The organism is Streptomyces sp. NWU339 (assembly GCF_003143855.1).
Taxonomy (GTDB): Bacteria; Actinomycetota; Actinomycetes; order Streptomycetales; family Streptomycetaceae; genus Streptomyces.
Genome location: NZ_QFRK01000004.1, coordinates 288,358 through 370,503 on the forward strand (window position 1 = coordinate 288,358; position 82,146 = coordinate 370,503).

Genomic DNA, 82,146 nt, shown 5'->3' on the forward strand with positions numbered 1-82,146 from the left:
GCCCGGTCGGGTTCCTGGGGGTGGCTGGGCATGGCGCGCCTCAGTCCTTGTCGAACTCGGCGTCGATGACGTCGTCGTCACCGCCACCGCCACCGCCACTCGGGCCACCGGTCGCGCCGCCCCCGGTGGTGTCCTGGCCGGGACCGCCCGTGGCGGCGGCCTGATGGGCCGCCAGCCCGGCGAGCACCTGCTGGAGTTCGGAGGCCAGGGGCCGCACGCGCTCCACACCCGCCTCTTCCTTGACCGCCGCCCGGGCGTCGGACACGAGCATCTCGGCGCGTGCCTTCTCGTGCGTGGGCGCTGCGTCACCCAGTTCGGCGAGGCGCTTCTCGACCTGGTAGGCGACGGCGTCGAGCTCGTTGCGGGCGTCGACGGCCTCGCGGAGTGCCTGGTCCTGGCCCCGGTTGCGCTCGGCCTCCTGGACCATGCGTTCGACCTCACTGCGGTCCAGGTTGGAGCTCTCGCTGATGGTGATGCCCTGTTCCTTGCCGGTGTCCCGGTCGCGGGCCCTGACGTTGAGGATGCCGTTGGCGTCGATGTCGAAGGTGACCTCGATCTGTGGTTCGCCCCGCGGCGCCGGCCGGATGTCGGTGAGCTGGAACCGGCCGAGCACCCGGTTGTCGGCGGCCCGCTCGCGCTCGCCCTGGAGGACCACCACATCGACGGCCGGCTGGTTGTCCTCGGCGGTGGAGAAGGTCTCGGTGCGGCGCACCGGGATGGTGGTGTTCCGCTCGATGATCTTCGTCATCACTCCGCCGCGCGTCTCTATGCCCAGCGACAAGGGTGTGACGTCGAGCAGCAGGACGTCCTTGACCTCGCCCTTGAGCACCCCGGCCTGGATCGCGGCGCCCAGGGCCACGACCTCATCGGGGTTGACGCTCATGTTGGGTTCCTTGCCGCCGGTCAGCCGGCGGACCAGGGCCTGGACCGCCGGGATACGTGTGGAGCCGCCTACGAGGATGACCTCGTCGATGTCGCTCTCGCCGACCTTGGCGTCGGCCAGTGCCTGCTGGAGCGGTCCCAGGCAACGCTCCACCAGGTCGCCGGTGATCTGCTCGAACGTGGACCGCATGATCGAGTCGGTGAGGTGCTTGGGGCCCGAGGCGTCGGCGGTGATGAACGGCAGGCTGACCTGCGTCTGCGTCACCGAACTGAGCTCGGTCTTGGCCTTCTCCGACGCCTCGAACAGTCGTTGCAGCGCCTGCGGGTCCTTGCGCAGGTCGATGCCGTTCTCCTTCTGGAAGTCGTCCGCGAGGTAATCCACCAGACGCCGGTCGAAGTCGTCGCCGCCCAGGTGGCTGTCGCCGGCGGTGGAGCGCACCTCCACCACGCCGTCGCCGACGTCGAGGATGCTCACGTCGAAGGTGCCGCCGCCCAGGTCGAAGACGAGGACGGTCTCGTGCTGCTTCTTGTCCATGCCGTACGCGAGGGCGGCCGCCGTCGGCTCGTTGATGATCCGCAGCACCTCCAGTCCCGCGATCCGTCCGGCGTCCTTGGTGGCGGTGCGCTGAGCGTCGTTGAAGTAGGCGGGCACCGTGATGACCGCCTCCGTGACCCGTTCCCCCAGCTGCTTGGAGGCGTCGTCGGCGAGTTTGCGCAGCACCTGTGCGCTGATCTCCTCAGGCGCGTACAGCTTGTCGCGCACCTTGAAGCGGGCCGCCCCGCCGTCGCCCTCGACGACGTCGTACGCCACCGCCTTGGCCTCGTCGGAGATCTCGTCGAAGTGCCGGCCGATGAACCGCTTGGCCGAGTAAATGGTCCCCTTGGGGTTGAGGATCGCCTGGCGCCGGGCCAGCTGGCCCACCAGGCGCTCGCCGGTGTCGGTGAAGGCCACCACGGACGGTGTCGTGCGGTTGCCCTCGCTGTTGGGCACGACGGACGGCTCGCCGCCCTCCCACACGGCGATCACCGAGTTGGTGGTGCCCAGGTCGATGCCCACTGCCTTCGCCATGAGGAACTCCTCCCGGTCCGGCGCCTGCGCCGACTTTCCGGATCACGTTCGTTCAGGTACGGGTGGGACCTCCGCCGGTGGTCTGCAGCGCGCCGATCAGCCGTACAGCCTCGTCGGCGACCGCCTCGTCCACGACGACCTCGTACCGGCTCGGCTGCATCGAGCGGAGCGAGGCGAAATCCCGGCGACCGCCCTGCAGGGCGTCCAGCAGCATGCCGAACAGCGCGCCGACGATCGCTCCGAAGATCAGCCCGTACAAGGCGAGGAGCAGGACGGAGACGACGGGGTCGAGCCAGTTCACAAGGCCGAAGAGCCAGCCGATCAGGACACCGGGGAGCGCACCGCTCGCCGCTCCGTGAAGGGCGGCCCTGCCGTAGTCCATCCGGCCGATCACTTGCTCGACCAGGCGCACGTCCTGGCCGATGATCGCCACCCTCTCCACGGGAAACCCATGGTCAGAGAGATGGTCAACGGCGCGTTCGGCTTCCCCGTACGTCTCGTACGAGGCAACCGGCCTGCGATGCTGCTCGGTCATCGCCCAGTCCTTCCTGCCGGTGCGCACGGAGGGTTCCGAACACTCCCCAGAGTGGCCAGCCGAGTGGCTCCACGCCTGCGCCTGGCGAGTCAGAAATGCACGGGTCCGGTCGCCCCACGAGTACGAGAGGAAGAATCCGGACATCTCGGATGAGCCGACCCGCGAGCGGGTACCCGGAACACCGTTCGCCCCCTGAAGGCTCGGGGAGAACGGAGTGATCCCATGGCCGGCAGCCGGGCGCACCACCTGTGCCGCCGCCGCTCCGACCGGGAGAGCAGCCTTCCGCGGGGCAGCGCCGGGTGGCAGCTCACGGCTGCGCGGAGAGGGCCCCGCCCACCCGTTCCCACCCCAGCCGACCATGCCCTCCACGAACTGATGGCGCTCTCCCGCGCCCTGTTCGACACCCGGGACGAAGGCGAGATCCTGCGCCTGGCCATGGACCACATAGCCGCCGCAGGGCCATACAGCGCCGAGGCCGGATACCTCAGGGCGGACGGCGACCTGGTCCCCAGCCCGAGGGTCGGGCAGATCCATGACTTGGCCGTGGACCGGAGGGTGCGGGAGCTGGCCGGGCAAGACGGCCCTGTGACCGTACCCGGCCGGCCCTGGGGCCGGGCCCTGGGGCTGCGCGGACGTGAGGGACTCCACGGCTACCTCGTGGTGACGTCCCGCTCCCGGCCCACCGAGGCCGAGCGCTCCCTGCTCGCCACGCTCGTCCGGCACACCGCTGCTGCTCTGTCAGTCGCCTTCGCACACCGCCGCCAACGCGAGGACGCGCTGGAGCTGCACCGGCTGAGGGCGGAACGGACAGCCCTCCAGCGACAGCTGATCTCCGTCGTGGCTGAGCTGGGGTACCTGCGGGCCGTTCACGCGCTCATGGTCGACATCGCTGCCTCGGGCGGCGGCGAGGAAGCCATCACCCGCGCACTGCACGGGCTCACTGGACTCCCCGCGCTGGTCGAGGACCGCTTCGGTCGGCTGAGGTCCTGGACCGGCCCCAGCCGCCCCGACCCCTATCCGGAACCGGACCCCGTGCGCCAGGACGAAATGCTGCACGCCGTCGCCCAGGAGGTCGGGCCGGTGCGGATAAGGGACCGGCTGATCGCCCTGGTCCGCCCGCACGGCGAGATCCTGGGCGTGTTGGCCCTGGTCGATGCCCGGAACGAGGCCGACGAGCACACCGTGCTCGCGCTGGAACACGCCGCCATGTCGCTCGCCCTGGAGCTGGCGCACCTGCGTAATCTGGCCGAAGTGGAGCTGAGGCTGCACCGCGAACTGGTCGACGACCTCCTGGCAGGGACGGACGAGGCGAGCGCCTACGCTCGGTCCGAGGCAGTCGGACACGACCTGCACCGCAGCCACTACATCGTCGTGGTGCAGTGGTCGAACCGGACTGCGGACGATTCCTTCCCGCAAACCGTGGGCCGGGCGGCCTCTGCCGTGGGCATGCGCTCGCTGCTGACCCGACGTTCCGACCACGTGGTCCTGGTCGCCGACGACAGGCCGCACGCCCGCGCGCTGTACGAGGCGCTCGCCCGGGAGACCGGGACACGGTCCGGGACGATCGGGGTGAGCGCCCCTTCCGACTCCGTGGACGGCATCCCCCACCGCTACCAGGAGGCGCAGCGCGCCCTGGAAGTGCGCCGCCACTCCCGCGAGCGCTACGGCACGACGTTCTTCGACGAGCTCGGCCTCTACCGCATCCTGGGACCTGGCAACGATTACCGGGAACTGGAGACGTTCGTCCACGAGTGGATCGGGCAGCTCATCGACTACGACTCCCGGCACCACGCGACCATGGTGGAGACCCTGACCCGGTACTTCGACTGCGGCGGCAACTACGACGAGACCGCCGAATCCCTCGCGATCCACCGCAGCACGCTGCGCTATCGACTCCAGCGCATCCGCGACATCAGCGGCAACGACCTCGCGAACGTCGAGGACCGGCTCAACCTCCAGGTGGCGACCCGAGTATGGAAGATCGTGCTGGGCGGACCCGGCTGATGCCCCGATAGAACTGTTGTGCGGACAGCGTCGGCGGCAGTTGGTGGGAGTGTCTGATCAACGGCGGATCTGATGATCAAGGAGACGCCAGTTCCCCCAGCCCACAGCCCCGCTGGTCTGGCTGGAGAACCCCAACAACTCCGTGTACCTGGAGTCCGAGAGCAACATCCAGAACTACACGGACATCTTCGACCAGCTCAGGGCTTCTGCCCTGAGCCCGGCCGAGACCCATACCCACCTCACCCGCACTGCCGAGGAGCTCGAACCACGAGCATGACCCCGCCCCGCCGCCCCGTGCCGAGGACCTTCACAAGGCGCGCTGGCGCAAGAGCTCCTACAGCGGAGGCGCCAACGACTGCGTGGAGATCGCCGACCTCGGTGCATACGCGGCGGTACGCGATTCCAAGGACCTCGACCTGTCACCTGTGATCCTCAGCCGCTCCGCCCTGGGTGATCTGCTGGGCCATTACACCGACGGCGAGACTCGCGTCGGCTGAGACCCTGCCCGAGCCGCACGTGCACATGCCAGCCGCCAAGTAGGAGTGCCCCGCGCGAGTGATCAGCACGACAAGCCGTTCCTCCGGATCGTGGCCTGCGCGGCCGGGGTCGCAGCCGACGTCGGCCTGCTGATCACCGCGGCACAGGAGCGGCACTGGGACGTCGGTTCGGTAACTTCGCGCTGGGCATCTTGCACGAGGCGCCCGCCATGGGCCTCCTGATCGGCTCCTACGAGCCTCACCGGCCGAAGGCCGGCGGCGGGGCCGACCGGTACCGCTGGGAGGAAGTGCTGGAGCTGCTTGCCCCCAGGCTGTCCGTAGGGTCGTGATCAGCGCCAGCGTGCTTGCGGCGGTGGCGGGGGCGAGACCGCGGCTGCTTCGACGGTCGGCGTGCTGGCCTGTGGTGCCCCTTCGGACCGTGCTGCGCTGCGGGCCTGTGCTGCGCGGGCGCGTGCGCTGGGCGCTGGCCGTGCATTGAAGCGCTGTATACGCCAGGCCAAGGTCCTTGCGAGGGAGCCGGCGTCGTCCAGGGCACGTTGGTCGGCGGCCTGCCTGAGGAGTCGCTCCGGGGTGTGGCCGAGTGTTTCCGCTTCGGCGAGTGCGGCGGTGAGGGCGTCGACAGCGGGGTCTGCGAGGACCTGCTCCGCGTGCTCGGGCACGGCCCGACGGATGTGGCGGATGTGCCGGTCCACAGTCTGTTGGGGCGGTCGGCGCTGGACGAGGGCGGCCAGGGGCGCGGCTGCTGCCTGGTCGTAGGCGGCTTGCAGGTGGAGCAGGGTCTGCTGAGCGGCGGTGACCTGCTGGTCGTGGTGGCGGAGCTGGTGCCAGCGGGCGGCCGCGATGGCGACGAGGATCGCGGCATCGAGGAACATCGCCAGGACGGCTCCGTCTCTGGAGACGGGCTCGCGAAGCATCGCCCGTACGGCGCCGCGCAGGGCGTGGGCGTGGTGGTGTTCGGCCTGGATGCGGGAGCGGGTGGCGCGCTCGAACGCGGAGGCTGCTGCGCGGAGCTGGGCGCGGATGGGTGCGGGGGCGAGGAGGGGCAGGGCGTCGAGGGCTTCGCCGAAGGCGGCGAGGTGGGCCTGGGAGGCTCGGTCGTCGTTTCCAGTGAGGTGCTGGGGGATGCGTTCGGTGGCGGCGGTGGCCTGGTGCCAGGGGTTGGGCCTGCGCCTGTCCGGCTGGCTGGTGGGCTGCGGGTCGGTGGCCTCCAGGCGTGCTCGGATCTTGGGGAAGGACAGGTCCGGTGCGAGTTCGGAGCCGGAGTACCAGACGGGTTCCTTGCCGGCGGTGGTGTTGTCTTCGCTGGCGACCTTGTAGCCGCGTATGTCGCCGGAGGGGAAGTACACGACTTCGACCAGCACGCCGTCGGTGAGGTTGAGCAGGCGGATGAACTCCTCGGTGCTGGTGGTGGCGGCCACGGCGGTGCGGACGATGGTGCGCAGGCGTTCGCGTGCCGGCTTGTCCCGGCCTTGGCGGCGTGCCTTTTCCTGTTCGGCGCGGGTGGGGCGCTTGGCGGCGGTGCGGTCTCCGCGGACGACTTGGAAGAGGCCGTACTCCTTCTCGATGGTGGCGAGTTCGCGGTCGGCGGTGAGGTAGTCGTTCCAGTGGCGTGCGGGGCGTAGGTCGCCGCGGACCTTGGTGGCGGCGATGTGGATGTGGTCGGGGGCGTGGCGGACGGCGACCCAGCGGCAGCCGTCCGGGTCGTCTTGTGGCGCGATGCCGGTGGCGGCCACGACGCGGCGGGCTATGTCGGCCCACTCCTCGTCGCTGAGGTGGCGATCGGTTGTGGCGGCGCGGAGGGAGCAGTGCCAGACGTGCCGCTCGGGTGCTCGGCCGAGTCGGCGGGCTTGCTTGACGCGGAGGTCGAGGTCGGCCACGAGGAGCTTCCTTGTGGCGGTGAAGTCGTCGGTGCGGCCGGGGTCGGGGGCGAAGCCGTCCCAGGAGGCGACCAGGTGCGGGCCGGTGTGGTCCTTGGCCTTCTTGGTGTCGAAGAGGTAGCGGATCAGGCCGGCGGTGTCCTTGCCGCTGCTGATCTTGGCGATCACCGGGCGGCCTTCTTGGCGACGGCCTGGTTCGCGGCTGCCGCGATCTCGCTGATGGCAGCCCGGACCGCGCCCAGGGTGCGCTCCGTCTGGGCCAGGGCGGTGGTATCCCCAGGCTGTGGATGGCCGCCGGAGTTGAGCTTCCGGGCGATCTGATTGGCGTTGTTGCCGATCTTGGCGACCTGCTCGCGCAGGGCGGTCAACTCGTCTATGTAGTCGTCCAGCGGGGTGCGCTGACCGGGAAGGGCGAGGTCGCCGTGGACATGCGCCATGACGACGGCGCCCACGTAGTGAGCGCCGGCGATGTTCAGCGACCGGGCCCTGGCGAGGATGGCGGTCTTCTCTTCGACGCTGTAGCGCACGTCGACACGCTCCTTGCGCTGGGTGTCTTTGCGCTTGCGGCGGCGGGCGATGCGGTGCAGGGCGGCGGCTTCGGCGGCGCGCGGCAGGACGACGGTCGCGGCCTTGGCGTGCTGTTCATCCTCGGGCGCCCCCTGGCGCCCGAGGATCTCCGCCATCCCTGGGGCGGGACTCCCGTTGGGCCGGCCCTTGGACGGTCCAGCGGCATACCTTGCTGCTGCTCGGTGGGCGGGCCCGAGGAGCTCCCCGCGGGGGCGGAAGGGGGCGTCGTCTGCGGGGTCATCGTGCACAGTCGTGCTCCAGTGGTGTGTGGGCAGGGCTTCGTCACGTCCGTCGCATCCGTCCCGTGGCTGGTCAGGACAGGTACGGACCGGCACGCAGGTACAGATCGATCCGTCGCGGCGAGGAAGTCCGTCCCCGCGCTGACCTGCGCGGGGACGGATGGGACGGACTGAGACGGTCCCAGAGGGAGGCGGGTCAGCGGGCGTGCTTGGGGCCGGTGGTGCCGGGCAGGCCGACGGGCAGCGACCCGGCCGGAGGGGCGGGCGGTTTGCCCGGGGCCGGACGTGCGGGCGCGGACTCGTGCCCACCTGCGTGGGCCGGCTGCGCGGGAGCGGTGGTGGGGTCGGGGCAGTAGCGGGCCCAGGCGTCGAGGAACTGGTTGCGGGCGTACGCCTTGGCCTGACGGCCCTGCTCGAAGCGGTAGTTGGCCGGACGGATGCCGAAGTCCCTGAGTAGCGCCGACAAGTGGTAGGCGTTCAGCCCCTTGGAGCCGTAGTCCGGCCATGGGGACTCGGCGTCCGTCAGCAGCGCGGCGAGCAGGTCCTGCGAGCGCAGGGCCTCTTTGTTGCCCTCCTGTTCGAAGATGCGGCGGATGTCGCGCAGCAGTCGCGTCTTCAGGGTCGTCTGCTCGTCCTGGACGGCCTCGTGCCGGGTCATCGCCAGGCAGGCGGTACGGGCGCTGGTGGGCCAGTGGCCGCCGGCCAGGTCGGCGACGATGACCAGCGGCTCCCAGGTGTCCGCGGCCCGGTCCTCGACCGGCATCGCCGGCACCAGACCGGCAGCCGTGCCACGCAGCGGGGTCAGCCACGCGGTCAGCCGGTCGCGCAGTGCGTTCAGTTCGGGCACCGAGTACCGCGAGCGGAACGGGGTGATCCGCTCGCCGGGCTTGCGCTTCTGCATGCGGAGCACGACCGCCCGGTCCATGATCGTGTCCGGCAGGTCGCCGATCCCGGCCAGCGCGGCCATGGCGAAGGTGGGGAACGCCGTCGGCTTGTGCTCCGGCCCGGAGATCCGCCAGGCGGGCCGGTTGCGCTGGTGCCCGGCGTTCAGCAGACCGCGCAGGTCCTCCTTCTCGCCGGCCTTGGGGCCGAAGATGGTGTCGGCCTCGTCCACCAGCAGCGTCGGCGGGTTCTTGCCGATGACGCGGAAGACCACCGCGGGGGAGGTGTTCACCGTCATCATCGGCTGGTGCACCGTCTCGTAGAGCACGTCCAGGACGCGGGACTTGCCGCACCCCTTCGTCGGGCCGACCACCGCCAGACGCGGCGCGTGCTGCAGGGCGGGCTGGATGTGGGAGGCCGCCACCCACAGCGTGACCGCGGTCAGCGCCTCCTCGCTCGGCAGCACCACGTACCGGCCGATTGTCGCCCGGACCTCGTCCAGCAGCACGGCACCGTCCGCCGCCCCGCCGCCGGCGCTTACATGGTCCCCGGCCCTCGAACCGTCGTCCGGGACCACGGTCCCGTCCTTCGCCTGCCCGGTCCCGGTCCCCGCGGCCCCCCCGGGCGATGCCCGCATCCTGGGGACCGGTCCCCACGTCGGGGACCAGGTGGCCGGGACCGGGCTCTTGGTCCCGCTCCGGGGACGGGACCGGTCCGCCCGGACTGGCATGGTTCCCAGCCTGCGGTCCGGTCCCCACGCCGCCGGCCTGCATCTCTCCTATACCGACGGATATCCGGTCCCTGGCCCGTGCCCGGTCGTGGGACGGGGCCGCACCCTCCGGCGGCCACGGAGCAACACCATGGTGCGGTCGGTCCCCGGTCCCCGCACGAGGGGACCGGTCCTCGGTTTCCGGTCCCAGGGGACGGCCCCCGCTGTGGGGACTGTCTTCGGACTCGATGAGGGGACCGTCCCCGGTCCCCTGGTGTGGGGACCGTGACCCGGCCCGGCCCCCGTTGCGCGGGACCGTCCCCTGCCCGGGGACTGTTACGGGCGGCCAGACGACCTTGGGCCCGGCCTCCGCGCCGGCGGACGCACTCGCCGCGTCCGAGGACGTAGCGTCCTCCATAGGCGTTCCTTCCTGGTGAGGGGCAGGACGGACTGGGTCCCGCCCCTCACCGGCTCGTTCGTTCAGGGATGGGCGATGCGCAGGGGAATCTCCGGCCCTCGGCGTTAGCACGCCGGGGGTCGCTCTGTTCCCCCGTGAGTCATGCCGTGAGGTCGTAGGCGGTCTGCCGGTCGAGCCAGGCGTCGACCTCGTGCCAGCGGTAGCGCAGGTGGCGGCCGACCTTGTGCACGTTGGGGCCGATGCCCCGGTACTTCCACTGGTAGAGCGTCTTCACCGGCACCCCGAGGTAGGCGGCGACTTCCGCCGGGGTGGCCAGGGGGCCGCGTCGGGAGGCGTCGGCGGCGGTGTGGGCAGGACGGGGGGAAAGGCTCGGCATAGGGCTCCCTTTTCGGTTTCGGACAACAGCGTGGGCAACGCAGCCACACCCCGGGCGAAGAAGTCCAGAGTTGGTTCTAGAACTCTCCATCAGTTCCCATTGGGCGGCCGGGGAGTCATAACCGTAAGGGCGAATCGCCGGTCAACCAAAAAGTTAGTGCCGATGCGATGGGCGGCTTGTAACCGCAGGTGGTGGCCCCTCACCGGATGCTGCTGCAAGCTACACTGCGCTCGCTTTCCGCATCGCACCAAAATCGCAGTGAGGCTTTCGGGCGTCTTGCGTCGGGTAATCTCCGGACCAATTCGCGACCCGGCGGGCGGAGACTTCTGTAGAGTTCGTGAACCAACTATTGCCAAAGGTTCCGGCTGCAAGTTACAGCTACCTGTCATGGCAACTCGACCTCTTGAAATAGGCCCCGCCGGCCTTCACGCCGCCCGCGCCATCGAACACATACGACTGGCGCTCGGCCTCACCCAGCATCAGCTGGCCGCCCGTTGCACCGCGATGGGACGCCCGATGACCAACACCGCACTCAGCCGTACCGAACGCGCCCATCGTCGCTGCGACATCGACGACCTTGTCGTGATCGCTGCGACCCTCGGTGTTCCTCCGACGGCTCTGTTGCCACTTGGGGCCTGCCCCGACGCCCATCCTCGCCACGTCGGCGCAGATGCCCGCGGCCGAGCTCAGGAGGCCCTTCTTGGCTGACGTGTACGACCGCTGGCACAAGTCCCACCCCAAGCCGGACGAGACCCAGTGCGGCGAGCACAAGAGCCGCACCCGGCGAATGGTGCCGACATCGGATCATGGGATCGGCAAGCGCTGGCAGGTCCGGTATCGCGACCTGGACGGCCACCAGCGCAAGGAGAACTTCCACACGAGGGCCGAAGCCGACAAGCGGGCGGCCGAGGTCGATGTCGAGATCCGGAGCGGCAGTTACGTCGTTCCCGCCGAGACGAAGCAGACGCTCGGCGCCTACGCCCGGAAGTGGCTCGACGCGAACTCGGTGGGCCCGACCACGGCCCTCCGCTACGAGGCCACCGTCCGCAACCACATCGTCGCCCACCTCGGCCGGCGCGAGCTGCGGTCCCTGAACAAGCCCTCGGTCATTCAGGGCTGGGTCCGCACGCTTCAGGACGGCGGCTTCGAGGTGTCGACGATCGAGGGCATCTTCGACATCCTCTCCAGCATCCTCGGCATGGCCGTGGAGGACGGGTTGCTGCCGAAGAACCCCTGCAAGGCGAAGTCGGTGAAGCTGCCTACGGCGACCAAGAAGAAGATCATTCCCTGGCCGATGGAGCGCGTACGCGCCGTTATCGCCGGGCTCCCGAAGCGCTTCCAGGCCGGTGGCAAGCTCGCCTTCGGCTGCGGTCTACGCCAGGGCGAGGTGTTCGGCTTCGCCGTCGAGGACATCGACTTCAAGGGCGGCTGGATCCACGTCAACCGTCAGGTACGGCTGGTGGGCACCAAGCCCGTCTTCGCCCTGCCGAAGGGCAACAAGATCCGGTCAGTCCCTCTGCCGGCTCAGCTGGCCGCTGTCCTCAAGACCCACATGAAGGAGTTTCCGCCGGTCGAGGTCACGCTGCCCTGGGCCAAGCCCGACGGTGAGCCCAAGACCTTCCGCCTGCTCTTCGTCGACGAGAAGCACCGGGCCTACAACCGCAGCGTCTTCAACATGGGCGCCTGGAAGCTCGCCCTGGCTGCCGCCGGCGTGATCCCTCCCCGCGAGCGCGGGGCGAGGTACCTCCAGGCGGCGCCGGACGACGGCATGCACGCCCTCCGGCACGCCTACGCCTCCGTGCTCCTGGACGCCGGGGAGAGCATCAAGGCGCTCTCCGAATACCTCGGCCATTCGGACCCCGGCTTCACGCTGCGGACGTACACGCACCTGCTGCCGTCCAGCGAGACCCGCACCCGCAAGGCGATCGACGACGCCTTCACCGAAGCCGAAGAAGCCGAAGCCGAGGACGACGGCGCTCCGCCCGCCGCCCAGGGCACATCAGAACCCCCAGCAAAACCCATGTGCCCTCAATGTGCCCTGGCCGCCTGACGACCCCTCTCCGGCACTGAAAAGGGCGAGGCCCGAAGACCCCGCCCACTACCAGTAAAACCCCAGGTCAGGGCCAGACCAGGCAGTACGCCTGATGCCCCGCCTCGTGCAGCCGGTGCGAGAAGTCCTGCCACTCGTGCAGCAGCCGGTAGACGTTGAAGGCGTCGTTGGGGCCGCCGCGGTCGGGGACCGTGGACCAGATGAAGGCGGCCGCGCCCACCGCCTCCTCGCCTATGCCGCGGAGCGGGTCGACGACCGTCATGGGGAGTTTCACGACCGCGTAGTCGGGGTGCAGGACGACCAGTTCCAGGGGCGGCACCTTGTGCAGGGGGACGCCTTCGATGCCGGTGAGGACCATGGCGGCCATCGTCTCCGGCTTGATCTTGGTGAACATGCCGCCCATGCCGAGCTCGTCGCCGCCGAGTTCCTCGGGGCGCATCGAGATCGGGACGCGGGCGGCGGTGGCGCCGTCCGGCGCGCCGAAATACTTGTAGGTCACCCCCACTCGACCACCATTCCTGCTCCCCGCGCTCGACGGGTCGATCGACTCGGCCTCGCCCGGAGCGCCGTGTGCCCGACGGGCCTTGTCCACCTCTTCCGCCTCGCGCCGGTGCCTTCCCCGCCTGGAACGTCGAGGACCGAGGTCGTCAGTCCCCTCGCCCAGTCCGCCACCGCGATGCATATCTCCACCCGACTGCTTTTCTAGGCCGCGTGGCGCCGCCACGCAACCCGATCATCGTGTCAGTGACCTCCCCCACGGCCGCCCGCCGAAACGTGCGGTGTTGCATCTGCCCGCGGGACCTTCCCAGCGTCCGGCCGCTCCGGGCCGGGTGAGCTGTGTCTACTCGGACGCCAGTTTCGCAGATCACGGGCGATCCGGGACCGGATGTCCCCGCAGGTGGCTGGATACCCGAGCCCGTGGCCGGCCGTGTGGGGCGACCGTACGAAACAGGCGTACGAAATGGTTGTACGAACGGGCAGGGCGGATGACTCAGCCGACGGGTCCGGGCGGGCCCGGTCGGCCACTCGACCGGTGGTCGCCCCAGCCGTCCCCGGGCCCGCCCGGACCCGTCCCGCCCCCGGCCTCCGGCCCCCCGCCCCCGCCTGGCCTACCCTGAACAGGTCACTCGCACCCCGAGTCCGAGATGTCGGAGAGGTCGGAGAAGTCGCAGGTCATGAGCGAACTGCCATACCCATACGAAGCCCAAGCCTCGCAGGCGCTGTTCGACCGTGCCGCGGCCGTCACCCCCGGTGGCGTGAATTCGCCGGTGCGTGCCTTCCGTGCCGTCGGCGGCACGCCCCGGTTCATGGTGTCCGGCACCGGCCCGTACCTGACCGACGCCGACGGGCGGGAGTACGTCGACCTGGTCTGCTCCTGGGGGCCGATGATCCTCGGGCACGCGCACCCCGAGGTGGTCGCCGCCGTGCAGGAGGCCGTCACGCGCGGGACCTCCTTCGGCACACCCGGTGAGGGCGAGGTCGCGCTCGCCGAGGAGATGGTCGCCCGGGTCGAGCCGCTGGAGCAGGTCCGGCTGGTGTCCAGCGGCACCGAGGCCACCATGTCGGCGATCCGGCTCGCCCGCGGCTTCACGCAGCGCGCCAAGGTGATCAAGTTCGCCGGGTGCTACCACGGCCACGTCGACGCACTGCTGGCCGCGGCGGGGTCGGGTCTGGCCACGTTCGCGCTGCCGGACACCCCCGGTGTCACGGGGGCCCAGGCCGGCGACACGATCGTCCTGCCGTACAACGACCTCGACGCCGTGCACGCCGCCTTCGCCGCGCACCCCGGCGAGATCGCCTGTGTGATCACCGAGGCGTCCCCGGGCAACATGGGCGTCGTACCGCCGCTGCCCGGGTTCAACCAGGGGCTCAAGGACGCCTGCGCCTCGAACGGCGCACTGTACATCTCCGACGAGGTGATGACCGGGTTCCGCACCAGCCGCGCCGGGTGGTACGGCGTCGACGGCGTGCGGCCCGACCTGATGACCTTCGGCAAGGTGATGGGCGGCGGCTTCCCGGCCGCGGCCTTCGGCGGGCGGGCCGACGTCATGGCGCACCTCGCCCCTGCCGGGCCCGTCTACCAGGCCGGCACCCTCTCCGGCAACCCCGTCGCCACCGCCGCCGGGCTCGCCCAGCTCCGGCTGCTCGACGACGCCGCCTACGCCAAGGTCGACGCCGTCTCCGCGCGGATCCAGTCCCTCGTCACCGAGGCGCTGACCAAGGAGGGCGTGGCGCACACGCTGCAGAACGCCTCCAACATGTTCTCCGTGTTCTTCACCGACCGGCCGGTGCGCACCTACGAGGACGCCAAGGCGCAGGAGTCCTTCCGCTACACCGCCTTCTTCCACTCCCTCCTCGCGAACGGCGTCCACCTGCCGCCCTCGTCCTTCGAGGCCTGGTTCGTGTCCACCGCGCACGACGACCGGGCCATCCAGCGGATCGCCGACGCCCTCCCGGCGGCGGCCCGAGCGGCGGCGGAGGCGACGGCGTGAGCACCGGGAGCAAGAACGACCTCACCGTCGTCCACCTGATGCGGCACGGCGAGGTCGCCAACCCGGACGGCGTCCTCTACGGCCGGCTCCCCGGCTACCAGCTCTCCGAGCTGGGCCGGCGGATGGCCGAGCGGGTCGGCGAGCACCTCGACTCCCGGGACGTCGTCCATGTCGGCGCCTCCCCGCTGGAGCGGGCGCAGGAGACGGCCCAGCCGATCGCCAAGGCGCACGGCCTGGACATCGCCACCGACGAGCGGCTGATCGAGGCCGAGAACGTCTTCCAGGGCAAGACCTTCGGCGTCGGCGACGGCGCGCTGCGCCGGCCCGAGAACTGGAAGCACCTCGTCAACCCGTTCAAGCCGTCCTGGGGCGAGCCGTACATCGAGCAGGTCGTCCGCATGATGGGCGCGCTGGACGCGGCCAAGGACGCGGCGCGCGGTCACGAGGCGGTGCTGGTCAGCCATCAGCTGCCGATCTGGATCGTGCGGTCCTACGTCGAGAAGCGGCGGCTGTGGCACGACCCGCGCAAGCGGCAGTGCACGCTCGCCTCGCTGACCACCTTCACCTACCGGGGGGACAGGATCGTCTCCGTCGGCTACAGCGAGCCGGCCCGCGATCTCGTCCCCGCCCATCTCCTCGCCGGTGCCAAGCCGGTGAAGGGGAAGGGGAAGGCCTTCGGGGCCTAGGGCCTGTCCGGCGGCCGCATGGCACCCCCGTGACGATCGTTGCCAAACCTCCGCACTACGCGGGAACCCCCGTTCGCGTCACGTCCTCTGAAGAGTGACCACCAGAGGACGTGACGAACGGGGATGCCATGCGCACTCTCACCCGCAGGGGAATGCTCGGGCTCGGCGCGGGGGCCGCCGCAGCGGTGTCGCTGGCCGGCTGCGGTGGCGCCACCGGCCCGAGCGGCACGAGCCGTGCCGACGGTTCAGGCGGTTCCGACGGGAGCGGCGGTTCCGGCGACGGCGGCCGTACGGGCACGCCGAAGCCGACGAGGACCGCCCGGCCGATCGGCGACGGCTCCACCGCCTTCACCGGCAAGCAGCCCCACCAGCCCGCGAGGCCGGTGCCGCTGGAGCCGGGTCAGACCCCGCCGCAGTTCGTCGTCTTCTCCTGGGACGGGGCCGGCGAGGTCGGCAACGGGCTCTTCCCGCGCTTCCTGGACCTCGCCAAGGAGCACGAGGCGCACATGACGTTCTTCCTCTCCGGGCTGTACCTGCTGCCCGAGTCGAAGAAGCGGCTGTACGACCCGCCGAACAACCCGCGCGGCGCCTCCGACATCGGCTACCTCACCGACGACCACATCAAGGACACGCTGAAGAACGTCCGCCGCGCCTGGCTCGAGGGCCATGAGATCGGCACCCACTTCAACGGCCACTTCTGCGCCGGCTCCGGCAGCGTCGGCAACTGGACGCCGCAGCAGTGGCGCAGCGAGATAGACCAGGCGAAGTCGTTCGTGAAGGAGTGGCGGACCAACTCCGGCTGGACCGACCTGCCGTCGCTGCCGTTCGACTACGACAAGGAACTCGTCGGCGGCCGTACGCCCTGTCTGCTCGGCCAGGACAACCTGCTGACCACCGCCCGCGAGCTCGGCTGGCGCTACGACGCCTCCTCGCCCGGCGGCCGTCAGGTCTGGCCGTCGAAGCGGGACGGCATGTGGGACCTCCCGCTGCAGCAGATACCTTTTCCCGGACGCTCCTTCGAGGTCCTGTCGATGGACTACAACATCCTCGCCAACCAGTCCGTCAACTCCACCAACGCGCCCGCCCACCACCACCCGGGCTGGCGCAAGCAGGCGACCCAGGCGTACATATCCGGCTTCGAGCGGGCATACGGGACGAACCGGGCACCCCTCTTCGTCGGCAACCACTTCGAGCAGTGGAACGGCGGCATCTACATGGACGCGGTGGAGGAGGCCCTCAAGCACATCGCGCGGGCGAAGGAGAAGGGCGGCGACGTGCGCATCGTCTCCTTCCGGCAGTTCACCGACTGGCTGGACGCCCAGCGGCCCGAGGTGCTGGAGCGGCTGCGCACCCTGGACGTCGGGCAGGAACCGGCCGGTGGCTGGCAGGGCTTCCTCAAGGACACCGGCAGCACCGCCGGGACCGGAGAGCCGACCGGCGCCGGGACGGGAGAGCCGAGCGGCGCCTGACGGGGCATCCGAGCCGCACCGATATGCGGGTTTCCGTCCGCAAGGGGGGCGGGCAAGATCCCCAGAACGGGCATGCGAAACTTTTCACATGAGTGCCGCCAGCCGTGCCCCCCAGCGCTCGAATCGCGCCGCCCGCGTCCGCCGCCGTGCCGTCCTGACCGTCGGCACCGCCGTGGCCGCCCTGCTGGTCTCCGCGTGCGGTTCCGGCGGAACCTCGGGCGGAGGCGGCAACACCAACTTCGTCACCGGCACCGACGGCATCTCCACCGTCGCCAAGGGCGAGCGCACCGCCGCGCCCGACCTGTCCGGTGAGACGCTCGAGGGCGAGCCGCTCGACGTCGCCGACTTCCAGGGCAAGGTCGTCGTCCTCAACGTCTGGGGCTCCTGGTGCAACCCGTGCCGCGCGGAGGCCAAGCACTTCGCCAAGGTGTCCGAGGACTACGCCGACCAGGGCGTGCAGTTCGTCGGCATCAACACCCGCGACGGCAGCGCCGGGGCGGCGCTCGCCTTCGAGAAGGACTTCGGCATCACCTACCCGAGCCTGTACGACCCCACGGGCAAGCTGATGCTCCGCTTCGAGAAGGGCACCCTCAACCCGCAGGCGATCCCCTCCACCCTGATCCTGGACCGTGACGGGAAGATCGCGTCCCGCTCGCTGACCGCGCTCAGCGAGGAACGGCTGCTGAAGATGCTCAAGCCGGTCCTCGCGGAGAAGTGACGTGACCACCCTCACCACGCTCGCCGCCGGCACCGCCTCCCTCGCCGCCGACCCGGCCTACAACGGCACGGTGCTCAACGGCGCCCTGCTGGCGGCGCTGCCCATCGCCCTGCTCGGCGGGCTCGTCTCCTTCTTCTCGCCCTGCGTGCTGCCGCTGGTCCCCGGCTACCTCTCCTACGTCACCGGCGTGTCCGGCACCGATCTGGCCGAGGCCCGGCGCGGCCGGATGGTCACCGGCGCCTCGCTGTTCGTCCTCGGCTTCACCGTCGTCTTCGTCTCCGGCGGCGCCTTCTTCGGCTACTTCGGCCAGACGCTGCAGGAACAGTCCGGCATCCTGACCAAGGTGCTCGGCGTCCTCATGATCCTCATGGGCGTCTTCTTCATGGGGATGATGCCCTGGCTCACCCAGCGCGAGTTCCGCTTCCACAAGCGGCCGGCGGCCGGCCTGGCCGGCGCGCCCGTCCTCGGCGCCCTGTTCGGCATCGGCTGGACCCCCTGCATCGGCCCCACCCTCGCCTCCGTACTGACGCTCTCCGCGCAACAGGAGAGCGCCGGACGCGGGGCCGTCCTGACCGTCGCGTACTGTCTGGGGCTGGGTCTGCCCTTCGTCCTCGCGGCCGTCGCCTTCCGCAAGGCGCTCGGCGCCTTCGGCTGGGTCAAGCGGCACTACGTCTGGGTCATGCGGATCGGCGGCACGATGATGATCGTGACCGGAGTGCTGCTGCTCACCGGCGTGTGGGACGACCTCGTGACGCAGATGCAGACCTGGTCCAACGGCTTCACTGTAGGGATCTGACGGCGATGAGCACGACTTCCACAACCGGGTCCGAAGAAACCCCGGCGGGGCCCGAAGAGGCCGCGGCCGGCACCGGCGACCAGGAGCTGGGCGCCGCCGGTTCCCAGCTGTCCACCACGCCCACGGAGGAGCCGCCGAACCTGCCCGCCCTGGGCGTCATCGGCTGGGCCCGCTGGTTCTGGCGGCAGCTCACGTCCATGCGGGTCGCGCTGCTGCTGCTGCTCCTGCTGTCGCTCGCCGCGATCCCCGGCTCGCTCATCCCGCAGACCGGCATCGACAAGACCCGGGTCGACGACTTCCGCGAGCAGCACGACGTCCTCGCACCGATCTACGACCAGCTCGGCCTGTTCAACGTCTACAGCTCGGTGTGGTTCTCGGCGATCTACATCCTGCTGTTCGTCTCCCTCATCGGCTGCATCGTCCCCCGCACCTGGCAGTTCGTCGGCCAGCTGCGCGGCCGTCCGCCGGGCGCCCCCCGACGGCTGACCCGGCTGCCCGCCTACACCACCTGGCGCACCGAGGCCGACCCCGAGCAGGTACGGGAGGCGGCCCTCGCCCTGCTGAAGAAGCGCCGCTTCCGCGCCCACCTCGCCGGTGACGCCGTCGCCGCCGAGAAGGGCTATCTGCGGGAGGTCGGCAACCTCACCTTCCACATCGCCCTGATCGTGATGCTGATCGCCTTCGCCTGGGGCCAGCTGTTCAAGTACGAGGGCAACAAGCTGATCGTCGAGGGGCAGGGCTTCGCCAACACGCTCACGCAGTACGACGACTTCAAGTCCGGAAACCTCTTCGACGTCGCCGACCTGGAGCCGTTCAGCTTCACCGTGAAGTCCTTCACCGGCACGTACGAGCCCGCCGGCCCCAACAAGGGCACCCCGCGCACGTACGAGACCGAGCTGATCTACAGCGAGGGCGCCTACGGCGAGGAGAAGACGACCAAGGTCGAGGTGAACAAGCCGCTGAAGGTCGGCGACGCCAAGGTCTACCTCGTCAGCCACGGCTACGCGCCCGTCGTCACCGTCCGCGACGGCGAGGGCGAGGTCGTCTTCAAGGACGCCGTGCCGCTGCTGCCGCTCGACGCCAACGTCACCTCCTCCGGCGTGGTCAAGGTCCTCGACGGCTACCGCAACCCCGAGGGCGAGAAGGAACAGCTCGGCTTCAACGCCTTCTTCGTGCCCACCTTCGGCGGCTCGGCCACCGGCACGATGCTCTCCCAGTTCCCGGCACTGGACTACCCGGTGCTCGCACTCTCCGCCTACCACGGCGACCTGAAGGCCGACGCCGGCATTCCGCAGAGCGTCTACCAGATGGACAAGACCAAGATGAAGGAGTTCAAGGACTCCGAGGGCGAGCTGTTCAAGAAGCTGCTGATGCCCGGCGAGACCATGACCCTCCCGGACGGTGCCGGCTCGGTCACCTTCGAGAAGGAGATCAGGGAGTGGGCCGGCTTCCAGGTCGTCCAGGAGCCGGGCGGCGGCTGGGCCCTCGCCGGTTCCCTCTTCGCGATCGGCGGCCTCGCCTGCTCCCTGTTCGTCCAGCGGCGCCGCGTGTGGGTGCGCGCGGTCGAGGGCCCCGACGGCGTCACCGTCGTCGAGATGGCCGGGCTCGGCCGCAGCGAGTCCGCCAAGGTGCCCGAGGAACTCGGCGACCTGGCCGGAATCCTCTACGACCAGGCTCCCGGGGCCCCCGACGCCGATGACGCCTCCGCCGACGACGCCGCCCCCGCAGCATCCGCCGATTCCCCCGACCCCCAAGCCGCATCTGCCGAAGGGGCTGAGAAGCCTTGACTCTCGCCGCCGCAACCGAGCTGGCCACCGCCACGAGCCTGGCCGCCGCGAACAACGAGAACCTCGCGGAGATCAGCAACGTGCTGATCTACTCCGCGATGGCGGTCTACACCCTGGCCTTCCTGGCGTACATCGCCGAATGGATCTTCGGCAGCCGCAGCAAGGTCGCCCGCACCGCCGCCGCGCTCACCCCCCGGGCGGGGGCGGCCGGGAAGGCGGCCGGGAAGGCCCCGGCCGTCACCGTCGACAAGGCGGGCGGCACCGCCGTACTGGAGCGGCCGAAGGTCGTCGTACGGGCCGGGGCCGGCACCCGTGACGTGCCCGACGGACCCGGGGCGCACGGCGGGGACGAGCAGGGCGACCTCTTCGGGCGGATCGCCGTCTCCTTCACGGTGCTCGCCTTCGTGATCGAGTTCGGTGGTGTGCTCACCCGGGCGCTGTCCGTGCAGCGGGCGCCCTGGGGCAACATGTACGAGTTCAACATCACCTTCACCACCACCGCCGTCGGCGTGTACCTCCTGCTGCTGGCGCTGAAGAAGAACGTGCGCTGGCTCGGGCTGTTCCTGACCACGACCGTGCTCCTCGACCTCGGTCTCGCCGTCACCGTCCTGTACACCGAGAGCGACCAGTTGGTTCCCGCGCTCGACTCGTACTGGATGTACATCCACGTCTCCACCGCGATCCTGTGCGGCGCGGTCTTCTACGTCGGCGCGGTCGGCACGATCCTGTACCTGTTCAAGGACTCCTACGAGGGCAAGCTCGCGCGCGGCGGCAAGCCCGGCGCCTTCGCCACCTCCGTCATGGAGCGGCTGCCCGCCTCCGCCTCGCTCGACAAGTTCGCCTACCGCGTCAACGCGGCCGTCTTCCCGCTGTGGACGTTCACGATCATCGCGGGCGCCATCTGGGCCGGCGACGCCTGGGGCCGCTACTGGGGCTGGGACCCCAAGGAGACCTGGTCCTTCATCACCTGGGTCGCCTACGCCGGCTACCTGCACGCCCGCGCCACCGCGGGCTGGAAGGGCCGCAAGGCCGCCTACCTGGCACTGGCCGCCTTCGCCTGCTGGCTGTTCAACTACTACGGCGTGAACATCTTCGTCTCCGGCAAGCACTCCTACGCCGACGTCGGCCTGGGCGTCCTGGCCTCCGTCGGCTTCTGAGCGCCCCCGGCGCACCGCCCGCGACGGCCGGTTGCCGTGGCCCGATCCCCGGGCCGCGGCAACCGGCCGTCGTCACTTCCCGACGTCTCCGATGTCTCTGACGTCTCCGATGTCCTCGTGCCAAAGCCGCGGATGCCGTTCGACGAAGTCCCGCATCATCGCGGCGCACTCCGGATCGTCCAGCAGCACGATCTCCACGCCGTGCTCGGCCAGCCAGTCGTGACCGCCGTGGAAGGTGACCGCCTCGCCGATCAGCACCCGGGAGATGCCGAACTGCCGGACCAGCCCGGAGCAGTACCAGCAGGGCGACAGGGTCGTCACCATCGTCGTACCGCGGTACGAGCGCTGCCGTCCCGCCGCCCGGAAGGCGGCCGTCTCCGCGTGCACGGACGGATCACCGTCCTGCACACGGCGGTTGCGGCCCCGGCCGAGCAGGGTCCCGTCGGCGCCGTACAGCGCGGCGCCGACGGGGACACCACCCTCGGCGAGCCCCGCGCGGGCCTCCGCGAGGGCGGTGGCGAGCCAGGCACGGGCCGTTTCCTGATCGATCGACTCCATGCGGCCAGTCTCCCGCGAACCCGCGCGGTTCCACGGGCGGCTCCGGCGATGGAACGGCGTCCCCGTCGGCGCCGCCCCACGCCTCACGGGGCGAACGCTGCCTGATGCGGCGCTGACCTGCACGATGCGTCACCCGAACGGCGAGGAGAACGCCGACTCACCCCGAACCGGCCTCACCACGACACGGGCTCCGTATCCGTCGCCAGGCGGGCATGGAGTTCCACGTCGTAGCGGACACCGTCGTATTCGAGCTTCTGTCGTTGCCGCCCTTCCACCACGAAGCCGACGGCGCGAGCCACTTTGCACGAGGCGGGATCGTTCACCCGGTGCCCCAGCTCCAGCCGGAAGAGTTCCGCGTCCTCGAAAGCCCAACGGGCCACAGCACGGCAGGCACGAGAAGCTGTGCCTCTGCCACGGGCCGTTGTCCACCGCTCGGCAGCCTGGACGGAATCAACCGGTTCACGGGGCCGGCCACGCATGAGCGGATCCGCGAACGCGGTCATCACCGCCCGGGCGTCCTCGGCCCTCCCTCTCCGCAGCACCGGGCCGGAGGAGGCGTCTGCACGCTCGCGCACGACGCGAGTCCTCCTCAGCAGGCACCGCCTGCCACGTCGGTTTCCCCAACCGCCCAGGGGCACCGATGGGTCATGTCCCGCCATGTGGTGTGGGGGATCCCCCGCGGTCCCGGGGCTGCGGGGCCGGAGGCGGATGCCGTGCGGAAAACCGTGAGCAGTCGGCGGGTATGTGTCACGTGAGCGCTCAAACGAGCGGCGTCAGGACAGTGGTGGCCGAAGTGCTCACGGTTTTCGGGCGGTGTGTCCTCCCCGGGGCGTGGGCGGGTGTCCGGGCATCGCCCATGTCGAGACCGCCGCGCCCCGCCGGGCAGCGCGACCGGCCCCGACCCGCGACGCCGCCTTCAGACCTCTTGCACCACCCGGAGGGAGACCATCCGGATCACCCGGCGTGACAGCCCCACAGAAGGTGAGCAGAACCCGGGAAATGACGTCGCCTCCTCGACTCTTGACTTTCCTGACAGGAAAGTGGGACTCTCACTTTCCCGCTAGGAAAGTGAGGTGTCACCGTGGACGACATCGCTCCGGAGCAGGCCCGCACCGCCCTCGACGCAGCTGACCGTGCCCGGCGCCAGGTGGCCGAGGAAGTCGGCCTGCCCCGCGGCTACTGGTGGGCGATGGCGGTCGGCTGGCTCCTGTTGGGCGTGCTCAGCAGCGTGGCACCACCGTGGCTGGCCGGGACCGCGACCGTGGGCTTCGGCATGGGCCACGCGGTGCTCGCGTCACGTCTGCTCGACGGACGCCGGCGCACGGATCGGCTGCGGGTGAGCGCGGCGGTCGCCGGCCGCCGCACCCCGCTGGTCGTGGTCGGCATGCTGCTCGGGCTCATCGGGGTCACCGTCCTTGCGGCGCTCGCGCTCGACGCCGACGGCGCCGACCACGCCGGCGTCTGGGCGGCGGTGCTGGTCGCGGTCGTCGTCGGGTTCGGTGGGCCGGAGATCCTGCGCGTTCTGCGTGGTTGGGTGCGGGCATGACGAAAGCGCGTTTCGACGAGCTGATCCATCCCAGCACCCGCCTGTCCCTGGTGGCGACACTGGCAGCGGCCGACTGGGCCGAGTTCGCCTTCCTCAAGGACCGGTTGGGACTGTCCGACTCGGCGCTGTCCAAGCAGCTCACGACGCTCGAAGAAGCCGGGTATGTCGCCACGGAACGCCGCCTCAGCGGCAGCCGCCGGAAGGTACGCGCCCGGCTCACCGGCGCCGGCCGGGATGCCTTCGACGGTCACATCGCGGCACTGCGGGCGATCGTCGCCGGCGCCGCGCCCCCGTCCGAAAGCCCTCCGGCGTGAAGCCGTCTCCGCCCGCTCGTCGGAACTGGCCCCGGTCGGCTGTCCTGCCTCCCGGGCACGTGCCCGGGAGGCACATCCAGGGCACATGAACCTGGGATCCCGCAGGGGTCGGGCGGGGCTTTCGGGCCCTGCCCTCTCCAGTGCCGGGAAGAGGCCGTCAGGTCGTCAGGTGCCCTGCGGGGAGGGAGCGGAGGTGGTGGCTCTGCCGAAGGCGCGCATGGCGAAGGCGCCGGCGAGGGGTCCGGGCGCGAGAAGGAGGAAGGCGTACTCCCAGCCGATGGCCTCGGCCAGGAGGGGGGTGAGCTGGATGCTGATGACGGTGAGGGCGAAGCCGATCGCGGTCTGGCCGGTGAGCGCCGTCCCGATGTAGCGGTGGTCGGCGACCTCGCTCAGCGATGTCGAGAACACCCCTGAGTCCGCGATCACGGCAGCACCCCACAGCGCGCAGAAGGCGAACAGAAGCAGCGGCGGAGCGTGGAAGAAGAGCGGGGAGACCAGGCAGCACAGGCCGCTGAGGAGAAGCGCCGCCAGGGCGGCGGGAGAGCGGCCGAAGCGGTCCGCGCCCCAGCCGCCGAGCAGGCAACCGACTGCCCCGCCGATTCCCATGGTGAGGAACACCGTGATCCCCACCGAGCCCGGGAGTCCTCTCGCGGCGGAGGCCGCCAGCAGGAAGGACGGGATCCAGGTCCACAGGGCGTAGAGCTCCCACATGTGTCCGAAGTAGCCGAGATTGGCCAGGCGCGGCCCGCGTTCGGTGAACATGGTCAGCGCGTACCGGGGGTTGCGGGCGGGTGCGGTCGGTGCCGCGTGGGGGCCGATCCGGATGAGGGCCAGTGAGATGACGGAGCCCAGGAGCCCGGCTGCCGCTGCGGCGAGCAGAACACCGCGCCAGGGCAGTGAGCCCACGCCGGCTATGAGATGGGGAAGAGTGGAGCCGAGGGTGAGAGCGGCGATGAGGACGCCCATGGTCCTGCCCCGTCCGGCGCTGCCGGACCAGGAGGCCATGAGCTTCATGCCGGTGGGGTAGACCCCGGCCAGGAACATCCCGGTCATGAGCCGCAGCGGGACGGCGACGGCCGGCCGGTCGGCGAACAGGGCCAGCACCACGGTGCAGACGGCGGCTGCCGCGGCACTGACGGCGAGCAGGCGCTGGGGCGGAACGCGGTCCGCCAGGTTCAGGGCCGTCGAGGCCACGGCCCCGGCGACGAAGCCGAACTGCACGGAGGCCGTCAGCCATACCGCGCCGCCGGCGGTGAGCCCCCAGTCGTTCCGCAGGCTGGGCACCACCGCCGACATGGAGAACCACACGGCGAGACCGAGCACTTGCACGGCAGCGATCGCTCCGCGTTGCACACCGACGTTCACAACTGCCCCCTTGGACCGAGGTCTTGTTCCTCGGCTCTCGCGTGCCATGGCCGAAGGCCGAACCTAATCACCCTGAGCCCGTAAGCCCGGTCCGCCCCCCGCTCGGCAGTCAGCCGCCAGGAAGGGGAGAGGAGGTCATCCTCGAGGCGAACCTGGACTCTGCCTCCGACGGGGGTCGGGAACTGCTGGGGTTTGGCTGAGTGTGAGTGCGTTCTGGCGTGCATGGGTGAGCAGTGGTGTGTGCGGCGGGGGCTGCCGTGGCGTGTTGCCAGACGGCGAAGGGGAGTTCGTCCGTCGAATGCGTGACCTTGCCCGGTGGTGTTCGTTGGACGGGGTGAGCGGGTTGTCGAGGCCGGTGGCGGGGGTGGGTCCGGGTGGGTGGTCTGCGGAAGGTCGCGGAGCCGTTCGTCGTGCCCGGCCCGTCCGGTGTGGCGGTCCGCACCCGCCTCAAAGACCTCACGCCCGAGGACGAGCAGGTTCTGCGCCTGGTGGGTGCGCACCTGGGCTCGCTCGCCTCGAAGGACCTCAAAGCGCGGTGCCTGGACGGCCTGGAGCACTCCACCCGGTCCTGGGCGGCCCGTAAGCGGGACCTGACGGCCGAGTCGTCGTCCCGGTGGGCCGGGTCGATCACGAGGGCCACGCATGATCAGTGGGCGCTCGCCCGGCGTGGCCAGGCCACACACGTGCAGTCCCTCGAAGCCGGTATCACGACGCTCCGGCACCGGCTGTCGCTGCCGGTCGGCCAGCAGGGCACCAAGCGGGCTCCGGGCGGCTACCGCTCCGCGCACGAGTGGTTCCACAAGACGCGGCGGCTGCATGTGCTGGAGGACCGGCTCGACCGGGTTCGGGCCGACCGGGAAGCGGGCCGGGTGCATGTCGTGCGCGGCGGCAGAGGCCTGCTGGGCACCCGTCACCACCTCGATGCGGCGCAGCTCACCGAGGCCGAGTGGCGTGCGCGGTGGGAAGCCGGGCGCTGGTTCCTCCAGGCGGACGGCGAGTCGGGCAAGAGGTTCGGCAACGAGACGATCCGCATCACGTCCGAGGGAGAAGTGTCGATCAAGCTCCCGGCCCCGCTCGCCGGCCTGGCGAACGCCGGGCACGGCCGGTACGTACTGGCTGCGCGGGTGGGGTTTGCGCATCGGGGCAGGAGTGGGCCGACCGGGTGGAGGCCAACCGGGCGGTGGCCTACCGCATCCACTACGACACGGGGCGCGGACGCTGGTACACGGACGCCTCCTGGCAGATCCCACCCGCCAAGAGCATCGCCCTCAAAGCCGCCCTCGCCGGTGGCGTGATCGGCGTGGACACCAACGCCGACCACCTCGCCGCCTGGCGCCTGGACACCCACGGCAACCCGACCGGCCGGCCACGCCGGTTCTTCTACGACCTGTCCGGCAACGCCCGGCACCGCGACGCCCGGCACCGCGACGCCCAGGTACGGCATGCCCTCACGCGGCTGCTGCACTGGGCCAAGAGCTGCGGCGTCCAGGCCGTCGCGGTCGAGGACCTCGACTTCCAGGCCGAGAAAACCAGAGAGAAGCACGGGCGCAGGCGCCGATTCCGGCAGCTGATCTCCGGCATGCCGACCGGCAGGCTCCGCGCCCGGCTGGCCTCCATGGCCGATGCCACAGGTATCGCGGTCATCGCCGTGGACCCGGCCTACACCAGCAGGTGGGGCGCCCAGCACTGGCAGAAGCCGCCGGCCGGCCCCGCCCGTAAGACCACCCGGCACGATGCGGCGAGCATCGCGATCGGACGACGCGCCCAGGGGCACCCGATCCGGCTGGGGGCACCTCCCAGGCCCTCAAGGCACTGGGGGAGGACGACACCGCCCCGTGCACACCGGAGCGATGTGCACGGGCATCGGACCGTCCAGGCCGACCGGCGTGTCCCTGGGGGTGAGGGACCCCGCCCCCGCATTCCCGGACCACGGACCCGATCCGTGCCGCCGGACGCGGCGAGTACGCGGGCGACCAGGACATCCACCACCGTTCGGGGTGTCCGCAGTGACCAGATATGGGTCCAAGACTCACTCCTGTTCACTGACCAGGAACGGTACGGAAACTTCCCCGGCCCGGCACTCAGCACTGTCCCGGTGATTCACGTCACGTGACGCCACCTCACTTCGTGCCCACCGTGCGCAGCACCGTGAGGACCATGGTCCGGGCCACCGCCACCGTCTCCCGCAGGGAGACCTGTTCGCGGGGGCTGTGGGCCACCTCGATGTCTCCCGGTCCGAACTGCAGCGTCGGAACGCCCGCGCCGGTGTAGTGGCGCAGGTCGCTGCCGTAGGTCGCGCCCCGCCGTCGGGGCGGCGGGGCGCCCGTCGCGTCGGTGTGGGCGGCGCCGACGACGTCCGGCAGGGGGTGGCCCTCCGGCAGGCGGCCGCTCGCGAACCGGCCGCCCGGCCAGGTCACCGTCGCCGGGTGGTCGCGCAGCCACGGGTCGGCGGCGCAGGCCTCGGCCACGCACCGTTCCAGGTCGGCCCGCGCCTCGGCCGGGTCCTCGTCCAGGCGTACGCCGAGCCGGCCCTCGGCGACCAGCAGGTCCGGCACGCTGCTCGCCCAGTCCCCGGCGCGCACGGTGCCCACCGACAGGGCGTACGGGATCGGGTACTCGGCGAGCAGCGGGGACGGGTTCCGGTTCCGCTCGGTCTCCAGGGCGGCCAGCGCCCGGTGCAGGGGCAGGTAGGCGTCGACGGCGCTGACTCCCTGCTCCCGCGCACTGCCGTGCGCCGCCCTGCCGGGCACGGCGAGACGGAACGTCAGCGCGCCCGCGTTCGCGGTGATCAGGGTGCCCCCGGTGGGCTCGGCGATGACGCAGGCGTCGCCCCGGTGTCCGCGCTCCAGGGTGCCGAACGCGCCGATGCCGCCGTCCTCCTCACCGACCACGAAGTGGGTCGCGACCCGGCCGCGCAGCCGTATCCCGGCCGTCCGTATCGCGGCGAGCGCGGCGAGGTGCGCGGCGAGCCCCGCCTTCATGTCGCAGGCGCCGCGCCCGTGCACCACGTCCCCGGTCACCCGCGGTACGAACGGGTCTCCGTCCCCCCACGCCTCGGGGTCGCCGGGCGGTACGACGTCGACGTGGCCCTGGAGGATCAGGGTGGGCCCGTCGCCGCCGTCCTGCGTGGTCCCGACCAGTCCCCACGCCTCCTCACGGGGCACCTCCATGCCCGGGAAACCGGGGTGGGCCCGCAGCGCGGGCAGGTCCATGGACCACAGGTCGACCTCCAGCCCCAGCCATTCCAGCCGGCCGGCCAGCTGGTGCTGGAGTTCGGACTCGGCGGCGCTCCCGGTCACGCTCGGCGCCGCGATCAGCTCCATCAGGGTCCGCCCCAGGGCCGCCTCGTCGATCGCCGCCAGCGCGGCGGCCTCCTCGTCGGTCAGCACGTTGCCGCTCCTCCCCTCCCGGGAGCGCGTGCGGCGCACCCCCGACCGCATACATGCTCGTCCCCGGCCGTCGATACGCGGCGGCGAGGGGCGATCTCGATCACCCGTCGCCCGTCACACCTCACCCCTCACCCGTCGCCCGTCAGGGGCCCGGTTCCGTGTCGTGGCGCGTCAGGGGGACGCCGCCCACCGTGAAGCCGATCACCGTGCCGCCGCCGGCCCGGCGTACCGCGTACGGTGCGCCCCCGTGGGCCAGGGCCACCTCACGGACGATGGACAGGCCGAGGCCCGAACCGGGCAGGGAGCGGGCGTCGGCGGCGCGGTAGAAGCGGTCGAAGACGTGGATCAGGTCGGCGGCCGCGATACCGGGCCCCCGGTCGCGGACCTCCACCCGCACCGTGCCCGGTCGCGCAGGTCCCGCGACGGTGATGTCGATGGGCGCCGTGCCGTCCCGGTCGAACTTGACCGCGTTCTCGACCAGGTTGGACACCGCCCGGGTGAGCATCCCGGGCCGTCCGTCGGTCGTGGTGTCGCCGCTCGCACGGACGACGATCTTCCGTCCGTTGCGGCGCCGGGCCAGTCCCGCCACGTCCTGGGCGATGTCGGCGAGGTCGACGCGCCGCGGCGGCTCGGTGTCGGACTGACCGGCCGCCAGCTCGACGAGCTCGTTGACCAGGTCGGTCAGCTCACGGGCCTCCTGGGAGAGGTCGGCGACGAGTTCCTCACGGGTGTCCGGCGGGAGTTCGTCGATACGGCGCAGCAGGGAGATGTTGGTCCGCAACGAGGTGAGCGGGGTGCGCAGTTCGTGCCCCGCGTCCTGGACGAGCCGGCGCTGGTCGTCCTCGGACTGGGCGAGCCGGCCCAGCATCCGGTCGAAGGCGCGGCCGAGCCGCCCCACCTCGTCCCGGCCGGTGACGGGCACCTGGATGCCGAGCCTGCGGGTGCGGGCGACGTCCTCGGCGGCGTCGGTGAGGACGACCAGGCGGCGGGTGATGCGCCGGGCCAGCCACCAGCCGAAAAGACCGGCCGCGACCACCACCGCCGTCATCAGGACGAGGGTGCGCTGCTGGAGGGCCCGCAGCAGGTCCTCGGTGTCGCTGAACTCCTGCGCGATCTGGACCGCGCCTCGGCCGTCGCCCAGCGCGACGGTCGCGACGCGGTAGATGTCGTCGCCGACGTCGACGTCCGCGTGCTCGACCACCCGTCCGGCCGTGGCGGCCCCCGCGACCACGCGGTCGGCGTCGACCACCGGCAGCCCCGGGTCGCCCGGGTCGACGATCCGGCCGTCCGGCCCGAGCACCTGGACGTCCGTCCGGGCGGGCCGCACCAGATCGTGGCCGGGGGCGGCGGAGGAGAAGTCGAGCGGTGTCATCCGGTTCGACCTGACCTCGCCGCGCAGGTCCTCCACGACCTCGTCGAACACGCTCTGCTGGTCCACCCGTACGAGTCTCGCGGCGGCGCTGTACGACAGGATGCCGACCAGGACGGTGATCGTGGCCGTCACGGCGGCGAACGCCACCGCGAACTTGGTGCCCAGCGACAGCAGCGGCAGCCGGCATCGCCGGGCCCGCGGTGAGGGCCGGTACGCACGGTCCGGGACGCGTGAGGCGTTCCGCAAGCCCGAAGTGCCGGAGGTGTCAGAGGTGTCAGAGGTGTTCGAGGTATCCGAAGTGCCTGATACCACTCAGTCCTCCCGCAGCACGTAACCCACCCCGCGCACCGTGTGGATCAGCTGCGGCGCGCCGGGCCCGTCGAGTTTGCGGCGCAGGTAGCCGACGTAGACGGCGAGGTTCTTGGAGCCGGGGCCGAAGTCGTAGCCCCAGATACGGTCGTAGATGGTGGAGTGGTCGAGGACGATGCCCGCGTTGCGGATCAGCAGCTCCAGCAGTTCGAACTCGGTGCGGGTCAGCTCCAGCTCCCGCTGCCCACGCCAGGCCCGGCGCGCCTGCGGGTCCATGCGCACCCCGGCCGCGGCGATGTGCCGCCCCGGAGCGGCGGGCGGGGTCTCCCCCGGCTTCCCCGGCTCCCGCGACTCCTCCGAGCCCCCCGCCCCCCGCGTTTTCTGTGTTCTCCGCGTGTTCGGCTGCTCCTGCGACGTCGGCGTCCCATCGGGCGCGGAGGCCGGCGCGGGCACGGGTGCTGCCCGGCGGAGCAGGGCTCGCAGCCGGGCGAAGACCTCCTCGACGTCGAACGGCTTGACGACGTAGTCGTCGGCGCCCGCGTCCAGTCCGGCGATCCGGTCGGCGGTCTCCACCAGCGCCGTCAGCATCAGCACGGGGGTGCGGTCGCCCTCGGCGCGCAGTACCCGGCACACTTGGAGCCCGTCGATGCCGGGCATCATCACGTCCAGCAGGAGGACGTCGGGCCGGCTGCGGTGGGCCTGTGCCAGCGCCTCGACGCCGTCGGCGACCGCCGTGACCCGGTAGCCCTCCAGGGTCAGGGCGCGCTCCAGGGCGTTGCGGATGGCGCGGTCGTCTTCGGCGAGCAGCACGGTGTGGGTGCGGGGCGCGGTAGGAGACACGGTGCCAGTGTGCCAAGCACCGCCATCCGGCGGACGGAGCAGTGACCGAAGAGGCTCCTTCTTACCTCGCTCTCATCCCGCCGCGGTCCGGTCGCGGGCGTCCCTTCCCGCGACCGGACCCTTGCGAACGACCGGCCGTCCTGGACAGTCGTCTCACCCGGCGGCCGCTGTCCCTGGAAGACCGCCGGGAGTCGTGGGGGCTGTGGGGCGCCCTCAGCCGGCCGACCGCAGGGCGGCCAGCTGCTCCTCGAACGGCACCACGTTGCGCGCGTCGAACTTGTCGTCGACGGCGCCCCCGCGTGTGACACGGATCGCGTCGCCGCCCGCCTCGCCGCCGTCGCCGTTGCCGTTGCTGTTGCTGTTGCTGTTGCCGTCGACCGTCCCGTTGCCGGCGGCCGGCAGGGCGCCCGCCAGGGCGGCCAGCTCGCCCGCCGCCCGGGCGATCCGGGCGTCCAGGCCCTTGTCACCCCAGTCCTGGGACGCGGCGTAGACCCCCGTGGGGACGACGACCGCGCGCAGGTGGGCGAAGAGGGGCCGCAGGGAGTGCTCCAGCACCAGCGAGTGCCGGGGCGTGCCCCCGGTCGCGGCGATCAGCACCGGCTTGCCGGCCAGGGCCTCCCGGTCCCGGGCGCCGAGCACGTCGAAGAACGACTTGAACAGCCCGCTGTACGACGCCGAGAACACCGGCGTGACCACGATCACCCCGTCCGCCCCGGTCACCGCGTCCATCGCCTCGGCGAGCGCCGGGGCCGGGAAACCGCTGGTGAAGTTGTGCGCGATGTCCACCGCGAGGTCCCGCAGTTCGATCACCGGCACGTCGGACGGGGCCTGCCCGGTGGCCGCGGCGGCCAGCCGCTCCCCGAGCAGGCGAGTGGACGACGGCACGCTCAGCCCGGCCGACACGACGACGATGTTCATGGCGTTCATGCCATTCATACCTTTCACGCCTTCCATGCCTTCCATGCCATTCAGGGCGTTCACGCCTTGCTCACTTCCCGGCCGGCCAGCCGCGAGGAGTGCGTCGGCGCGGCCGGCACGTCGGCCGGGCGGTCCTTGGCGAACTCCTTGCGCAGCACCGGCACCACTTCCTCGCCGAGCAGGTCGAGCTGCTCGAGCACCGTCTTCAGCGGCAGTCCCGCGTGGTCCATGAGGAACAGCTGGCGCTGGTAGTCGCCCGCGTAGTCGCGGAAGGACAGCGTCTTCTCGATGACCTGCTGCGGGGAGCCCACGGTCAGCGGGGTCTGCCGGGTGAACTCCTCCAGCGAGGGCCCGTGCCCGTAGACGGGGGCGACGTCGAAGTACGGACGGAACTCGCGCACGGCGTCCTGCGAGTTCTTCCGCATGAACACCTGCCCGCCGAGGCCGACGATCGCCTGCTCGGCCGTGCCGTGCCCGTAGTGCGCGTACCGGGTGCGGTAGAGCTCGATCATCCGCTTGGTGTGGTCGGCCGGCCAGAAGATGTTGTTGTGGAAGAAACCGTCACCGTAGTAGGCGGCCTGCTCGGCGATCTCGGGCGAGCGGATCGACCCGTGCCAGACGAACGGCGGTACGTCGTCCAGCGGACGGGGCGTGGAGGTGAAGCCCTGCAGCGGGGTGCGGAACTTGCCCTCCCAGTTGACGACGTCCTCGCGCCACAGCCGGTGCAGCAGGGCGTAGTTCTCGATGGCGAGGTTGATGCCCTGGCGGATGTCCTGGCCGAACCAGGGGTAGACCGGTCCGGTGTTGCCGCGCCCCATCATCACGTCCATCCGGCCGTCGGCCAGGTGCTGGAGCATGGCGAAGTCCTCGGCGATCTTCACCGGGTCGTTGGTGGTGATGAGGGTGGTGGAGGTGGAGAGGACCAGCCGCTCCGTGCGCGCCGCGATGTAGCCGAGCATGGTCGTGGGCGAGGACGGCACGAACGGCGGGTTGTGGTGCTCGCCGGTGGCGAACACGTCCAGGCCGACTTCCTCGGCCTTCAGCGCGATGGCGACCATGGCCTTGATCCGCTCGCGCTCGGTGGGGGTACGCCCCGTCGTGGGGTCGGGCGTGACATCGCCGACGCTGAAGATCCCGAACTGCATGGCCGTTCACCTTCCGGATTGGTTGACGGTTCAACTATAACCGGCTCAACCGCTCCCCCTCCCCCCTTATTCCGGTATCCCGCATCCGGTCTGCGAAGCTGCCCGCATGCTGATCGCCCGTTCCGCCGCCCTGTTCGTCCTCGCCGCGATCCTGGAGATCGGGGGCGCCTGGCTGGTCTGGCAGGGCGTGCGGGAACAACGCGGCTGGATGTGGGCGACCGGCGGCGTCCTCGCCCTCGGCGCGTACGGGTTCGTCGCCACCTTCCAGCCCGACGCGCACTTCGGCCGCGTGCTCGCCGCGTACGGGGGCATCTTCGTCGCCGGGTCGATCCTGTGGGGCGCGCTCGCGGACGGCTACCGCCCGGACCGCTGGGACATCACCGGCGCCCTGATCTGCCTGGCCGGAATGGCCGTGATCATGTGGGCGCCGCGCAACGGCTGACCACGCTCCCGCGCGCCCGGACGGGCCCGGGCATGCCCGGGTGGCCCGCATATGCTGGCACGGCACCGCCCACATGGATCCACCCGGAGGAGCAGCCCATGGCCACCGCCGCACCGTCCGCAGCGTCTCGTATCGCCGTCGTCACCGGCGCGAGCAGCGGCATCGGCGCCGCCACGGCCCGCGGGCTCGCCGAGGCCGGTTACCGCGTCGTCCTCACCGCCCGCCGCAAGGACCGTATCGAGGCGCTCGCCGAGGAGATCAACGCGGCCGGCCACGCGGCGACCGCGTACCCGCTCGACGTCACCGACCGCGCGGCCGTCGACGAGTTCGCCACCGCGTTCAGGACCATCGGCGTCCTGGTCAACAACGCGGGCGGCGCGCTGGGCGCCGACCCGGTCGCGACCGGCGACCCGGACGACTGGCGCCGGATGTACGAGACGAACGTCATCGGCACCCTCCACCTCACCCAGGCCCTGCTGCCCCGGCTGGAGGCGAGCGGCGACGGCACGGTCGTCATCGTCTCCTCGACGGCCGGCCACGCCACCTACGAGGGCGGCGCGGGCTACGTCGCCGCCAAGCACGCCGAGCACGTCCTGGCCGAGACCCTCCGCCTGGAGATCGTCGGCCGGCCCGTGCGCGTCATCGAGATCGCGCCGGGCATGGTGAAGACCGAGGAGTTCGCCCTCACCCGCTTCGACGGCGACGCGGCGAAGGCCGCCAAGGTGTACGAGGGCGTCGCCGAGCCGCTCACCGCGGACGACGTCGCCGACACCATCACCTGGGCGGTGACCCGCCCGAGCCATGTCAACATCGACCTGCTGGTCGTACGCCCCCGGGCCCAGGCGTCGAACACGAAGGTCCACCGGGAACCGTGACGGCCGCGCCGCACGCGGCGCGGCGGCCCTTCCGGCCGGCCTTTCCGGTCAGCCCTTCACACAGACGACCTGCTTCAGCTTCGCCACGACCTCCACGAGGTCCCGCTGCTGGTCGATGACCTGCTCGATCGGCTTGTACGCGCCCGGGATCTCGTCCACGACACCGGAGTCCTTACGGCACTCCACGCCGCGCGTCTGCTCCTCCAGGTCCTTCGTCGAGAAACGCCGCTTCGCCGCGTTGCGGCTCATGCGCCGGCCGGCGCCGTGCGACGCCGAGTTGAACGAATCGGCGTTCCCGAGGCCCTTGACGATGTACGAGCCCGTACCCATGGAGCCCGGGATGATCCCGAACTCGCCGGAGCCCGCGCGGATCGCCCCCTTGCGGGTGACGAGCAGGTCCATGCCGTCGTAGCGCTCCTCGGCCACGTAGTTGTGGTGCGCGCTGATCTCCGCCTCGAAGGCCGGCTTCGCCTTCTTGAACTCCTTGCGGATCACGTCCTTCAGCAGCGCCATCATGATCGAACGGTTTCGCCTCGCGTACTCCTGCGCCCAGAACAGGTCGTTCCGGTAGGCCGCCATCTGCGGGGTGTCCGCCACGAAGACGGCGAGGTCACGGTCGACCAGGCCCTGGTTGTGCGGGAGCTTCTGCGCCACCCCGATGTGATGCTCGGCCAGTTCCTTGCCGATGTTCCGGGAACCGGAGTGCAGCATCAGCCAGACCGCACCGGTCGTGTCCGTGCAGACCTCGACGAAGTGGTTGCCCGATCCGAGCGTTCCCATCTGCTTCGCGGCCCGCTCCTGACGGAACCTGACCGCTTCCGCCACGCCGTCGAAGCGCCCCCAGAAGTCGTCCCAGCCGCCGGTGGCGAAGCCGTGCAGCCGGGTCGGGTCCACGGGGGAGTCGTGCATCCCGCGCCCGACCGGGATCGCCTGCTCGATCTTCGAGCGCAGCCGGGACAGGTCGCCCGGCAGGTCGTTGGCCGTCAGGGACGTCTTCACCGCCGACATCCCGCAGCCGATGTCGACCCCCACCGCCGCCGGGCACACCGCACCCCGCATCGCGATGACCGAGCCGACCGTCGCGCCCTTCCCGTAGTGCACGTCCGGCATCACGGCCAGGCCCTTGATCCAGGGCAGGGTCGCCACGTTCCGCAGCTGCTGGAGGGCCCCCTCCTCCACCGTCGCCGGATCCGTCCACATACGGATCGACACCTTCGCACCCGGCATTTCCACGTACGACATGTCTTCCCCATTCCCCCGAACGACAACATAAGCATAAAAGATCAAAAACCGTCGCTCAGGTCGACGAAAAGGACTTCGGACCGGCGTTCACGGCAGTGCGTGCGATACACATTGTCTGCCGGGGGTGCCCCCGTGCGGCAAGCGATTAACCAGCGGGGACACTGAGAGACCCGGCGGGCTGTGGCCCGCACCCGCCCGTCGAGAGGAGCCCGGCCGTGCAGCGGAGGGCATACGTACCCGGCGTCGCCGCGCTCCTCGCGGCCCTGCTGGCCGGATGCACCGGCAGTTCGAGCAGCGGAAGCCAGTCGGGCAACTCCAACCCGGGCGGTGCTGGCACGGCCTCCCCGGCGGCCCAGCCGGGCAGGTACGCCACGCTCCCCGAGCCCTGCGGCACGGTCGACGCCAAGACGCTCGACGAACTCCTGCCCGGCATCAGGGAGATGGCCGACCAGGCGCAGCGTGAGAAGGCGTACGCGGGCGAGGCCTCCCTCACGTACGACACCGACCGCAAGGTGGGCTGCCGCTGGAAGGTGGAGTCGTCCCAGGCCACCGATCGCCTGGTGATCGACCTCGAGCGGGTCGTCTCCTACGACAACGCCGTCAGCGACGACAACCAGGCCCAGCAGCTCTTCGCGACGAAGCAGGAGGCGGCCGGCCTTCCGAAGCCGACGGCCACGGAGTCCGGTTCCACCGCCCCGGACACATCGCCCTCGCCCACTTCCTCCGATTCACCCGGCTCCCCCAACCCTTCCGGTTCTTCTGGTTCTTCCAGTTCCTCCGATTCCTCTGATTCCTCTGATTCCTCCGCACCGTCCGACGCCGCGTCCTCGGCTTCCGGCTCACCGTCCACCGGCGGCACCTCCCCCGTGTCGCCCTCCACTTCACCCTCCGGCCTCCAGCCCCGCGTCCTGGAGGAGTTCGGCGACGAGGCCTTCATCGACGACGAGCTGAGCAGCTCCGGTTCGACCGCCGAGCAGCGCACGGTGACTGTGGCGTTCCGCACGTCCAACGTGATCGTGACGATCGAGTACACGGAGCAGCCGGCGACCGTCGGCGCCGTCCCGGACAGCAGGGAAATGCAGGACAGGGCAAGGAAACTGGCGTCCCTGCTGGCCGATTCGCTGAGCGGCTGAGCCTCGCTCACACTCCCTCCACCGCCCTGCGCAAAGCCCCCGAAGGACGACCACACGAACGGCGCACCGCGTACGGTGATCCCTCGGACCCCTTTTCGACCGCAGGTTCGACGACGGGTTCGACCGCAGGGAACACGAGCGTCATGAGTGAAGGAACCATGCAGCGACGAGCACAGCGTGATCACCGAGCGAAGCGCCTCAACCGCGTTCTTGTCTGCGCGGCAGCCGTCCCCGCGATGCTGATCGCCGCCGGCTGCTCCTCGGACTCCGGCTCCGACGGCGGCGAGGACAAGGCGGCCGACACCTCCGCGTCGGCGTCCGCGAGCCCGTCCCCGACGGTGCGGGCGGCGGTGTACACGGACCTCCCGGACGCGTGCGACGTCCTGTCGAAGAAGACCCTGGACGACCTCGTGCCCGAGGCGAAGTCGGGCAAGGAGGGCCAGTCCGACGACATCGCCAAGCGCGCCAGCTGCTCCTGGAGCAGCCTCGCCAACAACGGTGTGGACGGCTCTCAGTTCCGCTGGCTGAGCGTGTCGATGCTGCGCTTCGACTCGGACGTCGCACGCGGCGCGGGCGACGAACTGGCCAAGGAGTACTACGACAAGCAGGTCAAGGACGTCCAGGCCACCGACGGCGCCAAGGGCACCGAGGCGGAGCCGATCTCCGGCACCGGCGACGAGGCGACGGCCGTGCGCTACGACCTGAAGAAGAAGGAAGGCGCCTTCAAGCAGCAGACGGTGGTGGCGCGCGTCGAGAACGTGGTCGTCACCCTCGACTACAACGGGGCGGGCCTCGCCGGGGACAAGACGCCGAGCGCCGACGACCTGATGAAGGACGCGAAGAAGGCGGCCGAGGAAGCGGTGACGTCCGTGACCGGGACCAAGGACGGCACGGGCAGCAAGGACGACAAGGGCGACGGCGGGGCCCCCGGGAGCGGCGCGCCGTTGGAGTCGAAGGGCTGACAAACAGGCACAGAAGCGTGCACGGAGACGCACCCGAAGGCGTACCCGGAAACGTGCGGTGAGGCTCTGACACGGAACCGGCCACCCGCCCTCCGCACACATGTGCCACTCTGTTGCGCGCAACAACACGCAAGAGGAGGGGAGTACGGGTGGCCGCGCCCATTCAGCTGACACGGACACACCGGGTTCTCATCGGCGTGGTCGTCGCCGGAGCCGTGATCATCGCCGGAATCGGCTTCGCGGGTTCGTACGCGGCCGTCCGTGAACTGGCCCTACAGAAGGGCTTCGGGAACTTCAGCTACGTGTTCCCGATCGGCATCGACGCCGGCATCTGCGTCCTGCTGGCCCTGGATCTGCTGCTGACCTGGATCCGCATCCCCTTCCCGCTGCTGCGTCAGACGGCGTGGCTGCTGACGGCGGCCACGATCGCCTTCAACGGCGCGGCGGCCTGGCCGGATCCGCTCGGTGTGGGGATGCACAGCGTGATCCCCGTCCTGTTCGTGGTGGCGGTGGAGGCCGCCCGGCACGCGGTCGGCCGGATCGCCGACATCACAGCGGACAAGCACATGGAGGGCGTCCGCCTCACCCGGTGGGTGTTGTCGCCGATCCCCACGTTCCTGCTGTGGCGGCGGATGAAGCTGTGGGAGCTGCGCTCCTACGAGCAGGTCATCAAGCTGGAGCAGGAACGTCTCGTCTACCAGGCCCGGATGCGCTCCCGCTTCGGCCGGAGCTGGCGGCGCAAGGCCCCGGTGGAGTCCCTGATGCCGCTGCGCCTGGCCAAGTACGGCGTCCCCCTCGCCGAGACGGCCCCGGCGGGTCTGGCGGCGGCCGGCATCGAACCGGCTGTGCTCCCGCCGGCCCCCGAGCACCGGACGGCCGTGGACGGCCCGGCCATGGCGTCGTCGGCGCCCGCCCTGCAGCAGGCGGCCCCTTCCGCCGAACGCCGCCCCGAGCTGATGGGCGACCCCGGCACCACGGACCCCCGGAATTCCCAGGGCTCCCAGGGCCCCCGGGACCGCCGCGAGTCCCCGGACGCGGAGGAGCCCACGGCGCAGCCCCCGTACGACCGGCAGCCCGCCCCAGACCAGAACCAGTGGCTGCACGCCCGGGACCCGCAGACCGTCGAGTACCACGGCGGCTACGACCCCACGTACGACCCGGACGCCGCGTACGCCCAGTGGTACGCGGAGCAGCAGCAGGCCGAGCAGTACCAGGACCAGTACCAGGAGGAGCCCCTCGCCCAGGAGCCCTCTCCGGAGGAGACCGGCAGCTTTCCGATCCCGGTGAGCCCGGGCCGCACGCGCGAGCTCGGCGAGGGCGGCGGCACTCCGGTCGCCGAGCCGGACGAGGAGGCGTACTACCAGGTGTTCCGTCAGTCGATAGACGGCAGCTACCCCACGCCCCGGGTCCTCGGCGACAACATCCAGGCGACCTACGGCACGACGCTGAGCCCGAGCGCCCTGAAGGCCCTCGCGGAACGCTTCCAGAAGCGCCATTCGGCGGAGCTGGAGGACGACCACATCGCCTGACCGGCGGCGAGTAAGACGCATGGTCATCAGGGAGCGGCCGACCGCTGCTCCCACCCGCAGGGAACCGGTGCACGAGGTCGACCCCACCCTGACGCAGAAGGGCATCCGTGCTCACGTCCGTACCCACCGGGTGGCTGTGGCTGCTGGCCGCGGCGTCCACCGTCCTGTCCAGCTACGTCCTGGGCAGCTGGATCCCCCTGCGGAAGTTCCGTATCGCCTATCCGGTGATCATGGTCACCTGCGGGGCGGTCCTGGTCGTCGTCTGCCGGCTGAAGGGCTTCAGTCTGGCCGAGGCGCTCGTCATGTACTCGTGTGCCCACATCAGCCTGCCGCTCGGCCTGCTCCCCCAGCGGAAGGTGCTCAAGGAGGGGCACGAGCGGTGGCGCAGGGGCGAGGCCGTGGGCCCCATCGAGGTCCCGCGCCGGCACGCCGCCTTCTTCGCCGTCTGCCTGGTCGGCGTCCTGTTCGCCGGCTTCGCGCTGACCCGCTGAACCGCGTACGGCGAGTCGCATGCGCGGCGCCGTGTCCGCACCGCCACGGCGCCGGCGACCTCGGCCCTCGTGGCCGCCGCCCCCGAGGAGCCCGGCCGTGAAGAACGGGGACGCCCGGCCCCGACGGCCGCGCGTCCCCGTTCCCGTGAACCGGGCCTACTCCCCGAGCAGCGTCCGTACCCGCTCCTGGCCCACCGCGAGCAGCAGGGTGGGCAGGCGCGGACCGGTGTCCCGGCCGACGAGCAGGTGGTACAACAGCGCGAAGAACGACCGCTGCGCGGTCTTGCTCTCCGGCGGCAGCTCCCGGCCACCGCCGTCATCGGGTCGACCAGCCTTGCGCTGTGGTGAACGGTCTGCGAAGCCGCATGAGCGAACCGCCGTCCACAAGCACAAGGCTTCTGGACGGCGGTCGCGATCCGTCAAGGGGTGAGGGGTACCGGTGCCTACGGCTTCACCGGATCACCGTTCCCCATGCTCAGCCACCACACCTCGTCGTCGCGGGTGAGGTCGAGCGCCTGCTGCCGGCCGTCACTGAAGCGAAGTTCCACAGTGGCAAGGCCCGGTACGACGGGGTCGGCCACGACTGCTTCGACCGGCTTGTCGGCGTGTGCGCCGAACTCGGCGATCAGGCGCTGTGCGGCCTCCTCCCGGCCGGTGTACCACGGGGCACCTACCCCGGCCAGGTCCGCAGCGTCACCGCCCCGGAGGCGTTGGACGTACACCTCGAGGACCAGTTCGACCTCGCGAGCGACCTCCTCGGCCTCGGGGTAGGTGGACTCCGCGGCGCGGACCGTCACCTTCACCTCGGGGGTGTCCCGCAAGGCATAGGGCGCCGGTTCACGGAGCAGCCACCATGTGAGGACGCCTCCGCCCAGACACAGGGCGACGAGTGCCGCCACGAGCCACTTGGCTACTGGGGTCTTGAGCATCAGTACCACTCCGGCCTGACGCGATGGATGTTCGCCCACGTGCCCCTCTGGCTTCGGATGTAGGTGTCGAGACGCTGGTTCAGGCGGTTGTTGTTGTGCGCGCTCACGTAAGCCTTTCCTTTCGCCATCTTGGTGATGACGCCCGCGTGGTCCCAGCCTCCCTTGCCACCCCAGTTGAAGAAGACCACGTCGCCGACCTTGGCCTCCTTCTGCTTGGATTCGGTGTTCACGATGCCGTAGCTGTGCTTGGACAGGAACGTCTCCATCTTGTCGGCGACGGTCCACGTGTGCGAGTTGGTGTAGTAGAACCCCCCACCCGAGTGCGGCGGCGCGGAGTGCTTGATGCGCCACCAGTTGTCCACGCTCTTCTTGTTCTTGTTTTTGCCCTTCATGCGCATTCCGCCACCGTGGTACAGCGCCTTGGAAACGTAGTTGGTGCAGTCCTGGCTGTACTCGTGCCGGTCGTTCCAGTGGGCCCTGGCCCATTTCGCTGTACCGCTGTCGTTCACGGTGGCGTACGGCGTGTACTGGGCTTGGTCCACAGCAAGTGCGCCGAGGGTATAGGGGACCTGCCGGGTGGATGCCGTGGGAGAGACGTCGCTCTCCACGCTGCTGTGCGTCACGGCACCGTAGGCGTCGTCGCCCTTGGACATCCGCTGTTCGTACTGCGCGGCGTTCATCTTGCTCCGCAGTACGGGCGAATCCTTCTCGGAGAAGGTGTAGAGGGTGGTTGTCTCGTCGGTCTCTGGTTCCTCGGGCGTATCGGCGAGCGTTCTCTTTTCATTCACCGTGGCACGGACGGTCACCGAGCCGTCAGCGGAGGGCATCGCCAGCACGGCCGACAGGGTGGACGTGATGGACGTATAGGTGAGGCTGTCCGCTTTCAGGGCGTTGCGGGTATCGATCAGCCAGAATTCCTCCGCCTTCAACAACCAGGAGTACTTCTCGGCGTTGGGCCGACCGTTGATCGCGGCGCTTGCACTGTTGTGCGCGCCGGTGTTCAAAGCAGCGGTGGCTTCGAGGTACTCGTTGACGGTCGCTGTGTAGGTGGCGACGCTCAGGGGAGCACGCAGCGGCCTGACTGCATCGCTGGTGACCGTGGTGCTGGTGCCGTACGGGCTCGAGGCGCTCACCTTGAAGGTGTAGGGGGCGTCGTTGGTGAGGCCGGTGATCACCATGTCCGTACCGTGCGTGGTGCGCTTGGCCGCCACGGTGCCGGCGGCATCCAGTGCGGTCACCTCATAGGTGAGGTCCGTGTCGTTGTAACCGCTGTCCGTGCTGGCGTCCCACATGACCAGAGCTCCCCCGTCCCCCGCTCGCGCACGGAGCCCTCCAGGCGGTGACGGCGGTGTGGCCGGCCCGTACTCGACCGTGAATGTGGCCGAGGTGAAACTGATGCCCGCCGTGCTCGGCGCCGTATCCGCCCTTCGCAGTACCAGACCGTGATTGACGTTGGCGCCGTCGGTCCAGCCGGTGACGAGGCCGGTGACGTCGATCGTCCAAGGGGCCGCCGCGTCCAGGTTGACGCCCGGAGCCGTGACCTTGTCCAAGTCACTTCCCGTCCCCGTGGTGGCCCATGCATCGTTGAGAGCATGTACGGCCAGGTCGGGTGTCGTCGCGCTCGACTGCAACTGCAGCGTGGCACCGGTCACCCGTGCTCCGGCAGGGATCTTCGACAGGTCGGCCTTGAGATAGGTGCGCCAGTTCTTGCCGGAGACACTGCCCACCTTCAGCGCCGTGCCGGTTTCGCCGACACAGGTGGCCGTCCCGGTGCAGACGGTGGCCTTGGTGAGCGGAACGCTCACCGACATACTGCCGGGCGTCTCGACGACCTCCGTACCGGATCCTGCGGCTATCGCGGTCTTCTCGGTCCATGCGGAGCACTTGCCCTCATAACAAGCCCTCATCGACCAGTTGAACGGCCCACCGGAATCGAGCCGGTCGGCAGGAATCTTGAAACCGGCGCGCTCGCCGTTGGGCACGAACTGACTGCCCAAGGTCTGGGTCCCACTGGCGTTGCCGAGCCGGAACTGGGCCTCGACCATGCCCCCATTGGGCGAGGTGACAACGCCCGTGACCAGGGGAGAGGTGGTGTCGGTCGCTCCAGCCTGGAGTTGGGTGGGCAAGTCTGCGGGCAGCACAGCGCTCGCGTCGACCTGGAACGCCGTCCAGCCGGACCAGTTGGAGGTGTCGATCCCGTCGCTGGTGCGCGCCCGAACCCGAAGGTGGGTGCCGTCCGGCAGTGCCGAAGCGGTGGGAACCTGCGTCGTGGCCACGGTGTCCGGCGTGAACTTTGCGGTCTTCCCGGTCCAGGTGTACGTGGTGTCAGCGAATCCAGGCTCGGGCTGAATCTGGAATTCGGTCGTCAACGCGGACTCGGCGTCACTGTCACCGACCTTGGCCTGGAGGGTGGGCGTGAGCGACCGAACCACAAGTGGGGTGCCGGCCTTACGAGGGCTGACCCCCAACTCCGTGGGAGTCGCCGGCGTGGAGTTGTACGTAACGATCAGTGACGGCTCAGTCGCGGAGTCGTGTGACCCGTCAACATAGTTGGCCGATCGGTAACGCCGCCAGGTGAGGGGGTCTTTCTCATTCACAGCCGCCAGACGCACCCCGTAGTTGGGCTGACCGTCGGCCCACGCCTGGACGATGCCGTCAACGCCCCACGAGACCTGTCCAGCGGGGCAATTCGCGTTGTAGCCCTTTGCCGCCTTAGACACGGGAGCCGCCGTAGTGGTCGTACTCGGCTGCTTCGCCCAGGAGATGGCGGAGGGGTCCCAGTCACTGGTGACCCGTCGGACCTCGATCCCCGCATTGGCCGTCGAGCAAGTCGACGACCAATGGGAGAAGAGACGCAGGTCGGCGTCGATGATGCGCTTGCCGCGGAATCGGGCCGTATCGAACTTGAGGTAGGAACGAGCACGCTCCGACCCGTCGTACGTCCCCGCCTTCAGTTCGGTGGAGCCGCGCTGGGACGTCGGATAGGCGGCATCCTGGACCCAGGTGTCCGTGACGGGGCCGAGCAGCGTGTTGGTCGGATCCACAGTCACGGGGTATCTCACGTCAGGATCCTGCAGGAACGAATGGTCCGGCGTGAGAACCAGAGTCTGCCCGTCACCGCTGCCCTCCACCGTGACGGCGACATCGGTGACATCAGCCGGCTCGCCGGACGCAGCGCGCTCAGTAGCTCCCCACATGACGGGAACGGGCGCGGTGGCCACATCTCTGCCGTCCTTGCTCTCCCAGAGCAGCCGTTCATCAGAAGCCTTACGGAGCGTCAAGCCGTCGGCGGCGACGGGTATTCTCAGCTCCACCTGCTCCTTCGGCCGTTCCTTCAGCACAAGGAGATGCGAGAAGCCTTCCGGCAGTGCGAAGACCACCAGATCGGCGTTGGGCTGAACATCGCTGTAGGTCGCGGTGTTTCCTTCGAGCGTCGGTCGGGGAAGATCGCCGTCCCAGCCGATGCCGAGCGTGTGACCGCCCTCGCTCACTTCCGCGAGAGCACCCGAACCACCATCGGAGAAACTGATGTCCGCTGCGGCCTGCCTCGGCTGCACAACTCCGTCACGGCGAACGAGTCTCGTGTCGACGTCTCGCCACGTTCCGCTCTTGTCCTTGACCCTCGTCGGTCCGGTGGTCGACTCTTCGGTCACCGAGCCGTCGGGATTGACGTAGGTGGTTGAACTTTCCGTACGCAGCGCGGTGACCTCTACGCGCTGACCAAGCAAAGCCGCGCGGATACGCGCCGCACCGACCTTCGCCTCGACGTCGTCAGACTCCTCCGCCGCGGACGCGACAGGCCGTGCGGTGGAGGCATCGGCCTGCAGCACCGGGACGCCGATCTCGACGGCTAAGCAGCCGGCCAGCGCGTACAGACTGAACCCGAGTATGCGCGAACACCTGGGTCCGCGTCTCTTCTTCATCTTGGATCCCCCCATTCACAGAAAAGAACAAAGATCTTCATACTTTCTCCCGCATGCACAGGCAAGAAGACGTAAGTCACAGCACTCCCCTGGTCGCGTCCGTCGTCGTCGCTGCTGGCTTCAGCACCCGCAGACGTCCTGAGCGGCATCACGCGCGCGACGCAGCTGGTCGGCGAGGTTCATGGCCGTGGCGGCGGCTTCACCGAGGACGCGGGCGGCGGTGGCGAAGCCACGGTGCGGAAAGCGCCCCGACCAGGCGCCGGAAAGGCCGACGGCGACAGCCAGGCACCCGACCCGCACGCGGACGAGCAGACGGTACGACGGCGGCGGGGGCGCCCGGTGAAACACCGGGCGCCCCCGCCGTCGTACACGTCGATGTGCCGGTCAGTGCCCGAGCAGCCTCCGTACCCGCTCCTGGCCCACCGCGAGCAGCAGCGTGGGCAGGCGCGGACCGGTGTCCCGGCCGACCAGCAGGTGGTACAGCAGCGCGAAGAACGACCGCTGCGCGGTCTTGATCTCCGGCGGCAGCTCCTTGGGCGTGGCGTCGGCGGGGAAACCGGCCTGCACCTTGGGAACGCCGTAGACGTGGTGCGTGAGCCCGTCCAGCGACCAGTGGTCGGCGAGCCCGTCGACCAGCAGCCGCAGGGACTCCCTGCCCTGCTCGTCGAGCGACTTCAGCAGCTCCTCGTCGGGCTCCGTACGGACGATGGTGCGCTGGTCGGCGGGGACGTGGGTGTTGATCCACGCCTCGGCCTTGTCGTAACGCGGCCGCGCCTCGTCGAGCGAGGCGAGCGGATTCGCGGGGTCGAAGTCGCTGAGGATGCGCAGCGCCTGGTCCGGGTGCCCGCCGGTGATGTCGGCGACGGAGGCGAGGGTGCGGTACGGCAGCGGCCGGGGCGTCCTCGGCAGCGCGCCGCTCGCCGTGCCCACCGCGCGGGAGTGCGCGGCGACGTCGGCGGGCAGCCCGGTGCCCTCGGAAACCTTGGCGTCGAGCCGGTCCCACTCGTCGTAGAGGCGCTGGATCTCCTGGTCGAAGGCGATCTTGAAGGACTGGTTGGGCCGGCGCCGGGCGTACAGCCAGCGCAGCAGCTGCGGCTCCATGATCTTCAGCGCGTCGGCGGGGGTCGGCACGCCACCGCGCGAGGACGACATCTTCGCCATGCCGCTGATCCCGACGAACGCGTACATCGGGCCGATCGGCTGCTTGCCGCCGAAGATCCCGACGATCTGCCCGCCGACCTGGAACGACGAACCCGGGGACGAGTGGTCGACGCCGGACGGCTCGAAGACCACGCCCTCGTACGCCCAGCGCATCGGCCAGTCGACCTTCCAGACCAGCTTGCCGCGGTTGAACTCGCTCAGCCGGACCGTCTCCGAGAAGCCGCACGCGGTGCAGGCGTAGGTCAGCTCGGTGGAGTCGTCGTCGTAGGCGGTGACGGTGGTGAGGTCCTTCTCGCAGTTGCCGCAGAACGGCTTGTACGGGAAGTAGCCGGCGGAGCCGAGGCTGCCGTCGTCCTCGGCGGCGGCGCCGGAACCCTCGGCGGCCTCCAGCTCGGCCTCGTCGACCGGCTTCTGCTGCTGCTTCTTCGCCGGGGCCTTCTTGGTGCGGTACTGGGCGAGGATCGCGTCGATGTCGCCGCGGTGCCTCATGGCGTGCAGGATCTGCTCGCGGTAGGCACCGGAGGTGTACTGCTCCGTCTGGCTGATCCCGTCGAACTCCACGCCCAGTTCGGCGAGCGACTCGATCATGGCGGCCTTGAAGTGCTCCGCCCAGTTCGGGTACGCCGAGCCCTTGGGGGCCGGGACCGAGGTGAGCGGCTTGCCGATGTGCCCGGCCCACTCCTCCTCGTCGACGCCGTCGATGCCCTTGGGGACCTTGCGGTACCGGTCGTAGTCGTCCCAGGAGATCAGGTGCCGCACCCGGTGGCCGCGGCGGCGGATCTCGTCGGCGACCAGGTGCGGGGTCATGACCTCGCGGAGGTTGCCGAGGTGGATCGGGCCGGACGGCGACAGCCCGGACGCGACGACGACCGGTTTGCCCGGGGCCCGACGCTCCGATTCCTCGATGACGTCATCCGCGAAACGGGAGACCCAGTCGGTGGTCTCGGTGCTCTGAGCCACGATCGGCACGTCCTTCTTTCTGCTCGGGCAGCCGGTACGGTCGCACGGCTGACCCCTCCATTCTCCCAGCCCGGACCGCATCCGCGAAAACCGCTTTTCACCCGCGCCCCGGAGGCGCGGGCCGTGTCGACATGCGGCTCCGCCGCGCGGGCGCGACGAGCCCCACCGTCCCGCGGCCAGAAAACCGCTTTGCCACCCGTGGGATACTGGACAGGTCTATCTGAACCCACGAGGAGAACGGGCACCCCCTCCTATGGCCTCGGTCACATCGCTCACCGATCTCGTCAACCAGCAGCTCGCGTCCGCCATCTCCGCCGTCCGGCCGGAGGCGTCCGCGGACCCGCTGCTGCGACGAAGCGACCGGGCGGACTACCAGGCCAACGGCATCCTGGCGCTGGCCAAGAAGGCGAAGGCGAACCCGCGGGAGCTGGCCGCCGAGGTCGTCGCGCAGGTCGTCACCGGCGACGAGCTGATCAAGGACGTCGAGGTCTCCGGACCCGGCTTCCTCAACATCACCGTCGCCGACCGGGCGATCACCGAGAACCTCGCCGCGCGGCACGCGGACGGCGAGCGCCTCGGCGTGCCGCTGAAGGAGAACGCGGGCGTCACGGTCGTCGACTACGCCCAGCCGAACGTGGCGAAGGAGATGCACGTCGGTCACCTGCGGTCGGCGGTCATCGGCGACGCCCTGCGCGCCATGCTCGACTTCACCGGCGAGAAGACGATCGGCCGGCACCACATCGGCGACTGGGGCACCCAGTTCGGCATGCTCATCCAGTACCTGTTCGAGCACCCGGGCGAGCTGGCCCCCCCGGGCGAGGTCGACGGCGAGCAGGCCATGAGCAACCTGAACCGCGTGTACAAGGCGTCGCGCGCGCTCTTCGACTCGGACGAGGAGTTCAAGGAGCGGGCCCGCAAGCGGGTCGTCGCCCTCCAGTCCGGTGACAAGGAGACGCTCGAGCTGTGGCAGCAGTTCGTGGACGAGTCGAAGGTCTACTTCTACTCCGTCTTCGAGAAGCTCGACATGGAGATCCGCGACGAGGAGATCGTCGGGGAGTCCGCGTACAACGAGGGCATGCCGGAGACCGCCCGGCTCCTGGAGGAGATGGGCGTCGCGGTGCGCTCCGAGGGCGCGCTCGTGGTGTTCTTCGACGAGATCCGCGGCAAGGACGACCAGCCGGTCCCGCTGATCGTGCAGAAGGCCGACGGCGGCTTCGGCTACGCGGCCTCGGACCTGACGGCGATCCGCGACCGCGTCGTCGACCTGCACGCGACCACGCTGCTGTACGTCGTCGACGTGCGCCAGTCGCTGCACTTCAGGATGGTCTTCGAGACGGCCCGCCGGGCCGGCTGGCTGAACGACGACGTCACCGCGCACAACATGGGCTACGGCACGGTGCTCGGCGCGGACGGCAAGCCGTTCAAGACGCGTGAGGGCGAGACCGTGCGGCTGGAGGACCTGCTGGACGAGGCGGTGCAGCGGGCCGCGGAGGTCGTACGGGAGAAGGCGCAGGACCTCACCGAGGACGAGATCCGGGAGCGGGCCGCGCAGGTCGGCATCGGAGCCGTGAAGTACGCGGACCTGTCGACGTCGGCGAACCGGGACTACAAGTTCGACCTCGACCAGATGGTCTCCCTGAACGGCGACACGTCGGTCTACCTCCAGTACGCCTACGCCCGTATCCAGTCGATCCTGCGCAAGGCCCCCGACGGCGTACGCCCCTCGGCGCACCCGGAGCTGGCCCTGCACGAGGCCGAGCGGGCGCTGGGCCTGCACCTGGACGCGTTCGCGGAGACGGTGGCGGACGCGGCGCGGGAGTACGCTCCGCACAAGCTGGCCGCCTACCTGTACCAGCTGGCGTCCCTGTACACGTCGTTCTACGACAAGTGCCCGGTGCTGAAGGCCGAGTCGCCCGAGCAGGTGGCCAACCGCCTGTTCCTGTGCGACATCACGGCCCGCACCCTGCACCGGGGCATGGCCCTGCTGGGCATCCGGACGCCCGAGCGGCTCTGACCGCCCGGAAGGCACGACGCACGCGGCCCGTCCTCTCCCGCTGGGAGGACGGGCCGCGGCCGTCGGTGCCGGTGGTGCCTAGTACGTGTCGACGCACCAGTTGGCGAAGGTCTTGAACGCCGCCTGGGTGCCCGAGCCGGCGATTCCGTCGATCGCGCCGGTGTAGCCCCAGCCGTTGTTCTTCAGGAAGCGCTGCAACGCCGAGACCGTCCCGCTCCCGACGGATCCGTCGATGGCGCCGGTGTAGCCGTGGTGCGCCTTGAGCATGCGCTGGAAGGCCTTCCAGCTGTTGGGGCCGAGCTCCCCGTCGATCGAGTCGGTGTAGCTCCAGTGCGCCCGCAGCCAGCGCTGGACGCCCTTGGCCTGAGTGGCGTTCAGACCGAGGTTGACCACCGCGAGCGGAGCGACCGCCTCGGCACTCGCCACGGCCTTGGTGTCCTGCGCCGGAGCCGCGAAGCCGGTGCCCGCGGTGGCCAGGCCGCCGGCGGCGATCCCCACAGCCGTAGTGACACTGACGAGCGCCTTGGTCATGGCTCGCATGTCTGTCCCCCTTCGAATGGGCGGTGCCGACCGGAGCGGCCGGCTCGGCAACGAGACTGCCGGGTCTGTGCCGGGCCCGGCCACGATTGCCGCTGAAGTGACGACGCCATGGGACACCCTGGTCCGGGACCTGCGGGGCCGCGTCCCGCCGGGACGGTGCCGCGGGACGGGGCGGGACGGGCGATGGCCGAATCGGCGTGGGTGCGAGAAACGCGTCACCCGGCACACTGTGAAGGCTGTTGCGGAATGCGACGGGACGGAACCAAGCACACGCGAGTGGGGGGGAGCATGTCGCGTTGGAAGGGCCTGCCCGCGGAACTCGATCCGAGCGTCCGGAACTTGGTGGTGCGATTACGGCGGCTGAAGGACCACAGCGGGCTGAGTCTGCGGCAGCTCGCGGCGAAGACCGGTTACAGCTCTTCGTCGTGGGAGCGCTACCTCGGCGGCAGGTCGCTGCCGCCCCGGGACGCCGTCGAGGCGCTGGCGTCGGTCACCGGCGAGGAGCCGACCCGGTTGCTGGCCGTGTGGGAGGTCGCGGCGGAGGCATGGAGCGGCCGCACGGCGACGGCGCCTCCGGGTCCGGTCGCGGCTGCCGCTCCGGCTCAGGCTCAGGCTCCGGAATCCGTCGCAGAACCCAGGAAAACGGAACCCGTCGAACCCGTCGATCCGATCGGCCCCGCCGACCCCGCGGCTGAACCGACGCGCGGGCGGGCCTTCCACGTGGCGGTCGCCGCTGGGGTGGTCGCCGTCGTGCTGGCCGCGTCGGCGGTGGTGGTGCTGGTCGGCAGGACGGGCGCGGACCGCGATCACGGCGCCGCCGCGCCATTCGCCTCGCCGTCCGCGTCACCGCGGTCCGCACCCGCTTACACCTGCCGGGTGAAGCGGATCGACGGCCTCTGGTACGCGGGGCTGAGCGCCACGCGCGACGCGATCGTGGCGAACGGCCACGCCGGTCCGGAAGCCGCCGAGGTGCAGTGTCTGCTGGCCCGGGCGGGCTACTCTCCGGGGGACGTCGACGGCATCTTCGGACCGCTGACCGAGCGGGCCGTCAAACACCTGCAGGTGGACGCCGACTTGGTCGTGGACGGCGTCGTCGGCCCGCACACCTGGGGGGCCTTACGGCAATGACGTCACCGGAGCGCGCCCGGCTGACCGCCGCCCTGCGGAGCCCGCCTGCAACTGCGCTACAGCCCCAGGTGCGGGACGAGTCGGGCCCGCATGTGGGGCACCCGGGTGGGCGACCGGGTGGAGCTGACCGCGGCCGGCCCCACCCGCTCCGCCGGGATCGTGGACGCCCTCGACGCGAAGGCGTACGTCTGCACCCCGATGACGAGGACCCGTCCCGGCACGGTCGTCCGGGCCTGCTTCCACCCCGCGGGACGGACCGGCCGGGAGTGCTTCGAGGCCACCGTGCGCTGAGCTACGCCTCCAGCTTCCGGGCGACTTCGGTGGCCCAGTAGGTGAGGATGTTCTGCGCGCCGGCCCGCTTGATGCCGGTCAGGGTCTCCAGGATCGCCCGGTCGCGGTCGATCCAGCCCTTCTCGGCGGCGGCCTCGATCATCGAGTACTCCCCGGAGATCTGGTACGCGGCCACCGGCACGTCCACGGCGTCGGCGACCCGGGCGAGGACGTCTAGATACGGACCTGCCGGCTTGACCATCACCAGGTCGGCGCCCTCCGCCAGGTCCAGCGCCAACTCCCGCATCGATTCACGGACGTTGGCCGGGTCCTGCTGATACGTGTTGCGGTCGCCCCGGAGCGACGAGCCGACGGCCTCGCGGAACGGCCCGTAGAAGGCGGAGGCGTACTTGGCGGTGTAGGCGAGGATCGCGACGTCCTCGCGGCCGATCTGGTCGAGGGCGTCACGGATGACGCCGATCTGCCCGTCCATCATCCCGCTGGGCCCCACGACATGGGCGCCCGCGTCGGCCTGCACCTGCGCCATCTCGGCGTACCGCTCAAGGGTCGCGTCGTTGTCGACCCGCCCCTGCTCGTCCAGTACCCCGCAGTGCCCGTGGTCCGTCGTCTCGTCGAGGCACAGGTCGGACATGACGAGCAGGTCGTCGCCGACCTCGGCCCGCACGTCCCGCAGGGCGACCTGGAGAATCCCGTCCGGGTCGGTGCCCGCCGTGCCCAGGGCGTCCTTCTTCGACTCCTCCGGAACCCCGAACAGCATGATCCCGGAGACCCCGGCCGCCACGGCCTCGGCCGCCGCCTTCTTCAGGGTGTCGCGCGTGTGCTGCACCACGCCCGGCATCGCCTCGATCGGCACCGGCTCGCCGACCCCCTCGCGGACGAAGGCCGGGAGGATGAGGTCGGCGGGGTGCAACCGCGTCTCGGCGACCATCCGACGCATGGCGGGGGTGGTCCGCAGACGCCGGGGCCGGGTACCGGGAAAAGATCCGTACGTCGTCATACCTCCCACGCTACGCCCGCCCGCCCCGTGCCTTTACCGACGCCGAGTCGGGCCGGCTCGCCGTCAGTGCGGTGCGAGGGCTCCGGACGCCAGCCCCAGCTCGGCTTCCGCGAAGGTGCGGGCCATGTCGGCGATCGGGGCGGCACGGTGTCCCACGCCGGTGTTGACGTGGGCGCTGGCCCCGTCGATCGCGACGTGGATGCGGACGGCCGCCGCCCTGGGGTCGGCGCAGTGGAAGTCCCCCGCCGCCACCCCGGTGGCGACGACCCGCTCGATACGCCGGCACCAGAGCAGGTCCTGCTCGACGACGTGCTCGCGGAGCACGGGCCGGTAGCGCGCCAGATGCCGGGCGTTGAGCCAGAGCCTGCTGACGTCGTCGAAGTCGGCGCTCGAGGTGAGCGAGAAGAGCCGCCGCAGCGCACGCACCGCACCGCCGGGGCCGGGGTCGGCGGGCGGCTCCGGCAGCAGGCTGTCGAGCTCCGCCATGGTGGCGCTGGTGAAGGCCTCGGCGACGAGTCTGTCGGCCGCGGGGAAGTAGTGGCCGACGAGCCCGGGCCGGACGCCGAGCTCGTCGGCGATCCGGCGCAGGGTGACGCACTCCAGCCCTTCGGTGAGCCCGACCCGCGCGGCGGCGGTGACCATCTCGCCGCGGCGCTCGGCCGGCGCCTTGCGGACACGCTTTTCCGGACCCCTTGACGTCATGCCGGGGATGTTATTGAGTGAGCGACCAATAAGACAATCGGGCAATGAGGCACTGGGGCGCGCACCCGCTGTGTGCGGCCACCATGCGCTGCCTCAGCCGCCCCGGAGCCCCACCCGCACCCACTCTTCCCCGGAGCACTGGAGCACTGATGTACGCCGTCACCGACCCCACCACCGGCGAAGTCGCCGAGCTCTACCCGACCGCCAGTGACGCCGAGGTCGAGGCGGCCGTCACCGCCGCCCACGCCGCCACCGCGTGGGGCCGCACGAGCACCGCCGCCGAACGCTCCACCCTGCTGCGTCGGCTCGGCGACCTCCACGCGGAGCACCGGGCCGAGCTGGCGGCGAGCATCGTGCGCGAGATGGGCAAGCCGCTCGCGGAGGCCGAGGGCGAGGTCGACTTCTGCGTCGACATCTACCGCTACTACGCCGACCACGCCGAGGAGTTCCTCGCCGACGAACCGCTCGACGTCACCTCCGGCCCGGGCAGCGCCGTCATCCGGCGCAGCCCGCTGGGCGTCCTGCTCGGGATCATGCCGTGGAACTTCCCGGCCTACCAGGTGGCCCGCTTCGCCGCCCCGAACCTCGCCCTCGGCAACACCATCGTCCTCAAGCACGCCCCGCAGTGCCCGGCCACCGCGGCGCTGCTGGAGCGGCTGTTCACCAAGGCGGGCTTCCCCTCCGGCGCCTACGTCAACGTCTACGCCACCAACGAGCAGATCGCCGAGGTGATCGCCGACCCGCGCGTCCAGGGCGTCTCGCTCACCGGCTCGGAGCGGGCCGGTTCCGCCGTCGCCGAGATCGCCGGGCGCCACCTGAAGAAGGTCGTCCTCGAACTCGGCGGCTCGGACCCGTTCATCGTGCTGTCCACCGACGACCTCGACTCGGTCGTCGACGCCGCCGTCGCCGCCCGCCTGGACAACACCGGCCAGGCCTGCAACGCCGCCAAGCGGTTCGTCGTCGTCCAGGACCTCTACGACGCGTTCGTCGAGAAGTTCACCGCCCGTCTGCTCGCCGGCGCGACGGGCGCTCCCCTGTCGTCGGCCGCCGCCGCCGAGAACCTGGGCCGTCAGGTCGACGAGGCCGTCGCCCAGGGCGCCACCCTGCATACCGAGGGCGAGCGGCGCGGCGCGTACTTCCCCGCCGGAGTCCTCACGGGCCTCACCACCGACCACACCGCCGCCCGCCAGGAACTCTTCGGCCCGGTCGCCATGGTCTTCCCGGCCGCCGACGAGGACGACGCCGTACGCATCGCCAACGACACCCCCTACGGCCTCGGCTCCTACGTCTTCACCACCGACCCCGCCCAGGCCGAACGCGTCGCCGACCGCATCGAGGCCGGCATGGTCTTCGTCAACGGCGTCGGCGCCGAGGGCGCGGAGCTCCCCTTCGGCGGCATCAAGCGCTCCGGCTTCGGCCGCGAACTCGGCCGCCCGGGCACCGAGGAGTTCGTCAACAAGAAGCTGATCCGCACGGTGGCCTGACCACGCTGCCGGCCGTGGGCCCGGGCCCCGGCCCGGGAAACGCCCGAGGGCGTGTCACGGCCGGCTGCCGTGACACGCCCTCGGGGCGGTGAGTCAGCGCTGGTGGCGCCCGTGGTCGCCACCACGCTCGTCGGCCCGGTTGTTGCTGCGGTCGTGGCCGCGGTCGCGGTCGCGGTCGTGGCCGCGGCCCCGGTCGTAGTCACGGCCCCGGTCGTGGCCACGGTCACGGTCGTGGCCGCGGTCCCGGTCACGGTCACGGTCCCGGTCACGGTCCCGGTCACGGTCATGACCGTGACCACGGCCCCAGCTCTCGGTGTCGACGACCGAGCCGCGGCGGTCCGACAGGGTGGCCCGGTCGGAGTGGTTGTCCCAGATGTGCCTGCTGCGGTCCTGGTAGACGTCACGGCGGGTGTCACGACCGGATCCCGTGTGCACCGTGACCGTCGAGCGGCCGTTCAACCGCAGGTGGCGGAAGGTGTACTTGTCGCCCTTGCTGTTGCGCAGGGTCCAGCCCTTCAGGTCGACGCTGTGGCGGGACCGGTTGGTGATGTTCACCCACTCGCCGTTCAGCGAACGGTTGCTGCGGGTGTCCGGGCCGGGAGCGTTGTACTGGACGTCGCTGATGACGACCTGTCGGCGGTCGGGACCCCTGTCCTGGACGGCGGACGCCGGCAGGGCGGCGGCCGCCACGACGGAACCGGTCACCAGGGCGACAGCGGTCAGACGGCGAGCGGCGGAAGAAGCAGACATGCGGTCCCCTTCGCATTCGTGCGCCGGCCCACCCCGCGCAGGGGCGGGCGGCGCTCTCCGAGTGGTACGTCCCGGCTGGCTGCCGAGGTCTCATACCCTGCCGCCGCGACAGGCCCTTTCGCGGGAAGTCCCCCTACGGATGACGTAATACGGATATGTCCGCAACAGTCGGTTGCTGGATGCACACATGCCGTTCGAATACGGGGCCCGAATCAATGCGCCATGCATCGACCCATGGCCTGTCCCGGTCCGTCACCGTTCAGCCAGGGTCGCGTCCCGGCCCGCCACCACACACGCCACCCCGCCCTTCGCCCGAAAGTGGGTAACGGGGCCGACAGGGCACAGGGGGTGAAGGGCGTGAGCACCGGAGGCGCGTCCGAGGCACCGCGCCAGGGTGGAGAGGGGGCTTGCCCACTCGCGGTGACGATCGAGGCGGCGACGGGGGCCGGCGAGGGAGCGCCATGAGAGGGCTGCAAGAAGGCAAGGGGGCGAACCCACCCCTTGCCACTCTCAACGTATAGCGCACCGGGGGGCTTGCGGCAAGGCCCCCTTCAGGGCGCAGAATCGCTGACCGTGACTCCGACAAACCACCCGATGACCAGCGTGTTCGCCCTCCCCGAACGCCTCTCCGCCAAGGCCGACCCGCACCTGATCGCTCAGGACGAACAGCACTTCGCGGCCCTCGCGGAGAGCCTCGAGCAGACGATCGCCGAGCTGTCCGACCGCCGCGACGCCACGCTCAGGGCACCCGGCGGGGCCGGCCGGGAGGCGATGGACCGGGACATCGAGGTGCACCGGCTGACCGCCCGCCTGCGCGCCCTGCGCCGCTTCGGCCTGGACCTGTGCCTCGGGCGCATCGTCGGCGCGGACGACGGCGAGCCCGTGTACATCGGACGGCTCGGCCTCACCGACAGCACGGGCCGTCGCCTGCTGCTCGACTGGCGTTCCCCCGCCGCCGAGCCGTTCTTCGCGGCGACCCACGCCCACCCGATGGGGCTCGCGAGCCGCCGCAGGTACCGCTGGACCCGTGGCCGCATCAGCGACTACTGGGACGAGGTGTTCACCGCCGACGGGCTGGAGGGGCACGCCGCGCTCGACGACCACTCCGCCTTCATCGCCAGCCTGGGCGGCAACCGGTCGGCCCGGATGCGGGACGTGCTCGGCACCATCCAGGCCGACCAGGACGCCGTCATCCGCGCGGGCTCGCGCGGCGCGCTCGTCGTCGACGGCGGCCCGGGTACGGGCAAGACCGTCGTCGCCCTGCACCGCTCCGCGTACCTCCTCCACTCCGACCCGCGCCTCGGCCACCGCAGGGGCGGCGTGCTGTTCGTCGGCCCGCACCAGCCCTACCTGGCCTACGTCGCCGACGTCCTCCCCAGCCTCGGCGAGGAGGGCGTGCGGACCTGCACCCTGCGGGACCTCGTCCCCGAGGGAGCCGCGGCAACGGCCGAGACCGACCCCGAGGTGGCCCGCCTGAAGTCGTCCGCGGACATGGTGAAGGCGATCGAGACCGCCGTCCGCTTCTACGAGGAGCCGCCCACCCGGGCCATGACGGTCACCACCCCCTGGTCGGACGTCCGCCTGACCGCCGACGACTGGGCCGAGGCCTTCGAGGCGGCGGAACCGGGCACCCCGCACAACGAGGCACGCGACCGGATCTGGGACGAGCTGGTCACGATGCTGCTGGACAGGCAGAGCGGCGACGACGTCTCCCCCACCCTGTTCCGCAAGGCCCTGGCCCAGAACAAGGAGCTGCTCACCGCCCTCAACGACGCCTGGCCGCTCCTCGAACCCACCGACCTCGTCTCCGACCTCTGGTCGGTCCCCGCCTACCTGCGCATGTGCGCCCCCTGGCTCGCCCCCGACGAGGTGCGCGCCCTCCAGCGCGAGGACGCCCAGGCCTGGACGGTGTCCGACCTGCCGCTCCTGGACGCGGCCCGGCAACGGCTCGGCGACCCGGAGGCGTCCCTGCGCAAGCGCCGCCACGACGCCTCGGTCGCCGCCCAGCGCGAGCGGATGGCCGCCGTCATCGACAACGTCATCGCCTCCGACGACGACGGCGAGGGCGCGGTGACCATGCTGCACGGACGGGACCTCCAGGACACCCTGATCGACGAGAGCGCCCTGCCCGCCCCCGAACCGGACGCGCTTGCCGGCCCGTTCGCGCACGTCGTCGTCGACGAGGCCCAGGAACTGACCGACGCCCAATGGCAGATGCTGCTCCTGCGCTGCCCGTCCCGCAGCTTCACCGTCGTCGGCGACCGCGCCCAGGCCAGGCACGGCTTCACGGAGTCCTGGCAGGAACGACTCCGACGAGTCGGCCTCGACCGCGTCGACGTGGCCACCCTGAACATCAACTACCGCACGCCGGAAGAGGTCATGACGGAGGCCGAGCCGGTCATCCGCGCCGCCCTCCCGGACGCCAACGTCCCGACCTCCATCCGCAGCAACGGCATCCCCGTCGTCCACGGACCGCTCTGCGACCTGGACTCGATCCTCGACACCTGGCTCGCCACCCACGAGGACGGAATCGCCTGCGTCATCGGCCACCCCACGTTCCGGTCCACGCCCCGCGTCCGGTCACTGCCTCCGGAACTGTCCAAGGGCCTGGAGTTCGACCTGGTGGTCCTCGTCGACCCGGCCTCGTTCGGCAAGGGCGTCGAGGGAGCCGTCGACCGTTACGTCGCGATGACCAGGGCGACCCGGCAGCTCGTCATCCTCACCTGACGCCTCAGCCGGTTCCCGTACGCTCCCGTCCCTGAAGGAGAAGTTCGGCGCGCTCGGTGAGCCGGCCCGGGTCGGCGGTGTCCTGGTGCACCCCGGGGACATCGTGGTCGCCGACGAGGAGGGCATCGTCCTCGTCCCCGCCGCACGCGAGGAGGAGATCCTCGCGGCCGCCCGGTCCAGGCTCGCCAAGGCGGCCGAGGAATCCCTCGACACCTGGGAGGCAAACCACCGCGCCCGCACGGAAAAGACCCTGACCGCCCAGGGCTTCAACGGCTGACCGACTCCCCCTGTCCGTGCCCGGGTGGAGGTTGTCGGCTTCCCCCTCTTTCCACAACGCGCGCGGCCTGCCCCGGCTCATGGGCGGGTCGTGTCCCTTTGCGTGGCGTAGGCGATCAGCAGTCTTCTTGAAGTACGGGGAGTTTCTGGCTCACTCCCGGTCGCTGAGTGCCAGACGAATCCCCAGCCCGACCATCACCGCACCCGACGCTCCACCGATCCACGACAGGCGACGCGGTGACCCGACCAGCCATGTGCGCGCCGTTCCGGCGAGCAGTCCCCACGTGGCGTCCGAGATCAGCGCGATCATGACGCAGACCAGGCCCAGCAACAACAACTGCACGTGGGCGTCACCCGCGTGGCGATCCACGAACTGCGGCAGCACAGCACCGAATATCAGCAGCCCCTTGGGGTTGCTGACCCCGACCACGAAACCCTCCCGCAGGACGCGACTCGGCCTTCCCGCCCTCGGCGTGGCCTCCTCCCGCACTGCGAGTGACCTTCGCTGTCGCCATGTTTGAACGCCCAGGTAGACCAGGTACAGAGCACCGGCGAACTTGAGAACCGAGAAGGCCAGATAGGAGTGCTGGAGCACCTCGCCCAGCCCAAATGCCACCAGCACCACCTGAACGAGAAGACCCGCCCCGTTCCCCACCGCCGTGGACACCGCGGCCCGCGGTCCCAGCGCCACTCCGCGGCTCACAACGAAGAGCACGCTCGGGCCCGGCACGGCGATCAGCACAGTCACAGTAGTAACGAAGACCGCAAGACGATCTAATCCGATCACGGGACAAACGGTACCGACCTACGGCTCTGCGGGACAGAGGGCGCAGACGAGGGAGGGGAACCCGTGCGCTCAACCGTGGTGATCCCCTACAGCACGTCGTGGGACGCCATCCTGATGCCGTGCACGTCGGCGTCGGGCTCCCTCGGCCCAGGTGGCGACGCAGCCGATGCGGTGGGCGTCGGCGCCCGGGCCGAGCGGCAACTCGACGACGACGTGGGTGACAGGCTCGGCGGTCAGCCGTCCAGACGCGCGTACTGCCGCTCGACGGCCTTCGAACTCCACTCTCCCAGCGCCCAGTCGATCGCATAGGAAACCGCGAACAGTGCCAGGAACTCGGCGCCGAGGAGAGCCACCAGCCCGAGCGTGCCCTGGACCGCGAAGGGGAGGCCGGAGGTCAGCTCCTGCGTGCCCCCGAGCGCGAGGCCGGCCAGGCTGAGGCCGGTGAGAACTGCGGCGAACAGGAGCGCCCCGCGCAGGTAGGCGCGCCGCCTCTGACGACGGCTGGGTGCGTCCGCGCCGGTGGGAAGCTCGACCCCCATGAGGGACCGGGGGGCCTCGGCGCCCAGCACGCGCTGCACCAGCGCGAACACCCCCGCGCCGCCGACGAGGACCAGAATCGCCGCGGTGTTCGTCACCTCCTTGGTCTGGAGGTACTCCCAGACGAGCACCCCGAGGGCTGCGAACATGACGGCGCCCAGGGCGACGAGGGCTGACCTGCCCGCCTTGAGGTGCTGACGCTCATCCATGGTGTCCGTGCGCTCCTCCTTCCCAGAACAGGGAGTTGAGATCGGTCTCCAGTGCCCGGCAGATGGCGACACACAAGCTGAGGGTCGGGTTGTGAGTACCCGCCTCGATCATGGAGATCGTCTGCCGTGTGACCCCGACCTGGCCGGCCAGGTCTGCTTGGGTCATGCCGAGTGCCACCCGCTTGAGCTTCATGCGCGTGTTCACGCGCCGAGGCTCGCGGGCGCTTCGAGTCGCGGCCATATGTCATATATACCCGACACGATGTCGCATATACAAGACATACCTTGAGGGCGGGCCGAGGGTGAGCGCAGCCGGAGGTCATGACGAAACCGCAGGTGATAGGACCGGGCCGGACCTGGAACCCGCGCCCGTGGTGTGCCGCGCCCCCTGCGCTCCGGCGCCGCGCAGGGGGCGGCGCGGTTCACCGACCCGGCAGAGCTCTCCCCACGGACGGCCGAGCAGCCCTCACCGCGCGAGGTCCAGCTCCGCCCACACCGTCTTGCACGGCGCCGGACCACTCCGCACGCCCCAGCGGTCGGTCAACTCCTCGATCAGCAGCAGACCGTAGCCGGACTCGGTGGGCTCCGAGGGGGCGTTCCGACGCGTGGGCAGGCTCTCGCCCCTGGCGTCGGTCACCTCGATGCGCAACACCCCACCCGCGGTGAAGGTGAGACCGAGCCGGAAGCTCCGGCCCGGGACACGCCCGTGCACAACGGCGTTCGCTGCGAGTTCGGCGACGATCAGCCGGGCCGGGTCCAACGGCAGCTCCCAGGAGTGCAGTTGCTCGGCGGCGAGCAGCCGGGCGAGACGGGCTCCCCGGCGGGTGGCGGAGAGCGGCACGGAGAACTGGTGGAGCAGGGTGCGCGATGCGGCAGTCTTCTGATTCACATCACTCAGAGTGTTCACGACCGTGCACCTTGTGAAGACGGGCGGCCCGTGCGAACGCTGGTTGTCCGTGGGGTGTCCGGTCCCATCCGGGCTGCTCGGAGGGACACGGACCGTCCCCGTCAGGGCGACGGCAGCGGCAGGCAGGGGAGTTGCGGGTGCCGCAGGTGCTGTCCGTCCTCGTGGACGCACAGGGTGAAGGTCTCCGGCCCTGGCCGACCGGCCGCGTCGTAGGCGTCGAGAACGCGCTCGACGCACTCCCACAGTCGCACCGGCCCTCCCTCCCGCACCTGCCAGCCGCCGTCGTCGTCCGGGGTCAGCGTGGCGGCCGACCCGCTCACCACGTCGACCAGGTGCACGATGCCGCCGACCGTGACCAGTTGTGCGTCGGGCACAGCGCTCTGCACGAGGAAGCGCAGGTGGAAGGCCTCCTCGGTCGCGGCGGTGATCCGTTCGGGACCGTGCCGACCGGCCCGCGGCTTCCCCGGCGGCTCCGCTGCCCAGTGGGCGGGGTTGCCGAAGGCCGGCGCCGCGTGCGTACGGGCCGACATGAAGGAGACCGTGCCGCCCAGCAGGTGGCCCTCGGCGGTGCCGTCCCCGGCGACCGTGAGCAGCACCCGGGCGTACCCGTAGAGCCAGCCCGAGAGCGTCAGCAGGATCTTTCCGCCCGGCCGGGTCTGGGCGACCAGGGCCGGGGGCACGGCGCGGAAGGAGCAGGCCGCGACGATCCGGTCGAACGGGGCCTCGGGCCAGTATCCGTACAGCCCGTCCGCGACCGCGAGGGTCGGCGTGTAACCGCAGGCGTGCAGCGCACTCGCCGCCTGCTCCAGCCGGTGCGGGTCCACCTCGATGCTCGTGATGCCCCCGGATCCGAGGCGTTCGCAGGCGAGCGCGGTCGAGTATCCCGTACCCGTGCCGATCTCCAGCACCGCGTGCCCTTCCCGGACATCGGCGTCGGCCCACATCCGCAGGACGAGCGACGGCAGGGTGGAGGACGAGGTCGGGGCCCCTCCGTACCGCTCGGCCGGGTTCTCCCAGTCGGGCTCGTCACCGTCGAACTGGGTGATGAGCGTGGCGTCGGAGTACGCGGCGGCCAGCCAGCGCCCGTAATCGAGGTGGGCGGTGACGGGCTGCCACCGGGTCAGCCCCTGTCCGTCTCGTTCGTCGGCGGGCAGGTAGAAGCCGGGCACGAACCGGTGCCGGGGCACCGTCTCCACCGCCGTCCGCCAGCCTGGATCGTTGAGGCACCCGCGTACGGCGAGGTCTTCCGCCATGGCACCGCGCAGCCGGGCGGCATCGGTTTCGAGGTCGACGGGCGTCGTCATGAACGGTTCTCTCTTTCCACGGTGAGGACGTCGGCGAACGCCTCGGTGATGTCAGCGGCGTCGGGAAGCCAGCCCCACTGCCCGTTCGGGTTGCACTCGATCGCCGTCCAGTGTTCCGGGTCGTCCCCGTCACCGGTGAGCGCGAAGTCGAAACAGCCGAAGACCAGACCGAACGAGGCCAGGTAGGCGTGCAACGCCGCCTCGACGGGCGGCGGCACGGTGACGGGGGCGTGGAGCAGGGCGCCCCAGTCGCCCCGGCGCCAGTCCAGCGCGCCGTCCGGTGCGGCGATCTGCTGGGCGAAGACACGGCGGCCGACCACGGTCACCCGTACGTCACCGGTCTTGGGGATCTCCGCCTGGAGGAGGTGCGCGGTCACGGCGAGCGCGTCGTCGAAGATCTCCGGGGCGACCCGCTGGGTCCAGATCGCTCCGGTGTGCCCGTCGTCACCGCCGGGCAGGCCCCGGAACGTCTTGCAGACGACGGGGCCGTGCTCGGCGGCGAACTCCTTCGCGGTCTTCACGTCGTTGGTGATCAGCGTCGGAGGAATCCTCAGCCCGAGTCGGGCGAACCTCCGGAGCTGGGCGGGCTTGAAGTCCGCACGGGCCACCGCGGCCGGGTGGTTGACGTAACGGGCACCGGGCAGGTCGTTCAGGACTCCGCCGAGCCCGTGCCTCGCCTCGGCGGCAGCGAAGTCCCGTTGCTGCCGGGGCAGGTGTGCGAACCGGGCGCCGTACGGAGTGGGACGGCGGTAGTACACCGCCGCCACCTCCCCCGGCTCCACCTCCCGGCTCGCCGTACGCAACCGCCCGCTCCACGCCGGCCTGTCCGCGTCGATACGGAAGCCGAACGTCAGGGAGGGCCCGATGTCGGCGGGGTCGACGCGCACGACGGGCACCCCGCGCTCGTTCAACGCGGCGACGACCCAGTCCGCGGTGACGTCCTCCAGCACGGTGACGACCAGGACGGTGGAGGCCATCGGTCAGTCCGACTCGTAGTCGGTGGTGTTGTCGTCCTGCTTCTGGGGCTGCGGACCGTTCCCGTCACCGCCCCCGGACACGGACGCGGTGCCGCTCGTCTTCGACGTCCCGTGCTTGCCCATCTCGACCGGCCGCCCGGCCGCGTCGGTGTAGCGGGCGGTCTGCGTGACGGGGTCGAGCGTCACCGTCACGTACGGCGGCGACCCGACCGGCAGCCGGTCGGTGACCAGGCGCAGCGCCCAGGGGGCCTCGGGTGCGAGCGTCGTCATGCGGTGCCCCTTCTCGGTGGTGTGGTGTTCCCATGATCCAGGTCACCCAGTGTGCTCACGCGTGCGTACTGTGTGAAGGCTGACGGCTCGTACGGCCGGTGGCTGTCCGCGAGGTGTCCGGTTCTGTACGGGCTGCCCGGGGTGACCGGGCGCGGACGGCCGGAGTTGGTCCGGGGAAGGGCGCGCAACGGGAGGGCGGCGGACATGAGCGAGTGGGAAGCGGGACAGGACGACGACGAAGAGGCCGGAGCCGTGATGCGGACGGTCGTACGGCAGTTGAAGCTGTGGCGGGAGTCGGCCGGCCTCACCCAGGCGGAGTTCGGGGCGGCGATCGGGTACGGGGAGGAGTTGGTCTCGTCCGTGGAGCGGGGGAGGCGGATTCCCCGGCCGGAGTACCTGGATCGTGCGGATGAGGCGCTGGCGGCGGGCGGCAGGATCGCAGCGATGAAGAGGGACGTGGCCGAGGTCCGGTACCCGAAGAAGGTGCGGGACTTGAAGAACCTGGAGGCGGAGGCTGTTGAACTGTGCGCCTACAACAACTCAGTCATCCACGGGCTGTTGCAGACTGAGGACTACGCACGAGCCGTGTTCAACGCGCATCGACCGGCGCTCACCGAGGACGAGGTTGAACAGCAGGTCACGGCACGCTTGGCACGCCAGGAGATCCTTGATCTCATGACCGGGCGGCGCGTCTTCAGCTTTGTGCAGTGCGAGTCGACGCTTCGCAGGCCCATGGGAGGCAGAATGGTGATGCGCCAGCAGATCGAACGGCTGTTGGAGGTCGCCCAGTTGCGCAACGTGGACCTCCAGGTCCTTCCCCTGGACCGCGAGGTGAACTCCGGAACCGGCGGTTCGTTCCGGCTGCTCAAGCTCAAGGGAGGAACCACAGTCGCGTTCAGTGAGTCACCCCTCAACAGCAGAGTGACGGCTGACTCCAAGGAAACGACGGTCCTCGACATCCGCTACGGGGCTCTTCGCGCCCAGGCCCTCAGCCCACAGGATTCGTTGCCCCTCATCGAGAAAGCACTGGGAGAGACAAGGACATGACGCTCAAGGTCTCTGGAACCGGCACCAAGCCGGAATGGATAAAGAGCAGCTACAGCACGTCCGACGGTCCCGACTGCGTCGAGGTGGCAGCCGCCCCCGACCAGATCCTTGTCCGCGACTCCAAGAACCCCCACGGCCCCCGTCTCGCCCTCGCCCCCACCACCTGGGCGACCTTCCTCCCTTACGCCGCCGAAGGCTGAGCGGCAACGGCGGAGGGGCCCTGGAATCCAGGGCCCCTCCGCCGTTGTCCTGCCGTCACGCACGACCTCAGGTCGTCGACCGGCGTCTCCGTGCCCCCGGGCGCCGCTCGCTCGGGCGGGTGACCGGGTCGCCCGCCTCGATCGCCGCCAGCCGGCGACGCGCGCCGAAGTCGGCCAGGGCCTCCGCCAGCTTGTGCACCGACGGCTCGGGAGCCATGACGTCGACGCGCAGCCCGTGCTCCTCGGCCGTCTTCGCCGTCGCCGGACCGATGCAGGCGATGACCGTCACGTTGTGCGGCTTGCCCGCGATGCCGACCAGGTTCCGGACCGTCGACGACGACGTGAACATCACCGCGTCGAAGCCACCGCCCTTGATCGCCTCCCGCGTCTCCGCGGGCGGCGGCGAGGCGCGCACGGTCCGGTACGCAGTGACGTCGTCGACCTCCCAGCCCAGCTCGATGAGACCCGCCACCAGCGTCTCGGTGGCGATGTCGGCGCGCGGCAGGAACACCCGGTCGATCGGGTCGAAGACCGGATCGTACGGCGGCCAGTCCTCCACGAGCCCGCGGGCCGACTGCTCACCGCTCGGGACCAGGTCCGGCCGCACGCCGAAGTCGATCAGCGCCTTGGCGGTCTGGTCGCCGACCGCGGCGACCTTGATCCCGGCGAAGGCACGGGCGTCGAGGCCGTACTCCTCGAACTTCTCCCGCACCGCCTTGACCGCGTTGACCGAGGTGAAGGCGATCCACTCATAGCGGCCCGTCACCAGGCCCTTGACCGCGCGCTCCATCTGCTGCGGGGTGCGCGGGGGCTCGACGGCGATGGTCGGCACCTCGTGCGGCACCGCGCCGTAGGACCTCAGCTGGTCGGAGAGCGACGCCGCCTGCTCCCTGGTACGCGGCACGAGCACCTTCCAGCCGAACATCGGCTTGGACTCGAACCACGCGAGCCGGTCGCGCTGGGCGGGGGCGGAACGCTCACCGACCACGGCTATCACCGGCCGGCCGCCGTCGGGCGACGGCAGCACCTTCGCCTGCTTCAGCGTCTGCGCGACCGTGCCGAGCGTCGCCGTCCAGGTCCGCTGCCGGGTCGTCGTACCGGCGACGGTCACCGTCAGGGGGGTGTCGGGCTTGCGACCGGCGGACACCAGTTCGCCCGCCGCGGCGGCCACCGAGTCGAGCGTGGTGGAGACGACCACCGTGCCGTCCGACGCCCCGACCTCGGTCCAGCACCGGTCCGACGCGGTACGGGCGTCCACGAACCGCACGTCCGCGCCCTCGGCGTCCCGCAGCGGCACACCGGCGTACGCGGGCACGCCGACCGCGGCCGCGATACCGGGGACGACCTCGAAGGTCACCCCGGCCGCCACGCACGCCAGCATCTCCTCGGCGGCGTACGCGTCGAGGCCGGGATCACCGGACACCGCACGCACGACCCGCCTGCCGCCCCGCGCGGCCTCCATGACAAGATGTGCGGCATCCCGCACCGCGGGGGCGCCGACGGTTGTTGACGTGCCGTCAACGACCTTCAGCTGAGGCGTGCCTGTGCCCGGAGCGGACGGCGCGGAGGAATCCGCCGCGTCCGTGTCCGTCGGCACTTCGGCAACGCCCTGCCTGGCGTGCCGACGTACGACGTCGAGCACATCGTGCTCGGCGACGAGAACGTCCGCGTTCGCCAGCGCCTCCACGGCGCGCAGAGTCAGCAGTCCCGGATCCCCGGGTCCGGCACCGAGGAAGGTGACGTGCCCGTGTTCCGGAGGGGGTGGAAGGGTGGTGGGGCTCAATGTGCTCGCTCCCCCATCAGACCGGCCGCGCCCTGCGCCAGCATCTCGGTGGCGAGTTCGCGACCGAGCGCCATCGCCGCCTCGTGCGTCTCGGGCACGGGACCGGTGGTGGACAGCTGCACCAGCGTGGTGCCGTCGGTCGTGCCGACGACGCCCCGCAGGCGCATTTCCTTGACAATCGGCCCGTCCGCCAGCAGGTCGGCCAGCGCCCCCACAGGGGCGGTGCAGCCGGCCTCCAGGGCGGCGAGCAGTGACCGCTCCGCCGTCACGGCGGCCCGGGTGAACGGGTCGTCGAGTTCGGCGAGCGCGGCGGTCAGCTCCGTGTTGCGCACGGTGCACTCGACCGCCAGGGCCCCCTGGCCGGGAGCGGGCAAAATCGTGTCGACCGACAGGAAGTCGGTCACCTCGTCGCTGCGTCCGACCCGGTTCATCCCGGCGGCGGCCAGCACGACGGCGTCCAGCTCACCGCTCTTGACGTACCCGATCCGGGTGTCGACGTTGCCGCGGATCGGCACGGTCGTGATCTCCATGCCGTGGCCGCGTGCGTACGCGTTCAGCTGGGCCATGCGACGCGCCGAACCGGTGCCGATGCGGGCGCCGCGCGGCAGGTCGGTGAACTTGAGCGCGTCACGCGCGATGATCACGTCCCGCGGGTCCTCGCGCTCCGGTACGGCGGCCAGGACCAGCTCGTCGTGCGGTGCGGTCGGCAGGTCCTTCAGCGAGTGCACCGCGAAGTCCACCTCGCCGCGCACCAGTGCCTCGCGCAGCGCGGCCACGAAGACGCCCGTGCCGCCGATCTGCGAGAGATGCTCGCGTGACGTGTCGCCGTACGTGGTGATCGGAACGAGCTCGACAGGCCGTCCGGTCACCTGGCTCACGGCATCCGCCACCTGCCCGGACTGGGACATGGCGAGCTTGCTCCGCCTGGTCCCGAGCCTCAGTGCCTTCTCCGTCATGCCGGCCCTCGGTTTTCTGCGTCGGACGCGTTCTGCGCGGCCTTCGCGTTCTTCTCGGTGCTTTCCCCGGCGCGGGAGACGGAGGCCACCGTCTCCGGGTCGAGGTCGAACAGGGTGCGCAGCGCGTCCGCGTACCCGGTGCCGCCGGGTTCGGCCGCGAGCTGCTTGACCCGCACGGTCGGCGAGTGCAGCAGCTTGTCGACCACCCGCCGCACGGTCTGGGTGATCTCCGCGCGGTGCTTGTCGTCCAGGCCGGGCAGTCGCCCTTCCAAGCGGGCCATCTCACCGGCCACCACGTCCGCGGCCATGGTGCGCAGGGCGACCACGGTCGGCGTGATGTGCGCGGCCCGCTGGGCCGCCCCGAATGCCGCGACCTCGTCGGAAACGATACGCCGGACCTGGTCCACGTCGGCAGCCATCGGAGCGTCCGCCGACGCCTCCGCGAGCGCCTCGATGTCGACCAGCCGCACCCCGGGGATGCGGTGCGTGGCCGCGTCGATGTCGCGCGGCATCGCGAGGTCCAGCAGGAAGAGCACGGGCTCCGGGCGCGGCGGCTCGGCCACCGGCTCCGGACGGCGCCGCTCGGGGATCCGGCCGGCGCTCGCCGCGGTCGCGGCCAGCGCCCCGATCAGTTCGGTGTCCACCTCGGCACCGCGCCGGCCGCCCTGGCGACGGTCGACGGTGCCGCTCACGGCCCATGCCGCGTGCTGCTCCAGCGTCGCCGCGTCCATACCGGCGACGGCCGCCTCGCCCATCACGGAGAAACCGGACGGTACGGAGGCCAGGTCCAGCGGGCAGTCCTCGTCGGTGCTGGTGGCGGCCACGGGGGCGGGGGGCAGGGGCGTCGGCCGCGCGGTCGGCGCCTTGCGCGCGTCGTGCGCCGATGCCTCCGTGGCTCCGACGGCCCCGGTGCGTACCGTCTCCGGCTGCTGTCCGACGCGGCCCTCGACACCGGCGGCGATCGCGTCGGCGGTGAGGACCAGGCCGGTCGCACCGGTGCAGGAGACGACGACGTCGGCACGTGTCAGTTCATCCGCCACCGATCCCATCGGTATCGCGCGGGCCAGCACCTCCGTGCCCTCGGCCTCGGTGAGGATCTGTGCGAGGCGCTCGGCGCGGTCGGCGGTGCGGTTGGCGATCACGATCTCGGCGACACCGGCCCGCGCGAGCGTGGCCGCGGCCAGCGAGGACATCGATCCGGCACCGATGACCAGCGCCCTCTTGCCCCGCGCCCAGCTGTCGACGGGCGAGCCGGCGGCCAGCTGCTCCAGGCCGAAGGTGACCAGGGACTGCCCGGCGCGGTCGATGTCGGTCTCCGTGTGGGCGCGCTTGCCGACCCGGAGCGACTGCTGGAACACGTCGTTCATCAGCCGCCCGGCGGTGTGCAGTTCCTGCGCACGCGCCAGGGCATCCTTGATCTGGCCGAGGACCTGCCCCTCGCCCACCACCATCGAGTCCAGTCCGCAGGCCACCGAGAACATGTGGTGGACGGCGCGGTCCTCGTAGTGCACATAGAGATAGGGCGTGAGCTCCTCCAGGCCGACCCCGCTGTGCTGGGCCAGCAGCGTGGACAGCTCGGCGACACCGGCGTGGAACTTGTCCACGTCGGCGTACAGCTCGATGCGGTTGCAGGTGGCGAGCACCGCGGCCTCGCTGGCCGGTTCGGCGGCGACCGTGTCCTGCAACAGCTTGACCTGCGCTTCCACGCTCAGCGAGGCCCGGTCCAGCACGCTGACCGGCGCGCTGCGGTGGCTCAGCCCGACGACGAGGAGACTCATGTCGGCATCACCGCGGGTACGTCCCCGTCGGGCCCCTGGTCCGCGGCGGACTCCTGTCCACCGGCGGACGCCTGGCGCGCGGCGACGGGCTCCGGGCGGGAGCCGACAGGCGGGACGACGGTCCCGGCGGCCACCTCGCCGGCCTTGCGCTGCTCGTGGAAGGCGAGGATCTGCAGCTCGATGGAGAGGTCCACCTTGCGCACGTCGACACCGTCCGGGACGGCCAGCACGGTCGGCGCGAAGTTCAGGATGGAGGTGACACCGGCGGCCACCAGCCGGTCGCAGACCTGCTGCGCGGCACCGGCGGGGGTCGCGATCACGCCGATCGACACACCTTCGCCCTGGATGATCTCCTCGAGCTGGTCGGTGTGCTGCACCGGGATGCCGGCGACGGGCTTTCCGGCCATCGCGGGGTCGGCGTCTATGAGCGCGGCGACCCGGAATCCGCGGGAGGCGAACCCGCCGTAGTTGGCGAGCGCGGCACCGAGGTTACCGATACCGACGATCACAACCGGCCAGTCCTGGGTGAGGCCGAGTTCACGCGAGATCTGGTACACGAGATACTCGACGTCGTAGCCCACGCCCCGGGTCCCGTAGGAACCCAGGTAGGAGAAGTCCTTACGAAGCTTCGCGGAGTTGACGCCCGCGGCCGCCGCCAGCTCCTCCGAGGAGACGGTGGGCACCGAGCGCTCGGAGAGCGCGGTGAGGGCGCGGAGGTACAGCGGAAGCCTGGCGACGGTGGCTTCGGGAATCCCTCGGCTACGGGTCGCCGGTCGGTGAGATCGGCCAGTTGCCACGGTGCTCCTGCGGGTAGAGCGGGGCTGCAGGCGGTCATACGTCCCCGGACCGCCCCGTCGAATGCAGGCTATGTCTTTGTGAACGCGTGCACAAAGATGGTGTCCGATTTGCCCACCCAACGTGACCGGGGTCACGCGCCCCCGGCGCAGCCGTGCGGAACCGGCGCACGAGCACCATCGCTCCCTTTGTTCTGAGGGCAAAACAGCACACTCTCCTCTGTGCATCCCGCCCCCGAGACCAAGCCGCCATCGATTCTAAGCGACTTTTCCGCCACTTTGGACTGGTTGGTCAGTTATGGATCAGTGGTCCTGAACACCCACCCGGTCAGCCGGCCAGGGCTTTGCGAAGGCGGCCCTCGTCGACGCGCCAGAACGTGTGCTGGCGGCCGTCGACGAGAACGACGGGGATCTGCTCCCAGTACCGCTCGTGCAGTTCCGGGTCCTCGGTGATGTCCTTGCCCTCCCACGCGACCCCGAGGTCACCGCACACCTTCTCCACCACGGCCTGCGCGTCGTCGCACAGGTGACAGCCGGGCTTGCGGATGAGGGTGACGAGACGATCCTGCGGGGCTTCACGGCGAAAGAGCGGACTCATGTCAGCCATTCTCGCCCTGCGGCGCCGCAGGGGAACCCCTCTGCGACCACTGTGACGCTCAGTGCCGTGCGGGACCCGTGTCCCGGACCGGTCCCGGACCACCCCGAGCCGGTCCCGTCCGCCGGGAGGAGTACACAGCTGCTGGTCCAGTACCTCGTTTTGGCGCACATGGGCACGGTTGAGTGAACGGCGTGAAGTTCCGTGGGTGTGCCCGGCTGGGTGCGCGTAACGCACTCGGTGCGATCTGGGACGCCGGGTGTGGCGTCAGCAGTCGGGGCCCCCGTTCCACCAGAGAGATGGTTCGGGGCCTCCCCGTCGCCTCTGGCCACACCCACATGGCCAGGTCGTAGGGATTCCGCCCACCTGGGACGGACCGCATACGTGATATGCGTCGCCGCCCAGGACGCGAAAGCGGAGGACCAGTGCGCCCAAGACCGTTCGGGACGCGCCGGAGAGTCAGGACTCACTCTGCTCGCTGCCTAGGAACGGTGCTTTAACGACACGGACGTGCAGAGTTCACGGTGTCCAAACCTCTCGGGTCCGGAACCGCCGACCGGACTGGCTATGCTCAACGCCATGGCCGCTCTCGGATGGCTCACCCCCCGTAGGCGCTCCGCCACGGCGCGGAGCGTGTTGGCAGGCGAGGCCTCGGCGGAGGCTGCCCGCAAATCCACTCAGGAAATTTCCGCCCGCGAACCGGAGTTCCCGGTTCACGGCGACGACCGGGCCGCCGCGTTCTTCGACCTGGACAACACGGTGATGCAGGGCGCGGCCCTGTTCCACTTCGGGCGGGGCCTGTACAAGCGGAAGTTCTTCGAGACCCGCGACCTCGCGCGGTTCGCGTGGCAGCAGACGTGGTTCCGGCTGGCCGGCGTCGAGGACCCCGAGCACATGCAGGACGCGCGCGACTCGGCGCTCTCCATCGTCAAGGGCCACCGGGTCTCCGAGCTGAAGTCCATCGGCGAGGAGATCTACGACGAGTACATGGCCGGGCGGATCTGGCCGGGTACGCGGGCACTGGCGCAGGCGCACCTGGACGCCGGGCAGCGGGTGTGGCTGGTCACGGCGGCGCCGGTGGAGATCGCCCAGGTGATCGCGCGACGCCTGGGCCTGACCGGGGCGCTGGGGACGGTGGCCGAGTCCATCGGCGGCGTGTACACCGGCAAACTCGTGGGCGAACCGCTGCACGGCCCGGCGAAGGCGGAGGCCGTACGCGCGCTGGCGGCGGCGGAGAACCTGGACCTGGACCACTGCGCCGCGTACAGCGACTCGCACAACGACATCCCGATGCTCTCGCTGGTCGGGCACCCGTACGCGATCAACCCGGACTCCAAGCTGCGCAAGCACGCCCGCGCGATGGACTGGCGCCTGCGCGACTACCGGACGGGCCGCAAGGCGGCGAAGGTCGGCATCCCGGCCGCGGCAGGCGTGGGCGCGGTGGCCGGCGGCACGGCGGCGGCCATCGCGATGCACCGCCGCCGGCGCTGAACCCGGCTGCGCTGAGCCTGACTCCCCCGAGCCCGGCGGCACTCCCGCGCACACCGGGTGACCGGTCAACTCGGCGGCGACGGACACCCGTACGGCCGCAGGCCTGATCAGCGGGGAACAAAAGTGGCGCCCCGCCCGCAACCCGGCCAATCCAACTGCTGTACCCCGCAACCCCGCTGTCCAGTCCTCTTGGCTGCACACGGCCACAACACGCCCCGTACCGAACCGGGAAGCGAAGCTTTTCGGTCAACATTCGATCAACATCGGATACTTGAATGTGCGTCAACAGGCCACGGAAGCGACGTAATCGGTGATTTGAGCAACTCGGTGTAGCAGTGCCTGCACGAAGCGTTATTCTCCTCAGACGCATTCGGGCACCCCTCCGTCGCTACGACGGGTGAACGGCCCGTACTGCACGTGATGGAAGCTCTGCCACTGGGAGTCCCGTGTACCCACACGTCGGGGTTGACGACTCGGGCCTGACCGCACTGCGCACCGCAGTCGTCACGGCCCGGGAGTTGTTGCGCGGCTTCGTCCCCACCGCGTACGCCGTCCCCGCTTTCGCCACCGCCACCGTCGGCCCCAGCTACGCCATCGCCGACCCACCCGTCGGCCCCAGCTACGCCCTCACCGACGACAGCGCCGCGGTGGCCAGGCGCGGACGCTCGTCCGGCGCGGCCACCGCGCGCCGCCCCGCCGCGGACAGCGACAGCGCCCGGATGATGGACCTCGTGGAGCGCGCCCAGGCCGGCGAGGCCGACGCCTTCGGGCGGCTCTACGACCAGTACAGCGACACCGTGTACCGCTACATCTACTACCGGGTGGGCAGCAAGGCGACCGCCGAGGACCTCACCAGCGAGACCTTTCTGCGGGCGCTCCGCCGCATCGGCACCTTCACCTGGCAGGGGCGCGACTTCGGCGCCTGGCTCGTCACCATCGCCCGCAACCTGGTCGCCGACCACTTCAAGTCCAGCCGCTTCCGCCTCGAAGTCACCACCGGGGAGATGCTCGACGCCAACGAGGTCGAGCGGTCCCCGGAGGACTCCGTCCTCGAATACCTCTCCAACGCCGCCCTCCTCGATGCCGTACGACGACTCAACCCCCAACAGCGCGAATGCGTCACGCTCCGTTTCCTCCAGGGCCTCTCCGTCGCGGAGACCGCCCGCGTGATGGGCAAGAACGAGGGGGCGATCAAGACCCTCCAGTACCGGGCCGTCCGCACCCTCGCCCGGCTCCTCCCGGAGGACGCACGCTGAGCGGAACGCACCCGCATCGACGGCACACCCTCCGTGACAGCCAACTCACCTTAGGTGAAACCTCGTTGACTCCCCCAACCGATCCTTCGGCACGCGTAACCCAAGTACCGCGCCGCTCGTTGTGCGGGATGCAGGCTCCCTGTGGTCACTCCCCACCGACTCCGATCACCCGATCGTATGAACAAGGTCAGGGGGTGGAACCCTCAGGACCCCCTGGGGAGTCGATCGTCATGACGAGAGGAGGTGCCGCCAGTGATCGCGAACGTATCGGCGCACCGGCGGGCGAGCGCCTTCGCCCAGGCCCTGGAGGAGCAGTCCGACCGGGTCACAGCGGCCGAGCAGCCCGAAGGATCGGCACCGGGACCGGCCGCCGCGAAGACGGAACAGGAGCGGCTGCTCACGCTCGCCGCCGGTCTCGGCACGCTACCCAAGCCGGAGCTGGACCCCGAGGTCAAGGTCGTCCAGCGGGCCCGACTGGTGGCCGCGTTCGAGGCCATGCTCCAGGAAGGCACCGCCGCGGGCGAGGCAGCGGATCCGTCCGCACCCGAACAGCGTTCACGCCGCGCCCGGGGCACTCACCGGGCGACCCCCCTGGGGAAGCTGAGACCGCGCTCACGGCTGGCCAAGGGGCTCACCGCGGGCGGCCTCGGCATCACCGTGGCCGCCGGTGCCCTCGGCGGAGTCTCCGTCGCCAGCTCCGACGCCCTGCCCGGTGACTCGCTCTACGGCCTCAAGCGCGGCATAGAGGACGTCAAGCTCGGCCTGGCCGACGGCAACGACGAGCGTGGCCGCGTCCTCCTCGACCACGCCTCCATCCGGCTCAGCGAGGCCCGTCGGCTGATGGAGCGCGACCGCAGCGGCTCCCTCGACCACGAATCGGTCGGCGAGATCCGCCGCGCCCTGTCCGGCATGCGGCACGACGCGTCCGAGGGCCACCGGCTGCTGCGCGAGGCGTACCGTCTCGACCCGGACTCCCTGGGTCCCATGCAGGCCCTCTCCTCCTTCTCCCACTCGCACCGGCAGGCCTGGGGCTCCCTGCGCGACAGACTGCCCGCGCAGCTCGGGGACGTCAGTCGGCAGGTGTCGTCGGTGTTCGACGCCATAGACGAGGACGTCGCCCCGCTGCAGTCCCTGCTCCCCCGCCCACCTGCCGGGGACAGCGGCGACAACGGCGAACCGCAGGACGGCCCCGGGGCCACACCCGGCGCCCCGTCCGGTGCCGGCCGTTCCCAGACGCCCGGCACCGGCACCGGCAGCCCCGACCAGGACAGCACCAGCAGCAGCGGTCCCAGCCGGTCCGCCGAATCCGGAGACGAGAGCGACAGCCTGCTCGGCGGCAACAACGGCGGGCTGCTCGACCCGCCGGAGGAGGCCGGCGTCAGCACCTCACCGCCGTCCACCGGCGGCACCACCCCGCCCGCCCGGCCCGACGTCACCCTCCCGCCCCTCCTGCCCGGCCTGCTCCCGGGCTTGGGCATCGACAGCGAGACCGTCGACTAGGACCGTCGGCTGGAGCGGACCGAACGGCAGGACGTACGTGGTCGGGGTGTCTCCTTGCGACAAGGGGGCTCCCCCCGACCACGTACGTCCGTCCGGCGCTCGCTAGAAGAACACCGACCTTCGCTGGACCAGCAGCTTGTAGAGAGTGTGCTGGATCTGCTCCCGGACCTGGTCGGTCAGGTTGAACATCAGCATCGGGTCCTCGGCCGCCTCCGGCGGATAGTTCTCCGTGTGGATCGGCTCGCCGAACTGGATCGTCCACTTCGTCGGCAGCGGGATCGCGCCGAGCGGGCCGAGCCACGGGAAGGTCGGCGTCAGCGGGAAGTACGGAAAGCCGAGCAGCCGTGCGATGGTCCGGGCGTTGCCGATCATCGGGTAGATCTCCTCCGCCCCGACGATCGAGCACGGGATGATCGGCGCCCGCGCGCGCAGTGCCGTGGACACGAAACCGCCGCGCCCGAAGCGCTGGAGCTTGTAGCGGTCGGCGAAGGGCTTGCCGAGGCCCTTGAAGCCCTCCGGCATCACCCCGACCAGTTCCCCCTGCTCCAGCAGCCGTGCCGCGTCCTCGGCACAGGCCAGGGTGTGGCCGAGCTTGCGGGCGAGCTCGTTGACCACCGGCAGCATGAACACCAGGTCCGCCGCGAGCAGCCGCAGATGCCGGTCGGCCGGATGGTTGTCGTGAACGGCGACCTGCATCATCAGGCCGTCCATCGGCAGCGTCCCGGAGTGGTTGGCGACGATCAGGGCGCCGCCCTCCGAGGGGATGTTCTCGATGCCCTTCACCTCGACCCGGAAGTACTTCTCGTACACCGGGCGCAGCAGCGACATCAGGACCTGGTCGGTGAGCTCCTCGTCGTAGCCGAAGTCGTCGACCGCGTAGTCCCCCGTGAGCCGACGGCGCAGGAAGGCCAGGCCACTGGCGACACGCCGGTCCAAGCCCTCTCCGCCGTCTGCGTCCGGGCGTGCGCCGCCGCCCGCGTCACCGCCGCCGGTGACCGGCTCCCGAGGCCGGTGCTCGCGGGGTTCGCCCGGCGCCGGAGCGTCGTCCCTCGCGGACGCCCGGCCCAGCAGGGGCTGGACCTCGCCCATCGAGGCGGCCTCGGCGCCCTTGCGCCGGCTGCCCGCGCCACGGCGGCGCGACGGGCGCTGCGCCGCGCCCCCGGCACCGCCTGCGCCCCCCGCACCCCCGCGGGAACGGTCGTCGTCGAACGGAATGACCTTGGCGTCCGCCATCGTTGCTGCGCTCCTCAGTTGGCGCTCTGCTTCGGGGGGTGGCCGCTGCCCGGCAGGGGCAGTACGGCGATCCGGTCGACGGTCCTCGCGAGGACCTCCGGCGGAAGCAGCCCGGGGCCACGGCTGCGCACGAAGTCCGTGAACGTTTCTGCAGTCGTGTACTTCGGTGTGAAACCCAGTGTCTCGCGCATCTGGTCCGTCGCCACCGCCCGGCCGTGTGTGAGCAGCCGGATCTGCTCCGGTGAGAAGTCCGACATGCCCAGCGTACGCACCAGCGAGCCCGCCCAGGTGACCGCCGGGAGCAGCAGCGGCACAGTGGGCCGACCGAGCCGCCGCGAGCACTGGGACAGCAGCAGGACACCATCGCCGGCGATGTTGAAGGTGCCGCTGTTGAGCGTGCCGCGCCGGGGTTCGTGCGCGGCCAGGCGCAGCACTTCGACCACATCGTCCTCGTGCACGAACTGCAGCCGCGGATCGTAGCCGAACACGGTCGGCAGGACCGGCAGCGAGAAGTACGCGGCGAGCGGGCTGTCCGCGGCGGGGCCCAGGATGTTGGCGAACCTGAGCACGCACACGGCGACATCCGGGCGGCGGCGCGCGAAGCCACGCACATAGCCCTCGACCTCGACCGCGTCCTTCGCGAACCCGCCGCTGGGCAGGGACTTGGGCGGGGTCGTCTCGGTGAAGACCGCCGGGTCGCGGGGCGCGGAGCCGTAGACGTTCGTACTGGACTTCACCACCAGGCGTTCGACGCGCGGGGACTTCTGACAGGCACCGAGCAGCTGCATGGTGCCGATGACGTTGGTCTCCTTGAGCGCCGTCCGGCTGCTGCCGCTGCCGAGCGGCGTGCCCGTGACGTCCAGGTGCACGACGGTGTCGGCACCGGCCTCCGCGAGCACGCGCGCGACGGTGGGCTGCCGGATGTCGGCCTGGACGAAGTCGGCATCGCCCAGAGGGTGCGCGGGCCGGACCGCGTCCACGGCCACGACCCGTTCCACATCCGGGTCACGCTGGATCCGTCGGACGAAACGGCCCCCCAAAGGGCGGGCCACTCCCGTCACGAGCACGACCTTTCCCAAGACCAGTGCCTTCCTCTTGCCTACGTCCTGCCCGCCAACCTAACGGGTCACGGTCGCTCTGTGGTGCCCACTCGATACCTGAAGTGACGACAACCGGGGAAAGACGAACAGACCCGGCCACACGTAAAGACAGTGGCCCCCCACCTCATCGGTGGGGGGCCACTGGACACGGTTCCGCGACGCCGCTTACTTCTTGTTGCGACGCTGAACGCGCGTGCGCTTGAGCAGCTTGCGGTGCTTCTTCTTGGCCATCCGCTTGCGCCGCTTCTTGATAACAGAGCCCACGACTACCCTCGCTCACTTCTCATCACTCGGTGTTTGGGCGCCATGGGCCCACACGACCTACGAGGGGCCAGCCTACCCGCCCGAGCGCTGAGGTCGTAATCGAGGAGATCAGGGAGGCCCGCGAGTGTCCGGACGGGTCCTCCCCGGTTCGCCGTCAGGCGGTGTCCACCCCCACGTAGCTCTCGCGGAGGTACTCGTGAACCGCTTGCTCCGGGACGCGGAAGGACCGCCCCACCCGGATCGCGGGCAGATGACCGCTGTGCACCAGCCGGTACACGGTCATCTTCGACACTCGCATCACCGAGGCGACCTCCGCCACGGTAAGGAACTGAACCTCGTTCAGAGGCCTTTCGCCAGCTGCAGCCATGACACACCTGAACCTTCCGCACTCGACGGCCACCGGCTTCCCCTTCCGGTGACTCTTCGTCGCTGCGTGCTCACTCCCCAATGTAGGGGCGGGTGATGCGAGTGGGGAAGAGGTGCACCCATCGGCGGCCTACTGTGACAGACGGGCTCGATTGATTACGTAGCGGGTCAGCGGCACATAGTGATCGGACCGTACGCCGTCATCAAGTGGAACCACCACCGACACACACCCCTCGGCCTCCCCCACGAACGGGGCGGGGTCGTTCACATCGGCCAGCGCGATGGCCTCGAACCCCAGCTGACCTGCGCCGCAGACCCAGCCATGGTCTCCGATCACCAGCCCGGGAAGCGGCCCGCCGACCTCGGCGGCCCCGGCGAGCGCGGTCCGAACCGGGAGCGGGGAGTGCGTGTGTGCGCCGGGCTCACCACCGGGGCGTTCGGGAACCGCGCCCCGGACGAGCGCGACTCCTCGCACGTAGTCGAGGCGGTACGTGCGTAGACCGAACCGGGTCGTTATGTCGACAGAGCGACCCCGCGCCGGGGTGAGGACGTCACATCCCGCCGCCGACAGGGCGTCTGCCAGAGCGGCGTAGAAACCGAGCAGCCGGTGCGGGTGGCCGGTGCCGAGCAGCACGGGCACACCGCTTCGGGCGGCGACCGCGAGACGCTCCGCACAGGCGTCCAGGGCCGCCAGGGTCCGCTCCGGGTCGATCACATCATGCCCGGAAACATGGCGAGGATCGGCCGAAACACCACACCTGTCCGCCATCAACTCGATCAATTCCCGCTGACTCCACACCCGTTCCGGGTCCAGGCCGATCAGCAGGCGCGGATCCCGGGCGGCGAAGAGCCGGTAACTCCGCAGGCTCTCCTCCCGAGTGGTGGCCACGACCCCGGCCAGCCGGGCGGCCAGCAGATGCCTACGAAGGCCGACGCGGTCGGCGGGGCCGGCGGGGCCAGCTGTGGTCGGCACGGGAGCGATGGTGCGCGACCCGGAGCCCGGGCGCCCCGGGAAACGGGAAAGACCGCACGGTTGGCGTAAGCACAACGAGCGGAAACCGCTTCGGAGCCGGGCCGCGAAGCCCGGCTCCGGCCCGTTCACGCCAGCAGCCCCCGCAGCGGGAACACCGCTCGGCGGGTCGCCAGTACCGCCTGGTCCAGCCGGTCCGCCGGGTCGTAGCCGGCCTCCCAGGGCGCCCAGGACACGGGCCACCGGCCGTCGGTCATCCGTGCCGGCCCCAGTCGCCGGGTCCGGGCGTACACCTCCTGGCGCCAGCTCTCGGGGATCACCGTCGCCGGATCCACCGGTCGCTCGGCCGCGATCGCCACCAGATGGGTCCAGGACCGCGGCACGACCTCCACCACCGCGTAACCGCCACCGCCCAGGGCCACCCAGCGCCCGTCGGCGTGCTCGTGCGCCAGCTCGTGGCACGCCGTCTGCACCGCGCGCTGCGCGTCCAGCGACACCGCCAGATGCGCCAGCGGATCCTCGAAGTGCGTGTCGGCGCCGTGCTGGGTCACCAGCACCTGCGGCCGGAAGTCCTCGAGCAGCTCCGGCACCACGGCGTGGAACGCCCGCAGCCATCCCGCGTCCCCGGTCCCGGCCGGCAGGGCCACATTGACCGCGCTGCCCTCCGCGCTGTCCGCCCCCGTCTCCTCCGGCCATCCGGTCTGCGGGAACAACGTCCGGGGATGCTCGTGCAACGACACCGTCAGCACCCGCGGGTCCTCCCAGAACGCGGCCTGCACGCCGTCCCCGTGATGCACGTCGACGTCCACGTACGCGACGCGCTCGGCCCCCAGCTCCAGCAGCCGGGCGATGGCCAGTGCGGCGTCGTTGTACACGCAGAAACCCGAGGCCGCCCCCGGCATCGCGTGGTGCAGTCCGCCCGCGAAGTTCACCGCGTGCAGCGCGTCCCCGCGCCACACCGCCTCCGCCGCGCCCACCGACTGTCCCGCGATCAGCGCCGACACCTCGTGCATCCCGGTGAAGGCGGGATCGTCCATCGTCCCCAGCCCGTACGACGGGTCCGCCGTCCCCGGGTCCGCCGAGGCCGCCTGCACCGCGCGGATGTAGTCCTCTCGGTGCACCAGCCGCAGGGTCGAGTCCCCGGCCGTCTTCGCGGCGACCACCGCCACCTCGCGATCCAGCCCGAACGCGCCCACCAGGCTCCGGGTCAGCGCGAGCCGCACCGGGTCCATCGGATGGTCCCGGCCGAAGTCATAGCCCGTTACTGCCTCGTCCCACATCAGCTGTGTGCGGCCGCTCATGCCCGCCACCGTACCGGTCCGGTTCGGGCGCGAACGACCTGGCGTACACCAACGTCACCAGCACCAGCACCATCGGCACCAGCATCGCCCCGCGATAACTCCAGGCGCCCCCGAGCGCCCCGACCAGCGGGGAGCCGATCAGGAACCCCACATAATTGAAGACGTTGAGGCGTGCCACGGCCGCATCCGGAGCTCCTGGGCCGCCCTGCGCGAAAGCGCGCCGACCCGCCGCCGCGAAGGTCTGCGGCACCAGCACACAGAGCCCCAGCCCCAGCAGCGTGAACCCCAGCATCCCCACCCACTCCCCGGACGCCCCGGCCACCACGGCGAACCCCGCCGCCGCCGACAGCGCCCCGGCCCGCACCACCACCACGGCCCCGAACCGCCGCACCCCGAAGTCGCCGAGCGTCCGCCCCAGCAGCGTGGTGACCATGTAGACGTTGTACGGAACGGTCGCCGACTGCTCCGAACTCCCCAGCACGTCCTGGAGGTACTTCGCGCTCCAGTTCGAGACCGTCGAGTCCCCGATGTACGCCACCGTCATCACCACACACAGCGGCAACAGCAGCTTGAAGGTGACGGCCCCGCCCGCGCCCCCGGCCCTCCCCGCCGCCTCCGTCACGGGCACGTCGGCCTCGCCGCCCCCGTCGTGCCCGCCGCCCTCACCGTCGACGTACCAACGGCTCCCGACCAACACCGCCGGCATCAGCACCAGCACGACCGGCAGATACGACACCCACAGCGCCCACTGCCAGTGGGCCCCCACCCACGCGAGCGACGCCCCGGCGATCCCGCCCAGGCTGTAGGCGGCGTGGAAACTCAGCATGATGCTGCGCCCGTACGCCCGCTGCAGACTCACCCCCAGCATGTTCATCGAGGCGTCCAGCGCCCCCACCGCCAGCCCGAACGCGGCCAGCGACACAGCCAGCCCAACCAGTTGCTCCCCGGCCCCGACCCCGAGCAGTGCCAGCAGCACGACCGGCTGCGACCACCGCAGCACCCGGCTCGCCGGCACCCGCCGCACCAGCCGCTCCGTCGTCACACTCCCGATACCGGCCAGGACGGGCACCGCGGCGAGAAAGACCGGCAGCAACGCGTCGGAGACCCCGTACCGGTCCTGGACGGCCGGAATCCGCGTCACGAGCAGAGCGAAGGCGACGCCCTGCACGAGGAAGCCGAACGCCAACGAGGCCCTGCCGCGCCGCAGCACATCAGTCATGGCGGCGAGCGTAGGGCCCCGGTGTACTGGTGGGTAGGTCCGGCCGAAGATGAATTCCGCTCGGTCTCAGCGGACTCGGTCTCAGCGGAGCAGTTCCGTCAACTCCCGCATGTCGGCGAAGAGTCGAGTGGCCCCGGCGAGCTTCTCGGCCGGCGTCATCGAGGCGAACCCGTACACGTCCATCCCTGCGGCGACCGCGGCCTGGACGCCGAGAGGGCTGTCCTCGACCACGACACACCGCTCCGGTGCGACACCCATCCGCTCGGCCGCGTGCAGGAAGAGGTCCGGTGCCGGCTTGCCCCGTCCCACATCCTGCGAGCTGAAGATCCGCTCGTCGTCGAACCACCGGTCCAGCCCGGTCGTGCGGTGGCCCACCCGAATCCGCTCATGGCTCCCGGACGAGGCGACACAGTACGGCACGCTGTCGGCGGCCAGTCGCTCCAGTACGTCCACGGCACCGGTGATCGGCTTCAACTCCCGCTCGAACGCTGCGAAGACGCGGGCATGGAACACGTCGTCGAAGTCGGCCGGCAACCGCTGCCCGGTCCTCTCCTCCACCAGGTCGTGCACCCGATGCATGGCGGACCCCATGTAGTCATGGATGGATTCCTCGTACGACGTCGGATGCCCGAGCTCGGTGAGATAGCCGGCCAGCAGCCGGTTGGAAATGGGCTCGCTGTCGACGAGGACGCCGTCGTTGTCAAAAATGACCAGGTCATAGTGCATGACCTCGACCCTAAACGCAGAAAGCCCCGCACCTGTCGGTGCGGGGCTCTCCCACGATTTGTTCGGCGGCGTCCTACTCTCCCACAGGGTCCCCCCTGCAGTACCATCGGCGCTCTGGGGCTTAGCTTCCGGGTTCGGAATGTAACCGGGCGTTTCCCCCACGCTATGACCACCGAAACACTATGAAACACTCAACCGCACCACGCTGAATCAACGCGGGGTCGTTCGTGGTTTCAGAACCAACACAGTGGACGCGAGCAACTGAGGACAAGCCCTCGGCCTATTAGTACCGGTCACCTCCACACCTTGCGGTGCTTCCAGACCCGGCCTATCAACCCAGTCGTCTGCTGGGAGCCTTACCCCATCAAGTGGGTGGGAGTCCTCATCTCGAAGCAGGCTTCCCGCTTAGATGCTTTCAGCGGTTATCCCTCCCGAACGTAGCCAACCAGCCATGCCCTTGGCAGGACAACTGGCACACCAGAGGTTCGTCCGTCCCGGTCCTCTCGTACTAGGGACAGCCCTTCTCAAGACTCCTGCGCGCGCAGCGGATAGGGACCGAACTGTCTCACGACGTTCTAAACCCAGCTCGCGTACCGCTTTAATGGGCGAACAGCCCAACCCTTGGGACCGACTCCAGCCCCAGGATGCGACGAGCCGACATCGAGGTGCCAAACCATCCCGTCGATATGGACTCTTGGGGAAGATCAGCCTGTTATCCCCGGGGTACCTTTTATCCGTTGAGCGACGGCGCTTCCACAAGCCACCGCCGGATCACTAGTCCCGACTTTCGTCCCTGCTCGACCCGTCGGTCTCACAGTCAAGCTCCCTTGTGCACTTACACTCACCACCTGATTGCCAACCAGGCTGAGGGAACCTTTGGGCGCCTCCGTTACCCTTTAGGAGGCAACCGCCCCAGTTAAACTACCCATCAGACACTGTCCCTGATCCGGATCACGGACCCAGGTTAGACATCCAGCACGACCAGACTGGTATTTCAACGACGACTCCACCACCACTGGCGTGGCGGCTTCACGGTCTCCCAGCTATCCTACAC

The 82,146-nt window shown here is 70.5% G+C and carries 75 protein-coding genes, 2 rRNA genes and 4 pseudogenes (1 of these 81 only partly in view); 33 read left to right on the plus strand and 48 right to left on the minus strand.

All coding sequences use genetic code 11. The features are described from left to right. The 3 genes in view from DIZ27_RS07775 to DIZ27_RS07785 are tightly spaced (at most 52 nt apart) and all read right to left on the minus strand, a layout consistent with a single transcriptional unit that may run on beyond the window. On the minus strand, positions 1-32 hold the start of the coding sequence (locus tag DIZ27_RS07775; protein ID WP_109377554.1) for a nucleotide exchange factor GrpE. It extends 580 nt beyond the left edge of the window; only the first 32 of its 612 coding nucleotides appear in the window; the start codon lies at positions 30-32; the stop codon falls past the left edge of the window. Positions 33-40: 8 nt separating this feature from the next. Beyond that, the gene (gene dnaK, locus DIZ27_RS07780) at positions 41-1,951 is read right to left on the minus strand and encodes a molecular chaperone DnaK (RefSeq protein ID WP_109377555.1); all 1,911 of its coding nucleotides are present in this window, start codon (positions 1,949-1,951) and stop codon (positions 41-43) included. A 52-nt stretch (positions 1,952-2,003) separates the two neighbouring features. Next, complete coding sequence (locus tag DIZ27_RS07785; RefSeq protein ID WP_109377556.1) at positions 2,004-2,486, minus strand: general stress protein; 483 nt, start codon at positions 2,484-2,486, stop codon at positions 2,004-2,006. A 222-nt stretch (positions 2,487-2,708) separates the two neighbouring features. Here DIZ27_RS07785 and DIZ27_RS07790 point away from each other — a divergent pair, with 222 nt between their 5' ends. The 4 genes and pseudogenes from DIZ27_RS07790 to DIZ27_RS07800 all read left to right on the plus strand — a co-directional run bounded on the left by DIZ27_RS07790 (position 2,709) and on the right by DIZ27_RS07800 (position 5,316). Then, positions 2,709-4,490 carry a CdaR family transcriptional regulator gene (locus DIZ27_RS07790; RefSeq protein WP_109377557.1) on the plus strand — a complete coding sequence of 594 codons (1,782 nt, stop codon included), beginning with the start codon at positions 2,709-2,711 and terminating at the stop codon, positions 4,488-4,490. Between the two features lie 103 nt (positions 4,491-4,593). Then, positions 4,594-4,767: pseudogene (locus DIZ27_RS46475) on the plus strand (Scr1 family TA system antitoxin-like transcriptional regulator); the annotation flags it as partial. Then, positions 4,739-4,987: a DUF397 domain-containing protein gene (locus DIZ27_RS07795; RefSeq protein ID WP_109377558.1), complete on the plus strand. Its 249-nt coding sequence runs from the start codon at positions 4,739-4,741 to the stop codon at positions 4,985-4,987. The pseudogene DIZ27_RS46475 and the gene DIZ27_RS07795, both read left to right, overlap by 29 nt. 45 nt (positions 4,988-5,032) lie before the next feature. Next, positions 5,033-5,316 (plus strand): annotated as a pseudogene (locus DIZ27_RS07800) (hypothetical protein). Here the strand turns inward: DIZ27_RS07800 and DIZ27_RS07805 are convergent. From DIZ27_RS07805 to DIZ27_RS07820, 4 genes are all read right to left on the minus strand, one after another. Next, positions 5,317-7,032: a relaxase/mobilization nuclease domain-containing protein gene (locus DIZ27_RS07805; RefSeq protein ID WP_109377559.1), complete on the minus strand. Its 1,716-nt coding sequence runs from the start codon at positions 7,030-7,032 to the stop codon at positions 5,317-5,319. Continuing rightward, the gene (gene mobC / locus DIZ27_RS07810; RefSeq protein WP_109377560.1) at positions 7,029-7,547 is read right to left on the minus strand and encodes a plasmid mobilization relaxosome protein MobC; all 519 of its coding nucleotides are present in this window, start codon (positions 7,545-7,547) and stop codon (positions 7,029-7,031) included. The genes DIZ27_RS07805 and mobC overlap by 4 nt, the downstream gene beginning before the upstream one ends. A gap of 319 nt (positions 7,548-7,866) precedes the next feature. Continuing rightward, positions 7,867-9,129 carry a DUF3631 domain-containing protein gene (locus tag DIZ27_RS07815; RefSeq protein ID WP_109377561.1) on the minus strand — a complete coding sequence of 421 codons (1,263 nt, stop codon included), beginning with the start codon at positions 9,127-9,129 and terminating at the stop codon, positions 7,867-7,869. 689 nt (positions 9,130-9,818) lie between these two features. Then, positions 9,819-10,055, minus strand: coding sequence for an AlpA family transcriptional regulator (locus DIZ27_RS07820; protein ID WP_109377562.1), 237 nt, complete (start codon positions 10,053-10,055; stop codon positions 9,819-9,821). 387 nt (positions 10,056-10,442) lie between these two features. Here DIZ27_RS07820 and DIZ27_RS07825 point away from each other — a divergent pair, with 387 nt between their 5' ends. Together DIZ27_RS07825 and DIZ27_RS07830 are read left to right on the plus strand one after the other, a co-directional pair. Beyond that, a complete protein-coding gene (locus DIZ27_RS07825; protein WP_258308291.1) occupies positions 10,443-10,763 on the plus strand; it encodes a helix-turn-helix domain-containing protein in 321 nt (106 codons plus the stop codon). A gap of 1 nt (position 10,764) precedes the next feature. Next, positions 10,765-12,105 carry a tyrosine-type recombinase/integrase gene (locus DIZ27_RS07830; RefSeq protein WP_109377563.1) on the plus strand — a complete coding sequence of 447 codons (1,341 nt, stop codon included), beginning with the start codon at positions 10,765-10,767 and terminating at the stop codon, positions 12,103-12,105. 67 nt (positions 12,106-12,172) lie between these two features. Here DIZ27_RS07830 and DIZ27_RS07835 read toward each other — a convergent pair whose 3' ends face one another. Further along, entirely contained in the window at positions 12,173-12,787 is a 615-nt protein-coding gene (locus DIZ27_RS07835) for a hypothetical protein (RefSeq protein WP_109377564.1), read from the minus strand. Positions 12,788-13,280: 493 nt separating this feature from the next. Here DIZ27_RS07835 and hemL point away from each other — a divergent pair, with 493 nt between their 5' ends. From hemL to ccsB, 7 genes are all read left to right on the plus strand, one after another. Next, positions 13,281-14,597, plus strand: coding sequence for a glutamate-1-semialdehyde 2,1-aminomutase (gene hemL / locus DIZ27_RS07845; RefSeq protein ID WP_109377654.1), 1,317 nt, complete (start codon positions 13,281-13,283; stop codon positions 14,595-14,597). 38 nt (positions 14,598-14,635) lie between these two features. Then, a complete protein-coding gene (locus tag DIZ27_RS07850) occupies positions 14,636-15,283 on the plus strand; it encodes a histidine phosphatase family protein (protein ID WP_109377655.1) in 648 nt (215 codons plus the stop codon). A gap of 152 nt (positions 15,284-15,435) precedes the next feature. Further along, positions 15,436-16,752, plus strand: a complete 1,317-nt coding sequence (locus DIZ27_RS07855; protein ID WP_181383436.1) for a hypothetical protein — start codon at positions 15,436-15,438, stop codon at positions 16,750-16,752. An 88-nt stretch (positions 16,753-16,840) separates the two neighbouring features. After that, complete coding sequence (locus DIZ27_RS07860) at positions 16,841-17,470, plus strand: TlpA disulfide reductase family protein (protein WP_109377566.1); 630 nt, start codon at positions 16,841-16,843, stop codon at positions 17,468-17,470. 1 nt (position 17,471) lies between these two features. After that, entirely contained in the window at positions 17,472-18,266 is a 795-nt protein-coding gene (locus DIZ27_RS07865; protein ID WP_109377567.1) for a cytochrome c biogenesis CcdA family protein, read from the plus strand. Between the two features lie 5 nt (positions 18,267-18,271). Further along, positions 18,272-20,053, plus strand: coding sequence for a cytochrome c biogenesis protein ResB (locus DIZ27_RS07870; RefSeq protein WP_109377568.1), 1,782 nt, complete (start codon positions 18,272-18,274; stop codon positions 20,051-20,053). Continuing rightward, a complete protein-coding gene (gene ccsB, locus DIZ27_RS07875) occupies positions 20,050-21,210 on the plus strand; it encodes a c-type cytochrome biogenesis protein CcsB (protein ID WP_109377569.1) in 1,161 nt (386 codons plus the stop codon). The genes DIZ27_RS07870 and ccsB overlap by 4 nt, the downstream gene beginning before the upstream one ends. A 72-nt stretch (positions 21,211-21,282) precedes the next feature. On the opposite strand, the gene DIZ27_RS07880 is transcribed toward ccsB, so the two are convergent. Together DIZ27_RS07880 and DIZ27_RS07885 are read right to left on the minus strand one after the other, a co-directional pair. Then, complete coding sequence (locus DIZ27_RS07880) at positions 21,283-21,768, minus strand: nucleoside deaminase (RefSeq protein ID WP_109377570.1); 486 nt, start codon at positions 21,766-21,768, stop codon at positions 21,283-21,285. Positions 21,769-21,941: 173 nt separating this feature from the next. After that, complete coding sequence (locus tag DIZ27_RS07885; RefSeq protein ID WP_109377571.1) at positions 21,942-22,343, minus strand: GNAT family N-acetyltransferase; 402 nt, start codon at positions 22,341-22,343, stop codon at positions 21,942-21,944. Between the two features lie 506 nt (positions 22,344-22,849). On the opposite strand from DIZ27_RS07885, the gene DIZ27_RS07890 reads away from it, so the two are divergent. Together DIZ27_RS07890 and DIZ27_RS07895 are read left to right on the plus strand one after the other, a co-directional pair. Beyond that, positions 22,850-23,314, plus strand: coding sequence for a hypothetical protein (locus DIZ27_RS07890; RefSeq protein WP_109377572.1), 465 nt, complete (start codon positions 22,850-22,852; stop codon positions 23,312-23,314). Continuing rightward, positions 23,311-23,628, plus strand: a complete 318-nt coding sequence (locus DIZ27_RS07895; RefSeq protein ID WP_109377573.1) for a transcriptional regulator — start codon at positions 23,311-23,313, stop codon at positions 23,626-23,628. The genes DIZ27_RS07890 and DIZ27_RS07895 overlap by 4 nt, the downstream gene beginning before the upstream one ends. Before the next feature lie 165 nt (positions 23,629-23,793). On the opposite strand, the gene DIZ27_RS07900 is transcribed toward DIZ27_RS07895, so the two are convergent. Further along, positions 23,794-24,993: an MFS transporter gene (locus tag DIZ27_RS07900; protein WP_109377574.1), complete on the minus strand. Its 1,200-nt coding sequence runs from the start codon at positions 24,991-24,993 to the stop codon at positions 23,794-23,796. 374 nt (positions 24,994-25,367) lie between these two features. On the opposite strand from DIZ27_RS07900, the pseudogene DIZ27_RS07905 reads away from it, so the two are divergent. Then, a pseudogene (locus DIZ27_RS07905) lies at positions 25,368-27,040 on the plus strand (hypothetical protein); the annotation flags it as partial. Positions 27,041-27,113: 73 nt separating this feature from the next. Here the strand turns inward: DIZ27_RS07905 and DIZ27_RS07910 are convergent. The 5 genes from DIZ27_RS07910 to DIZ27_RS07930 all read right to left on the minus strand — a co-directional run bounded on the left by DIZ27_RS07910 (position 27,114) and on the right by DIZ27_RS07930 (position 32,966). Next, positions 27,114-28,382, minus strand: coding sequence for an ArgE/DapE family deacylase (locus DIZ27_RS07910; RefSeq protein ID WP_109377575.1), 1,269 nt, complete (start codon positions 28,380-28,382; stop codon positions 27,114-27,116). Positions 28,383-28,524: 142 nt separating this feature from the next. Then, entirely contained in the window at positions 28,525-29,934 is a 1,410-nt protein-coding gene (locus DIZ27_RS07915; RefSeq protein WP_109377656.1) for a HAMP domain-containing sensor histidine kinase, read from the minus strand. Positions 29,935-30,066: 132 nt separating this feature from the next. Further along, positions 30,067-30,903 (minus strand): response regulator transcription factor, encoded by an 837-nt coding sequence (locus DIZ27_RS07920; protein ID WP_109377576.1) that lies wholly within the window; start codon positions 30,901-30,903, stop codon positions 30,067-30,069. 213 nt (positions 30,904-31,116) lie between these two features. Next, positions 31,117-31,821 (minus strand): CE1759 family FMN reductase, encoded by a 705-nt coding sequence (locus DIZ27_RS07925; protein WP_109377657.1) that lies wholly within the window; start codon positions 31,819-31,821, stop codon positions 31,117-31,119. 59 nt (positions 31,822-31,880) lie between these two features. After that, complete coding sequence (locus DIZ27_RS07930) at positions 31,881-32,966, minus strand: LLM class flavin-dependent oxidoreductase (RefSeq protein ID WP_109377577.1); 1,086 nt, start codon at positions 32,964-32,966, stop codon at positions 31,881-31,883. Positions 32,967-33,072: 106 nt separating this feature from the next. Here DIZ27_RS07930 and DIZ27_RS07935 point away from each other — a divergent pair, with 106 nt between their 5' ends. Both DIZ27_RS07935 and DIZ27_RS07940 read left to right on the plus strand, forming a co-directional pair. Beyond that, entirely contained in the window at positions 33,073-33,408 is a 336-nt protein-coding gene (locus DIZ27_RS07935; RefSeq protein WP_109377578.1) for a YnfA family protein, read from the plus strand. Positions 33,409-33,506: 98 nt separating this feature from the next. Further along, positions 33,507-34,283: an SDR family NAD(P)-dependent oxidoreductase gene (locus DIZ27_RS07940; RefSeq protein ID WP_109377579.1), complete on the plus strand. Its 777-nt coding sequence runs from the start codon at positions 33,507-33,509 to the stop codon at positions 34,281-34,283. A 48-nt stretch (positions 34,284-34,331) separates the two neighbouring features. Here DIZ27_RS07940 and DIZ27_RS07945 read toward each other — a convergent pair whose 3' ends face one another. Further along, positions 34,332-35,525: an RtcB family protein gene (locus DIZ27_RS07945; RefSeq protein ID WP_109377580.1), complete on the minus strand. Its 1,194-nt coding sequence runs from the start codon at positions 35,523-35,525 to the stop codon at positions 34,332-34,334. Between the two features lie 215 nt (positions 35,526-35,740). Between DIZ27_RS07945 and DIZ27_RS07950 the strand changes: the two genes are divergently transcribed. The 4 genes from DIZ27_RS07950 to DIZ27_RS07965 all read left to right on the plus strand — a co-directional run bounded on the left by DIZ27_RS07950 (position 35,741) and on the right by DIZ27_RS07965 (position 39,640). Continuing rightward, a complete protein-coding gene (locus DIZ27_RS07950) occupies positions 35,741-36,658 on the plus strand; it encodes a hypothetical protein (protein WP_109377581.1) in 918 nt (305 codons plus the stop codon). A gap of 143 nt (positions 36,659-36,801) precedes the next feature. Further along, the gene (locus DIZ27_RS07955) at positions 36,802-37,620 is read left to right on the plus strand and encodes a DUF3558 family protein (RefSeq protein ID WP_109377582.1); all 819 of its coding nucleotides are present in this window, start codon (positions 36,802-36,804) and stop codon (positions 37,618-37,620) included. A 149-nt stretch (positions 37,621-37,769) separates the two neighbouring features. Continuing rightward, positions 37,770-39,149 carry a DUF2637 domain-containing protein gene (locus DIZ27_RS07960; protein ID WP_109377583.1) on the plus strand — a complete coding sequence of 460 codons (1,380 nt, stop codon included), beginning with the start codon at positions 37,770-37,772 and terminating at the stop codon, positions 39,147-39,149. A gap of 107 nt (positions 39,150-39,256) precedes the next feature. Then, entirely contained in the window at positions 39,257-39,640 is a 384-nt protein-coding gene (locus DIZ27_RS07965) for a hypothetical protein (RefSeq protein ID WP_109377584.1), read from the plus strand. A 156-nt stretch (positions 39,641-39,796) separates the two neighbouring features. Here the strand turns inward: DIZ27_RS07965 and DIZ27_RS07970 are convergent. From DIZ27_RS07970 to lysS, 5 genes and pseudogenes are all read right to left on the minus strand, one after another. Further along, positions 39,797-39,985, minus strand: a pseudogene (locus tag DIZ27_RS07970) (lysine--tRNA ligase); the annotation flags it as partial. Between the two features lie 98 nt (positions 39,986-40,083). Further along, the gene (locus DIZ27_RS07975) at positions 40,084-40,569 is read right to left on the minus strand and encodes a hypothetical protein (protein ID WP_109377586.1); all 486 of its coding nucleotides are present in this window, start codon (positions 40,567-40,569) and stop codon (positions 40,084-40,086) included. Beyond that, positions 40,569-44,492, minus strand: coding sequence for a DNRLRE domain-containing protein (locus DIZ27_RS07980; protein WP_181383427.1), 3,924 nt, complete (start codon positions 44,490-44,492; stop codon positions 40,569-40,571). The genes DIZ27_RS07975 and DIZ27_RS07980 overlap by 1 nt, the downstream gene beginning before the upstream one ends. A 120-nt stretch (positions 44,493-44,612) precedes the next feature. Continuing rightward, complete coding sequence (locus DIZ27_RS07985; RefSeq protein WP_146228914.1) at positions 44,613-44,792, minus strand: hypothetical protein; 180 nt, start codon at positions 44,790-44,792, stop codon at positions 44,613-44,615. An 84-nt stretch (positions 44,793-44,876) separates the two neighbouring features. Further along, entirely contained in the window at positions 44,877-46,622 is a 1,746-nt protein-coding gene (gene lysS, locus DIZ27_RS07990; protein ID WP_109377589.1) for a lysine--tRNA ligase, read from the minus strand. A 244-nt stretch (positions 46,623-46,866) separates the two neighbouring features. Here lysS and argS point away from each other — a divergent pair, with 244 nt between their 5' ends. Next, a complete protein-coding gene (gene argS / locus DIZ27_RS07995) occupies positions 46,867-48,627 on the plus strand; it encodes an arginine--tRNA ligase (protein WP_109377590.1) in 1,761 nt (586 codons plus the stop codon). 78 nt (positions 48,628-48,705) lie between these two features. On the opposite strand, the gene DIZ27_RS08000 is transcribed toward argS, so the two are convergent. Further along, positions 48,706-49,167: a peptidoglycan-binding protein gene (locus DIZ27_RS08000; protein WP_109377591.1), complete on the minus strand. Its 462-nt coding sequence runs from the start codon at positions 49,165-49,167 to the stop codon at positions 48,706-48,708. Between the two features lie 288 nt (positions 49,168-49,455). Here DIZ27_RS08000 and DIZ27_RS08005 point away from each other — a divergent pair, with 288 nt between their 5' ends. Together DIZ27_RS08005 and DIZ27_RS08010 are read left to right on the plus strand one after the other, a co-directional pair. Then, complete coding sequence (locus DIZ27_RS08005; RefSeq protein ID WP_109377592.1) at positions 49,456-50,295, plus strand: peptidoglycan-binding protein; 840 nt, start codon at positions 49,456-49,458, stop codon at positions 50,293-50,295. A gap of 51 nt (positions 50,296-50,346) precedes the next feature. Next, positions 50,347-50,586: a YjfA family protein gene (locus DIZ27_RS08010; RefSeq protein ID WP_258308298.1), complete on the plus strand. Its 240-nt coding sequence runs from the start codon at positions 50,347-50,349 to the stop codon at positions 50,584-50,586. A gap of 1 nt (position 50,587) precedes the next feature. On the opposite strand, the gene hemB is transcribed toward DIZ27_RS08010, so the two are convergent. Then, positions 50,588-51,583 (minus strand): porphobilinogen synthase, encoded by a 996-nt coding sequence (gene hemB, locus DIZ27_RS08015; protein ID WP_109377594.1) that lies wholly within the window; start codon positions 51,581-51,583, stop codon positions 50,588-50,590. A 63-nt stretch (positions 51,584-51,646) separates the two neighbouring features. Further along, positions 51,647-52,285 carry a TetR/AcrR family transcriptional regulator gene (locus DIZ27_RS08020; RefSeq protein WP_109377595.1) on the minus strand — a complete coding sequence of 213 codons (639 nt, stop codon included), beginning with the start codon at positions 52,283-52,285 and terminating at the stop codon, positions 51,647-51,649. A 149-nt stretch (positions 52,286-52,434) separates the two neighbouring features. On the opposite strand from DIZ27_RS08020, the gene DIZ27_RS08025 reads away from it, so the two are divergent. Continuing rightward, the gene (locus DIZ27_RS08025) at positions 52,435-53,769 is read left to right on the plus strand and encodes an NAD-dependent succinate-semialdehyde dehydrogenase (RefSeq protein WP_109377596.1); all 1,335 of its coding nucleotides are present in this window, start codon (positions 52,435-52,437) and stop codon (positions 53,767-53,769) included. A 93-nt stretch (positions 53,770-53,862) separates the two neighbouring features. Here the strand turns inward: DIZ27_RS08025 and DIZ27_RS08030 are convergent, their stop codons facing one another. Beyond that, complete coding sequence (locus DIZ27_RS08030; RefSeq protein WP_109377597.1) at positions 53,863-54,519, minus strand: lamin tail domain-containing protein; 657 nt, start codon at positions 54,517-54,519, stop codon at positions 53,863-53,865. A 594-nt stretch (positions 54,520-55,113) separates the two neighbouring features. Here DIZ27_RS08030 and helR point away from each other — a divergent pair. Together helR and DIZ27_RS08040 are read left to right on the plus strand one after the other, a co-directional pair. Further along, complete coding sequence (helR, locus tag DIZ27_RS08035) at positions 55,114-57,246, plus strand: RNA polymerase recycling motor ATPase HelR (protein WP_109377598.1); 2,133 nt, start codon at positions 55,114-55,116, stop codon at positions 57,244-57,246. Between the two features lie 31 nt (positions 57,247-57,277). Continuing rightward, positions 57,278-57,523: a hypothetical protein gene (locus DIZ27_RS08040; protein WP_109377599.1), complete on the plus strand. Its 246-nt coding sequence runs from the start codon at positions 57,278-57,280 to the stop codon at positions 57,521-57,523. A gap of 150 nt (positions 57,524-57,673) precedes the next feature. Here the strand turns inward: DIZ27_RS08040 and DIZ27_RS08045 are convergent, their stop codons facing one another. From DIZ27_RS08045 to DIZ27_RS08075, 7 genes are all read right to left on the minus strand, one after another. After that, positions 57,674-58,270: a LysE family translocator gene (locus DIZ27_RS08045; protein WP_109377600.1), complete on the minus strand. Its 597-nt coding sequence runs from the start codon at positions 58,268-58,270 to the stop codon at positions 57,674-57,676. A gap of 272 nt (positions 58,271-58,542) precedes the next feature. Continuing rightward, positions 58,543-59,055, minus strand: coding sequence for a hypothetical protein (locus tag DIZ27_RS08050; protein WP_109377601.1), 513 nt, complete (start codon positions 59,053-59,055; stop codon positions 58,543-58,545). After that, entirely contained in the window at positions 59,048-59,260 is a 213-nt protein-coding gene (locus DIZ27_RS08055) for a helix-turn-helix transcriptional regulator (RefSeq protein WP_258308293.1), read from the minus strand. The genes DIZ27_RS08050 and DIZ27_RS08055 overlap by 8 nt, the downstream gene beginning before the upstream one ends. 261 nt (positions 59,261-59,521) lie before the next feature. Further along, a complete protein-coding gene (locus tag DIZ27_RS08060) occupies positions 59,522-59,953 on the minus strand; it encodes an ATP-binding protein (RefSeq protein WP_258308299.1) in 432 nt (143 codons plus the stop codon). Between the two features lie 110 nt (positions 59,954-60,063). Next, positions 60,064-61,266: an ATP-grasp peptide maturase system methyltransferase gene (tgmC, locus tag DIZ27_RS08065; protein WP_109377604.1), complete on the minus strand. Its 1,203-nt coding sequence runs from the start codon at positions 61,264-61,266 to the stop codon at positions 60,064-60,066. Further along, entirely contained in the window at positions 61,263-62,243 is a 981-nt protein-coding gene (gene tgmB / locus DIZ27_RS08070) for an ATP-grasp ribosomal peptide maturase (RefSeq protein WP_109377605.1), read from the minus strand. The genes tgmC and tgmB overlap by 4 nt, the downstream gene beginning before the upstream one ends. A 3-nt stretch (positions 62,244-62,246) precedes the next feature. Continuing rightward, a complete protein-coding gene (locus tag DIZ27_RS08075; RefSeq protein ID WP_109377606.1) occupies positions 62,247-62,513 on the minus strand; it encodes a putative ATP-grasp-modified RiPP in 267 nt (88 codons plus the stop codon). Positions 62,514-62,717: 204 nt separating this feature from the next. Here DIZ27_RS08075 and DIZ27_RS08080 point away from each other — a divergent pair, with 204 nt between their 5' ends. Further along, positions 62,718-63,560 carry a helix-turn-helix transcriptional regulator gene (locus DIZ27_RS08080; RefSeq protein ID WP_109377607.1) on the plus strand — a complete coding sequence of 281 codons (843 nt, stop codon included), beginning with the start codon at positions 62,718-62,720 and terminating at the stop codon, positions 63,558-63,560. Beyond that, a complete protein-coding gene (locus tag DIZ27_RS08085) occupies positions 63,557-63,760 on the plus strand; it encodes a DUF397 domain-containing protein (RefSeq protein WP_109377608.1) in 204 nt (67 codons plus the stop codon). Before DIZ27_RS08080 ends, DIZ27_RS08085 begins: the two co-directional genes overlap by 4 nt. Before the next feature lie 67 nt (positions 63,761-63,827). On the opposite strand, the gene DIZ27_RS08090 is transcribed toward DIZ27_RS08085, so the two are convergent. The 5 genes from DIZ27_RS08090 to DIZ27_RS08110 all read right to left on the minus strand — a co-directional run bounded on the left by DIZ27_RS08090 (position 63,828) and on the right by DIZ27_RS08110 (position 69,678). Next, entirely contained in the window at positions 63,828-65,543 is a 1,716-nt protein-coding gene (locus DIZ27_RS08090) for a bifunctional uroporphyrinogen-III C-methyltransferase/uroporphyrinogen-III synthase (RefSeq protein WP_109377609.1), read from the minus strand. Further along, complete coding sequence (gene hemC / locus DIZ27_RS08095; RefSeq protein ID WP_109377610.1) at positions 65,540-66,499, minus strand: hydroxymethylbilane synthase; 960 nt, start codon at positions 66,497-66,499, stop codon at positions 65,540-65,542. Before hemC ends, DIZ27_RS08090 begins: the two co-directional genes overlap by 4 nt. Then, entirely contained in the window at positions 66,496-68,277 is a 1,782-nt protein-coding gene (locus DIZ27_RS08100; protein WP_109377611.1) for a glutamyl-tRNA reductase, read from the minus strand. Before DIZ27_RS08100 ends, hemC begins: the two co-directional genes overlap by 4 nt. Continuing rightward, positions 68,274-69,074 carry a redox-sensing transcriptional repressor Rex gene (locus tag DIZ27_RS08105; protein ID WP_109377612.1) on the minus strand — a complete coding sequence of 267 codons (801 nt, stop codon included), beginning with the start codon at positions 69,072-69,074 and terminating at the stop codon, positions 68,274-68,276. Before DIZ27_RS08105 ends, DIZ27_RS08100 begins: the two co-directional genes overlap by 4 nt. Before the next feature lie 325 nt (positions 69,075-69,399). Beyond that, positions 69,400-69,678 (minus strand): glutaredoxin family protein, encoded by a 279-nt coding sequence (locus tag DIZ27_RS08110; RefSeq protein WP_181383429.1) that lies wholly within the window; start codon positions 69,676-69,678, stop codon positions 69,400-69,402. A gap of 567 nt (positions 69,679-70,245) precedes the next feature. Here DIZ27_RS08110 and DIZ27_RS08115 point away from each other — a divergent pair. The 3 genes from DIZ27_RS08115 to DIZ27_RS08125 all read left to right on the plus strand — a co-directional run bounded on the left by DIZ27_RS08115 (position 70,246) and on the right by DIZ27_RS08125 (position 73,913). Then, positions 70,246-71,157, plus strand: a complete 912-nt coding sequence (locus DIZ27_RS08115) for an HAD family phosphatase (RefSeq protein ID WP_109377658.1) — start codon at positions 70,246-70,248, stop codon at positions 71,155-71,157. Positions 71,158-71,603: 446 nt separating this feature from the next. Beyond that, positions 71,604-72,413 carry an ECF subfamily RNA polymerase sigma factor, BldN family gene (locus DIZ27_RS08120; protein WP_109377614.1) on the plus strand — a complete coding sequence of 270 codons (810 nt, stop codon included), beginning with the start codon at positions 71,604-71,606 and terminating at the stop codon, positions 72,411-72,413. A gap of 252 nt (positions 72,414-72,665) precedes the next feature. Next, positions 72,666-73,913 carry a DUF5667 domain-containing protein gene (locus tag DIZ27_RS08125; protein ID WP_109377615.1) on the plus strand — a complete coding sequence of 416 codons (1,248 nt, stop codon included), beginning with the start codon at positions 72,666-72,668 and terminating at the stop codon, positions 73,911-73,913. Between the two features lie 102 nt (positions 73,914-74,015). On the opposite strand, the gene DIZ27_RS08130 is transcribed toward DIZ27_RS08125, so the two are convergent. The 10 genes from DIZ27_RS08130 to DIZ27_RS08175 form a co-directional block, all read right to left on the minus strand. Then, positions 74,016-75,146: a lysophospholipid acyltransferase family protein gene (locus DIZ27_RS08130; RefSeq protein ID WP_109377616.1), complete on the minus strand. Its 1,131-nt coding sequence runs from the start codon at positions 75,144-75,146 to the stop codon at positions 74,016-74,018. A gap of 14 nt (positions 75,147-75,160) precedes the next feature. Continuing rightward, entirely contained in the window at positions 75,161-76,225 is a 1,065-nt protein-coding gene (locus DIZ27_RS08135; RefSeq protein WP_109377617.1) for an NAD-dependent epimerase/dehydratase family protein, read from the minus strand. 186 nt (positions 76,226-76,411) lie between these two features. Beyond that, positions 76,412-76,510 carry a 30S ribosomal protein bS22 gene (locus tag DIZ27_RS08140; protein WP_003948845.1) on the minus strand — a complete coding sequence of 33 codons (99 nt, stop codon included), beginning with the start codon at positions 76,508-76,510 and terminating at the stop codon, positions 76,412-76,414. A 154-nt stretch (positions 76,511-76,664) separates the two neighbouring features. After that, positions 76,665-76,877, minus strand: coding sequence for a helix-turn-helix domain-containing protein (locus tag DIZ27_RS08145; protein WP_157842153.1), 213 nt, complete (start codon positions 76,875-76,877; stop codon positions 76,665-76,667). Positions 76,878-77,006: 129 nt separating this feature from the next. Beyond that, positions 77,007-77,849: a phosphatase gene (locus DIZ27_RS08150; protein ID WP_109377618.1), complete on the minus strand. Its 843-nt coding sequence runs from the start codon at positions 77,847-77,849 to the stop codon at positions 77,007-77,009. Between the two features lie 125 nt (positions 77,850-77,974). Continuing rightward, on the minus strand, positions 77,975-79,147 hold the full coding sequence (locus DIZ27_RS08155; protein ID WP_109377659.1) for an acetoin utilization protein AcuC: 1,173 nt from the start codon (positions 79,145-79,147) through the stop codon (positions 77,975-77,977). Further along, positions 79,098-80,366 carry an MFS transporter gene (locus tag DIZ27_RS08160; RefSeq protein WP_109377619.1) on the minus strand — a complete coding sequence of 423 codons (1,269 nt, stop codon included), beginning with the start codon at positions 80,364-80,366 and terminating at the stop codon, positions 79,098-79,100. Before DIZ27_RS08160 ends, DIZ27_RS08155 begins: the two co-directional genes overlap by 50 nt. An 81-nt stretch (positions 80,367-80,447) precedes the next feature. Then, positions 80,448-81,092: an HAD family phosphatase gene (locus DIZ27_RS08165; RefSeq protein ID WP_109377620.1), complete on the minus strand. Its 645-nt coding sequence runs from the start codon at positions 81,090-81,092 to the stop codon at positions 80,448-80,450. A gap of 60 nt (positions 81,093-81,152) precedes the next feature. After that, a 5S ribosomal RNA gene (gene rrf, locus DIZ27_RS08170) occupies positions 81,153-81,269 on the minus strand. Positions 81,270-81,355: 86 nt separating this feature from the next. Beyond that, positions 81,356-82,146 (minus strand): 23S ribosomal RNA (locus tag DIZ27_RS08175); the annotation flags it as partial.

Excerpts from the sequence above, each read along its gene's own strand:
- DIZ27_RS07870 (WP_109377568.1), top strand. The coding sequence starts at position 18,272 with ATGAGCACGACTTCCACAACCGGGTCCGAAGAAACCCCGGCGGGGCCC.
- DIZ27_RS07975 (WP_109377586.1), bottom strand. The coding sequence starts at position 40,569 with ATGCTCAAGACCCCAGTAGCCAAGTGGCTCGTGGCGGCACTCGTCGCC.
- DIZ27_RS07935 (WP_109377578.1), top strand. The coding sequence starts at position 33,073 with ATGCTGATCGCCCGTTCCGCCGCCCTGTTCGTCCTCGCCGCGATCCTG.
- DIZ27_RS08000 (WP_109377591.1), bottom strand. The coding sequence starts at position 49,167 with ATGCGAGCCATGACCAAGGCGCTCGTCAGTGTCACTACGGCTGTGGGG.
- DIZ27_RS08115 (WP_109377658.1), top strand. The coding sequence starts at position 70,246 with ATGGCCGCTCTCGGATGGCTCACCCCCCGTAGGCGCTCCGCCACGGCG.
- DIZ27_RS08085 (WP_109377608.1), top strand. The coding sequence starts at position 63,557 with ATGACGCTCAAGGTCTCTGGAACCGGCACCAAGCCGGAATGGATAAAG.
- hemC (WP_109377610.1), bottom strand. The coding sequence starts at position 66,499 with ATGACGGAGAAGGCACTGAGGCTCGGGACCAGGCGGAGCAAGCTCGCC.
- mobC (WP_109377560.1), bottom strand. The coding sequence starts at position 7,547 with ATGGCGGAGATCCTCGGGCGCCAGGGGGCGCCCGAGGATGAACAGCAC.
- DIZ27_RS07895 (WP_109377573.1), top strand. The coding sequence starts at position 23,311 with ATGACGAAAGCGCGTTTCGACGAGCTGATCCATCCCAGCACCCGCCTG.
- DIZ27_RS08130 (WP_109377616.1), bottom strand. The coding sequence starts at position 75,146 with ATGGCGGACGCCAAGGTCATTCCGTTCGACGACGACCGTTCCCGCGGG.
- hemB (WP_109377594.1), bottom strand. The coding sequence starts at position 51,583 with ATGACGACGTACGGATCTTTTCCCGGTACCCGGCCCCGGCGTCTGCGG.
- helR (WP_109377598.1), top strand. The coding sequence starts at position 55,114 with ATGACCAGCGTGTTCGCCCTCCCCGAACGCCTCTCCGCCAAGGCCGAC.
- DIZ27_RS07820 (WP_109377562.1), bottom strand. The coding sequence starts at position 10,055 with ATGCCGAGCCTTTCCCCCCGTCCTGCCCACACCGCCGCCGACGCCTCC.
- DIZ27_RS08020 (WP_109377595.1), bottom strand. The coding sequence starts at position 52,285 with ATGACGTCAAGGGGTCCGGAAAAGCGTGTCCGCAAGGCGCCGGCCGAG.
- DIZ27_RS07855 (WP_181383436.1), top strand. The coding sequence starts at position 15,436 with ATGCTCGGGCTCGGCGCGGGGGCCGCCGCAGCGGTGTCGCTGGCCGGC.
- tgmC (WP_109377604.1), bottom strand. The coding sequence starts at position 61,266 with ATGACGACGCCCGTCGACCTCGAAACCGATGCCGCCCGGCTGCGCGGT.
- DIZ27_RS07850 (WP_109377655.1), top strand. The coding sequence starts at position 14,636 with ATGCGGCACGGCGAGGTCGCCAACCCGGACGGCGTCCTCTACGGCCGG.
- DIZ27_RS07945 (WP_109377580.1), bottom strand. The coding sequence starts at position 35,525 with ATGTCGTACGTGGAAATGCCGGGTGCGAAGGTGTCGATCCGTATGTGG.
- argS (WP_109377590.1), top strand. The coding sequence starts at position 46,867 with ATGGCCTCGGTCACATCGCTCACCGATCTCGTCAACCAGCAGCTCGCG.
- DIZ27_RS07955 (WP_109377582.1), top strand. The coding sequence starts at position 36,802 with ATGAGTGAAGGAACCATGCAGCGACGAGCACAGCGTGATCACCGAGCG.
- DIZ27_RS07860 (WP_109377566.1), top strand. The coding sequence starts at position 16,841 with ATGAGTGCCGCCAGCCGTGCCCCCCAGCGCTCGAATCGCGCCGCCCGC.
- DIZ27_RS08075 (WP_109377606.1), bottom strand. The coding sequence starts at position 62,513 with ATGACGACGCTCGCACCCGAGGCCCCCTGGGCGCTGCGCCTGGTCACC.
- DIZ27_RS07980 (WP_181383427.1), bottom strand. The coding sequence starts at position 44,492 with ATGAAGAAGAGACGCGGACCCAGGTGTTCGCGCATACTCGGGTTCAGT.
- DIZ27_RS08155 (WP_109377659.1), bottom strand. The coding sequence starts at position 79,147 with ATGAGCGGCCGCACACAGCTGATGTGGGACGAGGCAGTAACGGGCTAT.
- dnaK (WP_109377555.1), bottom strand. The coding sequence starts at position 1,951 with ATGGCGAAGGCAGTGGGCATCGACCTGGGCACCACCAACTCGGTGATC.
- DIZ27_RS07825 (WP_258308291.1), top strand. The coding sequence starts at position 10,443 with ATGGCAACTCGACCTCTTGAAATAGGCCCCGCCGGCCTTCACGCCGCC.
- DIZ27_RS07940 (WP_109377579.1), top strand. The coding sequence starts at position 33,507 with ATGGCCACCGCCGCACCGTCCGCAGCGTCTCGTATCGCCGTCGTCACC.
- DIZ27_RS08145 (WP_157842153.1), bottom strand. The coding sequence starts at position 76,877 with ATGGCTGCAGCTGGCGAAAGGCCTCTGAACGAGGTTCAGTTCCTTACC.
- DIZ27_RS07785 (WP_109377556.1), bottom strand. The coding sequence starts at position 2,486 with ATGACCGAGCAGCATCGCAGGCCGGTTGCCTCGTACGAGACGTACGGG.
- DIZ27_RS08050 (WP_109377601.1), bottom strand. The coding sequence starts at position 59,055 with ATGGATGAGCGTCAGCACCTCAAGGCGGGCAGGTCAGCCCTCGTCGCC.
- DIZ27_RS08030 (WP_109377597.1), bottom strand. The coding sequence starts at position 54,519 with ATGTCTGCTTCTTCCGCCGCTCGCCGTCTGACCGCTGTCGCCCTGGTG.
- DIZ27_RS07880 (WP_109377570.1), bottom strand. The coding sequence starts at position 21,768 with ATGGAGTCGATCGATCAGGAAACGGCCCGTGCCTGGCTCGCCACCGCC.
- hemL (WP_109377654.1), top strand. The coding sequence starts at position 13,281 with ATGAGCGAACTGCCATACCCATACGAAGCCCAAGCCTCGCAGGCGCTG.
- DIZ27_RS08080 (WP_109377607.1), top strand. The coding sequence starts at position 62,718 with ATGAGCGAGTGGGAAGCGGGACAGGACGACGACGAAGAGGCCGGAGCC.
- DIZ27_RS07925 (WP_109377657.1), bottom strand. The coding sequence starts at position 31,821 with ATGAACATCGTCGTCGTGTCGGCCGGGCTGAGCGTGCCGTCGTCCACT.
- DIZ27_RS08110 (WP_181383429.1), bottom strand. The coding sequence starts at position 69,678 with ATGGCTGACATGAGTCCGCTCTTTCGCCGTGAAGCCCCGCAGGATCGT.
- DIZ27_RS08165 (WP_109377620.1), bottom strand. The coding sequence starts at position 81,092 with ATGCACTATGACCTGGTCATTTTTGACAACGACGGCGTCCTCGTCGAC.
- DIZ27_RS08025 (WP_109377596.1), top strand. The coding sequence starts at position 52,435 with ATGTACGCCGTCACCGACCCCACCACCGGCGAAGTCGCCGAGCTCTAC.
- DIZ27_RS07930 (WP_109377577.1), bottom strand. The coding sequence starts at position 32,966 with ATGCAGTTCGGGATCTTCAGCGTCGGCGATGTCACGCCCGACCCCACG.
- tgmB (WP_109377605.1), bottom strand. The coding sequence starts at position 62,243 with ATGGCCTCCACCGTCCTGGTCGTCACCGTGCTGGAGGACGTCACCGCG.
- DIZ27_RS08100 (WP_109377611.1), bottom strand. The coding sequence starts at position 68,277 with ATGAGTCTCCTCGTCGTCGGGCTGAGCCACCGCAGCGCGCCGGTCAGC.
- DIZ27_RS08160 (WP_109377619.1), bottom strand. The coding sequence starts at position 80,366 with ATGACTGATGTGCTGCGGCGCGGCAGGGCCTCGTTGGCGTTCGGCTTC.
- DIZ27_RS08005 (WP_109377592.1), top strand. The coding sequence starts at position 49,456 with ATGTCGCGTTGGAAGGGCCTGCCCGCGGAACTCGATCCGAGCGTCCGG.
- DIZ27_RS07790 (WP_109377557.1), top strand. The coding sequence starts at position 2,709 with ATGGCCGGCAGCCGGGCGCACCACCTGTGCCGCCGCCGCTCCGACCGG.
- DIZ27_RS07835 (WP_109377564.1), bottom strand. The coding sequence starts at position 12,787 with ATGCATCGCGGTGGCGGACTGGGCGAGGGGACTGACGACCTCGGTCCT.